Here is a 107,899-nt window from a genome sequence, read left to right as displayed (position 1 = left end):
CCTGTCCACCGATGGCGTCACGGCCCTCCTCGCCCGCTGACACCACCTCCGGTGCGCCGGGGAGGGTACCGTCGGTGCGCCGGGGCACAATGGACCGGTGACCGCCTACCAGCCCGAGCTCGACCTCTGGGAGCGGCCCGTCACGACCCACCTCGACCGTGTCGTCGCGCACGCCGAGGATCGCGTCGCGTGGATCCGCGCCCGCAGTCGCGGGGTGACGGCGACGGATGCGGCGCGGCTGTCGAGCCTCGCCGCCGTTCGGTCGGTCGCGCGGGACAAGCTGCTCGGCTCCGGCTTCACCGGTAACGCGTTCACCGACCACGGCCGAGCCCGCGAGCCGGAGATCGCCCGGTGGGTGCGCGCGACCCACGGCATCCCGCCGAGCACCACGCTCTTCCACGCGGACGGGAACCCGCAGCACCTCGCGACCCCCGACGGGGTGGCGGTGCAGGGCGGAGCGGTCGTGCTGTCGGAGATCAAGACCACGGGAAAGCCGTGGCGAAGCATCCCCCGCTCCTATCTGCGGCAGGTGTGGTGGCAGCAGTACGTGCTCGGGGCCGAGCGCACCCTCGTCGTGTGGGAGCAGCACGAGGGGTTCGTACCGATCGCCGCCGAGCCGCGCTGGCAGTGGGTCGAACGCGACGACAACGAGATCCACGTGCTCGTGGGGCTAGCCGACCAGCTGCTCGGCCTCCTGCGCCGCTGAGGCGGGAGTCGCCCGCGCGGCGCGCACCGCGAGCACCACCCCGACGATCACGAGCCACGCGATCGCGAGGGTCGTCGCCACGAACTCCAAGCGGCTGCCGAGCTCCACCTGGAACCGGAACAGCGAGAACAGGCCGCCGGTCGCCGCGATCACCGCGACCAGGATGCCCGTCGCCATCGACAGGCCGGCCAGCAGCGGGTGCGACCTCGCGAACGAGGTCTGCAGCATCGCCCAGCACGCCGCCGCGAACGCGAGCACGGCAGCGAGGGTGTGCAGGAAGTCCTGCCACGTGAACGACGGACCGTACGGCAGCGGGCACCCGCTCGTGCACGTCACCTGCGACGCGAAGAGGAACAGCGCGCAGCCGATCCAGAGCGAGATCGCGGGGGTCCACGCGCTCAGTACGCGAACCGACGACCGGATGCTCCGCCCCGCCCACGCGACGGCGCTCCCGCCCGCGACGATGAGGAGGAGGGCCACCTCGAATACGGCGGCGGTGGGCATCCCCACCGCACCGAGCTCGCTCACGTAGAGCTCGCGCGGGATCGTCAGCCGCGCTCCCCAGATGAGCGCGAGAGCGACGAGAACCAGGATGCTCCCGCCGACGGCGGCGGCGAACTCAGCCCTGCGCAAATAGGCCCCTCAACACCGACCACTGCAGCAGCATGATCGTCTTCGCGTCCTGGATCCGCCCGTCCTCGATCATCCCGAGAGCCTCGTCGATGCCGAGCTCGACGACCGTGATGTGCTCGCCCTCGTCGGCGAGCCCACCGCCGGCGTGCCGACGGGTCGCGCTGTCGTAGGGCGCGGCGTAGAAGTGGAGCCGCTCGGTGACGGAGCCCGGGCTCATGTACACATCGAAGACGTGCGTGACCTCGCCGACCTGATGCCCGGTCTCCTCGATCGCCTCGCGGCGGATCGCCGTCTCGGGATCGTCGTCGTCGAGCAGCCCCGCCGCGGTCTCGAGCATGACGCCGTCGGGGTGGTCGTTGATATACACCGGGTACCGGAACTGCTGGGTGAGCAGCACCGTGCGTCGCTGGGCGTCGTAGAGCAGGATCGTCGCGCCGTTGCCGCGGTCGTAGGTTTCGCGGCTCTGGGTCGACCACTCGCCGTCGTCGCCGAGGTACTCGAAGGTCGTCGTGTGCAGTCGATACCAGTTGTCGCTGAGGAGTCGCACCTCCTCGACGCGCACCCGGGGATTGCGGTCGGGCGGGGACTCGGCGGGCACGAATCAAAAGTTAGCAGCGCGGTGACCTTGCCGTAACAACGCCGAATCATTCACACCATTTACTGTGTGGGGAACACGTGCGGGGAGAGCAATGAGCACCATGAAGGCCGTCGTCATCGACGAGACGGGCGAGGCAGATGTCCTGCGCCTGGCCGAGGTTGCGCGGCCCACTCGCGTCAACGCCGAGTTCGTCGTCAAGGTCGTGGCTGCAGGAGTGAACCCGATCGACGTCAAGACCCGCTCGGGCAAGGGCGTGTCCAGCCAGATTCCCTCGTGGCCGGCCATCCTGGGCAACGACCTCAGCGGCATCGTCGTCGAGTCCCCCTTCGAGTCGCACCCGCTCAAGCCCGGCGACGAGGTCTACGGCATGACGATGGTGCCGCGCATCGCGGGCGCCTACGCCGAGTACGCGGCAGTGCCGGCGATGTTCCTCGCCCGCAAGCCCCGCGCCCTGTCGCACGTCGAGGCGGCGGGGGTGCCGCTTGCTGCGCTCACCGCCTGGGGTGCCGTGGTGGACGTCGCCAAGGCTCACGAGGGCCAGCGCATCCTGATCCACGCCGGCGCGGGGGGCGTCGGCCACTTCGCCGTGCAGTTCGCGTCGTTCTTCGGCGGCCACGTCATCGCGACCGGCAGCCCGCGCAACGAGGACTGGCTGCGCGACTTGGGCGCGCGCGAATTCGTCGACTACACCGCGACCCGCTTCGAGGACGTCGTCTCGAATGCCGACGTCGTCATCGACCTGATCGGCAACGCAGCGGATGACACGGGCTCGCGCTCCCTCGCCGCACTCAAGCCCGGCGGCCTCATCGTCACCGTGCCCACCGGAAGCTGGCCGACCATGACGGAGGAGGCGACCGCCGCCGGGATGCGCTCGACCGGTTTCCGGGTCTCACCCGACGGCTCGACTCTCGCCGTGATCTCGCGGCTCCTCGACTCGGGAGACGTACGCGTGTTTGTGGACCAGGTCTTCGAGCTCGAGGATGCGGCGGCCGCCCACCGCGCCCTCGAGTCGGGTCACACCCGCGGCAAGGTCGTGCTCAAGGTCTCCGACGGGTAGCGCGGCACTAGCCGACGCGCGACCAGTACCCCGTGAAGGGGCTCTGCTGCGGCTTCGTCTCGAGCGAGTCGCCAGAGCACGTCACATCCATGTCGGTGCCCGAGCCGAGGTCCTCGGGGATCTCGATCGGGAACTCCGTCGCGACGCCGCCGATCGTCACCGTGTTTCCGACCGCGATGCCGTTCGACCAGTCGGAGAAGGTCACGACGCCGTCGGCCTCCGACCACGACCCGCTGCTCACACCCGCTTGGTTCTGCACGATGACGATCTCGAGGCCCTGCATGTCGCCCGTCATCGTGTATGTGATGTCCGAGTCGTAGGTCATCGTGGCGTCGTCGATGGTCAGCGTCACGCCGCCCTCGACCGACGTCGCGCTGATCTCCGCGCCGTTCGCGGCGAAGTTCTCCTGCAGCTGCTCGGCGTTGCGCTGGCCGTCGAGCTCCCAGGTGCCGACGAGGCAGCCGCCGCCCGAGGCATCCGGGCCACTGGGGTCCTCCGTCGCGGAGGGGTCGAGGTCGACGGCACCCGGGTCGGGAGCGGGAGCCGAGCATCCTGCGAGTGTGACGACGGCCGCCACGGCGAGCGCCGGAATGAGAGCGAGTCGCGAGCGCATGGTTCCTCCCCAGACGTTAGTCGGGTTCACCTTAGCCGCACGGCGCGCTAGAGGGCGAGCGCCCTCACGAAGTCGTCCTCGAAGCGCGCGCCCACCTTGAAGCGCTTCGTGCCGACGCGCTCGAAGCCCTGCTTCGCGTAGAAGCGGTTCGCTCGCTCGTTCTGCTGGTTGACGCCGAGCCAGACGACGACGGCACCGCGAGCGCGCGCCGCAGCGACGGAGCGCTCGACGAGCTGCGCCGCGAGCCCCGCGCCGTGATGGTCGGGATGCACGTACACCTTGCTCAGCTCGGTGGCGGGCCGCGCCGTCACGACCGCCCGCACGTCCGAGTCGTACGGCTCACCGTGGACGAGCATCGTGTAGCCGACGAGCGCACCCTCCTCGTCCGCAACGAAGAGCTCACGATCGGGGTCGGCGAGGTAGCCCTCGAAGTGGGCCTGCGTGAGGGTGCTGGCGATGAACTCCGCGATCGACTCGGGGAGGGCATCCGGCGGGCACGCGAGCGGGAAGGTGAGGGCGGCGAGCTCGGAGAGGGCGGCCGCGTCGTCGGGCCGGGCAGGGCGGATCAGCACGCAACTCACGGTACGCGAAAAGGGGGCCGACCGAAGTCGACCCCCTCCTCTGCAGTGCGTGCTGGTTAGACCAGGCTGTTCACGTCGAGCGGGATGCCCGGGCCGAACGTCGTCGACACGGTGCCCTTCGTGATGTAGCGACCCTTCGAGCTCGACGGCTTGGCGCGCACGATCTCGTCGATCGCGGCCTTGATGTTGTCGGTGAGCTGGTCCGCCGAGAAGCCCGCCTTGCCGACCACGAAGTGGACGTTGGCGTGCTTGTCGACACGGAACTCGATCTTTCCGCCCTTGATGTCGGACACGGCCTTCGCGGTGTCCTGCGTCACGGTGCCGGTCTTCGGGTTGGGCATGAGGCCGCGGGGGCCGAGCACCTTGCCGAGTCGACCGACCTGGCCCATGAGCTCCGGGGTGGAGACGGCCGCGTCGAACGCGGTGTAGCCGCCGGCCACCTTGTCGATGAGCTCGGTGCCGCCCACCTCGTCAGCGCCGGCCGCGATGGCCGCCTCGGCCGCGGGGCCGGTCGCGAACACGATGACTCGGGCGGTCTTGCCCGTGCCGTGCGGGAGGATGACGGTGCCGCGCACCATCTGGTCGGCCTTGCGGGGGTCGACGCCGAGCTTGAGCGCGACCTCGACGGTCGAGTCGAACTTCTTCGAGCCGGTCTCCTTCGCGACGGCGACAGCCTCGCTCGGGGTGTAGAGCTTGCCCTCTTCGATCTTCTCCGCGGCGGCGCGGTATGCCTTGGACTTCGTCGCCATGATTACGCCTCCACCGTGATCCCCATCGAACGGGCGGTGCCCGCGATGATCTTCTCCGCGCCCTCGATGTCGTTGGCGTTCAGGTCGACCATCTTCTGCTCCGCGATCGCGCGGACCTGGTCCTTGGTGAGCTTCGCAACCTTCACGGTGTGCGGGGTCGACGACCCCTTCTGCACGCCGGCGGCCTTCTTGATGAGCTCGGCGGCCGGGGGCGTCTTGAGGATGAACGTGAACGAACGGTCCTCGTAGACGGTGATCTCCACCGGGATGACGTTGCCGCGCTGCGACTCGGTCGCCGCGTTGTACGCCTTGCAGAACTCCATGATGTTGACGCCGTGCTGACCGAGCGCGGGGCCGATGGGCGGCGCAGGGTTGGCGGCGCCGGCCTGGATCTGGAGCTTGATGAGCCCCGTCACCTTCTTCTTGGGTGCCATGATTCTCTTCTCTCGTCGAACGGGGCCGGATGCCCCACTCTCCCGCCGCCCGGTCGGGCGCGGTTCGTGGCTGCCGCCCGAACCCGGGCAGACAACCTGTCTATAGTACGCGAGATCGCGCCGCACCGGTAGCGCGGGAGATGCTGCGGCGCGCGGGTGCTGGAGCACCCGCGGAGCGCAGCAACTCCCGCGCGACGGGGAAGGGCAGCAGGGGCGGGGAAGGGCGGCAGGGACGGGGGGGGCCGGATGCCCGCACCGACGACGAAGGGCGCCCCGGTCATCCGGAGCGCCCCTTCGTGGAAAAGCAGCTACAGCTTTGTGACCTGGTCGAACGACAGCTCGACCGGAGTCTCACGCTCGAAGAGCGAAACGAGCACCGTGAGCTTGCCGCTCTCGGGCTTGATCTCGCTGATCGTGCCGGGGAGGCCCTGGAACGAGCCCTCCTTGATGGTGATCGTCTCGCCGACCTCGAAGTCGATCTCGGCGGGGATGACTCGCGCCGCGGCCTTGCCCTTCGTTGCCGAGCCCTTGGCTGCCGGCGCCTCGACGATCTGCACGAGGCTCTTGAGCATGTTGAACGCCTCGTCGAAGCGCAGCGGAACGGGGTTGTGCGAGTTGCCGACGAAGCCCGTGACGCCCGGCGTGTGACGCACGACCGACCAGCTGTCCTCATTGAGGTCCATGCGCACGAGCACGTAGCCCGGGATGCGCACGCGGTTCACGAGCTTGCGCTGGCCGTTCTTGATCTCGACGACGTCCTCCATCGGGACCTCGACCTGGAAGACGTAGTCCTCCATCGCCATCGACACCTTGCGGTTCTCGATGTTCTGCTTCACGCGCTTCTCGAATCCGGCGTAGGAGTGGATGACGTACCACTTGCCGGGCTTGCCGCGCAGCTCGTTCTTGAACTCCTCGTACGGGTCGACCTCGGAGTCGGCCTCGTCGTCGTCGTCGTCGCCGAGCTCCGGTCCGTCGTACGGCGTGACCTCCGGCTCCTCCTCGGCCTCGAGCTCCGCCTCGATGGCGGCCTCGTCGTCGAGCGCGGCGACGGATGCGTCGGCCTCCTCGAGCGAGTCGATGTCGAGCGCGTCGTCGACGATCGCGTCCGCCTCGGGGTCGATGGCAGCGTCGAGCGCCTCGAGCAGACCGGCGAGGTCGGGGTCCTGGTCGTCCTCGTCGTCGTCGACGACGTGGATCGCCTGGTGCTCGGCGGACTCCTCGGAGACCTCGGCGGCGGCGAGCACGTTGCCCGTCTGCGCCTCGTCGTCCTCCGAGGACTGCTCGGCGGCCGTCGCGATCTCGAAGTCGTCGCGGGGGTTCTCAGTCACGTGAATTCTCTTTCGGTTGGTACTCGGGCAGCTCGGCCGCCGGAGTCAGACTGCTAGCCGGTGACGGCAGACGGGTCACCGAACAGGAAGTTGACCAGCAGGCTGAACACGGTGTCGAGGCCGGTGACGATCGCCATCATGATGACCACGAACACCAGCACGACGAGCGTGTAGTTCAGCAGCTCCCGACGAGTCGGGGTGACCACCTTGCGCAGCTCGGCGATGACCTGGCGGATGAACAGCGCGAACCGGCTGAAGGGGCCACGCCGCTCGGCACGCTCCTTGCGGGCGTTGGCGACGACATCCTCACTCGGCTCGTCGATGACTTTTCTCGCCACTCGTCACTACCTTCTGGTCTGCCTCCCGCTCACGCGGGGGGACTTGCAGGGCGGACAGGACTCGAACCTGCAACCTGCGGTTTTGGAGACCGCTGCTCTACCAATTGAGCCACCGCCCTTCGGTGGGGAAACCACTCTCGCAACCGCCCTGAAGGCGCGCTAAAGCTTGGCAGATTTCCACTACCTCGACCCAGTGTACGGCATCCCGAGCGATCGAAAAATTCCTCGGAGAGCCGCGTCATAGGCGACGCGAAGTCCAGTCTCACCAGTGACGGGGCCACCCGCCGCACAAGTCAATACACCGCAGGTTAGGTGAAGCTGGGAATCACTAAGCCTCAAGACCCGAACTGAGATCACTGGCGATCCTTGCTTCCCCACTCCCCTACAGGATCGGGAAGGAAGAAGACCGTGTTCATCCGCAGAACTCTGAGTCGACGCGTCGGGAGCGCGTTCGGCGCCGTCGCCCTCACGGCGGCGGGCATCCTTGTACTCCCCACCGCCGCAGGCGCCGTCGAGGTGACCAGCTCGTACGCCGAGGCGCAGTTCCTCTCCGGATCACTCGCCGGGGCGGACCTCGCGAGCGTCGTCGCGCTCGACCCGGCCGTCGCCTACAACGACGGCACCCAATCCACCCAGTCCGCCAAGGACCCGCTCGGCGCGACCGTGCTCGACTCGATCTCGATCGAAGACCCTGACGGCGTGCAGCTCGACCTCGGGTCGGTGATCGACGCGGGCGCCGTCGGGCAGTACGCCCAGGCGAACGCCGACGGCACCTCGTACGCCGCCGCCGGAGCCATCGGCAGCGACGGCGCGGTGGGTGCGGGCGAGATCGGCACGGGAGGCGGCGGCGACCTCAGCCTCGACCTCGACTCGATCATCGCGAGCGGCTACTCCTCCATCCTCACCGACCTCTCGCTCAGCCTCGACGCCGTCGCGGCCGAGGCGCAGGCGAACCTCACGACCGCGACCGGCGACTACCGCCTCGCGGGAGCCGACCTCACGTTCTCGAGCCCCGCGATCGGTCAGCTCACGGAGAAGGTGAACGCGGCACTCGCGCAAGTGGACCAGTCGCTGCTCGATCTGAGCTCGGATGACGGCATCCTGGGCAACGCCGTCGACGGAGTGCTCGACCCGATCCTCGGGGTCGTCGGCAGCTCGGCGAACGTCTCCGTGACGATCGACGCCGACATCCACGAAGCGGTGGATGCCCTGCTCACCGACGCCTACGGCGACGGGTCCGTTCGCTTCAACCTCGAGAGCGGCACCGTCACCGTCGACCTCGACGCGCTGCTCGGCGGTCACCTCAACAACCTCCCGGAGGGCACCGAGCTCCTCCAGGACGCGGTGATCAGCCAGGTGCTGCACAGCATCACCGACACCGTCTCGACCCTCGCCGACCAGATCGTCGACCGCGTCCGGGAGGCGCTCAACGACGCGACGGTCGACGTGCGCGCCACCCTCGATGTGCTCACCCCGCAGGGCAGCACCCAGCAGGAGGTGTGCCGACTCGTCGACGTGCCGATCGTGGGCGACCTGCTCGGCGATGACGGAGTGATCGACGACCTCCTCGGCGGAGGCGGCCTCCTCGGGGACGGCGGGCTGCTCGGCGGGGGCGGCGGGCTCCTCGGTGGAGGCGGACTGCTCGGCAAGAGCATCGCGCCGCCCATCCACAAGGACATCATCGGGTGGACCACGGAGACGGTGTGCGACCTCGTCGACACCCTGCTGCCGAGCCTGCAGTCGACGGTCGACGTGCACGTCGCCGGAACCGTGGACGAGCTGCTCGACGGGGCGGCGGCCACCGCGACCGCGAACCTCTCGCTGCTGGGCGGCACCGTCACCACCGACCTCGACGTCGACCTGGTGGTGGATGCTCTCGCCGACGGCCTCGCCGACGGGCTCTTCGATCACGACGGCACCGTGAGCGACCTGATCGACGCCCTCAACACCGGACTCGTCGACCCCGCGACGGAGGGACTGCTCGGTGACACGAGCGTGCACACCGTGCTCACCGACATCCTCTCGGTGAAGGTCAACCTCAAGGAGCTGTCGACGACGGATGAGGGCTCGATGTTCACCCAGACGGCCGTGCGCGTGACGGTGCTCGGGGGCGCAGCATCCCTCGACATCGCGGCCGCGACCGTCGGACCGAACGTCACCGACGTCGTCGACCCGGGCTGCCAGGTGAACTGCGGCCCCGGCGGTCCGGAGGACCCGTGCACGAGCAACTGCACCCCGGGCAACCCGTTCCCGGGCGGCAGCAACGCCGGCACGCTGGCCATGACGGGGGTGGGCGTCGCGATGCTCATCCAGCTGGTCCTGGCCCTCCTCGTGGCGGGAGCGATCCTCGCGTACGCGGACTACAAGAGGCGGCACCCGGCGGCAGTCGCCGAGGTCTAGCCGGATAGACCACGAGGCCGGGTGGGTGGACGTCAACCCCACCCGGTCTCGTGCGTGAGGCCCGCGTCTAGACTTGATGCCGTGACCCCCAGCATCTCCCCTCGAATCGCTGCCATCGCCGAGTCCGCCACGCTCAAGGTGGACGCCAAGGCGAAGGCGCTGCAGGCCGAGGGCCGGCCCGTGATCAGCTACGCCGCGGGCGAGCCCGACTTCCCCACCCCCGCGAACATCGTCGAGGCCGCCGCGAAGGCCGTGAGGGACCCCAAGAACCACCGCTACACGCCCGCCGCCGGACTGCCCGAGCTCCGGGAGGCGATCGCCGCGAAGACGCTGCGCGACTCCGGGCTCGAGGTCGCGGCGTCCCAGGTCATCGTCACCAACGGCGGCAAGCAGGCCGTCTACGAGGCGTTCGCGACGATCGTCGGCGCCGGCGACGAGGTGCTCATGCCCGCCCCGTACTGGACGACGTACCCGGAGGCGGTGAAGCTCGCGGGGGGCATCCCGGTCGAGGTGTTCGCGGGCGCCGACCAGGACTACCTCGTCACGGTCGAGCAGCTCGAGGCCGCGCGCACGCCGAACACGAAGGTGCTGCTGTTCGTGTCGCCGTCCAACCCGACCGGTGCCGTGTACTCGCCCGAGCAGACGAAGGCGATCGGCGAGTGGGCGCTCGAGCACGACCTGTGGGTGCTCACCGATGAGATCTACCAGAACCTCGTCTACGACGGCATCCGCGCGGTGTCGATCGTGGAGGCCGTGCCCGCGCTCGCCGACAGCACCGTGCTCGTCAACGGCGTTGCGAAGTCGTACTCGATGACGGGCTGGCGCCTCGGTTGGATGGTCGGGCCCGCCGCCGTCATCAAGGGCGCGTCGAACCTGCAGTCGCACCTCACATCGAACGTGTCGAACATCTCCCAGCGCGCCGCGATCGAGGCTCTCACCGGTCCGCAGGACGAGGTCGAGCGGATGCGGCAGGCCTTCGAGCAGCGCCGCAACGTGATCGTCTCCGAGCTGTCGAAGATCGACGGCGTGGTGTGCCCGACGCCGCAGGGCGCCTTCTACGTGTACCCGGATGTCCGCGGTCTGCTGAACCGGCCGTGGGGCGGGGTCACTCCGACCACGTCGCTCGAGCTCGCCGACCTCATCCTCGACCAGGCGGAGGTCGCGGTCATCCCGGGCGAGGCGTTCGGTCCGAGCGGCTACCTGCGGCTCTCCTACGCTCTCGGCGACGCACCGCTGCTCGAGGGCATCCAGCGCCTGCAGCGCCTGTTCTCGTAGGAGCCGCCCGCGAGTTGCGAGTTTCGCAGCTTTCTCGCTGCCGATTCCGCGCCGGAAGGTGCGGAACTCGCAACTCGCGAGTCCCCATGACTGGGTCAGGGTGACGGTTTTCCCCGGAATCGCTCCAGCGTCGGTGAGCGGATGGGTCGATCCCGCACTGTCTGGGAGTGCGCCCTAGAATCCCTCTCCCCGCCGCTCTCGCGGCCGCTCCGTTCACGACCGCCGAGGCACGCGCGGAGGGGGTCGGGCGCGGACGGCTAGCCGGGTCGGACCTCGAGTCACCGTTCCGCGGAGTGCACCTCGCGACGGCGTCAGACTTATCGGTCGACGTTCTCTGCGCTGCCCTCGCGAAGCGCGTTCCCCCCGATGCCTTCTTCGTGGGACTCACCGCGGCGGAGCTGTGGAATGCGCCACTGCCCCAGCAGGCGGCATCCCGGCTCGTCCACGTTGCGGTGACCGCGGGAACTGCGCCGACCGGGCGAGGGCTCCGGGGCAGCGTACGACGTGAGCGTCCGACGATGATCACGACCATTCACGGCATCCGCGTGACCAGCCCCGCCGCGACCTGGGTCGATATCGCGGCGGAGTTATCGCTTCGCGATCTCGTCGCCGTCGGGGACCACTTCATCTTTGGCGGACGGCCGCTGACGAGCCGAGCCGCGTTGCAGGACGAGATCCTGGCGCGCACGGGGCAGCGAGGAGTGAAGCGCGCTCGTGCGGCCTGGGACCTGCTCGATGAGGGGTCGGAGTCGCGCAGGGAGTCGCACCTCCGAGTACTTCTCGTCTCCAACGGACTGGGGCAGTTCCAGTCGAACGTCTGGGTCGCTACGAGCGACGGTCACCGATATCGAGGGGATCTGGTCGATCCCGCGCGCAAGATCATCATTGAGTACCAGAGTGCGTTTCACCATGATCCGCAGCGACAGCAGGCGGACATGGTCCGCCGATCGCGATTGCAGGCAGACGGCTGGATCGTCATCGAGGTGAGCCGACGAGACCTCGACCACGCGACTGACCTGCTTGATCGCATCCGACGCACGCTCGCACGGCGGTGAGTTGCGAGTTGCGCATCCTCGGCGCGGTGTGATCCGGCGGGGAACCTGCGGAAGTCGCAACTCGCGAGAGCCAGGGCCCTACAGGAGCTTTCGCGCGGATGCCCAGGCCGTGAGCTCGTGGCGGGACGAGAGCTGGAGCTTGCGCAGCACCGCCGAGACGTGGGTCTCGACAGTCTTCACCGAGATGAAGAGCTCCGAGGCGACCTCCTTGTACGCGTAGCCGCGCGCGATGAGCCGCATCACCTCGCGCTCCCGCGCCGAGAGCCGGTCGAGTTCGTCGTCCTTCTCCGCCTGCTCGCCCGCGACTGCGCCGAAGGCGTCGAGCACGAACCCGGCCAGCCGCGGCGAGAACACCGCGTCGCCCGAGGCCACCGCCTCCACCGCGCGACTGACCTCCGCGCCGGATGACCCCTTCGTGATGTAGCCGCGGGCGCCCGCGCGGATGACCCCGACCACATCCTCGGCGGAGTCGGAGACACTGAGGGCGAGGAAGCGCACGGAGTCGAGCATCCCGCTCGATCCGCGGATCACTTCAGCACCGCCGCCGCCCGACCCGCCCGGCAGGTGGACGTCGAGGAGCACCACCTGCGGCCGCAGCTCGGCGATGCGCGCGATCGCCTCCTCGACCGTCGCCGCCTCGCCGAGCACATCGAGCGAGGCATCCAGGTCGGCGCGCAGCCCCGATCGGAAGATGGAGTGGTCGTCGACGATGAGCACGCTAGTCACTGGTCTCCTCCAAATGCAGATGCACCTCGGTGCCGCCGCCCGCCCCGGGGCGCACCGTCGCGGTGCCGCCGGCGCGCGTCATCCGGCCGATGATGGATTCGCGGATGCCCAACCGGTCGCCCGGCAGGGTGTCGAGGTCCACGCCCGCCCCGCGGTCGCGCACGAACACGTCCGTCGCCGCGTCCGACGTCTCGACGTACACGGACACCTCGCCTCCGGCGTGGCGGGCCGCGTTGAGCATCGCCTCACGGGCGGCCGCGACGAGCGCGGGCGACGCGCTCACCGACTCGCCGGCCGCGACGACCTCGATGCGGGCGGGGTAGTCGAGCTCGATGGCGGCGGCGACCTCCCGCAGCTCGGCGGCGAGGTCGGCGACGAGCGGGTCATCTCCCGCGAACAACCACTCGCGCAGCTCGCGCTCCTGGGCCCGGGCGATGCGGGCGACCTCGCTCGACGCCCCCGCCCGGTTCTGGATGAGGGCCAGGGTCTGCAGCACCGAGTCGTGCAGGTGAGCGGCGATCTCGGCGCGCTGCTCCTCCCGGACCCGGGCGGTGCGGGCATCCTGCAGGTCGGTCATGAGCGCGACGGCCCGCGGTGCCGCGAGCACCCCGACGGCGAGCACGACCATGCCGACCCCGAGGACCGCGTTGAGCGCGGACGGCCGCGACACGAGCGCGACGACGCCCGTGAGGATGAGCAGGGCCACCGCGATCGACCGCACCCAGACCCCGTACCGCACCGAGCGGCCCGGGTCGGATCGGTCGAGGCCGAGGCTCCACGCGACGGCGGCGCCGGCGCCGAGCGCGACGACGAGCAGTGCGGAGGTGAGCGGCCTCTGATCGACGGGGGCGAGGATCGCGGCGGCGAGCGCGCCAGCACCGGCGACTCCGACGGCGAGGGCCGCCCCGGGCACGCGGCGACGGATGCCCGGCTCCTCCCCCGGCACCGGCTCGTCGAGCGGCACGAGTGCCCACAGCCAGAGGTACAGCAGGATGCCCGCTCCCCCCGCCACGGCGAGCGCGACGGCGAGCACCCGCACCGAGCGCACACTCCAGCCGAGGTGCCGCGCCATCCCGAGGCACACGCCGCCCACGAGGACGTCGCGGGGCCGCGACAGCGGCGGGCGGACGGGAGTGCTCACTCTGGAATCCAACCAGGTCGAGCCACCCCCGGGGTCGGAACTCAGGGTCGAATCAGGGTGATACCTCATGGCACGGGCATCCGCCCCTCCGGCACGATCGGAGCATGCCACGCAAACCTGCCACGACTCGGCCCGAGCCGAGCGACGACCAGTCGACCGCCCCCGAGGCGCAGTCCACCCAGGCTCCGACCGCCGACGCTCCGTCCGCCGACGAGCCACCCGCCGCCGAGTCCGCCGCGGCCGCCGGCGCCACCCCCGGCCACCGCTTCTTCTCCTGGCTGCGCACCCTCGATCTGCGCCGCGAGCCCGGCTGGATCGGCGGCGTGTGCGCGGGCATCGCCGCGCGCCTCGGGATCGACCCGCTCATCGTGCGCGGCATCGCTGTCGTGGTCGCCGTGCTCGGCGGGCCCGCACTGCTGCTGTACGCGGCGGCGTGGCTGCTGCTGCCCGACTCCGACGACCGCATCCACCTCGAGGAGGTCGTCAAGGGCCGCTTCGAGCCCGCGATCGCGGGGATCGGCGCCATGGTCGTGCTGACGATGCTTCCCCTCGCGCAGGGCTTCTGGTTCACCGGCGCCGCTTTCTGGGGCGAGCCCGCGTGGGGCAGCTCCATCGGGCGAGCGCTGTGGACCGCGGTGCTCATCGGTCTCCTCATCTGGTTCGTCGTGTGGATCGCTCGGCGCTCGTCGACGACGCCGACAGCGCGCAGCACGGATGCTGCTGACGGCCCGGCGGCGCCCGGCACCGCGTCGTCGGCGTCCTTCGTCGCGAGCGAGTCCACGGTGAGCGGCCCGGATGCCCCGCCCGTCGGCACCTCGTCGCCTGACGTGGCCGCGTGGCGCGAGCAGCAGGCGCGGCTCCGCGCGGAGCAGGCGGAGTTCCGCCGCCACCAGGGCGCCGAGCGCGCGGCGGCCAACCGGGCCGCCGCAGACCGCGCCCGCGCCGCCCGGGCCGAGCAGCGCCAGCGGGACCTCGCCGATCTCCAGGCGACGCGATCGCACCCCCTGTACTCGCTCACCGTCATCGGACTCGCGCTCGTCGCCGGCGGGCTCGCGACCGTCCTCGTCTCGAACGGGCAGCCCACCCCCCTCGCCGCCGTCGTGGGCCTTTCGAGCGCCCTCGTCGTGCTCGCGCTCGGCATCATCGTCAACGGGGTGCGCGGCAAGCGCTCGGGCGGGGCGTCCGGTCTCGCGTGGGTACTTCTCGTACCGCTGCTGTTCACGAGCATCGCGACCGCGGGGGGCACTCCGACCGTGGCGTGGGGACCGGTGCGGACCCTCGAGCCGACCGGGTCGGAGGAGTTCGCGGTGGGGGCGGGCCGGGTCATCCTCGACCTCACGGACGTCGAGACGGCCGAGCGCCCCTCGGGCATCGACGGCGCGGATGTCTCGCTGCGCGTCGGCGCCGGAGACGTCACCGTCCTCGTGCCCGAGGGCATGGCCGTGGTCTTCACCGGAACGGTGGGAGCCGGCGACATCGAGGCGGGGTCGGACGCCGAGTCGTCTCGCGTCGGCCCGGTGGAGAACGTCAGCGCCGAGTTCGGCGACGTCGGCAGCGGCGACCCGGTCGTCTCGGTGTCGGTTCAGCTCGGCGCCGGTCGCGTCGCCGTGATCGAGGAAGGAGCACGTCGATGAGCACCACCCGACTCACCCCCCGCGGCGGGACGATCTTCTGGGGAGCGGTGCTCCTGCTGATCGCGATCGTGGCCGGGATGACGGCACTGCTCGGCTCATGGTCGTGGACCTCGGCCGTGTGGCTGGTGATCGCGTTCGGCGGCCTCATGGTGCTCGCCGCCGTCGTCGGCGCGATAGCCCGCGCCCTCACCCCTGCCCAGCGCGACGCTGACTAGCGAGTTCCGCCCCTTCCCCGCCTCAAATCCGGGCCCGGAAGGGGCGGAACTCGCCACTCAGTGCTGTGCACAGCCCGCAGGAGTGCACAGTTGGGCGGGACGCGGCCCGGGATGACTCGGGCTCGCCGACTATCGAGGTCATGGCACCTCGCATCCCCCTGCCCCCGCCGCTTCGCCACCGCACCTTCACGACCGCCGAGGCGGTCGCGCACGGACTCGGACGTCGACGGCTAGGCGGCCCCGATCTCGTGTCGCCCGCCCACGGAGTCTGGGTCTCGAGGGATGTCGAGGTCACCGTCGACATGCTGTGCCGCTCCGTATTGACCCGGATCCCCGCGGGCTTCGCGTGCGACGCTACCGCCGCGAGACTGTGGGGCGTGCCTCTACCCCTGTGGTGCGACTCTGAGCCCATCACCGTCGCGCTCGACTCGGGCAGGGCCCCCACAGGTCGAGGGATCCGCGGGCGGGTGCTCGGAGTGGGCGCCGATGAGCTCGCCACCAGGGCGGGCATCCGTCTCACGAGCCCCGCTCGCACGTGGGTCGATCTGGCCCCGCGGCTTGCGATGCGCGACCTCGTGGCGGCGGGGGACTTCCTCATCAGGAGAACCAGCCCGCTCGTCGCCTTCGCGGACCTCGCCGCCGCGGTCGATCGGCGGGCGGGGGATCGTGGCGTCCGGCGGCTGCGCGCCGCGCTTCCGCTCCTGAGCGACCGGTCGGAGTCGAGGCGCGAGTCGCACCTCCGTCTCATCCTCGCTCGAGCGGGCCTGGGCGAAGTGGAGGTCAATGTCTGGATCACCACGGTGAGCGGCCATCGGTACCGCACCGACTTCGCGATCCGCGAGGCCCGTATCGCGATCGAGTACCAGGGTGAGTACCACTTCGACCCAGCTCAACAGAGAGCCGACATGCTCCGGCGCTCCCGGCTCCAGGCCTCCGGCTGGACCGTCATCGAGGTGAGCAAGGACGACCTGGCGAACCCCCGGGAGCTCCTCACCCGCATCCGCAACACGATCGCGCGACGCTGACTAGCGAGTTCCGCCCCTTCCCCGTCCCCAGTTCGGGCCCGGAAGGGGCGGAACTCGCCACTCAACGGTGGGCGGGGCGCGGGAGCATCCACCGATCGGTTGATGGCGGGTTCAGCCGGTTTGGGAATGGTGCGGTACGCGCGGCCCCGGGAGCATGGATGCATGACCACTGAGTACGTCGTGCAGGTCGAGGACCTGCGCAAGAGCTACGGCGCCTTCACCGCCGTCGACGGCGTGACCTTCGACATCCGACGCGGCGAGACGTTCGCGCTGCTCGGCCCGAACGGCGCCGGCAAGTCCACCACCATCGAGATCCTCGAGGGCTACCGCGACCGCACGTCCGGAGAGGTGAGCGTGCTCGGCACCGACCCCGGTCGCGGCGGCCTCGATTGGAAGGCGAAGCTCGGCATCGTCCTCCAGTCCACCGGCGAGAGCGGCAACGTCACGGTGCGCGAGCAGCTCGCGCACTTCGCCAGGTTCTACCCGAACCCGCGCGACGTCGACGAGGTGATCGCCGCCGTCGGGCTCGAGGAGAAGCAGAAGACCCTCATCCGCAAGCTGTCCGGCGGCCAGCGCCGGCGGGTGGATGTCGCGCTCGGCATCATCGGGCGGCCGGAGCTGCTCTTCCTCGACGAGCCCACGACGGGGTTCGACCCGGAAGCCCGACGGCAGTTCTGGGAGCTCATCCGCTCCCTGAAGGCGGAGGGCACGAGCATCCTGCTCACGACGCACTACCTCGACGAGGCGGCCCAACTGGGCGACCGCGCCGGGGTCATCGCGGGCGGACGCATGGTCGACATCGGCGCCATCGACGAGATCGGCGGCGCGGATGCCCGCATCCCCGTCGTCCGCTGGATCGAGAACGGCGTCCTCCGCGAGGAGCGCACCACCACACCGGGCGCGCTCGTCGCGCGGCTCGGCGAACCGGACGGGCTCGAGGTCGTGCGCCCGAGCCTCGAGGACATCTACCTGGAGCTCGTCGGCGAGGCCGGCCTCGCGGCCGCCGCCACCGACACCGTGATCGAAGGAGCAGCGCTGTGAACACCCTCACCCTCGGCGCGAGCCGCGTCGGCTACGAGGTCAAGACCTACTTCCGGCAGGGGGATTCGGTGTTCTTCACCTTCCTGTTCCCCGTCGTCATGCTGTCGATCTTCTCGGTCGCGTTCAGCGAGTCGAGCTTCGGCCCGCCCGGTGACGAGATCAGCGCCGCGGCCTTCTATCTTCCGGGGATGCTCGCCGCGGGCATCCTGCTCTCCGGACTGCAGAACCTCGGTGTCGACATCGCGATGGAGAAGTCGGATGGCACGCTCAAGCGCTTCGCCGGAACCCCGCTGCCCGTCGTCAGCTACTTCATCGGGAAGATGGGCCAGGTGCTCGTCACGGGCCTGATGCAGGCGGCACTGCTCATCCTCGTCGCCTCCGTACTCTTCGGCGTGGAGCTGCCGGCCGATCCGGAGAAGTGGCTCACGTTCGCGTGGGTGTTCCTCCTCGGCGTCACGACCTCGGCGGTGCTCGGCATCGCGGTGAGCGGATTGCCGCGCTCGGGCAAGAGCGCCACGGCGGTGATCATCCCGATCGCCCTCGTGCTGCAGTTCATCTCGGGCGTCTACCTGCAGTTCTCGATGCTGCCGGAGTGGCTGCAGCAGGTCGCGAGCGTCTTCCCGCTCAAGTGGATGGCGCAGGGAATGCGATCGGTGTTCCTCCCCGAGGCCTTCGAGGTTCTCGAGCAGGGCGAGAGCTGGAATCTGGCGGGGGTGGCGATCGTGTGCGGTATCTGGCTGGTCGTCGGTCTCGTGCTGACGAGGCTCACGTTCCGCTGGATCCGCAAGGACAGCTAGGTTCGTTCTCCATGGACAACCCCCGCTGGTGGCACATCGCGATCGCCGCGACCGCGGTCGTGCTGACCGCGATGGTGCTCGCCGCGAACCTGCCGCTGTGGCGGGAGATCGGCGCGATCACGACCCTCGCGGTGTTCGTGGCCAGCTGGTACTTCATCGGCAGACTGGGCTTCGAGAACCCGATCGCGGGCCTCGTCTTCACGGCCATCGTGGTCGTGTCGACGGGGGTCGCGGTCGGGTTCCACCCGTTCATGGCGATCCTGCAGTGCGTCGCCTATCCGCTGGTATGGACGATGTCGACACGCACCCGGAACGCCGTCGTCGCGAACGTCGCGCTGTCGATCGCGGTCGGCATCGGGTACTGGGCATCCACCCGCTCCCTGCCGGAGACGGCGCTCACCGCCGGTCTCTCGCTCGCTTTCAGCCTCGCGCTCGGGCTGTGGATCACGGACATCGCCGAGCGCAGTCACGAGCGCCAGCGACTCCTGGACGAGCTGCACTCGACGCAGGACCGGCTCGCATCGGTCAACCGGGAGGCGGGGGTGGCGAGCGAGCGCGAGCGGCTGGCGCGCGAGATCCACGACACCATCGCGCAGGACCTCACCGGGCTCGTGCTGCTCGCGCAGCAAGCCCGCCGAGACCTCGCCGGCGGTCGCGGTGCCGAGGCCGCGGAGCAGCTCGCCATGATCGAGGAGAACGCCCGCACCGCCCTCGCCGAGACCCGTGCCCTCGTCGCCGCGAGCGCCCCGGTGCCGCTGTCTGCGGGCGGGCTCGCCGAAGCCCTCGACCGCCTGGCGAGTCGATTCTCTCGGGAGACCGGCATCGCGGTCACCGTCTCCGGCACGACTGCCGACCTCGACCGAGATGGCGAGGTCGTGCTGCTGCGTTGCGCTCAGGAGTCCCTTGCCAACGTGCGCAAGCACTCCGGCGCCCGCACGGCGACCCTCACCCTGTCCGCCCGGGAGGGCTCGGTGCGGCTCGTCGTCACCGACGACGGCCACGGCTTCGATCCCGCCACTCGCAGCGACGGATTCGGGCTCGGCGGGATGCGCGACCGCCTCGCCCTCGTCGGCGGCGCGCTCGATGTCTCCAGCTCCGGCTCGGGCACCACGCTCATCGCCACGCTCCCCCGAACGGTGACCGCGTGATCCGCGTACTGGTCGCCGACGACCACCCGATCGTGCGGGGCGGTATCGTCGCCCTGCTCGCCACGGCCGACGACGTCGAGGTCATCGGCGAAGCACCCGACGGGCTCACGGCGGTCGAGCTCGCCGAGCGCCTCGAACCCGACCTGGTGCTCCTCGACCTCCGCATGCCCGGACTCGACGGCGACGAGGCGACCGCGCGCATCCTGTCCGCCCGGCCCTCCACCAAGGTCGTGATCCTCACGACCTACGAGTCGGACACGAGCATCCTGACCGCCATTGAGGCGGGCGCGAGCGGCTACCTGCTCAAGGCCGCGCCGCCCGAGGAGATCCTCGCGGGCATCCGGTCGGTCGCGGGTGGCGAAGTGGTGCTGGCCCCGTCGATCGCGGCGCTCCTCGTGGGTCGCTCGGCGCGTCCGACGGTCTCGCTCAGCGCGCGCGAGACGGAGGTGCTGCGGCTCGTGGCGCAGGGCCAGAGCAACCCGGCGATCGCGGCGACGCTCTTCGTGAGCGAGGCGACCGTGAAGACCCACCTTCTGCACGCGTTCGAGAAACTCGGCGTGAACGACCGCACGCGAGCGGTCACGAAGGCGATGGAGCTGGGACTGCTCTAACGGCGGGGCGGGGCTAGAGCTCGACGTCGACGGCGACCGGCTCCGGGTGGAGCAGGATGCCGAACTCCGCCATCACGCGCGACCGCACGTACCGCGACAGCTCCGCGATCTCCGCGGCGGTCGCTCCCCCGCGGTTGGTGATCGCGAGCGTGTGCTTGGTGGAGATCGCGGCGCGCGACCCCGGCAGGGAGAAGCCGCGACGGATGCCCGCCCGCTCGATCAGCCACGCGGCCGACAGCTTCACGTTCACGTCGTCCGGCTCGAGCCAGCGCGGGGCGTCCATCGGCAGGGAGCGACCGACGTTCTCGGGCACGATGGGGTTGGTGAAGAACGACCCGCAGCTCACAGAATCGGTGTCGGAAGCATCCAGCACCATGCCCTTCGATGCCCGGAGGGCGAGCACGTGCCGCCGCACCTCCCGGGTGGGCACGCGGTCGCCGACGGCGACCCCGAGAGCGGTGGCGAGCTGGTCGTAACCGGCCACGGTGGTGTCGGACTCCTCGAGCTGCAGCTCGATGGCGAGCACGACGCCCTGTCGACCGCGCTTGAGCGACGAGGTCCGGTAGCCGAGCTCGAGCTCATCGGCGGTCACCCGCTCGACGTCGCCGCTGAGGTAGTCGAGGAAGTCGATCGCGACGAGCGACTGGGCGAGGTCCTGCCCGTATGCGCCGATGTTCTGCATGGGTGCGGCGCCGCTCGAACCGGGGATGCCGGAGAGCGCCTCGATGCCCGACCACCCGTTCGCGACCGTGTGCGCGACGAGGGCGTCCCAGTTCTCCCCCGCCTGCACCCGCAGCCGGACGCCGTCGCCCGGCAGTCGCTCGATTCCGCGGGACTCGGCGAGGATGACCGTGCCGTCGAACCCGTCGTCGGAGACGACCACGTTCGACCCGCCGCCGAGCACGAGCCACTCGTCGCCTCCCGCCCAGGCGGTGAGTGCGGCATCCACGAGCTCCTGCTGCGACCCGGCGCGCACAAGCTCGCGGGCCGGTCCGCCGACGCGGATCGTCGTGAGCTCGGAGAGGTCCATCAGGAGAGGGTGACGCGCACCTGCGCCTTGCCGAGCACGGTCGCCGAGTCGTAGGTGACGGTGAGGTCGACCCGCAGGGCGCCCTCCTCGACCGCTCCGATCGTCGCGACGACAGTTACCGACGCGCCCTCGATCGGGTCGACGACGACAGGTCGGGTGAACCGGGTCTGGTAGTCGCTCACCCAGCCGCGGTCGCCGATCCACTCGACCACCGGCTGCACGGCGAAGCCCATCGTGAGCATGCCGTGCGCGAGCACACCGGGCAGGCCCACCGAGGCGGCGACGTCGTCGCGGTAATGGATGGGGTTGAAGTCGCCGGATGCCCCGGCGTAGCGAACGAGCGTGTCGCGGGTCAGTCCGTAGGTGTGCTCGGCGACGACCTCGCCGACCGTGTAGCCGCTCACTCGTCCCCCCTCACCACGAGGGTGGAGATCGCCGTCACGACGTGCTCGCCGCCGGCATCCACCATCTCTGACGCCGCCGTGACCATGGCGTTGCCGCCGAGGGTCTTCACCGAGGTGACCGACAGGGTCGCGGTCAGTTCGTCGCCGATGACGATCGGCCGCGAGTAGCTGAAGCGCTGCTCGCCGTGGACCACCCGCGAGAAGTCGATGCCGGCATCCGGCTCGGCGAGCAGCTGCGCGAGCGTCGCCTCCTGGATCACGACCGGGAAGGTCGCCGGAACGAGGTCGGTGTCGGTCGCGAGCACGGCGCGGGCGAACTCGCGAACTTTCTCCCGCCCGACGAGATAGGGCGCCGTCGGCGGGAACTGACGGCCCACGAGATCTGGGTTCACTGGCACGGGGTCAAGCCTAGAGTGCCCAGTGACGTGGACGGAGGAAACCGTCGGGAAGCTCGGTTCGTCTGTCGCCTCGGGCGCTGTCGAGTTGCCCTTGCGCCAGGTAGACAGCCGAGCTGAGTCGCGCGCCGGACAGGTCCGCGCCGCGAAGATCGGCGCCCAGGAGCTCGCACCAGCGCAGGTCGGCGTTGCTGAGATCGGCACCGATCAGGAGCGCCCCGCGAAGTTCGGCACCGCGCAGGTCCGCACCCTCCAGGCGCGCGCCCGACAGGTCGGCGCCGGGATGCAGTCGGTCGCTCAGCGTCGGAGACCCATGTCCCTGACGGATCGTCCTGCTCGCGCTGAGCAGGAGAGGGCGAGCGGTGTCGTACTCGGCGTCGACATCGAGGGATGCCAGAGCCGGGGCATCCCCGTCGCTCAGACCTTTGACGCGACCGAAGTGAGTGACGAGTTCCGCGGAGGGTGCGAGGTCGATCGCCTGATCGAGGTACCACAGCAGCTCGTGCAGCCGTCGCACGGTCGAGAAGGCCGAGAACATGCTGTCGCGAAGGCGCGGATCGTGCCGCCACGATCGCCCGCCGAAGGTGTGGTACGAGACCTTCTGGCCCGCACCGAAGCAGTCGAAGGTGGTGCAGCCCGCGTATCCGTCGGCCCGCAGTCGATCGTGGATGCGACATGCGTCGGAGTCGTCAAGGTTGAGGCACGGCTCGCCAGCGGGTTTGTCGACGGGGAAGTCGCTCGATCGACTGAAGGCGAGGGCGACGCAGCACAGCCCGAAACAGTTCGCGCAATCTGCGCCGAGGTCCTCCCGGCGTCCGAGCTTGATGCGTGTGAGTGCCACGCGTCGAGCCTAGCCACGGCCCGTAACGGTGAAGCCCCGGCGACCATCACGGTCGCCGGGGCTTCGAATCTTGTGGGTGCTGACTGCCTACTGGCAGCTGTCGCACTGCAGAAGATCCATCGGGTCCATCGGGACCGCGTAGCCGCCAATGGTGTCGGTCTCGTTCTCCATGGGATCCCCCTTCAAGTCTTCTTGGAATTCACCGACTGTCTGCCGGTGGGTCTCCACTATATAACCCGAATCACACGAATGTCATTCCACTAGATCTAGTGTTTCGGCGTGTCGCGGTGTTTCCTAAATTCTCTCCGCACCCACCGACATCCGCGCCCTCGGCCGCAGGCACAGTGCTGCCGTTACGGCGAGCGCGACGGCGCCCGGAAGAGTCGAGATCGCGAGGGCTCGCGGCAGCGCACCGGCTCCCGGCAGCACCCAGTTCTCGAGCTCGGGGCGAAGGGCGATGGCACCCACCTCGATCTGGATCAGGACCACTCCCGTCACCCCCAGCGCGAGGGCGAACACCAGAAGACCAACCAGGAAGGAGAAAACGACGTCGCGCGCGGTCACCCCGCGACGGTACGCGGGATGCCGCGCTCCGCGAGCGAGTTGTGCACAGGGCCGACGGCGCGAGCCGGCCCGACCCGCACCACGCGGATCGGGCCGGCCGGAGCATCCCGCTAGAGCACCGCCTGGAAGCTCGACAGGATCTGCTCCAGGTTCTCGGACTTGTCGGTCTCCGAGATCATCTGCACGGTGACGAGCAGCAGGTGGCTGCCGTCCGCGGCGAGCGTCGAGAGCACGAGGAAGTCGGCGGTGCCGCCACAGCCCGTGAAGTAGAGGTACTCGCCGGCGTACAGCCCGTCGTCGTAGTCGCCGGGCTCGGACGTCGCGCAGACATCGGTGAAGTCCGCGTAGGCATTGAGGGCGGGCTGGATGCCCCCGCTCGTGTCATCCGTCGCCGCCACGGTCACCCCGGGCACCTCGAAGCCCGACATGTACGCGTCGAGGTCGGGGGTCGCCGTGATGCTCAGGTACTGCCCGCCGATGATGGTGATCGGGTCGCCGAACGTCTCCGTCCACGCCGCCGGAACCGACACACTCACGCTGCCGCTCGAATCCGTCACCGTGACGAAGCCACCGGGCGTCTCGGGTGCGGGGGCCTCGGGGTCGGCCGGGGCGCCCGCGTCGACGAGCTCGATCGGATCGCCGTTCACCTGGCCGAGGTAGCTCGCGCCCTCGCTCGGCCGGTAGACGCCGACATCGATGGTGGACTCGACCCCCTGGGTGGCGAGAACGTCGCAGTACTCCTCGAGCGTGCCCTCGCGGGACAGGGCCACGCCGCCGAGCTCGGTGATGACGTCGCCAGCGATGATGCCCGCCTCGTCCGCGGGGCTGCCCGCCTGCACGGAACGGACCCAGACGCCGAGCGGCTCACCGTCCTCCGTCGGCGCGATCGCCTCCAGGTTGAGGCCGAGCGAGAGCACGCGCTCGCCCTTCGCGAGCCGTTCGATCACCGGGAGCACCTGGTCGCGGTGGATGGCGAAGGCGTAGTCGAGCTCGTTCTCGCCCGCATAGTTGATGCCCACGACGCGGCCGTTCTCGGCGACGAGCGGGCCACCCGAGTTGCCGCCGCGGATGCGGGCGTCGTGCTCGATGACGTGGTCGAGTGACGCCCACGAGTTCTCCTGGGGGATGTCCGCCTTCGAGACGATGCCCTTCGTGACGGTGAAGTTGGGGTCGCCGAGCGGGAAGCCCGCCGCGACGACATCGATGCCCGCCTCGATCTCGCCCTCGTACCACCCGAAGTGCGGGAGGTTGGTACCGGAGACGCGGACGACAGCGAGATCGAGGCACTCGGATGCACCGAGCACCTGGGCGGTCGTGGAGTCGCTCGACCCCCCGCGCCAGACCTCGAGGGTGCCGGCGCCGGTGACGACGTGGTTGTTGGTGACGGCGAGGCCGTCGCTGGAGATGAGGAAGCCGGAGCCGCGCCCGCCGAACCCGACGGTGTCGAGCGTGCCGATCGGCACGAAGGCGCCGTGCGCCTCGAGCTGGATGGTGGCGGACTTGATGTCCTCGAACCCGACGACCGGGTCGGATGCGACGCAACCCGTCAACGCGGCGGCGGCGGTCGCGAGCACCGCGGCGGCGGCGAGCGGCCTGGAAGTGAACTGCATGGGTGTCTTCTTTCTCGAACTCGTGGGGACGATTCGAGGGTGCTGCCGCGGCCTGACGCCGAGCTTGCGCGGGCCTTGCACCATGAGTTCGCCTTCGTGTTGCTTCGAGTTACCCCGCAGGCCTCGACAGCATCGGCGGTCAGGGGCAGACTCATCTGTACACAGCAGCAGTACCTCCCCCGCACCGCACCCAGAGCGTCCTGGCGTCCGTCGCATCACTTGAAGGAGCCAGCCATGACGATCGCGCAGCCCACGAGCGGCCCCGAAGCGACTCGCGCCGGGGCATCCATCCAGTGGACCGTCGTCCAGGCCGGCCTGTGGGTCGGCAAGATCGGCGGCGAATTCGCCGGGATGATCGAGCGCGACGATTCCGGATTCACGGCCATCCGTTTCGCCCAGCGGCTCGGCGTGTTCGCCACTCTCGGTGAGGCGAAGGCGGCGTTCGCAGGCTGAGGACCCCTAGGCCGGTGACGGCCCCGCCATGATGACGGCGAAGGATGCGAGGTCGTACAGCACGTGGAACGCCCACGCCACGAGGATGTTCTTGGTGCGCACGTAGGTCAGGTGCATGAGCGTCGAGATGACGCCGATCGCGAGAACGCACTGAAGCACGTTCCAGTCGTAGGCGTGGAGGTGGAGGAGGCCGAACAGCACGGCCGCACCGAGCGTCGAGACGACGACGGCCGGCTTGCGGCTCACGCCGGCCGCGCTGATCGCCGCGAGGCCGGCGAGGAACGGCACCGTGATCAGCAGCTGCTCGAGCACCATCTGCACGGGAAACCCGATGAAGAAGAGCACGCGCTCGACCGGGTCGGGGTCCAGAAGGGTGCTCTCGATCGAATTGGCGTTGGTGGACACCCCGGCGGCGGCGAAGAGGAGCCCCACCACCGCGTTGCTGATGATCGTCAGGAGCAAGAACACCGCGAGCACACCCAGGTCGGCCCAGCGCGGGCGGCGGACGAGGGATGCCGCGTGCCTGCCCCACGCGACCACGACCGACCCCACGCCGATGCCGGTGGCGATCAGCCGAACCGCGAGTCCCTGCTCGGGTGTCGCGACGGGCGGCAGGACGAGGGTGAGGTACGCGACGACGCAGCCGGCGAGCGCGAGCATCCACCGCCACGCGGGCAGCCGCACGGGGCGCCCGTCGTAGAAGGGGAAGTCGGCGTCATCCCGCCGCTCCAGAAGGATGCCGAAGCGATCGGACGACGAGCGGGGGGCGGGAGCGGAGGCGGACACGGGGCCAGTATGGCGGCGACCGGCAGACCGCGCTGACGGCCTGTGGATTGCGCCCCGCTTTGGGGCGGTGGACTCGACGATCCGGCGCCTGGCAGACCCCTAGACTGGCGCAGTCCCGACCCGATCCAGGAGCCCCGTTGAGCACAGCAGCACCCGAGAAGCAGTCCTTCCTCCACACCCACATCGAGCTGATCGTCGCGGTCCTGCTCGGTCTCGTCTCCATCGCCGTCGCGTATGCGACGTTCCAGGGCGCGCTGTGGGACGGCAAGATGACGCAGCAGTACACGATCGGGTCGAACCTGTCGACGGAGGCGGAGTCGCTCTACCTCGAAGCGAACCAGCAGTACGTTCAGGACGGCCAGCTGCTCTCCCGGCTGACCGAGCTCGAGCTGGATGCCGCGGCCGGCGTTCCCGGGGCGCAGGAGAAGTACGACACCCTCGTGTTCCAGTACGTCTCTCCCGAGCTACAGGCCGCCATCGACTGGGCCGACGAGCAGAATGAGGCCGACCCCGAGTTCTGGTACGACCCGCAGAGCAACGAGGACTACCAGGCGGCGCTCTTCGGCTCCTACGCCGAGACGAAGGACCAGGCGACCGCCACGATCGCCGACGGCGACGTGGCCAACACCCACAGCGACAACCTCACCCTCTACACGGTCCTCATGGCGATCTCGCTCTTCCTGCTCGGTGTCGCAGCGGTCGTGCGCAACCAGCGCACCACGATCATGCTCGCCGGAGTCGCTACCGTGATCTTCGTCGTGTGCCTCGTGCTGACCTTGATGATCCCGTTCATCGGGATCGGGTAGCCACGGGACGGGGCGGGCGGGCCGACCACGGGAAGCTCGGCGACGCGCCTGCGAGTGCTGTCAGGGGCGCCGCTTAGAATGACCGGGTGGACCGGTTCTTCCGCTCAACGGTGGAGGCCCCCACCGCAGCACACGCCGAACGTCGCCTCCGGGAGCGCTACGGCGATGTCGCCCTCTCCGGTGTCGGCGGCTATCGTGAGCGCAGTGCGGGGGACCCGCGGTTCGCGGTCAGCAAGGTGGCGCTCGAGGGCGAGTTCAGCATCCAGGCCGATGTGCGGGTCGTGACTGTCGGCTTCAGCACTCCCGGGTATCGCTGGAGGAGCGGCGAGGAGTCGGGCGACCTGTCGACCGCTCCCGCCCTCTTCGAGCCGGGCAAACTGATGGGGAGTCGTCTCACCGGCAGGACAGGGGTCACCACGGTGACGTTGGACCTTCCCGCGCTCGAGGACTTCGCCGAGGGGTACTACGGCCGCCGGACGCGCATCGACTACGAGGGATCGCGGCCCGCGTCGCCGAAGTACTCGCGATTGTGGGCGGAGACGGTGAGCACCGTCATCCAGACCGCCGCGCTCGACAACGACATGAGCCGTGCGGCCGCATACCAGGCGCTGGCGATCATGGCGCTCGAGGCGTTCCGCCTGCGAGGCGACACGGAGTCGCGGTCGACGACTGCGCGCGGCTCCGTGGCGGCGTATCGGCGTGCCACCGAATTCGTCGACGCCAATCTCGACGTGCCGGTCACCGAGGCGGACATCGCACGAGCCGCGGGGGTGAGCCTCGCGGAACTGCGCAGCGTGTACGCGGCCCACTCGGTAGCCGGCTGGACTCCTGCACAGCACTTGCGCTCGGGTCGGCTCGCGTCGGTGCACGTCGACCTGCTTCGGGGCGACCCCGCTCGAGACACGGTGACCTCGATCGCGGGCCGGTGGGGGTTCACCAACCCGAGCAAGTTCGCCGAGGCGTACCGCTCGATGTTCGGGTTCAGCCCGCGTACGGTGCTCGGGCGCTAGTCAGCCGCGAAGATTCCCGAGTTGCGCGGCGTGGACGTCGGGCAGCCAGTCCGCGTGCGGCGCGCTGGGGGCCAGGCGCGGGTCATCGGCGGGGTCGCGTCCGTCGCGGAGCGCCTCGAGGTAGGCGCGGTCGAGGGCGATGCGTGCGCGCACGTCGGTGCCGACCGAGCCGTGGCCCGGGATGACCGTGCGCACGGCATCCGCTACCTCTTCTATGCGGCGCAGCCCCTCGAGGTAGTCGCCGACCGGGTCCGCCGCGCCGCCGTCGAGGAAGGGGATGAGGGTGTCGGAGAGCATGTCGCCGGCGACGAGCACCCCCGCGTGCTCGATGAGCACGGCGGCGTGACCCTCGGCGTGACCGCAGTGCTCGATCAAGCGAAGGGCAGGGCCATCCCAGGGCAGGCTCGTCGCGCCCTCGGGGAGGGCGGCGAGTCCCGCGAGGGTCTCGAGCGGGATCTCGTCGAGGTGCTCGGGCGGAAGGAAGTCGACGATGACCTCGCGCCAGTCGGGCAATGCAAGGAAGTCGCCCAGCACGCGTGCACCCGCCGCCGTCGCGAATCGGGGGGCGTCGCCGAGGGCGGGATGCCACAGCGCGTGATCCCAGTCCGGGTGCGTCGAGAACGCCGCAACCACCGGGCCGAGCTCGCGCAGCTCCTCGGCGAGCGCGGCGAGCTCGGTCTCGGTAATACCCGGGTCGATGAGCAGCAGCCCGCGCGGGCCGCGCACGATTGTGGTGTTCGACTGCAGGAACTCGCTCTCGCGGACCCACACACTCCCGGCGATCGGTGTTAGCATGTAAACACTGTACACATCAGGATGCTGCGGTGCGGATTCTCACCTCGCGCTCCATCCGCTTCTCGTGCCGAGCCCGCCCCTTCAGGGCCTCCGCCTCCCGGCTCTTCGGGGGTGCGGTCGTGACGAGCTGGTCGAGCATCCGCCTCGTCGCCGCCGCGATCTCGTCGATCGCCTGCTCGACAGCAGCGGCGTTCGCTCTCGACGGCCTGGTCGACCCGCTCACCTTGCGCACGAACTGGAGCGCGGCCTCGCGCACCTCGTCGTCGGTAGTGGCGGGCTCGAAGTTGTGGAGGCAGCGGATGTTCCGGCACATGCCGGTCATGGTACGCCCGCTAGTCCGACACCCGGTAGGCGCGGAGGAAGGCCTCGGCTCCGTCGCGCGCTAGAGCAGTGACCGCCGTGCGCGGGGGATGCTGACCCGTGAACATGCCCCGATCCAGGTCGGCACCCATGATCAGGAACGCGAAGTGCTCGGCCGCCAGTCGGGGGTCCCGGATGTCGAGCGATCCCGCGCGACCAGCGCGACGGAACAGCTCGGAGAGGGCGCTCATCACCGCTTCGGGAGCGCGCCGTCGGTACTCGCTCACGAGGTCGGGGAACCGGCGCGACTCCATCACGAGCAGTCGCCGCAGAGGAAGGGCGGGGCCGAGCAAAGTGGCCTCGGCCAAGCGCTCGGCGATGCTCGGAAGGTCCTCCACGCTGTCGACCTCGACGACATCGGCAGCGATCGACGCGGCGAAGCGATCGGCGATCTCGATCGCGCTCAGGATCGTCGCGCGAAAGAGGTCGTCCTTGTCGGCGTAGAGGTTGTAGATGGTGCGCTTCGCCACGCCCGACTCGACCGCGACCTGATCCAGGGTCGTACCGAGGTAGCCCTCGCGAAGGAACACCGTACGCGCCGACTCGAGGATGCGCCCGCGCGAGCGGGTGACTCGGGGGTCCTCCTGCTCGCCCATCGCCCCTCCCCTTGTGCCCGCTCGCTGCGAACCACTAGCGTAGGCCCGCAGTGCAGTATTGCACTCCCGAGTGCAGAAAAGGTGGCCCATGCCGAAAGATCCCGATCTCGACACCAGCGCGGCGATCACCCGCAGCCTTCTCGGTTGGGGGGTCGTGGCGGGCCCGTTCTACGTGGTGATCGGCCTCGTGCTCGCCCTTACCCGGCCCGGGTTCGATCTCACACGCCATGCGCTGTCCCTGCTCATGCTCGGCGAGCTCGGCTGGCTGCAGCGCACCAACCTCATCCTCACCGGTCTCATGGTGATCGTGGCGGCGGTCGGCATCCTTCGCGCGGTCCGCAACGGCCGCGGTCTCGCGATGGGCGCTCTCACCGTCGTGTACGGCGGTGGGCTCATCCTCAGCGCGATCTTCGCCCCCGACCCGGTGGCGGACTTCCCGCCCGGCTCCTCCGGTGGCGACTTCAGCCTCAGCGGCATCCTGCACCTGCTCTTCGGCGCGCTCGGCTTCGTGGCCATCGCGTGTGCGGCGTTCGCCCACGCGGCGTGGAGCCGCAGCATCGGCAACCGCCCTCGCGCCGTCCTCAGCGTCGTGCTCGGCGTGCTCGTGCTCGTCGGATTCGCGGGCGGCGCAGCGCTGTCGAGCGGACCCGCCGGGGTCGCGCTGCTCTGGGTCGCGGTGCTGGCCCAGTTCGCGTGGCTCGCCCTCGCGTGCTCGCAGATCTACGCGTGGTCGCCCCATCCGCTGCGCTCGCGGCGGAGGTGAGCCGGCCGCGGCCGCGGGAGCAATCAGATACTGCCGGTCTCGCTCATCCGGGCGAGCCGCGACAGGTGGTGGCGCCACCCCTCCTCGTGCTCGTCGGGCAGCAACGGGGACGTCTGCGCGAGGGCGAATCCGGTCTCGGTGAGCGTCACCGCGGTGGACTTCCCTCGCGCAGTGAGGCGGATCTCGACATCGAGCGGTTGCGCCCAACTCGCCTCGATCCAGTGGAACGCGAGTAGCCGCGACTCGACACAGCCGGTGACCGTGCCGGTCGCGCTGTAGCGCTGGCCGTCGTCCGTCCACGTCTCGAGAAGCGGTGATCCGACGACGGGGTCAAACTGCATCTCCGGCCACCACTCGTCCCGGTCGGCGGTCAGGTACCGCCAGACGAGCTCGGCGGGCGCACCGATCTCGGTCGTCACCCTCACCGAGTCGCGAACCACCTCTTCACGTTACCGCCCCTCGTGGAGGGTGATGCGGTAGCCGTCCGGGTCGGCGAACGTGAACGTGCGGCCGAACGGTCCGTCGATGGGAGCGGCGGTAATGGGATGGCCGTCCGCCGCGAGCGCGTCGTGGATCTCCTGCACCCCGGTCGCGTGCATCCACACCGCGGTACCGACGCCGGGATGCTCGGCCGACGCCAGGTCGGTGCCGGGCACGACGTCCCGCAGCGCGAACGCGATGGGCTGCGTGTCGAACACGACGGCGTGGGGCGGGCCGGCGGGCGAGCGGACGAGACCGAGGTAGTGCTCGTAGAACTCGCGCGAGGCATCCAGGTCGCTCACCTGGAGGGAGATGAAGTCGGGGCCGGTGACGGGCATGATGTCCTGCTTTCTGTGTCAGTTTTCTGACATGCAGACTATGTCAGACTACTGACATGGGTCAAGACGTGATCGAACTCGACACCTCGCTCGGCTACCTCCTGAAGGAGGCCGCGACCGCCCTGCGCGTCGAGATGGAGGACGTGCTGCGCCCGCTCGGGATGACCGTCACCCACTACTCGTGCCTCGAGCTGCTCGCCCAGCGACCCGGTCTCTCCAACTCCGAGCTCGCGCGCGGCGCCTTCGTCACCCGCCAGTCCATGAACGTGCTGCTGCAGTCCCTCGAGCGCGAGGGCCAGGTGGTGCGGGCCACGGAGGCACCCGTCGGCAAGGCGCTACCGACGACCCTGACCCCCCTCGGTCGGGAGCGCCTCGCCCTCGCGAGCGCCGCCGTCCGCGGAGTCGAGGACCGGATGCTCGCCGCCCTGTCCAACTCCGACCGGGACACGGCGCTGCGAGTGCTCCGCAGCATGGTCACCTCGCTGCGGGGTTGACCCTCGTTACCTCCTCGTCGTTCGTCGCACGCACTCAGGATGAGCACGCGGTTGGGGGCCGCGGGGCAGCCCGATCCCCGGTTCATCCTGAGTTGGTGCGGCGCGAGGCGGTCCCCCGCGACCTCCCGATCGTGAGCTGTCCGCCCGAACTCCAGCCTGATGGGTATCGGCGGCTTCATCGAGGTGACCAGAGATCACGCGCACGTACGCCCGACGATCTTGGATGATAGGAACATGACGCGAGCACAGGAGGCGCTGCGTGCGTTCGCCGCCGCGGTCGACCGAGAGCAGCTCGGCGTGTACGGCGTCGAGATCCGGATCGGCACCTCGCGCGCAGGGCACCGATGGCGCAGCGATGACCGCGAGAATCTCTTCTCGCTGTCGAAGGGAGTCTGCGCGCTTGCAGTCGGCCTGGCCACCGAGGAGTACCCCATCACTCTCGAGACCACAATCGCGGAGACGTTCCCCGAGTTCGAGCTCGGTCCGGGCGTCGGCGACGTGACCCTGCGCCGGCTGCTGACGATGACAAGCGGGATCGACTTCCTATGGTTTGGGGACGAGCCCGTGCCGTGGCCCGACCTCGCAGCTGAAATGCTCCGCCGACCCTCCCGCGGGAGGGTGTTCCAGTACTCGGATGCCAGCACCTACGTCGCCATGCGGATGCTTGCGACATTCGTCGGGGATGTTCGGGACTACTTGATGCCCCGGCTCTTCGAACCTCTGGGGATCGAAAACCCGCAGTGGCACCGCTGCCCTCTCGGGTGGATCGTTGGCGGAACCGGGTTGGAGCTCCGCACGAAGGAAGTCGCAAGGATCGGCGACCTGCTGCTTGACCGCGGCCGGTGCAACGGCACGTCGATCGTCCCCGCGGCGTGGATCGACAGGATGCACGGGGACTGGGTCGAGACCGGGCGACCCGCCCCGATGGACCGCTACGGCCTGGCCACCTGGGGCGGTCCCGGCGAGGACGCATGGCGACTCGAGGGACGGTACGGCCAGTTCGTCATCGTGGTCGAAGACGCCGTCGTCACCGTCACTGGTCACGAGGAGGACATGGAAGACCGCATCGCGGAGGTCGCGGTGGACTCGGTGACCGGGACGCGGTGAGCGGTCGACGGGAGAGGACGACGCGGCGCGGCGCATCCCGTAGCCGAGGCGGGACTCGACGCCCCGCGACGGCCGCCGATCCGCCGCTGAACGCGGCGCATCGGACTGCCCGCGTGGGCCCAGCGGGTCGAGGTCCGAGCCACAGATACGAAAAAAGCGCCCCGCGAATGCGGAGCGCGTTTTTCGTAGCTGAGGCGGGACTCGAACCCGCGACCTCACGATTATGAGTCGTGCGCTCTCACCAACTGAGCTACTCAGCCACGAGCATCCGGGTGGAGCCGGATGTTCGAGCCCCCTGTGGGAATCGGACCCACTACCTCTTCCTTACCAAGGAAGTGCTCTACCAATGAGCTAAGGGGGCGCGCAGCACGGCATCAGGCCGATTTGGCACCGTAAGAGACTAGCACCCGCACGGGCATCCCCCGAACCCCGCCCGAGCGACACGTGTTACCGGCTCGTGAACCTTCGCCCGCTCGAGAACTGCAAGCGCTTGCAGCACAGGCGAAATACCGTATCGTGTGGGGATGACCCTCGAGAGCACCCCTGACTCCGTCGTGTCCGAAACCGCCATCGTGCCCGGTGACGAGTGGTGGCGCAGCGCCGTCATCTACCAGATCTACCCGCGCTCGTTCGCGGACTCGACCGGCGACGGCGTCGGCGACCTGCCCGGCATCACGAAGCGCCTCCCCGCGCTCGCCCAGCTCGGCGTCGACGCAATCTGGCTCTCGCCCTTCTTCCGTTCGCCGCAGAAGGACGCCGGCTACGACGTCTCCGACTACACCGACGTCGACCCGCTGTTCGGCACCCTCGACGACTTCGACCGGCTCCTCGAGACCGCGCACTCGCTCGGCCTCCGAGTGATCGCAGACATGGTGCCGAACCACACATCCGACCAGCACCGCTGGTTCCAGGAGGCTCTAGCCGCCCCCGAGGGCTCCCCCGAGCGCGACCGCTACATGTTCCGCGACGGCAAGGGCCCGAACGGTGACCTGCCGCCGAACAACTGGGAGTCGGTCTTCGGCGGCTCGATGTGGGACCGCGTGATCAACCCGGACGGCACCCCCGGCCAGTGGTACCTGCACATCTTCGACAAGTCGCAGCCCGACCTCAACTGGGAGAACCCGTGGGTGCGCGAGCAGTTCTTCGACGTGCTGCGCTTCTGGCTCGACCGCGGCGTCGACGGGTTCCGCGTCGACGTCGCCCACGGCATGATCAAGAAGGCCGGCCTGCCCGACTACACGCCGCCCGCCGAGGGTGCCAGCATGGGCGGCACCGGCACGGCGAGCGCCGACGAGGATGACTCGGCCCACTCCATCACCGACGCCGACACCGTCCTCGCCCCCGTCATCGGCGACCCCGAGCCCGCCCCCGAGCCGCCCTACTGGGGCCAGGAGGGCGTGCACGACATCTGGCGCGGCTGGCACGAGGTGCTCGCCGAGTACCCGGGCGATCGCGTGCTGTGCGCGGAGGCGTGGGTCGATCCGCTCGAGAAGGTCGCCCTGTGGGTGCGCCCCGACGAGATGAGCCAGGCGTTCAACTTCGCCTACATGTTCACCGACTGGAAGGCCTCGGCTCTCAAGCGCGTCATCACCGAGTCGATCGACGCGTTCGGCGGCGTCGGCGCCCCCGCCACGTGGGTGCTCTCCAACCACGACGTCGTGCGCCACGCCTCGCGCCTCGCTCTCACGGCCGACAGCCCCCAGGGCGCCGGCATCGGGCCCCTCTCCCCCGGCAAGCCGGACCCGGTGGTCGGGCTGCGTCGGGCGCGCGCCGCGACATCCCTCATGCTCGCGCTCCCCGGCAGCGCCTACCTCTACCAGGGCGAAGAGCTCGGCCTGCCTGAGGACATGGAACTGCCCGACGACGCCCGCCAGGACCCGACGTGGTTCCGCACCAACGGCGAGAAGTACGGTCGCGACGGATGCCGCGTGCCGATCCCGTGGGAGTCGGACAAGCCCGCCTACGGGTTCAACGCCTCCGGCAAGAGCTGGCTGCCGCAGCCGAAGGACTGGGCACCGTTCGCGCGAGACGCGCAGGAGGGCGTGCCCGGCAGCACCCTGACGCTGTACACGGATGCTCTGCGCCTTCGCCGCGAGCACTCCCTCGGTACGGGCGATCTGTCGTGGGTGTCGGGCTACGGTAAGAAGGTGGTGGCGTTCCGCAACCGGGACGTGCTCGTGCTCGCGAACCTCGGCAAGGTCGCGGTCGAGCTGCCGGTCGGTGACATCCTGCTCTCGAGCGAGGACATCACCGGCGGCGCGCTGCCGACGGACACGACGGTCTGGATCCAGCTGTAGCTACACCGCGTTCGCGCTGAGCCACGCGAACGGGTCGACGGGCACGCCGTCGATGCGGATCTCGAAGTGCAGGTGGTTGCCGTACGAGTCGCCTGTGTTGCCGACGAGTCCGATGAAGTCGCCGACGCGCACGGTGTCGCCGGTGCGCAGCGGGCTCGTGCCGTACTGCATGTGCGCGTAGAGGCTCGCGACGTTCTGCCCCGGGATCTGGTGCTGGATGATGACGTGGTTGCCGAAGCCGCCCTGATCCTCGACCTGCAGCGAGACGACGCCGTCCGCGATCGCGTAGATGGGCGTGCCACCGCCGGGCGTGAAGTCGAGGCCGTTGTGGAACGCCGACCCGGATGACCCTTCCGGGCGCGGGCCGAAGCGGTCGGTCATCACGACCGTGTACGGGAAGGGCCAACGGATCGGCCCGCTCGTCGCCGTGAACGTGGAGGGGGCGCTCGCGTAGAGCTGCCGCAGCTGCTCCGCGTACGACAGCACCTCGAAGCCGTCGCGCACGGGAGCGGCGGCGACCGCGTCGGACGAGACCTCGAGCGCTTGCGCATCCGCGGGGGTCGCGGTGAACTCGGGCGCGAGCCCCGTCGACGGGTTGCGGAACGCGCTCGCCGGCACGGACGTGCCGATGAGGAGGGCGGCGGCGCCGACGAGGGCGCCGATCGAGAGCAGCTTCCGCGACCGCATCCGGGTTACCTGGATGACAGCATCCCGCCGCTCGTGGGTGACCGCGAGCAGCTCGCGCGCCCGGCGCCGGCTCAGGGGATTCGCGTCGTCGACCACGGTCCAGGGTAACCCGGCACCCGGCGAGCCGCCACGGCGGTGGACTAGACGGCGTTGGCCGTCAGCCAGGCGAAGGGGTCGACGGGCACCTTGTCGATGTGCACCTCGAAGTGCAGGTGGGCTCCGTAGGAGTTGCCGGTGTCACCGACGAGGCCGATGAAGTCGCCGACCTTGATCTCCTGGCCGACGACGAGCGGGCTCGTGCCGTACTGCATGTGGGCGTAGAGCGTCTCGACGTTCTGACCGGGGATGTTGTGCTGGATGATGACGTGGTTGCCGAAGCCCCACTGGTCCTCGGCGTGGGCGGTGACGACGCCGTCGGCGATCGCGTAGATCGGCGTGCCCTCGCCGGGAGTGAAGTCGATGCCGTTGTGGAACGGGGAGCCGGAGACCTCGATGGGCCGGGGGCCGAATCGGTCGGTGATCGTCACCGCGTAGGGGAACGGCCAGCGGATCGCGCCGAACGTCGCCGTGTACGCCGGGGCGGAGTTCGCGTACTTGAGCTGCAGCTGCTGCGCGTACGACATGACCTCGAACCCGTCTCGCACGGGAGCGGCCGACAGGGCCTCGGCGGACACCTCGAGCTCCTGCCCGGGGGCCTTCGTCGTCGACACCGCGGGGGCGAGCGCGGTGGCCTCCCCCATGAATGCGTTCGCCGGCACCGACATGCCGATGAGCAGGATGCCCGCCCCGAACAGTGCCCCGACGGAGAGGAGCTTGCGCGGGGCGCTCTGCGGGGCGTGCGGTGCCGTCAGGGCGCGAGCTTGCACCGGCCGGCCGGCGGGGCGGCGGGATGCCCGCTCGCGGCGCTCGACGGAGCGGCGGGGCATCCGCGCGCGCGACGCCTCCTCGAGCTCCCGCGCCTGACGCCGGCTGAGCGGCGGGGCACCGGTGGGGAGCAGGGGGGCGTCGTCGACCACGTCATGCTCGCGCACTGACATGGGGTTCTCCTCTAGAGCAGCCGCGCGGCGGAGCCACGGGCCTGAGTCTTCGGGGCGTATCGAGCGATCGGGTAAGCGACGCGCAGATAACGGATAGGTAAAGGGTAACCCGCCTGCCCGCGACTCGCCAAGCCGCAGCGCGGGGCTCAGACGCCCAATCGAACGAGGAGGGGTTCGAGCTCGGCGGCGAGCGCGGGGTGGGCGGCGAGGATGAAGTCGCGGCTGGGCGCGGCATCCCCGAGTCCCTTGACGACCGCTCCGGCTTCGCGGGCGACGATCGCTCCGGCGGCGTGGTCCCACGGGCTGAGGGTGCGCTCGAAGTAGGCGTTCGCGCGACCGGCGGCGACGAAGCACAGGTCGAGGCTCGCGGTGCCGAGGCGCCGGATGTCGCGCACGAGCGGCAGGAGCCGAGCGACGACCTCCCCCTGGTGGGCGCGCGTCTCTGCGGCGTACGCGAAGCCGGTGTAGACGAGCGACTGCGCGAGCTCGACGGGCGGCGCGACCTGCAGTCGCTCCGAGCCGAGCCACGCGCCCTGCCCGGCGAGGCCGGTGAACAGCTCGCCGGAGGCGGGGTTGTAGACGCAGCCCGCGACGCCCCGCCAGGTGAGCGGGTCGGGGTCGCCCTCGACGACCGCGATGCTCACCGCGTAGTGCGGCAGTCCGTAGAGGAAGTTGACGGTGCCGTCGATCGGGTCGACGAGCCAGGTGAGGCCGCTCGAGCCTTTATCCGCGCCGCTCTCCTCGCCGTAGAAGCCGTCATCGGGGCGGGCGTCGGCGAGCATCCCGCGGATGAGCGCCTCCGTCTCGCGGTCCGCCTCAGTGACGATGTCGACCGCGGTGGACTTGCTCGCGGCGACCTCGACGCCCTCCGATCGGCGCCGCGCCGCGAGGGCTCCCGCCTCGAGCGCGACGGTTCGGGCGAGATCGAGGAGGTCGTGAGCCATGCCCCCAGCTTAGGTGGGGGCGCGACGCGAGCGGCCGGGAGTACCATGGCCCCACGGTGCCGGGGGAGGCGCTGTGGGGGGTGGTTCGCTGATGGAGCCGATCGTCTGGACGGACCCGGTCTTCTGGCCGTGGTCGGGCGTCTACGCGGGGGTCGTCGTCGCAGTTCTCGCTGTGCTGTGGGTGGTCGGTCGGAGGCGACCGGGATCCATCCGACGCCCGGCGCTCGCGGTCTCACTGGGGAGCGCGCTGGTGTACATCACGTGGCGCGTGGCGTTCACCATCCCCGAGGACAACCTGGCCGGTCGCATCGCCGGCATCGTGCTCGTCGTCGCCGAAATCGTGGGGCTCGTGCAGCTCGCCGCCTCGACCGTCATCGGGTGGCAGCGGTCGGAGCGGCGGCGACCGACGCTCGACGCACTGTCGAGCATCCCGAGTGTCGACGTCTACATCGCCACCTATAGCGAGTCGGTCACCGTGCTCGAGCCGACCCTCGCGGGGGCGATGGGGATGCGCTACCCGGGCACGGTCACGGTCTACCTGTGCGACGACGGCAGCCGCCCCGCGGTGAAGGAGCTCGCCGAGCGCTACGGCGCCGTGCACCTGCAGCGCGAGGACCACTCGCACGCGAAGGCGGGCAACCTCAACAACGCGATGGCCCACTCGACGGGCGAGCTCATCGTCACGCTCGACGCCGACATGATCCCGACGGCCGACTTCCTGGAGAAGACTGTCGGCTACTTCGCCGATCGGAAGGTCGGCTTCGTGCAGGCGCCGCAAGCCTTCCACAACGAGGACGCGTTCCAGTACAACCTCTTCGCCGGCGACATGCTGCCGAACGAGCAGGACTACTTCATGCGCACCCTCCAGCCGGGCAAGGAGCCCTTCAACGCCGTCATGTACGTCGGCAGCAACACGGTGTTCCGCCGCGCGGCGCTCGACTCGATCGGCGGGTTCGCGACCGGCGTCATCACCGAGGACATGGCGACGGGGATGCTGCTGCAGGCCAAGAAGTGGCGCACCCGCTTCGTTCCCGACGTCGTCGCCGCGGGGCTCGCGCCCGAGAACTTCGGCGACCTGCTCACGCAGCGCACGAGGTGGGCGCGCGGCAACATCCAGACCGCCCGCAAGTGGAACCCGCTCACCCTCCGCGGGCTCACCGCGATGCAGAAGTGGCTGTACACCGACGGCATCATCTACTGGCACTTCGGCATCGCGAAGCTCGTCTTCATCGTCGCGCCGCTGCTCTACCTGATCTTCGGCATCCCGGTCGTGCACGCCGACGTGCCGTCGCTCGTGATGATCTGGCTGCCCTACTTCCTCGCGAGCTTCGTGAGCATGAACGCCGTCTCTCAGGGCCGGCGCAGCTTCACCTGGACGCACATCTACGAGATCGCCATGTCGCCGACGATCGCCCTCGCGGTGATCGGCGAATGGGTGGGCTTCTCGACGAAGCGGTTCGCGGTGACGCCGAAGGGCGTCTCGACCGAGAAGCTCAACTTCCGCTGGGGGCTCGCGCTGCCCCACCTCGTGCTGCTCGCCGCCTCGGTCTACGGCCTCCTCAACGCCTACGTCCTCAACGCGGGGTCGTTCACGATCAATTCGCTCGTGATCTCGACGTTCTGGACCCTCTACAACATCGTCGGTCTCACGATGGCCGTGCTCGTCTGCCTCGAGCGACCGCGTCAGCGCGCCACCGAGCGCACCGACGTGAGCCTGCCCGTCGCGGCGCGGCTGTGGGACGGAGCGCCCGTGCGCGGTCAGGTGCTCGACCTGAGCTTCTCGGGAGCGCGGATCGCGCTGCCCTGGTCGACCGCGTTCTCGACGACGGACGCGACGCGCCGCCTGCTCGAGCATGCCGAGCTCGACATCGAGGGCATCGGCTCCGTGCCGGCAGAGGTGCGCTGGGTGAGCGAGTCGACGGATGCCCTCCTCGCCGGCCTTTCCTTCGGCTCCCTCACCCCGGCGCAGTCCATTGCCGTGATGGCCGCCATCACGGCCTCCCCCGACTGGGTGCGCCACGACCGCGAGGAGGGGGCGCGGATGGCGACGGCCGCCGCCCGCACCCTCACGGGGGCCGCTCGGCGGGTGAGCCCGAGCCTGCGGTCGGAGCTGCGCGTCACCGCCCGCGGCGTCGCCCAGCTGCAGGCGCCGGGCATCGCCGCGACGCCCATCACCGTTCACCTGGAGGATCTCAGCTACGGCGGAGCCCGCATCCGATCGCCCCGCCCTCTCGCGTCGGGCGAGACGTACGACGTCACCCTCGGCGGTTCGGCTACGGCGCGGGCACAGGTGCGCTGGGTGCAGCGCCGCCGCGGTCGCTTCGTCGCCGGGTTGCAGTTCGACCGCGAGGAGCCCCGGGCCTCATGACCGACGCCGGCACCCCCGCCACCCCGCCCGTCCCCGAGTCGCTCCTCGCGCTCGCGCTGCGGAGCGTCTCCGAAGGCTCCCTCATCACCGACGCGCGCGGCGACACGATCTACGCCAACGACGCCTTCACGGCCATCACCGGCTACAACCCCGCCGAGGTGCTGGGCCGCAACTGCCGGTTCTTGCAGGGCGAGGGCACCTCGCCGAGCGAGCTGCAGCGCATGCGCGAGGCCCTCCGCGACCAGCAGGCCTACCAGGGGACGATCCTCAACTACCGCAAGGACGGCTCCCCGTTCTGGAACCGGTTGACGATCACCCCGCTGAAGGACGAGCGGGGCATCCTGACGCACTACGTCAGCGTGCAGCGCGACGTCACCGACATCGTCGAGGAGCGCGACCGGGCGTCGCACGACGCGAGCCACGACCAGCTCACGGGCCTGCCGAACCGCGAGGGACTGCGCCGCCACTTGCGCGCCGAGCTCGCCGAGGCGGCCGAGGACGGCACGACGGTCGCCGTCGCGATGATCGACCTCGACGACTTCAAGCTCGTCAACGACGACTACGGGCACGCCTCGGGCGACCTCGTGCTCGTCGAGTTCGCGAAGCGGATGCGCGAGCTCCTGCGCCGCGGGGACTACATCGCCCGGCTCGGCGGCGACGAGTTCGTGCTCGTCTTCTCCGACCTCTCCGCGACGACCGCGCTCGACGACCTGCAGCGCATTCTCGCCGGGGTGCACACCGCCGTCGAGGTGCCGATCGAGGTCGAAGGGCGCGCGATGGTGAACGTCGGCATGAGCCTCGGCGTCGCGCTGTTCCCCAAGGATGCGTCGACGAGCCGGGACCTGCTCCGGCTCGCCGACGCGGCCCTCTACCGTGCGAAGGAGTCGCCGAGCTCCGCCCACTGGTGGGAGGCCGCCGGCCCGCAAGACATCCCGGTGGCCGCCGAAGCCCTGCCCGGCGACCTCGTGATGTACATGCAGCCGATCGTCGACCTGCACTCGGGCCGGGTGCGGCAGGTCGAGGCGCTCGCGCGGCTGCAGCGCACCGACGGCGAGATCGAGTCGCCCGACCGGTTCCTGCCCACGTTCTCCCGCGGCCAGCTCCTCCAAGTCTTCCGCGAAGGACTCGACCAGGCGCTCGACTGGGCGTCGCAGTGGGAGCGCGAGGGGATCGTTCTCAACGTGTCCGTCAACATCCCGCCCGAGCTCCTCACGACCCCCGACAGCGCCGTGTGGGTTCGGGATGCCCTGCAGCGGCACCGCATGGAGCCGCACCGACTCGGCCTGGAACTGCTCGAGACCCAGGAGATCGACCTCGCCGCGAGCGACCAGGCGGTGAGCGAGCTCGTGCAGCTCGGCGTCAAGATCCACCTCGACGACCTGAGCTCGGGCTTCTCCACCCTCAAGCGCATCACCGAGCTCCCGTTCGACGTCATCAAGATCGACCGCCGATTCTTCGACCAGGTGCACAGCCGGCCGCTCCAGGTGCTCACCCTCTTCGCCGCGATCACGAAGCTCGGCGAGGACTTCGGCTACGGCGTCGTCGTCGAGGGCATCGAGGACATGGAGCGCCTCGAGGTCTCAGCGGTGCTGGGCGCGGGCTCCGGGCAGGGCTACCTGTTCGCCCCGCCGATGGCCCCGGAGCACGTCCGCGACTGGGTCCGCGGCTTCGACTCACCGTACCGGGAGGGCGTGCTCACGACCGCGCTGGGGGCACTCGCGTTCCACTGGACGCACACGAGCGGCAACGGGCCGGAGCATCCGCCCCTCGCCGACTGCCCGCTGACGGCCTTCCTCGCCGGTTCGGAGGAGGAGCTGCTGCACCGAGCCGTGCACGCGGGCGACCCCACCGCCGGGCAGGAACTGACGGATGCCCTGCTCGAGCGCGTCGTGGACGCCTAGCGGGCCCAACGGCCCGGGCGACGAGGTGCAGCGGGGCGTAGCATCCCGCCATGAGCACTCGACCTCTCTCGAACTGGCACACCGCCCACCGCGACTCCCTCAGCCGCGGGCAGCGCGCCGCCGACCGGCTGCGCAACGGCATGGGCTCGTGGACCTTCATCGGCCTCTTCGTCGCCTTCATGGCACTGTGGGCGATCGTCAACGCGAGCGGGATCGCGTGGGACCCCTACCCGTACATCCTGCTCAACCTGTTCCTGAGCATGATCGCGGGCCTGCAGGGGGCCATCCTTCTCATCGCCGCCAAGCGGCAGGATGCGATCGCCGCCGCCCTGGCGCAGCACGACTACGACACCAACCGCGCCGCCAAGAAGGAGCTCGAGGACCTCACCGAGATCTGCCGTCGCCAGCTGGAGCTCATCGAGGAGCTGCACGTGAAGCTGGGGTCGGGAGCCGCGTCGAAGTGACACGCACCGGGCACTCATGAGTAAAGCCCCGCACGCGGCGGGGCTTTACTCATGAGTGGCAAGTGAGGGATTCGACGCCCAACCGGTGCCGCCGCCGCATCGCGGTCACAGGCAGGGTGCGCGATTCTCGGACGGCGATGCGCCGGACTGCGCCGGTCGGGGCCCTGGGCGTTCGGCGCGACGCACTGGGCACTCATGAGTAAAGCCCCGCACGCGGCGGGGCTTTACTCATGAGTGGCAAGTGAGGGATTCGAACCCCCGAAGTTGAAAACGGCTGATTTACAGTCAGCTCCCTTTGGCCGCTTGGGTAACTTGCCAGGGCGCTTCCGACCACATGTATTCATCTGAGCGAACGCGCTGAACAAGGATACAAGACGCAACGGGCCGCTGCGACCACGGGCGCCGACGCGCCAGACACTACGATTGGGCCTCATGCCGGGAATCAACGAGGTAGCCCAGCTGGCCGGGGTATCCACGGCCACCGTCTCGCGCGCCCTGAGCGGCAACGGACACGTGTCGGAGGCGACGCGCGAGCGCGTCCACCGGGCGGCGCTCGAGCTCGGGTACGTCGTGTCGTCACACGCCTCGGCACTCGCGACCGGGCGGATGAAGAACGTCGGCGTGGTCATCCCGTTCCTCAACCGCTGGTTCTACGGGGCGGTTCTCGAGGGGGCGGAGAGCGCGCTGCTCAGCCACGGCTACGACCTGACCCTGTACAACCTGTCCGGAGGCGGCGACGAGCGGACGAGCGTCTTCGAGCACTTCCTCCTGCGCAAGCGAGTGGATGCGGTGATCGCCATCGCGCTCGAACTCACCGAGGGCGAGGTCGGCCGGCTGCACGAACTCGGCAAGCCGATCGTCGGCGTCGGCGGGTCCATCGAGGGCGTGCGCACGCTGTCCATCGACGACATCGCCGTGGCGCGGCTCGCGACCGAGCACCTCATCGCGCTCGGGCACCGCTCCATCGCCCACATCGGCGGCAACAGCGACTCCGAGATGGACTTCCACGTGCCGTCGAAGCGGCGGGTCGGCTACGAGGAGGCGCTCACGGCAGCGGGCATCCGGCCCGACCCCGACCTGTTCGAGGCCGCCGACTTCACACTGCAGGGCGGCTACGCGGCAGCCAAGCAGCTGCTCGGCAACCCGCGCAAGCGGCCCACGGCCGTGTTCGCGGCGTCGGACGAGATGGCGATCGGGACCATCCTCGCCGCGCGCGACCTCGGACTGCACGTCCCCGACGATGTGTCCGTGATCGGCGTCGACGACCACGAGTTCAGCGAGTTCTTCGGGCTCTCCACGATCGCGCAGTTCCCCGCACTGCAGGGCCGGATGGCCGTCGACCTCGTCATGGACCAGCTCAACCCGGGGCACCGTGGCAGCGACCCCAGCAACACGGCGCTGCCGTTCGAACTCATCGTTCGCTCGAGCACGACGCGACCGGGCTAGCCGCTCGTCTCGTCGTAGTACCGCTGCGCCGCCGTCGCGACCGTCTGCGCGTAGCTCGTCGCTGTGTTGTACGCGGCGACCCCCTCAGCCCAGCCCTGCTCCGTCGTGAACGACGTCGTCGCGTGGCACAGGTAGTTGGCGGCGGCGACCGCAGAGTCGTAGATGTTGTGCGGGTCGGGCACGAGGTCGCCGTTGCCGTCGCTCGGCCAGCTGCGCCACGTCTGCGGGATGAGCTGCATCGGCCCGATCGCGCGGTCGATGTCGGCCGTGCCGTCGAACTCGCCGCCGTCCGTGTCCGGGATGTGTGCGGTGTCGACGCCGTCGAGCGGAACCCCGAAGATCTCGGGCGACGCGTGGCCGTTGGCGTCGAACGACGCTCCGCCGTGCCGGCCGTGGTCGCTCTCGGTGTAGCCGATGCCGGCGAGGGTGTTCCAGCCGAGTCCGCAGCCGGGGAAGATCTCCTCCGCCCCGATCACGGCGGCGCCGTACGCCAGGACGGCTTCGCGCGGGATGCCCGTGGCGGCAGCCGTGGCATCCACCCACGCCGGGTCCACCACCCCGATGGCGCCCGGGCCCGTGGGTTCGGCGGCGAGCGCGGGCGGCGGTGCCTGGTCGGGATACGTCACGGCCGGGGCATCCGGCTCCGCAGCATCCGGCAGCACCTCTGGCACGCGGGGTACCAGCAGAACCGTCGCGAGCACCCCGGCGACGACCACCGCGCCCCCGGCGGCAGCGAACGGGACCCAGCGCGCGACCATGTACTCGTTCCTACCACGCGCGCCTGACCGGTTTCGGAGCCCGTCCCCACCTTCCGCGCGTTCGCCCCCTCTGCGCTTTCCGCACCTTCGCGCTTTCCGCACCTTCCGCGCGTTCCGCACCTTCCGAAACGACGGAGATCCCGACGCAGAGGTTCCTCCCGCCCAGTCCTGGCGTGCGGCGGGACCCCGATCTCCGTCGTTTCGGCATAGGGCGGGTACTGGCACCGGCGCAGGGGCGGGCGCGCCCCTCCCCCGCTACCATGGCCGCATGGCAGATTCCTCGTTCGATATCGTCAGCAAGGTCGACAAGATGGAGGCCGACAACGCGGTCAACCAGGCGCAGAAGGAGATCGCGCAGCGGTACGACTTCAAGGGCGTCGGCGCATCGGCCGAGTGGAGCGGCGAGAAGCTGCTGCTCAAAGCCAGCGCTGAGGAGCGCGTGAAGGCCGTGCTCGAGGTCGTCGAACAGAAGTTCATCAAGCGCGGCATCTCGCTTCGCGCCCTCGACGCCGGTGAGCCCTACGCGAGCGGCAAGGAGTACCGCATCGAGGTGTCGCTCAAGAACGGCATCTCGTCGGAGGACGCCAAGAAGATCTCGAAGATCATCCGCGACGAGGGCCCGAAGTCGGTGAAGTCGCAGATCCAGGGCGACGAGCTGCGCGTGCAGTCCAAGAGCCGCGACGACCTCCAGGCGACCATGGCGCTGCTGAAGGGCAAGGACCTCGACGTGGCGCTCCAGTTCGTGAACTTCCGGTGACCGTCGAGACCGCGGACCCGGCGACCGGCGTCCTCTCGCTGCTGCTCGCTTTCGCGCTCCTGGCGGGCGACATCACCATCCGGGTCCTCGCGGTCATCTACATCCCCCGCAACCGCCGTCCGCAGACGGCACTCGCGTGGCTGCTGGCGATCTTCTTCATCCCCTACGTCGGCATCATCCTGTTCCTGCTGCTCGGCAGCCACCGGCTTCCCAAGAAGCGGCGGCAGCGGCAATCGCAGATCAACAAGTACATCCTGGAGACCACGGACGGCATCGACCAGGTATCGAAGGACCACCCGCGCTGGCCGGCGTGGCTCGACCCGATCGTCGAACTCAACCGCAACCTCGGGGCGATGCCGCTCGTTGGCGGCAACAGCGCGACTCTGTATCCCGACTACGACCTCACGATCGCGGCGATGGCGCGCGCCGTCGACACCGCGAAGACGACGGTGCACGCGGAGTTCTACATCCTCGCCGCCGACCACACGACCGAGCCCTTCTTCGTCGCGCTCGAGCAGGCGATCGAGCGCGGCGTGACGGTGCGGGTGCTCCTCGACCACATCGCGAGCCTGCGGACGTCGGCGTACCGGCGCACGATCAAGCGGCTCACGCGCATGGGCGCGCTCTGGCACGTCATGCTGCCGGTGCAGCCCCTTCGGGGGAAGTGGCAGCGCCCCGACCTGCGCAACCACCGGAAGCTCCTCGTCGTCGACGGGGCGGTCGCCTTCACCGGCTCGCAGAACATGATCGACTCGAGCTACGACAAGAAGAGCAACCAGCGCCGGGGCCTGCACTGGAAGGACCTCATGGTCCGCTTCGAAGGGCCGATCGTTGCCGGCATCAACGCCCTCTTCGTGACCGACTGGTACAGCGAGACGGACGAGTTGCTGATTCGCGAGGTTCCGGATGCCACGCCCGTGCTCACCCGTGAGCCCCTGGATGCGCAGGTCGTGCCGTCGGGCCCGGGTTTCAAGGGCGAGAACAACCTGCGGCTGTTCAACTCGCTCGTGTACGCGGCGCAGCACAAGGTCATCATCACGAGCCCCTACTTCGTGCCGGATGACTCGATGCTCTACGCCATCACGACGGCAGCGCAGTCCGGCCTCGACGTGCAACTCTTCGTGTCGGAGATCGGCGACCAGTTCATGGTCTTCCACGCCCAGCGCAGCTACTACGAGGAGCTGCTGCGCGCGGGGGTGCGCATCTTCCTCTACCCGAAGCCGACGGTGCTGCACTCGAAGCATTTCACGATCGACGACGACGTCGCCGTGATCGGCTCGAGCAACATGGACATGCGCTCGTTCAGCCTCAACCTCGAGATCTCGGTGATGGTGCGCAGCCGTGACTTCGTCGACGACCTCCGCGAGGTGGAGCAGAGCTACCGCGAGGTGAGCCACGAGCTCACCCTCGACGAGTGGCTCGCGCGGTCGCGCGCGGCCGCGACGCTCGACAACGTCATGCGGTTGACTGCCGCCGTGCAGTAGCGCGGGACATCCCGCTCGGTCGCCGAGTGATCGCCTGCTGGGCCTCCGCGACGGCTTCGGCCGCGTAGCGGCGCTGCTCCTCGGAGCCGTGCTCGGCGGCAGCCGCGGCGGCGAGCTCGAACTCGGCGAGCGCAGCATCCAGGTCGCCCTCGTCGAAGAGGGTCCAGCCCCGGTTGTTGTGCAGCCCGACGAGCCAGCGGCGGGTGCGGGCATCCTGCGACGCCTCGACGAGGTGGATGCCCCGCTCGGTCCACTCGCCCGAGCGAGAGGTGTCCGCGATCGCGAGCATGTGTGCTGCATCCACCGCCAGGTAGTCCTCTCCTTCGGCGATCGCGAGCTCGAGGGCGTCCTCGAAGTAGGGCACCGCGTCGCCGGGCGACCCGGCCGAGTTGAGCAGCCTGCCGCGCTCGAGGGCCGCGCGCACCCGCACGACCGGTTCATCGGGCAGGTCGTCGAGGATGCCCTCCGCCTCGGCTCGACGCCCGGCGAGGCCGAGCGCCCGCGCCAGCTGGGTGGCGAGTTCGGCGGCGGCGATCGGACCCACGGCGGTGGACTCGGCGCGGAAGCGCTCGGCCGAGGCATCCGGGTCGTCGAAGTCCCACAGCTCGGCGAGCCGTGCGGGGTCGAGTCGATCGGTCATGCCTGAATCAGACCACACAGCGCGAGTGTTCCGAAAGTGCCGCTTCAGACGCCTCGGAGGCGGCCATATCGGAACACTCGGCGCAGAGAGCTAGGACTTGTTCGAGACCCGCACCATCTCGTCGCGCGCCACGACCTTGATGCGCGCGCGACCCTCGGGCTCACCGAGCGCGATCTCGTGCTCGTCGAGGTTGTGCCAGCCGTCGAGGTTCGTGAACTCGACACCGCGGCTGCGCAGCAGCTCGACGACGGCCTCCTCCTCGGGATGCTCGGGGCTCCACCAGTTCGCCTGGTCGTTGATCACGTGCCGAACGGTCTCCATGGCGTCGGACTTCGTGTGGCCGATGAGCCCCACCGGTCCGCGCTTGATCCAGCCGGTCGCGTAGACGCCGTTGACGGGCTCGTCCGCGTCATCCAGCACCTGGCCCTCGCGGTTCGGGATGACTCCGCGCCGCTCGTCGAACGGGATGCCGTCGAGTGGCGAGCCGAAGTACCCCACCGCCCGGTACAGCGACTGCACCTCGACCTCGCGGATCTCGCCCGTGCCGCGCACGCCGCCCTCGCCATCCGGCTCGGTGCGCTCGTACCGGAACGCCGCGACCGAACCGTCGGCGCCGGCGACGACCTCCACGGGCTTGGCGAAGAAGTGCAGGTGCAGGCGACGGGATGCCCCGGTCTGCGGCTCATCCCGCCACTTCCGGAAGATCCGGTCGATGACCATGATCTGCTTGTTGGTCTCGATGGCGAGCTTCGAGGCCTCGTCGTACTCGAAGTCCTCCTCGTAGACGACCATGTCGACGTCGTCGAGCTCGCCGAGCTCGCGCAGCTCGAGCGGAGTGAACTTCACCTGCATCGGGCCGCGGCGGCCGAACACGTGGACATCGGTGACCGGGGATGCCTTGAGCCCCTCGTACACGTTCGCGGGGATCTCAGTGGGCAGCAGGTCGTCCGCGTGCTTCGCGAGGATGCGGGCGACGTCGAGCGCGACGTTGCCGTTGCCGATCACGGCGGTCGAGGTGGCGGTGAGCGGCCACTCGCGCGGGAAGTCGGGATGCCCGTCGTACCAGCTCACGAAGTCGGCGGCGCCATAGCTGCCGGGGAGGTCGATTCCGGGGATATCGAGCGGAGCATCCCGGATCGCTCCCGTCGAGAAGATGACGGCGTTGTAGTGGTCCTTCAGGTCGGCGAGCGTGATGTCGCGGCCATAGAGCACGTTGCCGAAGAGGCGGATCTGACCGGTGTCGAGCACTTCGCGCAGCGCCGTGATGATGCCCTTGATGCGCGGATGATCCGGCGCGACACCGTAGCGGACGAGGCCGTAGGGCGCGGGGAGCTGCTCGAACAGGTCGATCGACACGTCGAACTGCTTCTCGGCCTTGAGGAGGATGTCGGCGGCGTAGATGCCGGCCGGCCCCGCACCGACGATGGCCAGGCGTAGTTTGCTCATTTACTTCTTTCCACGATGGTCTCGGCGAACTTGGTGAGGGCCTTCTTCACGGGGCCCTCCGGCAGCGGCGCGAGGGCGGCGACGGCGGAGTCCGACCAGCGGCGCGCCTCCTCGAGCGTCTGCTGGGTCACGGGGTGGGCTCGCAGCTCGGCGATCGCCGCCGTCAGGTCGGCCTCGTCGATCTCGCCGGCGAACGAGGTCGTGTCGAGTTCGATGCGGCGCAGCAGGCCTGCTGCCTCCGGGTCGGTCTCGGCCGCGCGCCGCAGGTACAGCAGCGGCAGAGTGGCGACGCCGGCGCGCAGGTCCGTGCCCGGCGTCTTGCCCGTGTCCGCGCCGGAGCCGGCGAGGTCGATGACGTCATCGATGAGCTGGAACGCGATGCCGATCCGCTCGCCGAACGCCGCGACCGCCGGGCGGTACTCCTCGGGGGCGTTGGAGAAGATGACGCCGACCTGCGCCGCCGCGGAGATGAGTGAGCCGGTCTTGTCGGCGAGCACCTGCAGGTAGTGCTCGATGGGGTCGTCGTCGACGCGCGGACCGATGGTCTCGTGCAGCTGCCCGAGGCACAGCCGCTCGAAGGTCTCCGCCTGCAGGGCAAGAGCGCGGTCGCCGAGGGTCGAGCCGATGCGGCTCGCTCGGGCGAAGAGCAGGTCGCCGGTGAGTATCGCCACCGAGTTGCCCCACACGTTCTGTGCGGTGGGAACCCCGCGACGCATCTCCGCCTCGTCCATGACGTCGTCGTGATACAGGGATGCCACGTGGGTGATCTCGATCGACTGGGCCGCCGCAATCACGTCGTCGTTGTTGCCCTCGCCCAGCTGAGCGGCGAGCAGGGTGAGCACGGGGCGCACGCGCTTGCCGCCCGCCTCCAGGAGGTAGCGGCTCGTGACATCCGCGATCTCGTCGGCGAACGACATGGCCTCGAGCAGCCCGGCCTCCACGCGCTCGAGCCCCTCCTCGATCGCCTCGGCGAAGCGGCGCTCGTCGCTCGAGGCGAAGAGCTTCTCACCCAGCCCGAGTGACGAGCTCAGGGTGTTGCTGCGGCGTGCAGGGGTCACTTCGGGCCGGCTCTCTCTGGTGGTGCTACTCGACCGTCGGCGCAGCCGCCGGGGTCGAGGTGGTCTTCGTGCGGGTAGCCGCGCCCTTGCGCTTGGCGACGGAGGCGAGCACCGTCGCATCCACGGGCTTGCGACCACGGTGCAGCGCGACGACGCCGCCCGTGAGGTTGCGGTATGCGACGCGGATGAATCCTGCCCCGCGGATCCACTGGCTGAGCTCCCCCTGATCGGGCCACTCACGGATCGACTCGGCGAGGTAGGTGTAGGCCTCGGGGTTGGAGCTAGCCCGGTCGGCGACGATCGGCAGCACGTACTTGAGGTAGGCGTGGTAGCCGGCGCGAAGGATGGCGACGGGGGGCTTCGAGAACTCGCACACCACGAGGCGGCCACCGGGCTTGAGCACGCGGTACATCTCGCTGAGCGCCCGCTTCGGATCGTTCACGTTCCGCAGCCCGAAGCTGATGGTGACGGCGTCGAACTCGTCGTCGCCGAACGGCAGCTTCTCCGCGTCGGCTTCGATGAACTCGATCTTCTTGTGCCGACGCCGCCCCTCGGCGATCATGCCGGGCGAGAAGTCGACGGCGACGACGCGGGCTCCCGTGCGCGCGAGGGCGGCGGAGCTCGTGCCGGTACCCGCCGCGACATCCAGGATCCGCTCCCCGGCGACGGGGGCGACGGCGCGCACCGTGGCGGCCCGCCACAGGATGTCGTTGCCGCCCGAGAGCACCGTATTGGTGCGGTCGTACCGGCGGGCCACGCCGTCGAACATGCCCGAGACGTCGCTCGCCTGCTTGTTCATATCCGCTCTGGCCACGGATCCAAGTCTAGGCGGTCTCACTGAGGGGGTTCGGAGCCGGGAGTACGCTGGATTCCGTGAAACTGCCGGTGCTCGAGGTGCGCACCGTCGCACTCGACGACGCCGGCGAACTGCTCGAGTGGACGTCGCCGGATGCCCCCCTCGCGTTCCTCCGCCGCGGCGACGGGATCGTCGGGCTCGGAGAGGCGGTGCGGGTGCCCGCCGCGTCGTGGACGGCCCTCGCCGATGCCGCGCTCGTCGACGATTCGGTCGGGATGCCGGGCTCCGGCCTCGTCGCGTTCGGTTCGTTCCCCTTCCGCCGCGACCGCCCCCAGGAGCTCGTCGTGCCGGCCGTCGTTGTCGGCCGCCGCGACGGCCGGTCGTGGGTCACCACGGTCGGGGCCGCCGCCGCCGAGCGCACCCCCCTCGGTGCCGCGCCGACGGCCGAGCTCTCGCCCGGCGCCGTAACCGCGGCCGCGTATCGCGATGCCGTCGCCGCCGCTACCCGGGCGATCGCGGCGGGGCGCGCGAGCAAGGTCGTGCTGGCGCGGGACCTCGGCGGGAGCATCCCGCCCGACTCCGACCGCCGCGCGACGCTCGCCCGCCTGGCCGCCGCCTACCCCGACACGTGGGCGTTCGCCGTCGACGGGATGCTCGGCGCGAGCCCCGAGACGCTCGTGCGGGTCTCGCGCGGCGAGGTCACCGCGCGCGTGCTCGCAGGCACGGCCGCGCCCGCCCTCGACGACGCCGCGCCGCTCTCGAGTGCGAAGAACCGTTCCGAGCACGAGTTCGCGGTGCGCTCGGTACTCGAGACGATCGCGCCGCTCGCCGCCGACGTCTCGCACACCGACCCGTTCATCCTCACCCTGCCGAACCTCCGCCACCTCGCCACCGACGTTCGCGGCGCCCTCGCGCCGGGTCGCTCGGTGCTCGACCTCGTCGCGGCCCTGCATCCCACCGCCGCCGTCGGCGGCACCCCGACGGATGCCGCACTCGAGCTCATCGCCGAGCTCGAGCCGCTCGACCGCGACCGCTATGCCGGTCCCGTCGGCTGGGTGGACGCCGCTGGCGACGGCGAGTGGGCGATCGCCTTGCGCTGCGCGCGCATCACCCCCGACGGCGCGGTCACCGCGTGGGCGGGCGCGGGCATCGTCGCCGACAGCGATCCCGACGCGGAGCTCGCCGAGACGGGTCTGAAGCTGCGCCCGGTGATCGACGCACTGAGCTGATCGACGCGCTCAGTTGAACGTCAGGTCGCCGCGAGCCGCTTCTTCTCCGCCTCGACGTCGTAGTCCGCGGTGGGCCACTGCGGGTTCAGCTCGCGCAGGGCATCCAGCAGCAGCGACTGCACCGCCCAGCGGGCGTACCACTTGCGGTCGGCGGGCACCACGAACCACGGTGCCTGGGGCGTCGAGGTGCGGGTGAGGGCGATCTGGTACGCCTGCTGGTACGCCGGCCAGAGCATCCGCTCGTCGACGTCGCCGGGGTTGTACTTCCAGTGCTTGTCGGGGCGTTCGAGCCGCTCGGTCAGGCGTGCCTTCTGCTCGTCCTTCGAGATGTGCAGCATCACCTTGATGACTCGCGTGCCGGATGCCACGAGCTCGCGCTCGAAGTCGGTGATGATGCCGTACCGCTCCTCGATCTGCTCGGGCGTGGAGAATCCGCGAACCCGGTGGATGAGCACGTCCTCGTAGTGGGAGCGATCGAAGACGCCGATGATGCCGGGCGGTGGCAGCTCCCGGCGGACGCGCCACAGGAAGTCGTGCCGCTTCTCCTCCTCGGTCGGCGCCTTGAACGCGTGGATCGTGACTCCCTGCGGGTCGACCCCGCCGACGACGTGGCGGATGATCCCGCCCTTGCCCGCCGTATCCATGGCCTGCAGCACGAGCAGCACGCTGCGGGTGCCGCCGAACTTCGACTCGGCCCACAGCCGCTCCTGCAGGGAGCCGAGCTCGTCGTGATTCGCCTCGAGCTGTGCCTCGGCATCTGCGCGGTCGGCGACCCCGGGTGTGGACTTCGGGTCGACGTCCGCGAGGACGAATCCCTCGCCGACCGGCTCCAGTGCGCTCATGCGCCCACGTTACCGACGCGGCAGCGGAACCTCCACGATCGTCGGCCCGGACGACGCCGTGAGCGCTTGGTCAAGCTGGCCGCGGGTGTCGGCGCGGCGGTACTCCCAGCCGTAGGCGGCGGCGAGCGCCTCGATCGGGGCGTGCTGCGGCGTGTACAGCACCCGCTCGAACCCAGGCCCCGCGGACTCCGCCACCTCGAGCGCGTCGAAGATCGTGCCGCCCCCGTCGTTGCCGACCACGACCTGGATGCGCGGCCGCACCTCCCCCTCGCCGAAGAGCAGCGCGCCCACGTCGTGCAGGAACGTCAGGTCGCCCACGAGCGCACGCGTCGTGCCGCGATCGGTGCTCGACAGGGCGATGCCGAGCGCGGTCGAGATGGTGCCGTCGATGCCGGCGAGCCCGCGGTTGGCGTGCACGGTGATGCGCTTGCCGGGCAGCACCTTGTCGGCCTCGCGGATGAGCCGGGATGCCCCGAGCACGAGCCGGTCGTGCGGCCACGTCGCGCGCCACACCGCCTCGACGAGCGTGCGGCGGGTCACCTCGGCGCGCACGGCGGCGAGCTCCGACTTCGCGTGGGCTCCGGCATCCGCCTCGATATCCGGTGCCGTGTCGACGTCGCCGATGAGGGCTCGGGATGCACTCACCCAGCGACCGGCCCACGAGGGTGGCTCCGGCTCGCCGACGACGGTGACGGCGTCCACGAAGCGGACCACCCGGTGCCCCGGGTTGTAGTCCTCCGCGGAGCCGTGGCGCACGACGATCGTCTCGACGCCGTCGCGCTGGATGAGGGCGGGCACCTCGCGGCTGAGGGTGGGGTGGCCGAAGACGATCACGCGGGAGATGCGGTCGCCGAAGTTCGCCGCGTGCAGCAGCTCGCGGTACGCGACGACGAGGTGGGGGCCGTAGTGGGCGCCGCTCGTGACCTCGGCGAGCAGAGGGGCACCGAGCTCGCGCGCGACCTCCTCGGCGCGAGGACCCGCGAGGGTGCCCGCGACGACGACGGTGCCGGGGACGGAGTGGAGAGCGTAAGCCTCGGGGGCGTTGGCTTCGAGGGTCTCAAGGGACGGGACCACCTCAGGGAACGCAGTCGGCGCCGGCAGGGTGTCGGCGATCGAGGTGGTGACCGGCGCCGGGGCATCCGGAAGCGCGAACGGCGATGAGAGAGGTTCGGCGAACGCGAGGTTGAGGTGCACGGGGCCGGTCGCCGCGGCGACGGCATCCCGGGCGAGGACGGCCGCGGCATCCGTCTCCCCCGGCTGTCCGGTCGGGGGCGCGACGTCCCACGTCCGGCGCACGGCGGAGCCGAAGATGCCCGGTTGCTCGGTGGTCTGGTTCGAGCCGATGCCGCGGAGCGAGTCCGGGCGGTCGGCCGTGATGACGATGAGCGGGACGCCCGAGTGGTGCGCCTCGAGCACCGCCGGGTGCAGGTTGGCGACGGCCGTTCCGGAGGTGGTGATGAGGATGACCGGAGCCCGAGTCTCGACGGCGATACCGAGCGCGAGGAACCCGCCCACGCGCTCGTCGATGCGAACCCGCAGCCGGAGGCGTCCGACCCGCTCGAACTCCGCCGCCGCGAGTGCGAGCGCCTGCGAGCGCGAGCCGGGGCCGAGCACGACGTCGCGCACGCCCAGGCGCACGAACTCCTCCAGCAGGGCCACGGCGAAGGTCGTGGCCGGCGCCTCAGTCCTTGGGGTTGTCATCGTCGAGGTCGGCGAGCTCCTGCTCGAGCCGACGGATGCGCTCGTCCTGGTCCTCCTGGAGCCGGAGGTTGCGCAGGAACGCGGGGTCGTCGTCCGGGGCCACCACGCGGCGCTCCGGCTTGCCGCCACCCCACGAGCGGCCGACGATGAACCACAGGAGGGCGCCGACGAACGGCACCGCGAGGATGATGACGATCCACACGGCCTTCGGGAAGGCGCGAACCCGCGACCGGTCGATGATGACGACGTCGACGATCGCGAAGACGTCGAGCACGAGTGCCACGACGCCGAAGACCAGCAATCGTCCCATGGGGCCATTTTAGGCGTCCAGGCTGCATGGACCCTGCGCGCCTACACTGGGGGGCGTGAAACCCTGGGTGGCCTACAGCCTGCTCCGCGTCGGACTCTTCGCGGCGGCGTTCGCCGTGCTCATGCTCCTCGGCATCGAGTGGTGGCTGTCGGCGATCCTCGCCGCCGTCATCGGCCTGTGCGTGTCGTACATCTTCTTCGGCCGGCTGCGGGAGCGCGTCGCGCTCGACATCGCTCAGCGGCGGGATGCCCCCGCCCGCGACGTCGACGCCGAGGTGGAGGACGTGCGGGAGGGGTGACCGCGGCGGCTAGAAGCCGACCGCCCAGCCCACTCCGACCCCGTAGACGAGGGCGGTGAGCCCCGTGAGTCGCAGTGCGATGACGAGCTCGCCCGGCGTCTTGGCGAAGAGGGTGATGACGGCTGCCGGTACTGCCGCGAGCAGGGCGAAGAACACCAGGTACGCGTTCAGGTACAGCAGGTGGAAGTACACGAGGATGCCGAACGGCACGAGGATCAGCACCGTGAAGACGATGCGGGATGCCCGATCCCCCATGAGCACGGCGAGCGTCCGCTTGCCCGCGAGCTTGTCCTGCTCGCGGTCGCGGATGTTGCCGACCATGAGCGCAGCGCACGCGATGAGGCCGATCGCCGTTCCGGCGAGCCACGCGTCGAGCGGCAACTGGAACGCGATGACGTACGTCGTGCCGACGGTCGCGACGAGCCCGAAGAACACGAAGACGAAGAGCTCGCCGAGCGCGTAGTAGCCGTAGGGCCGCTTGCCGCCCGTGTAGAACCATGCGGCGACGATCGCCGCGGCGCCCACAGCGAAGAGCCACCACTGCTCGGTGCGGATCGTGATGATGGCGCCGGCCACGGCCGCAAGAGCGAAGAAGACGAGGGCGACGGCGAGCACCGTGCGGGGCTTCGCCGCACCCGACGCGGTCAGCCGTCGGGGTCCGGAGCGGTGCTTGTCTGTGCCGCGCACCCCGTCCGAGTAGTCGTTGGCGAAGTTGACGCCGATCTGCAGCGACACGGCGACCGCGAGGCACGCGAGCGCGCGCAGCCAGTGCCAGCCCGGGCCGCCCTCACCGAGAGTCACCAGGTAGGCGATGCCGGTGCCTGCGGCGACGGGCGCGATCGAGAGCGGCAGCGTAAACGGCCGGGCGGCTCCGATCCAGTCGCCGAGGGTCGCCTTCTTCACCGGGGCGACTCCCGGAGGCCGACCCCCAGGGCGGCCGCTCTTGCCCGAGGCGGGCTTCTTCGCCGGCGCCTTCTTCGGCGCGGGGACGGTCTTGGGGTCGATGCGCTGCTGCTTCGGGGATGCCACGGAGTCAGTGTAGTGGCGGGTGCTTTGCGCTAACCGCCGATGACGAGCGCCGCGATCGCGAGCCGATCCGGCTTCCCCGACGGCAGCATCGGGATGCGGTCGACGTGCAGGATGCGCGCCGGCGCGGCCGGCCTCCCCAGTCGCGCGGACACGGCATCCCGCACCGCGTCGAGGTCGGCGGGATGCTCCGTCACGACGACGGGCGCCTCGCCCCACTCGGGGTGGGGCGCGGCCACCACGACGGCGGACTCGAGGCCGGGCATCCCGCGCACCGTCTCCTCGACGGCGGGCAGCGCGACCTTGACGCCGCCGGAGACGATGACGTCGTCGAGCCGGCCGAGCACGCGCAGCACGCCGTCGACGAGCTCGCCGGCGTCGTCGGTGCGGTACCAGCGGTCGCCGTGCTCCTCGCGGAACGCGAACGCCGTGCGGCGCGGGTCGTCGAGGTACTCCTCGGCGAGCACGCTGCCGGCGAGCTCGACCCGCCCGTCCGTGATGCGCACGCGGGTGTCGCCGATGGGGCGGCCGTCGTAGACGCAGCCTCCGCTCGTCTCGCTCGAGCCGTAGGTGCGCGTGATGCGCACTCCCGCCAGCAGTGCCCGATCGGCGAGACCGGCGGGGATCGCCTGGCCCCCGACGAGGATCGTCGCGAAGCCCTGCAACTGTGCGACCGCCTCCTCGCTGTCGAGCAGTCGCGCGAGCTGCGCCGGCACGAGCGACACGAACCGCCGCGGATGCACGAACCGCTCGCACGCCTCGACGAAGCGCTCCGCCGTGAACCCGGTCGGGTCGAGGAAGACGGGCAGCGTCTCGGCGGCGAGCGAGCGCACGAGCACGTTGATGCCGGCGATGTAGTGGGCGGGGAGGGCGAGCATCCACTGCCCCGGCCCGCCGAGTGCGGTGTCGGATGCCGCGGCGCTCGCGAGCAGGGCGTCCGCGCTCAGGGCCACGCGCTTCGGCCGACCCGTGGAACCGCTCGTCTCCACGACGACCGCGACCTTCTGCGGCACCGTGTCGGGCACCCGGCCCGCGACGCTCGAGGGCGCGGGGTGCGGGAGGATCGCCGGTCCGGTGCCGGCCAGGGCATCCCGCAGGGCGTCATGGACGGCGAGCGGCTCGGCGAGGACGACCAACAACGGGCGGGTCATCAGAACTGCCAGGGAAACGGGCGCCAGTCGGGCGCACGCTTCTCGAGGAACGCGTCGCGGCCCTCGACCGCCTCGTCGGTGCCGTAGGCGAGCCGGGTCGCCTCGCCCGCGAACACCTGCTGGCCCATGAGCCCGTCGTCCTGCAGGTTGAAGGCGAACTTGAGCATCCGGATCGCCGTCGGCGACTTGCCGAGGATCGTCTCCGCCCACTCGTACGCGGTCTTCTCGAGCTCGGCGTGCGGCACGACCGCGTTGATCGCGTTCATGTCGTAGGCGCGCTGCGCGTCGTAGGCCTGGCCGAGGAAGAAGATCTCGCGCGCGAACTTCTGGCCGACCTGTCGGGCGAGGTAGGCGCTGCCGTAGCCGGCGTCGAAGGAGCCGACGTCGGCATCCGTCTGCTTGAACATGGCGTGCTCGCGCGAGGCGATCGTGAGGTCGCACACGACGTGCAGGGAGTGTCCGCCGCCGGCCGCCCAACCGGGCACGACCGCGATGACGACCTTCGGCATGGTGCGGATCAGGCGCTGGACCTCGAGGATGTGCAGGCGGCCCGTCGACGCAGCGGCGTCCCCGTCGCCCTCGTACTGGTACCCGTCGCGGCCCCGGATGCGCTGGTCGCCACCGGAGCAGAACGCCCAACCGCCGTCCTTCGGGCTCGGCCCGTTGCCGGTGATGAGCACGACGCCGATGCGCGGGTTCATCCGCGCGTGGTCGAGGGCGCGGTACAGCTCGTCGACGGTGTGCGGGCGGAAGGCGTTGCGCACCTCGGGCCGGTCGAACGCGACCCGCGCCACGCGGCCCGTCGCGTCGTGGTGGTAGGTGATGTCGGTGAGGGAGTCGAACCCGTCGACCTCGCGCCACAGGTGGGGATCGAAGAGCTCGGAGACGGCGGCCATGGCCTAAGCCTAGGCGCGCTCCAAGTCAGCCCGCGAGGGCGCCGAGGACCGTTGCGAGCACCCACGGGTTGGCAGCGACGCCGACGATGACAGCCGCGATGCCCCACGGCCGGCCCCAGCGCGCGACAGCCGCCACGAGGCCGCCCAGCACGGCGACAGCCGACAGCACGATCGCGACCCAGGCGATCACGGTCCCCGCGTCGTACGCCCCGCCCGAGGCGACGGCGACGCCCACCCCGGTGAGGACGGCGGCGACCACGGCGCCGAGCAGCGAGAGCGCCCCGACGATCCGGGTGCTGCGGCGCGGAGCATCCTTCTGCTCCGGCTCGACGACGGTCTCCGGCTCGAGGGGTTCGAACTCGACCACGGGCTCGAAGTAGATGGGCACGACCTTGATCGGCACCTTGTCGAGCTCGCCGGGGACAGTCACGAAATCACCCTAATGGAGGCCCGGCCTTGCCAGACTGGTCGAATGGGACCGCGACTGGGTGAGGTGCTCGAGACGGCGCGCGTGGTGTCGCTCCCGTTGAGATCGAGGTTCCGGGGCCTCGACCACCGCGAGGCGATGCTGTTCGAAGGGCCCGCGGGGTGGACGGAGTTCTCGCCCTTCGTCGAGTACGACGACGCTGAGTCGGCGGCGTGGCTCGCCGCGGCGCTCGACTTCGGGTGGCGGGATGCCCCGGCCCCGCGCCGCGACAGCGTGCGCGTCAATGCGACCGTCCCCGCTGTGCCCGCCGCTGAGGTGGAGGGCATCCTCGCGCACTTCCCCGGCTGCCGCACCGCCAAAGTGAAGGTCGCCGAGCGCGGCCAGTCCCTCGCCGACGACGTCGCTCGGGTCGCCGCGGCCCGGACCGCCCTCGGACCTGAGGGCCGGGTGCGCGTGGACGCGAACGGGGCCTGGAACGTCGACGAGGCGGAGCACGCCGTCCACGCGCTCGCCGAGTTCGACCTCGAGTACGTCGAGCAGCCGTGCGCGACCGTCGAGGAGCTCGGGGAGCTGCGCCGCCGGGTGAAGTACATGGGCATCCCGATCGCGGCGGACGAGTCGGTGCGCAAGGCGGAGGACCCGCTCGCCGTCGCGCGGGCGGGGGCCGCCGACATCCTCGTGCTCAAGGCGCAGCCGCTCGGCGGCATCGCCCGCGCCCTGTCGATCGTGCGGGAGGCCGGGCTGCCGGCCGTCATCTCGAGCGCCCTCGACACCTCGGTGGGCATCTCGATGGGGTTGCACCTCGCGGCCGCACTCCCCGACCTCGAGTTCGACTGCGGGCTCGGCACCGCAGCCCTCCTCGCGGTGGACGTGACGGATGACCCGCTCCTCCCTCGTGCCGGGCAGCTACCCGTGCGCCGCGTCGCCGCCCAGCCGGAGCTCCTCCACGAGTTCGCCGCACCCCCTGAGCGCGCGGACTGGTGGTTCGCGCGGCTCGAGCGCTGTTGGGAGCTGGTCGGCTAGGGCGCCAGGACGTCTACCCGCGCCTACAGCCCGCTATACGCGTGCAGCCCCTTGAAGAACAGGTTCACGATCGTGAAGTTGAAGAGCACGGCGGTGAAGCCGATGATGGCGAGCCACGCCGAGCGGGAGCCGCGCCATCCCTTCGTCGCTCGCGCGTGGATGTAGCCGGCGAAGATGACCCAGATGATGAACGTCCAGACCTCTTTCGTGTCCCAGCCCCAGTAACGGCCCCACGCGCGCTCCGCCCAGATGGCACCGGCGATGAGGGTGAAGGTCCAGAACACGAAGCCCACGACGTTGACGCGGTAGGCGAGCGTCTCGAGGCGAACCGCATCGGGCAGGGTGCTCAAGAACTTCAGCCCCGACTTCGTTGCCTCGCGTCGGGCCTGCAGGAGCTGCACAATCGAGAGCCCCGCGCCGAGGGCGAAGAAGCCCGTGCCAAGCGTCGCGACGAACACGTGGATGACGAGCCACGTCGACTGCAGGGCCGGCGGCAGCGGCACGACGTCGACGTAGAAGTTGACGGTCGCGACGCCGAGGGCGATGAGGGCGAAACCGGTGATGAACGCGCCGAGGAAGCGCAGGTCCTGCCAGAACTGCACCAGGAGGAACACGCCGACGATGATCGACGTGGCCGTGATCGAGAACTCGAACATGTTGGCCCACGGCACCCGCTCGGCGGCGATGCCGCGCAGCACCACACCGGAGACCTGGAGCAGCCACGCGAGCACCGTGAGCGCCATCGCGGCGCGCAGGTAGCGCGGTCCCTTGGCAGGGGCCGGGGCATCCGTCTTCTCGAGCACCGCGGTTCCGCCGCCCACCGAGGCGCTCTGCGCGACCGCGGCGACCGACGGCGTCGCCGCCGACCGGCGCGACAGGTCGAGCGTGAACATGATGAACGCGATCGTGTAGACCGCCATCGCCGAGTAGATGGCGACGAGTGAGTACGAGTCGAGGGTGCCGGTCACGAGTCCACCTTAAGCCTTTCGATATGGCGGTCGGCGAGGTCGGCGACCGCCTCCTCCAACCGCGGGTCGTCGCCGCGGGCGAGGCCCGCGTACTCGAGGGTTACGGTCCCGTCCTCGGCGACGACGGCCTTCACCCACACACGGCGGCGCGCGACGAAGAGGCTCGTGACGAGCCCCGCGACGACGAGCGCGGCGAAGAGCAGCACCCACAACTGCGAGGGGTCGTGGTGCACGTCGAGCGAGACGAACCGCGGGATGTCGAGCAGCTCGATCGTTCCGAGTCCGTTCGGGAGCTCGGCGATGTCGCCGGACTTGAGCTCGATCGTCGGAGAATCGGCGTTGCGCCCCGCGATCTCGGTGAGCGAGTCGGTGTTGAGCGCGTAGGCGTTCGTCGCCTGGCCGTTGTCGAGGCCGAGGTCGCCGGCGAAGACCTCGAGCGTGAGGGTGGGGTCGCGCAGGTCGGGGTGGCTCGACGCGAACGCGCCGTTCGCGAGCGGGAACGTCGTCGGATAGAACAGACCGCGGATGCCCAGCTGCTCCTCGAGGCCGTCGGGCACCTTGATGACGCCGACGCTGAACAGGTTCGAGTCCTGGGGCAGGAACGCGACCGGCTGCGAGAACACCACTTCGCCCTCGGGGTCGCGGATGACGACGTGCGGCGCGTACCCGTTGCCGAGGAGGTACACCGACGTGCCGCCGATGCCGAGGGGCTCGTTCACCTTGATCTGCTGCTGCTTCGGGTCCTGTCCCCGCATCGTGGTCGTGACGTGCGCGGTGAAGTCCGTGGGCGCCCCGTACGCCTCGATGTTGTCCTCTTCGTACACCGCGTCGAACTCGTCGAGCTGGATCGTGAACGGCACGAGCTCGGACTCACTGAAGAAGCGCTGCGGCAGGAACGAGTCGTAGCTCGCGAGCGAGTTGGCGAACGCTTGCCCTTCGACCACGACGCGCTGGCCCGAGTACCCGAACCCGCCCGCCACACCGACCGACAGGAGCACGCCGATGAGGGCGGTATGGAACACGAGGTTGCCGGTCTCGCGGAGGTAGCCGCGCTCCGCCGAGACCGAGAAGGCTCCACCCGAAGGGTCGTCGTAGCGCTGCACCCGGTAGCGCTGCGAGCGCAGGAGCGACTCGGCCTCGTCGATCGCGAGTGCGGCATCCGTCGGGCTCGACCGCGTCGTGAAGCCCTCGAGGCGCGCGAGTCGAGCGGGCGTCTTCGGCGGCCGGGCGCGCAGTGCATCGAAGTGGTGCTTGGTGCGCGGGATGACGCAGCCGATGAGCGAGATGAACAGGAGGATGTAGATCGCCGAGAACCACACCGAGGTGTACGTGTTGAAGACGCCGAACCAGTCGAGCACGGCCGCGAGGTCGGGGTTCTCCGCCTTGTACTGCACGACACCGTTCGGGTCCGACGAGGTCTGCGGCACGAGCGACCCGGGGATCGCGGCGATCGCGAGCAGCAGGAGCAGCACGAGCGCGGTGCGCATGCTCGTCAGCAGCCGCCAGGCGAAGCGCAGGTAGCCGATGGGTCCGAGACGCGGCTGCGTCACCGTGCCGGAGTCGCGCGGCTCCCGCGCGTCGAAGTGGTCAGAGGGCCGGGAGGAATCCACCGATCACCGCCCCGAGCTCGCTCATCGCGAGGCCCCACAGCCCCGTCACCATGAGCACGCCGATGACGACGAGCAGCGCGCCGCCGACGATGTTGATGAGGCGGATGTGCTTCTTCACCCACGCGACCGAGCCGGACACCCAGCCGAGGCCGAGCGCGACGAGGACGAAGGGGATGCCGAGCCCCAGGCAGTAGAACAGCCCGACGACGAGCGCTCGCCCCGGGTCGCCCTGGTAGCTCGCGAGCGACGTGACGGCGACGAGCGTCGGACCGATGCACGGCGTCCAGCCGATCGCGAAGACCGCGCCGAGCAGCGGCGCCCCCGCGAGGCCCGTGGCCGGCTGCCACCGCGGCTTGATCGTGCGCTGCAGGAAAGTCACCTGGCCGATGAACACGAGCCCCATGAGGATGACGATCGCGCCGGCGACCCGCTCGATGACGCCGCCCCACTGCAGCAGGAAGACGCCCACCGTCGAGCCGAGTACGACGACCCCGAGGAACACGATGCTGAAGCCGAGCACGAACAGGGCCGCACCCAGCACGGTGCGCGAGCGCCGGGCATCCCCGCCGTCGGTCACGCCGGAGACGTAACCGAGGTAGCCCGGCACGAGCGGCAGCACGCACGGCGAGAGGAACGCGAGCAGCCCCGCCGCGAGCGCGATGGGCAGCGCGACGGCCAGGCTGCCCTGGCTCACGAGCTCGCCAGGGCCCACTAGTCGTCCTCCGCCAGAACGGTGTCGACCATGGACTTCAGGATGCTCTGATCCCGCAGCAGCCCGGAGATGCGGGCCGCCACGCGCCCCTCCCCGTCGACCACGAGCGTCGTGGGCACGGCGTTGGGCGCGACCGCACCCGCGAACGCGAGCTGCACGGAAGCCGTGCTCGCGTCGATGATGCTCGGGTAGGGCACGCCGAACTTCTCCGCGAAGGTGATCGCGACGTCGGCCGAGTCGGTCACGTTCACCCCGATGAAGGGCACCTCGCCCTCGTAGTCGGTGGCGAGCGCGGCGAGGTCGGGGGCCTCGACGCGGCAGGGCGGGCATCCCGCGTACCAGAAGTTCACGACGTAGACCTGGCCGGCGAGCGAGTCGCTCGAGATCGAGTCGCCGTGCTCGTCGACGCCCTCGAAGACGATGGGTGCGCCGCGATCGGCGGCCGGGATCTCCGTGTACGCGCCGTCGCCGGAGATGTACCCCTGCCCCGAGCCGTCGGCGTACTGCTCTTCGAGCGAGCCGTTCGAGGTGCAGCCGGCGATCAGGAGGGCGACCGCGCCGGCGGCCGCGAGGACGCGGAGATTCACACTGCTCCCAGATCGATGGATGCTGCGAGCAACTCTCTCGCAGGTTCCTGATAGTCCACCTCGACGAAGCGCTCCCCCTCGCGGCGCAGCGTCGTGATGCTCGACAGGGTGCACCGGCGCTTGCGCGGGTCGTGGAAGGGGGCGCGGCCGGCGACGCTGCGCGCGACCATCACGATGGGCATCTGGTGGCTCACGAGCACGACCTCTCCCGAGTCCACGGAGGCCCACGCGTCGTCGATGGCGGCGAACATCCGCTTCTTCACGGAGTCGTAGGGCTCGCCCCAGCTCGGGCGCAGCGGGTTCGCGAGGCGCGGCCACGAGACGGGGTTGCGCAGGCGCCGGCGCATCCGGGTGCCCTCGAACCAGTTGTGCGGCTCGATGATGCGCTCGTCCGTCTCGATGGGGAGCCCGAAGAGGTCGGCCCACGGCTGCGCGGACTCCTGCGTGCGCTGGAGCGGGGATGCCACGAGCTTCACGACATCGCGCCCGCGCAGGCTCTCCGCGGCCATCGCCGCCATCCGGTGCCCGAGCTCGCTCAGGTGGTAGCCGGGGATGCGGCCGTAGAGGATCCCGTCCGGGTTGTGGACCTCGCCGTGGCGGACGAGTCGGACGAATTCTGCGGGCACGCCCGTAATTCTACGCGGCGTCGAAACCGGGCGCCTCCGCGAGCTCCGGCGTGAGCACGAGGTTGTCCCGGAACAGCCCCGTCGGGTCGACCCGGGCCTTCAGGGCGAGCAGCCTCGCGAGGGTCGCGGGCGGGAACGCCTCCGCGACCCGCTCGGGTCGGGCGTCCGAGTTGAAGCTCCAGTACATCCCCTCCGTGTGCGGTCCGACGAGCGTGTCCCATGCCGCGTCGAGGGCCGCGCGGCTGGAACCGAGGGCCGTGAGGGCGAAGTTCGCCTCGCGATGCGAGTAGGCCGTGGCATCCTCGTCGACGTCGCCGACCGCGCCGCCGACCGCGCGCACCTGGAAGAAGTACGGGGCGCCGCCACGGATGAAGTCGGCGAGATCGGATGCCGCTGCCGGCGTCACGCTCTGCAGGAGGCCCGATCGGGCGAGGGGCTCACCGCGGCCCTGGTGGTCGCCGGGCTGCGCGTTCGCCATGACCTGCGCGTACGGCACGAGCTGCACCTGCTGCTGCACGAGCGGGGCGATCTGGGCGAACGGCTGCAGCCGTTCGATGATCGTGTCGGGGTCGGAGCTGTCGACGACGCCGTAGAGCTGCGCGACCGTCGGCTGCCCCGGGCTCGGGCGACCGATCAGGATGAAGGTCGTGACATCGCGCGGCGCGTTCTCCTGGGCATCCCCCCAGTTCTCGAGAAAGGCCTCCAGGTCGCTCGCGTCGTAGGCGAGCTGCACCCACCCGATATCGCCGACCTCCGCGGCCTCGAATTCGAACGACGTCACCACGCCGATCGCCGCCCCGGCACCACGGACCGCCCAGAACAGGTCCGCGTTCTCGGTCGCGGATGCCCGCACCGCCGACCCGTCGGCGAGAACGAGCTCGACGGCGCGCACGTGATCGATCGTGAGGCCGTGCTCGCGGCCGAGGAACCCGACGCCGCCCGCGGTCGCGAGGCCGCCGACACCCACTCCCCCGTAGTCGCCCGAGCTGATCGCCCAGCCGTGCGGCTCGAGCGCGCGGGCGACCTCGCCCCAGCGCGCGCCCGGTCCGATGCGCACGAGCCGGGCATCCTCGTCGATCACCTCGATGCGGTTCAGCCTGCCGAGGTCGAGGACGATGCCGCCGTCGTTGGTCGACCGGCCGCTGACGCCGTGTCCGCCGCTGCGCACGCCGAAGGGGACGTCGCGGTGCCGCGCGGCGAAGAGCACGGCGTCCTGCACCTGCTCCACCGTCGCCGGGCGCAGCACGAGGCCGGGGTCGCCGCCGCGCATGTAGTTGTTCTGCACCCGCGAGTAGCGCGAGTCGCCCGGTTCTACCGCGTCCTCCGCGAGCGACGCTGGCAGTCCGTCGTAGTCGATGCCGGGGCGGCGCTTCGCGAGAGCCTGCGGGGAGCGCACCGGGCCCTGCTCTGTGCCGCGGGATGCCCGCTCGGCCGCCACCTGCTCGCGCACTTCCGCCGCGACCTCCGCGAAGCGCTCCATGGCCGCCGGGTCGTCGCTGCCGAGGATGAACGTGCTCACGCCGTGCTCGAGGGCGAGGTCGACGAGCTGCGCAGCGCTCGCGGAGTTGCCGAGGTTGAGAAGGCGCCGGATCTCTCGGGGGTCCCGGCCCGCCTCCACCGCGGCGGCGTCGATCCGCTCGTTGCCCGCCTCGAGGTCGCCCGGCTGAAGGTAGGGCAGCGAGGGGAGCCAGCCGTCGGCCTTCGCACCGATGAGGCGCTGCATCCTCGGCTTGTACGCGCCGAGCCAGATCGGCACGTCGTGGGCGGGAGCGGGACCGCGCTTGGCCCCGTTGACCGCGTGGAACTGGCCGTCGGTGCGCAGCGGCGTTCGGTTCCCGGCATCCCAGATGCCCCGGATGACGTCGATCGCCTCGCCGAGCGCGGTGACCCCCTCTCCGATGGTCAGCCGCGGCTCGCCCATCGCCCCGATGGCGTCCCAGAAGGCGCCGGCCCCCAGCCCGAGTTCGATGCGCCCGCCCGAGAGCAGGTCGAGGGATGCCACGGCGCGAGCCAGTACGGCCGGCTGCCGCAGCGGCAGGTTGAGCACATTCCCGGAGATGTGCACTCGCTCCGTGCTCGCCGCGACCCAGGACATCAGGGTCCAGGTGTCGAGGAAGGCCGGCTGGTAAGGGTGGTCTTGAAATGTGACGAGGTCGAGGCCGAGCTGCTCGGTGAGCTGGGCGAGGGCGACAGGCTGCTGAGGCGCCGCATTCGTGGGGGTGATGAACGTGCCGAACTGAAGCGCGTGTCCGTAATCTGGCATGCTCCCCAGCATCCTCCGCGAGAACACGGACCTCAATCACCCGGTAAGTCACTTACAATAGGTAAGTGACTCTGAAGATCGACCACATCTACGACGAGCAGTGCCGCCGCTTCCAGGACTCCTTCGAGCTGGTCGGCAAGCGCTGGAGCCCTGCCATCCTCATGGCCATCAACCTCGGCTCGCACCGTTTCAGCGAGATCCTCGCCCGCGTCGAAGGCCTCTCCGACCGGCTGCTCTCCCAGCGCCTCAAGGAGCTCGAGCGCAACCGGCTCATCGACCGCGAGGTCATCCCTACGACGCCGGTCCAGATCCGCTACACCCTCACCGAGCGCGGCGCCGACCTCATGCAGGCGCTCCAGCCGCTCGTCGGCTGGGGACTGCGCTGGGAGCCCGAGCTGCAGCCCATGCGCGCCGTCTCCTAGCGCCGAACTACACTTCTGGGGTGACTGAACGCACCCTCATCAAGAACCTGGCCGCCGCGACCGACGGACCCGTCTCCGTCTCCGGCTGGGTCGATACGGTGCGCGACCAGAAGAAGGTGCAGTTCGTCGTGCTGCGCGACGAGTCCGGGGCGGTTCAGCTCGTGCATCCGCGCGCGCTGGAGCTAGGAGGATCGCAAAGCGATCCCGCGACGCCAGCGCCGAGCGAGCTTGCGAGCGAGGATCCACTTGCGGACGTGATTTCCAGCTTGAGTGTGGGCACCTTCCTCACCGCCACCGGCGAGCTCAAGCACGACGAACGCGTGAAGCTCGGCGGCGTCGAGATCAAGCTCGACGACATCGCGATCGCTGCCGCCGCCAACCCCGAGACCCCGATCGCGGACGACACGGGCGTCGACAAGCGCATGGACTGGCGCTTCCTCGACCTGCGCCAGCCGAAGAACAACCTCATCTTCCGCGTGCAGACCACCCTCGAGCACGCCTGGCGCACCTACTGGGTCGAGCACGACTTCATCGAGATCCACACCCCCAAGCTGATGGCGAGCGCGAGCGAGTCGAAGGCGGAGCTCTTTGAGGTCGAGTACTTCGAGGGCAAGGCGTACCTCGCGCAGAGCCCGCAGTTCTTCAAGCAGATGGCCCAGCCCGCCGGCTTCGGCAAGGTGTTCGAGATCGCTCCGGCGTTCCGCGCCGACCCGAGCTTCACGAGCCGTCACGCGACGGAGTTCACGAGCGTCGATGCGGAGATCAGCTGGATCGACTCCCACGAAGACGTCATGCGACTCCACGAGGAGCTCATCGTCGCCGGGTTCACCGCCGTGAAGGAGAAGCACGGGGAGGAGATCCTCGCCGCGTTCGGCGTGGAGGTCACCGTGCCGACCACGCCGTTCCCGCGCATCCCGCTCGCCGAGGCGAAGCGCATCGTCGCGGAGCGCGGCTACACGGTGCCGCGCAACGACGCCGACATGGACCCGGAGGGCGAGCGCCAGATCGCGGCCTACGTCAAGGAGACCTTCGGCCACGAGTTCGTCTTCCTCACGGACTACGCGTCGAGCATCCGGCCGTTCTACCACATGCGGCACGCGGATGACCCGGGCCTCACGAACAGCTACGACCTCGTGTTCAACGGAGTCGAGATCTCCACCGGGGCCCAGCGCGAGCACCGCGTCGACGTGCTCATCGAGCAGGCCAAGGACAAGGGCCTCGAGCCGGAGGAGCTCGAGTTCTACCTCGACTTCTTCCGCTTCGGCGCCCCGCCGCACGGTGGCTTCGGCATGGGTCTCTCGCGAGTGCTCATGCTCATGCTGCACCTGCCGAACCTGCGCGAGACGACGTACCTGTTCCGCGGGCCGACGCGCCTGACTCCGTAGCCCACACGCCCTAGCGGCGCGCCGGAGCATCCCCCTAGGCTGACCCTGACAGATACCGCACGTCTGAAAGGGGCCGATCCATGGCCGGGAAGTTCGTCATCTCGAAGGACAAGAAGGGCGAGTTCCGCTTCGTCCTCAAGGCCGGCAACGGCGAGATCATCGCCATGTCGGAGGGCTACGCCTCGAAGGACGGCGCGAAGAACGGCATCGAGTCGGTCCGCAAGAACGCCGCCGACGCCACCGTCGTCGACGAGAGCTGATCTCCCAGCGGCAGTTAACCGAAGCTGGGGCAGGATGGACCCATGTCCAAGAAGATCGACGCCGCACTCAAGGATCTGAAGAAGGCGCTCAAGAAGCACGCCGAGGTCGTCGGCGGCTCCGCTGTGTCGCTCAAGAAGTCGCAGCGCGCGAGCGCGAAGGTCGCCGCCGCGGCGGACGCCTACGCCGCCGCGGTGCAGGCCAAGAGCGGGCTCGGCAACCCCTTCACAGGCATGGAGACTCTGGATGACTCGACCCGGGCATCCCTGAGCGCCGAACGCGACGCGATCAAGAAGAACCTCACCGGACCGATCGATCTGCCCGCGCGCGAGGCGCTCTAGACCTCGAAGTCCCCTCTAGACCTCGAAGTCGACGGAGGCGCGAGCAGCGACATGCTGCCGCACGATCGCCGCGGCCGCCTGGTGGGCGGGGTGAACCTGGTAGGCGTCGAGTCCGGCGAGCGACTCGTACTCGGCGATGAGCACGACGTCCCAGTTGACGTCCGCGTATGCCTCGTTCGCGCGAACCTCGAGAGAGACGATCTCGTCGATGACGCCCACGAGCCCCTCGAGCTCGGACTTGATGACCGCGGCCGACTCGGCCTTGCCCGCGGCGTCCTCCGCCGAGAGCTTCCACGTCACGATGTGCTTGATCACCGGGCTGCCTCCTGCAGTGCTGTGGCCAGTCGCGCGGGGTCGACGCGCCAGATGGTGTGCACGCGGTCGTCGATGAGCACCACGGGGATCTCGTCCCAGTAGCGGGCGTTGAGCGCCTCGTCCTCGAGGATGTTGAGCTCCTCGACGGATGCCTCGACCCCGGTCTCGGCGAGAACGCCGGCCACCGCATCCCGCGCGTCGTCGCACAAGTGGCACCCCGGCTTGCTCAGCAGGGTCACACGCACGGGGGGCACGCCTCCACACTATCTGCCAGACTGGAGGGCGATGCCCGACGCAGCGCCGCACCGAACCAGCGAGACCCCCGTGCTCGCGTTCTTCGATGTGGACAACACCCTCATGCGCGGCGCGAGCGTCTTCTACGTGGGCCGGGAGGCGTGGCGGCGCGGCCTCATCTCCTTCCGGGACATCGCGGTCTTCGCGTGGCACCAGTTCCGCTTCCTCGCGGTGGGCGAGAACCGCAGCCACCTCGCCGAGGCGAAGGAGCGCGCGCTCGGGCTCGTGAGCGGGCACACCGAGGAGGGCCTCATCGCCCTCGCCCACGACATCTACGACCGGGACATCGCCCCCAACCTGTGGCCGGAGACGGTCGCGCTCACGAAGGAGCACCTCGCGAAGGGCCACGAGGTGTGGCTCGTCACGGCGACCCCGCAGCTCGTGGCCGACGTGATCTCGTCACGGCTCGGGCTCACCGGGTCGATCGGCACGAAGGTGGAGGCGCTCGACGGCGTGTTCACCGGCGCCCTCGACGGGCACGTGCTGCACGGCGACGAGAAAGCGGTCGTCGCCCGGCAGTTCGCGGATGCCCGCGGCGCGAGCCTCGCCGAGTGCTGGGCCTACTCCGACTCGAGCAACGACATCCCGCTGCTCACGATGGTGGGCAACCGCGTCGTGGTGAACCCGGACGCCAAGCTGCTCGCGCACGCGCGCGAGCAGGGCTGGGAGGTGCTGCCGCTCAAGCGGTCGAGCATCCGGGAAGCGCAGAGGCGCCTCAAGCGCGAGAAGTAGGAGTTACTTCTTGTTGCGACGCTGGTGACGCGTCTTGCGCAGCAGCTTGCGGTGCTTCTTCTTGGCCATCCGCTTGCGGCGCTTCTTGATGACTGAACCCATGGTTACCCTCGACAGTTCTGAACGAACAACAGACGGTTCGTGTCAGAACCGCGGAAACAACAAGGTCCGATTCTACCGCAGATCAGCCGACGTCGGCGATCGGCGGCTGAATGGCCGCCGCGACCGCGGACTCGGGGATGCGGAAGGACCGGCCGAAGCGCACCGCCGGGAGGTCTCCGGAATGCACGAGTCGGTAGACCGTCATGTTGGAGACGCGCATCATCTCGGCCACCTCGGCGACCGTGAGGAAACGCACGTCGGACAGGTCAGACATCGGGCCGGGATCCTCTCAGCGGAATACTCCTGTGACTGGAGTGCTAATCGGTAACACTAGGGGCTAGTGTTACCCGCTGTCCAGCCCCGCGATGAGCCCGATTCAGCGACGGAACGGACGACGCCGGAGCACTGGGATGCGACGGCTCACCTGCTCGGCGACGGAGCGCGCCTGGTGCGCTCCCTCCGCCACGCGGCGCCCGATCGTCTCCCCCACGTCGGCGCCGGACCACGCCGAGAACACCGTTGCCGCCCCGGCGTCATCGGCGTCGAGCTCGTCGTCGAAGTCGGCGCTGAGGAACGGGATGAGCCAGTCCTCGACGACCTCGAGGGGCGTCGCATCCAGGCGGTAATAGCGGTGCTGGCCGTCCTCGCGGACCGTGACGAGACCGTGGTCTCGGAGCACCTTCAAGTGCTTGGACACGGTCGGCTGGCTGATGCCCAACTGGTCGACGAGATCGCCCACACTGATCTCGCCGGTCTCGGACTCGGCGGAGACGTAGCGCTGCCACAGGGCGTGCAGCAGATCGCGGCGGGTCGCATCGGAGATCACGTCGAAGATGTCGGCCATGGGATCAGGCTACCGGCGGGCATCCGCGAGTACCATTGCCACCTGTCGAGGAAGGACGGTAGGGGATGCGCACCGCGCCCACCACGAAGGCGACGCTGTACGAGCGCCTTCGCGACGGGATCGACGGGTTCGTCGCCGCAACCCCCGCCCGCTTCGCGATCGTCATCTTCGCCGGTCTCATCCTCGTCTTCACGCTCCTCTTCTCCCTGCCCATCGCGACGACCTCCGGCGAGCGCGCGCCCCTCGTCGACGCACTCTTCACGGCTGTCTCCGTCATTTGCGTGACCGGGCTCTCCACCGTCGACATGGCCACCTACTGGTCACCGTTCGGACACGCCATCATCTTCATCGGCGTCGAGATCGGCGGCGTCGGGGTGCTGACGCTCGCGAGCATCCTCGGCCTCGTCATCTCCCGCAAGCTCGGACTCCGTCAGAAGCTCCTCGCCGCCGGGGACGCGAACCCGCTGCGCATCCGCAAGGGCCCTATCGCCGAGGGACAGGCCGTGCGGCTCGGGGAGACCGGCAGCCTCCTCCTGACCGTCGCGATCAGCGCCCTCGTCATCGAGCTCGTCGTCGCGCTGCTGCTCTTCCCGCGAATGCTCATCGAGGGCGTCCCCGCGCTGGATGCCGCGTGGCAGTCGATCTACATCTCAGCGATGGCCTTCACGAACACCGGCTTCCTGCCGACGTCGGAGGGGCTCACCCCCTATGCCGACGACGTGTGGTTCCTGTCCGCGATCATGCTGGGCGTGATCGCGGGAGCGATCGGGTTCCCCGTGATCTACGTGCTCTCGAAGAACCTGCGCCGGCCCCGCAAGTGGTCGCTGCACGTCAAGCTCACCATCCTCACCTTCGGCCTGCTGCTCGTGCTCGGGGCGCTCGCCTACTTCATCCTCGAGTTCGACAACCCGAAGACGTTCGGCCAGCTCGACCCGGGGCAGCGCATCCTGCAGAGCTTCTTCCTGTCGTCCATGGCGAGGTCCGGCGGGTTCTCCACAATCGACATCGGGCAGCTGGATGGCTCGAGCCTGCTCGTCACCGACATGCTCATGTTCATCGGCGGCGGGTCCGCCTCCACCGCGGGCGGCATCAAGGTGACGACCCTCGCGATCCTGTTCCTCGCGGCGTTCGCGGAGGCGCGCGGCCACGACGACATGGAGGCGTACGACCGGCGCATCCCGAGCGACGTGCTGCGACTCGGCGTGAGCGTCGTGCTGTGGGGCGCGACGACGGTCGCGGCGTCGAGCATCCTCATCCTCCTGCTCACCGATGATGCGCCGCTCGACCACGTGCTCTTCGACGTGATCAGCGCGTTCGCGACGTGCGGACTGTCGACCGGCTTCACCGGCTCGGCGCCCGAGTCCGCGCAGTACGTTCTCGCCTTCACTATGTTCTTCGGGCGCATCGGAACCGTGACGCTCGCGGCCGCCCTCGCGGCGAGCCAGCACCCCAGGATGTTCAGACGACCGGAAGAGAGGCCCATCGTTGGTTGACAAGATCCCGCACAACGCGCCCGTGCTCGTGATCGGCCTCGGCCGGTTCGGCGCCGCCACCGCCGGTCAGCTTCAGCGGCTCGACCGCGAGGTGCTCGCGATCGACGAGGACCTCGCGCTCGTGCAGAAGTGGTCCGAGCGCGTGACGCACGCAGTCCAGGCCGACGCCCGGTCGATCGATGCACTGCGGCAGGTGGGAGCGCAGGACTTCCAGATCGCTGTTGTCGCGGTCGGGTCATCCATCGAAGCGTCCGTGCTCATCACCGCGAACCTCGTCGACCTCAAGATCCCGCAGATCTGGGCGAAGGCGATCAGCCAGTCGCACGGCAAGATCCTCGCCCGCATCGGCGCCAACCACGTCATCTACCCGGAGGCGGAAGCCGGCGAGCGCGTCGCCCACCTGGTGAGCGGCCGGATGCTCGACTTCATCGAGTTCGAGAACGACTTCGCCATCGTGAAGATGTACCCGCCCAAGCCGATCCGCGGGATGAGGCTCGCCGAATCGCAAGTGCGCAAGAAGTACGGCATCACTGTCGTCGGCGTGAAGAGCCCGGGTCAGGACTTCACCTACGCGACCCCGGAGACCGTGATCTCCAACCACGACCTCGTGATCGTGAGCGGCAACTCGCTCGACATCGAGAAGTTCGCCTCTCTGGCGAGCTAGGGGCGGCGCTGGCCCCGACCGCTACGGCTGCTCGGTGTCACCCTGACCGGGGAAGCCGTTCTGCCCGGGGCCGCCTCCGGGGAACTGCCCGTCGACGCTGAAACCCCCGGGCCCGCCCGAGGGGAGGTTCGCGCCGAGCAGCACCCCGCCCCCGAACAGCAGTCCTCCTACCAGGGCGCCTCCGCCGATGAGCGCGCCGATCACGAGACCATTCCTCCTCGGGGCCGACGCGGGGGCCGGCGCGGGGGCCGGCGCGGACGTCTCAGCCACGACGACCGGCTCGGCCGCGGGCGCTTCGTTCTTGTTCTGTGCCACGGGTGCACTCCTTTCCAGGAGTGATCGTGGATGCCCGTCCTATCGATCGGCTATGAGCGAGCCCCGAGTTCGTCACGCGCCGGCGGCGAGCTCCTTCGCGCGCTCGAGCGCGGCCGCCGTGGCCCGGGCGAAGAGGCCCTCGAGGTCGGCATCCTGCAGCACTGCGACCGCCCGCTCGGTGGTCCCCTTCGGGCTCGTCACCTGCCGACGGAGCTCGGCGGGGTCGGCGCCGGATGACGCGAGCAGCTGCATCGCGCCGAGGAACGTCTCGCGCACGAGCATCCCCGCATCCTCCGGGCTGAAGCCGAGACCGGTGGCCGCCGCGGTGAACTCCTCGACGAAGTAGAAGACGTAGGCCGGCCCCGAGCCGGACACGGTGCTGAGCGCGTCGATCTGCGATTCCGGCACCTCGAGCACGGTGCCGACCGTCTCGAACAGCGCGCGGCCGAGGGCGACGTCAGCCTCCGTGGCCCGCGCCCCAGCCGCGAGGCCGGTGACCGCCCGACCGACGATCGCGGGCGTGTTCGGCATGGCGCGCAGCACCGGGTTCGCCACGAGCGACTCCATGGTCTGCGTCGTGACGCCGGCGGCCACGCTGATCACGAGGGCGTCCGGCTCGAGCGCGCCCGCGATGGACGCGAGCGTCTCGGGCACCATCGCCGGTTTGACTCCGATGAGGACGATCCGGGCACCGCGGACCGCGCGCTCGTTGCCGTCGGGGGTGTGCTCGAGGGCGAACGACTCCACGAGCGGGCCGCGCACGAGGGCCGCCTTCGCCTCCGTGCGATTCGTGACCCGGATGCCCCCCTCCACCACGACGTCCGGCGCGAGCAACCCCGACAGGATCGCACCGCCCATCGCTCCGGCTCCGATGATGGCGATGGAAGGCAGCGTGGTCACGGCACCATCCTAGGATTGACCGCATGAGCACAGAGGGTGGGACCAGGGCTGTCATCGCGGCGCTCATCGCCAACACCGGGATCGCGGTCACGAAGTTCGTCGCCGCGTTCTTCTCCGGATCGAGCGCGATGCTCGCCGAGGGCGTGCACTCGCTCGCGGATTCGGGCAACCAGCTCCTGCTGCTGCTCGGGGGTCGCCGCGCCCGTCGCAAGGCCGACAGGGAGCATCCGTTCGGCTACGGCCGCGAGCGCTACGTGTACGCGTTCGTGGTCGCGATCATCCTCTTCTCCGTGGGTGGTGTGTTCTCCATCTACGAGGGCGTCGAGAAGCTGTCGAACCCGCACCCGCTCGAGAACTGGTGGATCCCGATCGTCGTGCTCCTCATCGCCATCGGGCTCGAGTCGTTCTCGCTGCGCACCGCCGTCAAGGAGTCGAACCGCACGCGCGGCAAGCTGAGCTGGATCGCGTTCGTTCGCCGGGCCAAGCAGCCCGAGCTCCCGGTCGTGCTGCTCGAGGATGTCGCGGCCCTGCTCGGCCTCGTCTTCGCCCTGCTCGGCGTGGGCCTCACCGTCATCACCCACAACGGCCTGTTCGATGCCATCGGCACGCTCTTCATCGGCGTTCTGCTCGTCGTCGTCGCCATCGTGCTCGGCATCGAGACCAAGAGCCTGCTCGTGGGCGAAGGCGCGACGGACGAGGATGACGCGCGCATCCGCGACGCCATCAACGCGCACCCCGACGTCGAGGCCCTCATCCACATGAAGACCCTCTACCTGGGCCCGGACGAGTTGCTGGTCGCCGCGAAGATCGCCTTCGCCGCAAAAGCGAAGCTCGCGGATGTCGCGCACAGCATCGACGCGGTCGAGTCCGCGATCCGTGCCGCCGTGCCCGCCGCGCGCGTGATCTACCTGGAGCCCGACGTCTACCAGGCCCCGGGCGCGGCCACCCCGGCGACGGACACGATCGTCATCAAGGGCGCCGACTAGCCGCACCCGGAGCGCAGGGTTAGGGCAGCCTGTCTGGACGAGCGGCCCGCAGGTGGCCAGCATGGAGGCATGGTCATCCTCCACTCGGTCCTGCTCGCCGCCCACCTTCTCGGCATGGCTGTCATCGTAGGCACGTTCCTCGTCCAGATGCGCAAGCAGTCCGACTTCGCCGTACTGCCGGTGCTCATCGGCGCGATCGTCCAGGTCGTCTCCGGCCTCGCTCTCGTCGGTCTCGCCGAAGCCGCCGACGTCGATCTCAACTACGCGAAGATCGCGACGAAGGCGATCATCGCGGTCGCTGTGCTCGCCGCCGCGATCGGCGCCTTCGTGGCGCAGCGCCGCGGGGGCCGCATCAAGCCGTTCTTCCACGCGGCCGGCGGCCTCGCCCTCATCAACGTGCTCGTGGCGGTGTTCTGGCGGTAGCGTCCGCTGAGGGTCAGCGCTTGCCGTCGAAGAAGCCGGTGAGCAGCTCGGCGCACTCGCGCTCGAGCACTCCCCCGATCACCTCGACGCGGTGGGGCAGCCGTCGGTCGCGCAGCACGTCGTGCACGCTCCCGGCGGCCCCCGCCTTCTCGTCCCACGCGCCGAAGACCACGCGCGTGATGCGCGACTGCAGCACCGCGCCCGCGCACATCACACACGGCTCGAGCGTGACGACGAGCGTGAGCCCGTCGAGCCGCCACGACCCGACGGATGCCGCGGCCTCCCGGATCGCGACGACCTCCGCGTGGGCGGTCGGGTCGCCGGTGTGCTCGCGCAGGTTCCGTCCCGCGCCGACCGCGCGACCGGCGTCGTCGACGACGACGGCGCCCACGGGCACGTCCCCGGTGCCGAGCGCGAGCCTCGCCTCTGCGAGGGCGGAGAGCATCCACTCTTCGTAGCGGTTCACAGTAGATTGAGCCTATGCGAGTCCACGTTGCCGACCACCCGCTCATCACCCACAAGCTCACGGTGCTCCGCGACAAGAACACGCCCTCCCCGACCTTCCGCGCCCTCGCCGAGGAGCTCGTCACACTCCTCGCCTACGAGGCGACCCGCGGCGTGCGCACCACCGAGGTGACGATCCAGACCCCCGTCGCCGAGACGACCGGACTTGCGATCAGCGACCCGAAGCCGCTCGTGGTGCCGATCCTGCGCGCCGGACTCGGGATGCTCGAGGGCATGGTCAAGCTCGTGCCGACCGCCGAGGTGGGTTTCCTCGGAATGGTGCGCAACGAGGAGACGCTGCAGCCCGACATCTACGCGGAGCGGCTGCCCGACGACCTCTCGAACCGCCAGTGCTTCGTGCTCGACCCGATGCTCGCCACCGGAGGTTCGCTCATCGCGGCGATCGACTACCTCTTCGACCGAGGGGCGGTGGATGTCACGGCCGTGTGCCTGCTCGGAGCACCCGAGGGCCTCGCCGCCGTCGAGAAGGCGACCGAGGGCCGCGAGGTGACGATCGTGCTCGGGGCACTCGACGAGAAGCTCAACGAGGTCGGCTACATCGTGCCGGGCCTCGGCGACGCGGGCGACCGGCTCTACGGCACGGTGTAGAGCCGCCCGAACAGCAGCACCCAGACCAGCTCGAGGGCGAGCAAGGGAAGTACGACGTACGTCGCGATGACGATCCAGACGGATGAGGCGATCGACGTCCTGAGCACCCACCGGAGTGCCCGTCGAGCGCGACCGGGCGGCACCGGCAGGCGATGAAGGGCGGCGTCGAGACAGTTCGATCGACGTCTCCGGCCCAAGCGGATCATGTCGGTGCCGAGCAGGATCGTGCCGAACGCACCGCCGAACCAGAACGCGAGGGTCACGAGGGCCTGAGGCAGTTCTGCGGCCTCGGCGGTGACGGATACGGCGCCGAGGTACTGCTCGATCGTGGCGCTCACCAGGATGACGACCGCCCCCGCGGTCGCCCCCACGGCCCAGACGAACCTGCGGCCGAGGATGGAGAGGTCGCCGAGAGGGATGAGCGGCGGATGCATCCTCGCCGCGAGCCCGGCCGCGACGAGCGTCACGGCGGCGAACGGGGCGAGGCAGTAGGCCACCACGGACGAAAGGACTTCTGCGGTCACGGGGTACTCCTGATCGTTGCGGAACCATCTGCCTGAGGGGAGCCGCGGGGAGCGACTTCATGACGGGCATCCCGCTTGTCTGCCCGCGCGAGCTGTGGCATAGTTCTGGCATGACTGTTCGCGCGTATGCCCTGACCACCCCTGAGGTGATCGGTTCCCGCGCGTCCATGTGTTGTCGAATGTGTGCGTAATCGGCTTTCTCGCCAGTCACACGTCGACGTGACTCCGGTCCAGCAGCCCTCATAACGGCCTGAACCGCACCTCCAGCAGTACCCGAAGGATCACCACCCCATCATCGCGGGGCCCTTCACCCAGAGTCTCAAAGGACACAGGACACATGTCTCTCGCTACCATCGACCGCGCCCCGCTCGCTCCCGTCTCCCCCGCGCCCGCGCCCGCGCCTGCCCCGTCCCAGCCCGGCGATTCCCGTCGTCTCCGCGCCGTTCCCACCGGCACCGAGGCGCGCGGCTTCGTGCTCTATGTCGGCATCGACGAGGCGAAGGCCGCCGCCGCGGGCACCGACCTCGGCGCTCTCGTCGAGCAGCTCAAGGCCCTCGTGGGCGACCTCGCTCCGGCCGCCGAGACCTACGCGGCCGTCGCCCTTGCGCCCGTCGGCGCGGGTGGCCGCGACGTCGACGTCGTGCGGCTCGCCCTCCAGGACCCGGCTGCCCTCGCCCAGCATCGGCACACCGAGGAGGCGCCCTCCCCGAAGCACCGCACCGGCGTCGTGATCGACATCTCGCGCAAGCGCGTCGTGCTCGACGGCGACCCCGCGGCCCTGACCTACAAGGAGTTCGAGCTGCTCCAGTACCTCGTTCTGCGCGAGGGCCGCACGATCGAGCGCGCGGAGATCATCGCGTCGCTGTGGTCGGCGGGCGACGACGAGATCCCCAACGAGCGCACGATCGACGTTCACGTGCGCCGCCTGCGCGCCAAGCTCGGCGACTACGAGGACATCGTGCGCACCGTGCGCGGGGTCGGCTACCGCTTCGACCGCCACGCGGATGTCTCGATCCGCCAGGCCTCCACGCCGAGTCCCGACTTCTTCTGAGCCAGCGCGTCATAGAACGCGACATCCGTACTCACCTTGTGTGAGGCCGATCCCCCAAGGGCCTCACCCGGTCAGGGTCGTGACTGGAGTCGGGTGGGGGCGGTTCGGGCCGCCCCCACCCTCCCCGCAGTGGCGCGGGGGTCGATCATCCGATCGCTGCTCCGCTCCTCGCGGGCCGCGAGTCGACCCCCGCGACCCGCGGTGCCCAACAGGTTCGCGTCTCGGTAGGCTCGTCGCATGCCTCGAGTGCGCCCGGTCCTCGCTCTCTCCGGACTCGCGGCCGCGATCGCCGCGACCCTGATCCTCGCCACGCCGGCGGCTGCCGTCGATTGGGTCGAGCCGCTGTGGGTCTACCCGACCACCAACGCGACGAGCGCAGCCGTCACCGCCGACGACGGGGGACCTCTGGCCGATGACGAACCGCGTCGCGGTAGGACAGTGATCATCGAGTACGAACTGTCGACGAGCGAGTTGCGAGCCGGAACGGCGGCGCTCGTGCTGGCACTGCCCGCCGGGGTCACCGTCGACTCGACGAGAACCACGGTCGAGATCGAGAACATCTCCGTGTCGATCGGCTGCAGCATCGGCGAGGGACCCTTCTCCCCGGCGAGCAGTCCGGCGAGCACCACCCAGGTGATGGTGGGATGCACGATCCCTCAGGACGAGCCAGCGGCCGATCCGCCCGCCGTCCTTCGCGTTGCCGTCGCTTTCGGTGCCGCGGCTACTCGAGAGACAGTGATCTATGCGCTCACCAGCAGCGCACCGACCTTCGCGGGACTCCCCCTCGTTCTTCACGGGGGCTCGTTGGGAGGGGAAGAGGGGGAGCAACCGCCGTCCCCGATCCCGTCTCCCGAGCTTGCTGCGACCGGGGCATCCCCATCCCTGCCCGTTCTGGCGGGCGGGATTCTCCTGCTCCTCGCCGGGGGCACTCTCTTCGCGCATCGACGGTTCGCGGCCCTGAGCAAACTCACAGAAAAATAACGTTTCGATAACTAGACAGCGTTACCGTTCCGTTATACATTTCTAGAGCAGAAGTTGTTTGCTGTGGCAGCTTCAGCGGAATGTGATTGCAGGACACTCTTGGTGCAAGGGAGAGGGTCGGTTCCAAGCCTCTGGAACCGACCCTCAATCCTGTTAACGGCACCTGCCATCCAGAATCTCGCGCCCGTTACCGCTCCCCCGACACGACCGTGCATGTCCGTGCGAATGCATAGAGTTGTCGTGTGAGTGAGAGGGCAGCGGCGGTCGCCGCCTGGGAGGCGCTGTTCCGCGCCCAGGTCGCCGTGCTCCGCCAGCTGGGGTCCGAGTTCCCCGACGAGCTCTCCCTCAACGAATACGACGTGCTCTTCAATCTGTCTCGCCAAGACGACCACGCGCTGCGGATCCGCGACCTCAACAAGCACCTGCTGCTCACTCAGCCGAGCGTCAGCCGGCTCGTCGACAGACTCGCCGGTCGCGGCCTGGTGCGCAAAGAGGCCGACCCCGGTGACGGCCGCGGCACGATCGTCTGCCTCACCGACGAGGGCTTCGCCCTCTTCCGCAAGGTCGCGATCCCGCACTCGACCTCCATCCACCGCCACATGGACGTGCTGACCGACGACGAACTCGCCACTCTCACCGCACTCACCGATAAGCTGCGGCGCTCGGTGACGGACGGCTAGTGGCCGGCCCCACCCTCGTCTGGCTCCGGGACGATCTGCGGCTCGCGGACAACCCGGCGCTCACCGCGGCGGTCAGCCGCGGCCACGGGGTCGTCGTGGTGTTCGTACTGGACGACGAGAGCCCGGGCATCCGGCCGATCGGTTCCGCGAGCCGGTGGTGGCTCCACCACTCCCTCGCCGCGCTCGACGCGTCTCTGGACGGGATGCTCGTGCTGCGTCGAGGCCCGGCGGAGCGGGTCATCCCCGCCCTCGTCGACGAGCTCGGCGCCACCGCCGTGTACTGGAACCGTCGCTACTCCGCCGCGCGCGAGATCGACGCACGGATTAAGACGTCGCTGCGGGACGCCGGCGTCGAGGTGGAGAGCTTCCAGGCCAACCTGCTCTTCGAGCCGTGGACGGTGCAGACCGGTGACGGCGGCCCCTACAAGGTGTTCACGCCCTTCTGGCGCGCGTGCCTCGAGCGGGGCGGCGTGCGCGAGCCGCTCGGCGTGCCCGACCTCGGCGCCGTGCTCGGGGCCCCGGGGAGCGAATCGCTCGACGGCTGGGGACTGCTCCCGACGACGCCGGATTGGGCGGGCGGCTTGCGCGACACCTGGACGCCCGGCGAGCGCGGCGCGCACGACCGCCTCGACGCGTTCATGGGCGGCGCCCTCTCGCGGTACCACCGCCGTGACGAGCCCGCCGTCGAGGCCACCAGTCGGCTCAGCCCCCACCTGCGCTTCGGCGAGGTCAGCCCCTTCCAGGTGTGGGATCGCGTGCACGGGGTGTCGGCGAACTCGGCCAAGTTCCTCAGCGAGGTGGGCTGGCGCGAGTTCAGCTGGCACATCCTGTTCCACTGGCCGCGGCTCGCGACCGAGAACTTCCGCCCCGCGTTCGATGCGTTCGGCTGGGGGCACCCCGGCGACGAGGTGCTCGCCGCCTGGCGGCACGGGCGTACCGGCATCCCGCTCGTCGACGCGGGGATGCGCGAGCTCTGGCACACCGGCTACATGCACAACCGCGTGCGGATGGTCGTCGCGAGCTTCCTCATCAAGAACCTCCTCGTCGACTGGCGGGTGGGCGAGGAGTGGTTCTGGGACACCCTCGTCGACGCCGACGAGGCCAACAACCCCGCGAGCTGGCAGTGGGTCGCCGGGTCGGGGGCGGATGCCGCGCCCTACTTCCGCGTGTTCAACCCGGAGCTGCAGGCGAAGAAGTTCGACCCGGACGCGGAGTACATCCGGCGGTGGGTGCCCGAGTACGGCACGCCCGACTACCCCGACCCGATCGTCGACCTCGCTCGCTCTCGGCAGGAGGCGCTCGACGCGTACGAGGCGGTGAAGGCGGCGGCTGCGTCCCGCGGCTAGGGCCGGGCGCCCATGGCGCCCACGGCGCGCGCCGCCACCTCGGTTCCTGCGACCGCGGCAGCACGGGCATCCCGAGACCGCGTCCACTCGGCAAGGTAGCCGGCGCAGAACGCGTCGCCCGCTCCCGTCGGGTCGACGACGTCGACGAGCACCGCGGGCACCGCGAACGACGAGCCGCCGAGCGACACGATGACGCCGTCGGTGCCGAGGGTGAGCACGACGTGGTCGAACGGCAGGGCCGCGGCGACCTCTTCGGGCGATTCGAGCCCGGTGAGCAGCCGGCCCTCGTCGAGGCTCGCGAACACGATCGTCGCCCCCGCGATGGCTCGAGAGAACTCCTCGACCCCGTAGTCGGCGATGAAGCCGGCCGAACCGGGCGAGACCGACACGTCGACGCCCGCGGATCGGGCGCGGTCTACGAGCTGCGGGATGCCCGGGCCGTTGAGGAGGGTGTGACCGGTGAAGTGCAGCACTCCGGCGTGGGCGAGCAGGGCATCCGTCACGTGCTCGCCGGTGAGGGCGGCGTTGGCGCCCCGCTCGGTGAGCATGTGCCGGCGCTGCCCGTCGACGAGAACGACGATCGTGCCCGTCGGCAGCTCGGGATGCTCGGCGAGGTGCACCTCGACCCCGGGCAGCCGGTCGGCGTGCCGGGTCGCATCGCCGCGACCGACGATGCCCACGAAGTCGACGGGTGCGCCGAGGTGCCCGAGCCACGCCGCGGTGTTGGCGGCCGAGCCGCCGGGGCTCTGCTCGATCCTCGACGGGGTGTCGGTGTCGTCCCGGATGGGACCGCGGGGCACGACGACGATGTCGTCGATGACGTCTCCGAAGCAGACGATGCGCCGGGCGGAGCCCGCCACCGCCCCGACCTCAGGCAATCGCGCTCCAGGCCGTCGCGATGCGTCCCGCGACGCGCACGTTGTTGCGCGCGAGGTCGAGGTTGACCTCGAGGCTGCGACCGCCGGAGAGCTCCACGATCTTGAGGAGCAGGAACGGGGTCACCGCCTTGCCGGTGACGCCCGCCGCGGCCGCGAGCTCGAAGGCCTCGGAGATCACGCGGTCGTGCTCTTCGGGCTCCCACGCCTGGTCGGCGGGTATCGGGTTGGCGACGACGATGCCCTGGCCGTGGCCGAGCTGGTCCTGCGCCTTCATCACTGCGGCGACCTCCTCGGCGGAGTCGACCGACCAGTCGAGCGTGTACGCCGACTCGCGCAGCCAGAAGCTCGGGAACACCCGAGTGCCGAAGCCGAGCACGGGGATGCTGAGGGTCTCGAGCCGCTCGAGGGTCGCGGCGATGTCGAGCACCGACTTGACCCCGGCGCTCACGACGGTGATGGGGGTGACGGCGATCGTGTCGATGTCGGCGGACTCGTCGAACGACTCGCTCGCCCCCTTGTGCACGCCGCCGAGACCGCCGGTCGCGAAGACACGGACGCCGGCGAGAGCGGCGAGGTGGCTCGTGGCGGCGACGGTGGTGGCGGCGCTCGCGCCCCGCGCGGCGAGGATCGGGATGTCACGCACGCTCGCCTTGGCGAGGTCGTCCTCGGCGATGCGGCGCACGCCCTCCCCATCGAGGCCGATGCGCGGGACCCCGTCGAGGATCGCGATCGTCGCGGGCGTGACATCCTGCTCGCGGAGGATCTGCTCGAACTCGATCGCGGCCTCGTGGTTGCGCGGGCGGGGCAGGCCGTGGCTGATGATGGTGGACTCGAGGGCGACGACGGGGCGCTTGTCGGCGAGCGCGGCGGCGACCTCGTCGGAGACGACGAAGGGCTGTGACATGGTGCGACCAGCCTATGTCGCGCGTCGACATTGAAACGTGTCAAAATAGTTGCCGCCGACCACAAAGCCGCGGGCCGATGCCGTGGGGCGCCGAGGAGCAACGATGCTGGACCGCTGGACGCGCCTGCTCGAGAACTACATCCACACGAACGCCGAGCAGATGATGAGGGAGCCCTCGGGTGTCCTCCGCCACCCGTACACGGTGCCGTCGAGCCCCGACTCGCCCTACTACTCGTCGACGCTGTGGGACTGGGACTCGTGGTTCACGACCGTGGCGCTCGGGCAGGTCGAGGCCGACACCGAGCAGCCCGGGCGCTTCCGCAAGTACGAGGAAGGCGTCATCCTCAACTTCCTCGAGCACACCGACGACGACGGCGTCATGCCCATCCTGCTCAAGCCCGACGGGCCCATGCTGCACGGCGACCCGTCGCGCGCTGGCGGCTTCAGCGAGAACATGCATAAGCCCGTGATCGCCCAGCAGGCCGCGAACCTCACGCGGCGCGCGGGCACCGCGAGCTTCATCGAGCCGCACCTGCCCGCGCTCGAGCGCTTCCTCTCCCGCTACCTCGAGAGCCACATCCACCCCGAAACGGGACTCGCCTACTGGCAGAGCGACTTCGCCGTCGGCGTCGACAACGACCCCTCCGTGTACTACCGCCCGAACAAGTCGAGCGCCGCCGTCTACCTCAACTCGCTGCTCTACCGCGAGCTCCTCGCCTACGGCTACCTGCTCGAGGAGTTCGGTCGCAAGAGCGAGGCGAACGTGTGGCGAGGCCGCGCCCAGGACCTCGCGGATGCCGCGAACGAGCACCTGTGGGACGAGCGCGACGGCACCTTCTACTCCGCCGACCTCAACCTGCGGCCCATCGACGGGGACGACTGGCTGCACGCGGGAGCCCCGCGGCACTGGTCGTCGATCATCCACCGCATCGACAACTGGTCGAGCTTCCTGCCCCTGTGGGCCGGCTTCGCCTCCCAGGAGCAGGCGGAGCGCATGGTCGAGCGCTATCGCGACACGCGCACCTTCTCCGCCCAGTACGGCGTGCGGACCCTCTCGAGGCTCGAGAAGCAGTACGACCTGCGCGCGTCGAACAACCCGTCCAACTGGCTCGGCCCGATCTGGGGCATCAGCAACTACCTCGTCTTCCGCGGCCTCGCCAAGTACGGGTTCGTCGAGGATGCCCGCGAGCTCGCCGAGAAGACCGTGCGGCTGTTCGGCCAGGACCTCGAGGCCACCGGCAGCCTCCACGAGTACTACCACCCCGACTCGGGCGAGCCGATCATGACGAAGGGGTTCCAGAATTGGAACTTCCTCGTGCTGCAGATGATCGCGTACCTCGAGGGCAGACCCGTGGTCGCCGAGTTCTAGGACCAAGGCCCCTGGTCGGGTGAGCCGCTCGCGAGCAGGATGGACTTGTGAGATCAGCCGTACCCCCGAGTGAGCAGATCGCGACCGCCGACGAGTCGGATCGCGGGATGCTCGAGCGCCTGTACGACCGCGCCCGGGCTCTCGCACCCACCGCCGAGGACAGCACGAGCTACGGCATGCCCGCGCTGCGGTACCGCGGTCGACCGCTCGTGAGCGTGATGCCGACGAAGGCGGGCTACTCCGTCTACCCGTTCAGCGCGGAGGTCGTGGCGACCGTGCTGCCCCTCGTCGAGGGGTTCGGCTCGACGAAGGGCGGCATCCGGTTCACGGCGGAGCGGGTCATCCCGGACGCCGCCTTCGATGCCCTCGTGGCGGCGCGGATCGCGGAGATCGACGCGGCACTCGGGCACTGACAGGGCTTTCCCAGAGAGCCTGGTGAGCGCGGCGTTTCGTCCCGCTCTGGCCCCCGAACGGGGGTGGCTCGACCAAACCGTGCGGTGCCGCCCTCCGGACCCCTCCCACGACCGGGACATCCCCGGATCGCGAAGTGAAGAGGAGTTCAACCATGAACACGATCAGCACGAAGACCGCATTCGGAGCGACCGCAGCCGCCGCTGCACTCGTGGTGGTGGGAATCGCCGCGCCGGCGACGGCCGACGACCACGGTTACTCGAAGGGGTACTCGTACTCGTATTCCTCGCAGCAGACAACCGACATCCCCGTCGTCATCACCCCGGAGATCGGTGACATCTCGGTTCTCGACGGCGGCGTGCTCGACGGCGGTGTGCTGAACGGCGACATCGCCAACGGCAACGACGTGAACGCGCCGGTGCTCTCGGGCAACGACACCACCACCGTGGTGACCGACGTCGTCGACAGCGACGTCTCCGACATCGTCGACAGCAGCGTCGGCGACATCACGGGCGACCTCGACGTCGACGGCCTCGTGGACGACATCACGAGCGGCATCGACCTCGGCCTCGAGGGCATGTTCGACTAATCGCCCGAGCCGTCCCCGACTGGAAGCCCCGCGGAGCCCATGCCGCGGGGCTTCCGTCTGCCGCCGGGTCGCATCCCGGTACTGTGGGCGCATGCGACCCCTTGCCGCCGCCCTGCTCGTCGTCGGACTGCTCGCGGGATGCTCGAGCGCTCCCACCCCGACCGACACTGCGAGCCCCACCCCCGAGGCATCCGCCCCGCCCGTCGCCGTCGCGGAGATCGCGGAGGGCGACCGCGCCGATGGTGTCGACGTGAGCGTGCCCGGGCCCACGCAGGTGAACTACCGCGAGATCACCATCGAGCCAGGGGCCGGCACCGGGCTGCACTGCCACTACGGACAGCTCATCGCCGTGGTGGCGCAGGGCGAGCTCACCCACTACGCCGACATCTACCCCGAGGGCGTCCACGTGTATCGCACGGGCGAGTCGATCGTCGAGGGGGCCGAATACGTGCACGAGGGAGTCAACGAGGGCGACGAGGACGTCGTGCTGTGGGTCACCTACATCACCCCCGAGGGCAAGCCGCTCGCCGAGACCGACCTGTCGAAGTGCGAGCAGTAGGGGCGGGTCACCGCTACTGGAACGACGCCGCGACCTCGTTGCGGTGGTAGTCGAAGATGATGCTCGTGCGGGTGGATGCGACGCTGCGCTGACCCGACAGGTGCTCGACGACGAACTGCCGCAGCGCCGAGCTGTCCGCGACCCCGATGTGGATCATGAAGTCGTCGGCGCCACCGAGGAAGAACACCTGGATGACCGGCTCCAGCCGCCGGACCTCCTCCGCGAACTCCCGGATGCTCTCCTGCCGCGACCCGGGGCGGAGGGTCACACCGATCATCGCGTGCAGCCCCCGGCCGAGCATCCGGTGGTCGACGCTCGCGTGGATGCCCGTGACGACGCCGCGCTCGAGGAGGGACTTGAGCCGCACGTGAGCGGTGGAGGGAGCGACTCCGGCCGCGGCCGCCAGTTCAGCGTTCGTCATCCGTCCGTCGCGGGAGAGGAGGTCGACGAGGCGCCGATCGACCTCGTCGAGGTCGGCTGACCGAATCCCGTTCGACTGCATCGCCACGTTCCTCCCGCTTTCTCGAAGCATCCTAGCGCTCTGGCACTTCTGACCGAAGATTCGTCGAAGCCATTCCTGTCCAGCGAATTTTCTGCAATTCTCGACCACAACCGTCAGGAGGAGTGCGACATGCGAGTCGGTGTGCCCAGTGAGGTCAAGAACAACGAGCGCCGCGTCGCCATGACGCCGGCCGGAGTCGACGCGCTCGTCGCGCGCGGGCACGACGTGCTCGTGCAGTCCGGTGCCGGTCTCGGCTCCCACATCCCCGACGAGCAGTACCGCGCCGCGGGCGCCACGCTCGTCGACTCGGCGGCCGACGTCTGGGGGTCCGCGGACTTGCTGGTGAAGGTGAAGGAGCCGATCGCCTCCGAGTACGGCTACCTGCGCTCCGACCAGGTGCTCTTCACCTATCTCCACCTCGCCGCCGACCGGCCCCTCACCGACGCACTCGTCGCCGCGGGCACGACCGCCGTCGCCTACGAGACCGTGCAGCTCCCCGACCGCAGCCTGCCGCTGCTCTCCCCCATGAGCGAGGTCGCCGGTCGCCTCTCCGTGACCGTGGGTGCAGCATCCCTCATGAGCGCCGCGGGCGGACGCGGAACGCTGCTGGGCGGAGTCGCGGGCACCGACAAGGCGTCTGTCGTCGTCATCGGCGGCGGTGTCGCGGGCGAGCACGCGGCGGCCAATGCGCTCGGCCTCGGCGCCGACGTCACCGTGATCGACCTGTCCCTCCCCCGACTGCGCGACCTCGAGCGCCGCTTCGACGGCCGCATCAAGACCCTTGTCTCGAGCCGCTACGCGATCGCGGGCGCGGTCAGGGACGCCGACCTCGTGATCGGCTCGGTGCTCGTGCCGGGCGCCGCCGCGCCCAAGCTCGTCACCGACGAGATGGTCTCGACGATGAAGCCCGGCTCGGTGCTCGTCGACATCGCGATCGACCAGGGCGGGTGCTTCGAGGGCTCGCACCCCACCACCCACGACAACCCCACCTTCGCGGTGCACGACACCGTGTACTACTGCGTTGCGAACATGCCGGGCGCGGTTCCGGTGACCTCGACCCGGGCGCTCACCAACGCGACGACCCCCTACATCCTCGCGCTCGCCGACAAGGGCTGGGATGCTGCGGCAGCCGCCGACGCCGCCCTGGCGGGCGGGCTCAACGTGCGCGACGGCCACGTCACCAACGCCGCCGTGCGCGCCGCCCACGGACTCGCCGACTGACGAACGCTCGGCGCTCTCGTCTTCCCGAGCGCGGGAGCTGCGGCCGCCCGCCCGAGTTGCAGCACCCGCGCGCGGCAGTAACTCCCGCGCGACCGAATCGGACGACCGGGAACCGCCCTCGACTACGAGCTTCGGGGCGCTACTCGAGGGCTAGTACCCTCGAAGCGTGACGACCGGCATCGATCCCGCAGTCCCTCCGAGCGGTACCGGCTGCGTCGAGTGCGACTCGACGGGGTCGTGGTGGGTCCACTTGCGCCGATGCGCCCAGTGCGGTCACATCGGGTGCTGCGACGACTCGCTGAACAAGCACGCCACGGCGCACTGGCGGGCGACCGGGCATCCGATCATCCAGAGCTTCGAGCCGGGCGAGGACTGGTTCTGGGACTACGAGCGGGATGACTGGGCCGACGGTCCGACGCTGGCACCGCCGCACGCGCATCCCGAATCGCAATCCGTGCCGGGGCCGGCGGACCGGTTGCCCCGCGATTGGCGGGAGCAGTTGGCGGCCGATCGCGGGCAGTAGCTGAGCGCAACCCTCGTTTGACGCGACCCGAGTAGTTAAGGTTAGGCTTACCTTCCCAGCGCAATCGCGCGACATCCCCTGCGGAAGGACTCTCTCTTGGCACGCTCGCGCGTCGTCGGCTTCGCCGCCGCCACCGCCCTGGCCCTCTCCCTCGCGGCGTGCGCCGCTCCCGCCGACCCCGGCCCCGCGCCGGACGCGACCGGCGACGGCACCTTCCCGGTGACGATCGAGCACGCCTACGGCGAGACGGTCATCGAGTCGAAGCCCGAGCGCGTCGCCACGGTCGCGTGGGCCAACCACGAGGTGCCGCTCGCCCTCGGCATCGTGCCCGTCGGCATGAGCAAGGCGACGTGGGGCGACGACGACAACGACGGCGTGCTGCCGTGGGTGGAGGACAAGCTCGAGGAGCTCGGCGCCGAGACGCCCGTGCTCTTCGACGAGACCGACGGAATCGACTTCGAGGCCGTCGCCGACACCGACCCCGACGTCATCCTCGCCGCCTACTCCGGTATCACGCAGGAGGAGTACGACACCCTCTCTAAGATCGCCCCCGTCGTCGCCTACCCGGATGTCGCGTGGGGCACGTCGCTCGAGGACATGATCCGCCTCGACTCCGCCGCCCTGGGGCTCTCTGCCGAGGGCGACGCGCTCATTGACGACCTGCACGCCCAGGTGGATGCCGCACTCGCCGACTTCCCCGAACTCGACGGCAAGAAGATCCTCTTCTCCTACATCGATCCCGCGGACTTCAGCCAGATCGGCTTCTACACGAGCCACGACACACGACCGGGCTTCCTCGAGTCGATCGGCCTGCCGACGCCGCAGGTCGTCGCCGACGAGTCCGCCACGACCGACGAGTTCTATGTGAGCATCAGCTCCGAGGAAGCGGACCGCTTCTCGGACGTCGACGTCTTCGTGACGTACGGCGAGGCCGACGGCGCGATCGTCGGTCAGCTGCAGGCCGATCCGCTGCTCTCGCAGATCCCGGCGATCGCGAGCGGCTCGATCGCGGTCCTCGAGAACTCCACTCCTCTCGCCGCCTCGGCGAACCCGTCGCCGCTGTCGATCGGGTGGGGCATCCACGACTACTTCGCCCTCCTCGCGAGCGCGCTCTCGTAGGGTGACCTCGCGCTCCAGCCTGCTCCCGCCGGACGCCGCCTCGCTGCGGCGCCCGGCGGTGGCGCGACTGGCGTGGCTGATGGCCGGGCTCGGGATGCTCGCGCTCCTCGTCATCGCGTCGATCGCGTTCGGCGCTCGCGACGTCAGCCTCGGCGACATCGTCGCCGCGCTCTCCGGTGACGTCAGCACGGTCTCGACCGCGGCCGTCGTCGCGCGGCTGCCGCGCACGGTGCTCGCGATCGTCGTGGGCGCGGGGCTCGCGCTCTCGGGCGCGGGACTCCAGGCGGTGACCCGCAACCCGCTCGCCGACCCGGGCATCTTCGGCGTCTCCGCCGGGGCATCCCTCGCTGTCGTCTCGAGCATCGCGTTCCTCGGGCTGGCGAACCCCTACGCCTACATCGCGCTCGGCATCCTCGGCGCCGCGGCCGCCGCCGTCTTCGTCTACACGGTCGGCTCACTCGGTCGGGGCGGCGCGACGCCGCTCACCCTCGCGCTCGCGGGGGCGGCAACGACGGCCGCGTGCATCTCGCTCGTGAGCGCGATCCTGCTTCCGCGGGTCGACATCCTGGAGACGTTCCGGTTCTGGCAGGTCGGCGGCGTCGGCGGTGCGACGTGGGACCGCATCGGCATCGTCGCCCCCTTCCTCGTCGCGGGCGCGCTCCTCTGCGCCGTGACCGCGCGCGGGATGAACTCGCTCGCGCTCGGCGACGATGTCGCGACAGGACTCGGCGAGCGCGTCTTCCGCACCCGGCTCGTCGCCACCGCGGGAGCGGTTGTGCTCGCCGGCGCGGCCACGGCGATCGCCGGTCCGATCGGCTTCGTCGGGCTCGTCGTGCCGCACCTGTGCCGCCTCCTCGTGGGCACCGACCACCGGTGGCTGCTGCCCTTCTCCGCGATCGTCGGCGCCGGGCTGCTCGTGGCCGCCGACGTTCTCGGCCGCGTCGTCGCGCGGCCCGAGGAGATCGAGGTCGGCATCGTGACGGCGGTCATCGGGGCGCCCGTGTTCATCTGGATCGTGCGGCGGCAGAAGGTGAGGGCGCTGTGAACGCCACGCCCGCGGTCGCCGCCCTCGACGCGGTCGTGGCCGGCCGGATGCGACGTCGCCGCCGCCGCGCGCTCATCACTGGCAGCCTCGCGCTCGCCGCCCTGCTCGTCTTCGCGGTCACCCTGATGGTCGGCAACACCTTCTACCCGCTCGACGAGGTCGTGCGGGTGATCCTCGGCCAGCCGGTGCCGGGAGCGTCGTTCACGGTCGGGGAGCTGCGCCTGCCCCGGGCATCCCTCGGCCTCCTTGCGGGGTTCGCCTTCGGCATCGCGGGATCCACGTTCCAGACGCTGCTGCGGAACCCGCTCGCATCCCCGGACATCATCGGCATCTCGACTGGCGCGAGCGCCGCGGCCGTCGTCGGCATCGTCGTGCTCGGCCTCGGCGAGACAGCGGTGTCGTTCCTCGCCCTCGCCGCCGCGCTCGCAACCGCCGCCGCGATCTACCTGCTCGCGCTGCGCCGCGGGTTCGCCGGCGCCCGCCTCATCCTCATCGGCATCGGGGTCGCCGCGATGCTGCAGAGCGTCGTCAACTACGTGCTATCGAAGGCCGCCGCGTGGGATCTGCAGACCGCGATGCAGTGGCTCACCGGCTCGCTCAACGGCGCCACGTGGGAGCGCGTCGCCCCGCTCGCCATCGCGACGGCCGTGCTCGTGCCCCTCCTCCTTATCGAGGGCCGCTCCCTCGGTGCGCTGCGGCTCGGGGATGACACGGCCGCCGCCCTCGGAGTGCGGGTGCGCTGGACCCGCGTCGCCCTCATCCTCGGCGCTGTGGCCCTGCTGGCGTTCGCGACCGCCGCGACCGGGCCGATCGCGTTCGCCGCATTCATGGCCGGCCCCATCGCCGCCCGGCTCGTCGGAGCGGGCGGCTCGCCGCTCCTCGCCGCCGGACTCGTCGGCGCGCTCCTCGTGCTCGTCGCCGACCTCATCGGGCAGTTCGCGCTCGGCACCCGCTATCCGGTCGGCGTCATCACGGGGGTCATCGGCGCCCCCTACCTCGTGCTCCTGCTCATCAGGTCGAACCGCTCCGGAGGAACGCCATGACCGACCATCACACCCTCGCCGCGGAGGCGGTATCGCTCGGCTACGGCGACCGCACCGTCGTCGACTCACTCGACCTGGCCGTCGCCCCCGGGGCGATCACGGCGATCGTCGGGGCGAACGGCAGCGGCAAGTCGACGCTCCTCAAGGCGCTCGCGCGGCTCATCCCGACCCGCTCCGGCCGCGTGCTCCTCGACGGGGCGGACATCCACCGGATGCCGCCCAAGCAGGTCGCCCGCACCCTCGGGCTCCTGCCGCAGGGCCCCGTCGCTCCGGAGGGCATCGCCGTCGCCGACCTCGTGGGCCGGGGGCGGCATCCCCACCAGCGACTGCTCGCGACCTGGACCTCCCACGACTACGAGGCCGTCGCCTCCGCCCTCGAGGCGACCGGGATCGCCGACCTCGCCGACCGCGCCGTCGACGAGCTCTCCGGCGGGCAGCGCCAGCGGGCGTGGATCGCGATGGCGCTCGCCCAGGAGACCGACATCCTGCTGCTCGACGAGCCGACGACGTTCCTCGACGTCGCCCACCAGATCGAGGTGCTCGACCTGCTCACCGACCTCAACCGGTCACGGGGCACGACGATCGTGATGGTGCTGCACGACCTGAACCTCGCGTCGCGGTACTCCGATCAGCTCGTGGCCATGCGCGACGGCCGCATTCACGCGGTCGGGGCGCCCGTCGAGGTCGTCACCGCGGAGCTCGTGCGCGAGGTATTCGGGCTCGAGAGCCGAGTCATCCCCGACCCCCTGTCCGACACGCCGATCGTCCTGCCGAGGGGGAGGCACCATGTCCAGGCCTGAGTCGCCGTTCCTCCTCGCGCGCGCGATCGTGACCCGGATCGAGCCGCTCTCGTCGAGCTTCGTGCGCATCACGTTCGGCGGCGACGAGCTCGCCGAGTTCGGCAGCGCACAGCCCCTGTTCGACCAGCGCATCAAGCTCATCTTCCCCGGAGCGGCCGGCACCCTGCCGGCGCTCAGCCCCGACGCCGACTGGTACCAGTCGTGGCTCGCGCTGCCCGACGAAGAGCGCGGTGCCATGCGCACCTACTCGGTGCGGTCGTACTCGACCGGCAGCGTCGTCGTCGACTTCGTGCTGCATCTCGCCCCGGGTCTCACCGGTCCGGCCTCGCTGTGGGCGAGCGGCGCCCAGGTCGGCGACGCGATACTGCTCCTCGGTCCGCGGCGCGGTCGGGAGTGGGGCGGCATCGAGTACGCCCCCGGGGATGCGCGCCGCATCCTGCTCGCCGGCGACGAGACGGCCGCGCCGGCGATCGCGCGCATCCTCGAAGACGTCGATCGCGACGTGTCAGGTGCCGCGTTCATCGAGGTGCCCAAGGAGGGCGATGCGCTCGCTATCGATGCGCCGGCTGGGGTGCAGGTGCACTGGATGCCCCGCGCCGGCCGCGCGCACGGCGAGGCCCTCGTCCCGGCGGTGCTCGACTACCTCGGTGCCTCCCCCGCCGTCGAGGGCATCAGCGACGCCGACACCCCGGACCCGCTGTGGGAGACCCCCGTCTGGTCGACCCTCGGCGAGGAGCTCGGGGCGGCGGAGAACCACGCCGACCGGTACTTCTGGATCGCCGGCGAGAGCGGTGTCGTCACGACACTCCGGCGCCACCTCGTCAAGGACCTCGGCATCGACCGCGCGCAGGTCGCGTTCATGGGGTACTGGCGGCGCGGGGTGGCGATGCGGGGGTAGAAGCACCCGCTTGTACTCCTCCCGCTCCGCGCGATCAAGGCCTTCGCCACGCGCACGCGGGAGGAGTAGACCTGTCTCGACAGCACTCGAGAGGGGGTCGGGATGAGCGCCATCACCCACGACGAGGACCTCGATCGCACGCGACCGGATGCCGCATCCCTGCGCCGCCACGTCGAGCGCACCGCCGCGCACGCCTTCGTCGGCTGCGCCCTCGTCATGTCGATCCTCTGCGGCGCGATCATCGTGGCCGGCTGGTTCGCGGGGGTCATCGACGACCGCGCCGAACGCTTCTTCTGGGCGGGCGCGATCCTCGGTTTCGTGGCGATCGTGATCCTCGGGCTCGCCGCGTTGCCCGGGGGCGACGACGACGTGCGCACCACCCGTCGGGTGCGGTGGATGCTGCGCGCGGGCATCCTGCTGTTCCTGTTCTCGCCCGCGCTGTGCATCGCCGCCCTCATCGCGGACTACTACGGGTAGCGCTGCTACCGTCGCAGCATGAGGCTGCGCGCGCTGGTGCTCGTGCTCGCGGGTGCGGTGCTGCTCGCGGGATGCTCCGCTCCCCTGCCCGGGGGGCCCGCGCGCACCGAGGCCGTGGAACTGCAGAGCGGGGATGTCACACTCACGGGCATCCTCGAAGTCCCGGCCCTCCAGCTGGGCGAGCGCGTGCCGCTTGCCATCCTCATGCACGGGTGGACCGGGTGGAACGACGACGCCCACCTGAAGCGCGGGGCCGAGCAGCTCGCCGCCGTCGGCATCGCGTCGCTGCGCGTCAACTTCACCGGGCACGGCACGAGCGGGGGCGACGTCGCCGACATGCGCTCGGCGGTGCCCGTCGAGCTCGAGGACACGCAGGTCATCTACGACTTCGCGCGCGGCCTCGACTTCGTGACCGACATCAGCCTCGTGGGGTACTCGCTCGGCGGGCTCGTCGCCTCGGTGTTCGCGGGCGAGCATCCCGACAACATCTCCGCGCTCGTGCTGCTCGCACCCGCACCGCCGTACGGGGTGTACTCGCCCGCCTACCAGGCCGCGGAGCAGTTCGACGGGCCGGTGCTTATCCTCCAGGGCGACTCCGACGAGCTCGTCACCGTGCAGGTCGCGGAGCGGTACCTGCGCGCGTTCGAGGGCGGGGAGCTGCGCATCCTGGAGCACGAGAACCACGCGTTCACCTACGGCACCGACATCGAGGGCATGACGGTGGACTTCCTTCTCGCGAACTCATAATCGCTCGCTCGAAAATTATGAGTAACTCGGTTACTCATAATTTTTGCGGATATCATTATGAGTAACGGGAGGAGCGCCGATGGACTGGCCGAGCATCGGCGCAGAGAAGTTGGAGTGGCTGGAGCCTCCCGGCTGGGGCGCGACGGCCGCTCGCAACGAGCACTTCGTGCGGTACTACGACGCAGCGGTGCCCCCGTTCATTGCAGGCCTGAGCCCTCGCGCCCAGCCGGACACGGCAGCGCTCGCTGAGCTGGCCGCCCACGAGCTCGGCCGTTTCGACGCAGAACTCGGCGACCGCGTGGCCGCCTTCGCCCCTGTGCTGCTGCGTTCCGAATCGGCATCGTCCTCGCAGATCGAGAACCTCACCGCGAGCGCGCGCGCCATCTTCAGCGCGGAGCTCGGGGCGCGAACCGGGCGCAACGCCGAAGAGATCGTCGGCAACACTCGAGCGATGCAGGCGGCGGTCGCACTCGCAGACGACATCTCCGCCGAGTCGATCCTGGAGATGCACCGCACCCTGATGTCGGGGCAGTCCCGGCACACCCCCGGTGAGTGGCGGGATGAGCCGGTCTGGATCGGTACCCGATCTGACAGCCCCGTCGGTGCCGAGTATGTGGCACCCGACCACCACCGAGTCCCCGAGCTCATCGACGACCTCGTCGCCTTCTCGAGGAGGCTCGACCTGCCGCCGCTCACCCACGTCGCGGTTGCCCACGCCCAGTTCGAGACCATCCACCCGTTCAGCGACGGCAACGGCCGAACCGGCAGGGCACTCGCGCAGTCCTTGCTCCGTCATCGCGGAGTGACCCGCAACGTCGCCGTGCCTGTCTCCGCGGGTCTGCTCGCGGATGTCGAGGGGTACCACCGGGCGCTCACGTCCTATCGGGAAGGCGATCTGGATCCGCTCGTCACGGCCTTCGCGAACGCGGCACTGCGCGCGGTGGCCAATGCCCGCATCCTCGTCGACGAGCTCACGAGCATCCGTACGGAGTGGGATGATCGCCTGACCGTTCGGCGCAGCAGCAACGCGTGGCGGCTCCTCGACGTGGTCGCGCGACGTCCTGTTCTCGATGCCGCGAGCGCCGCCGCAGAGCTCGGCGTGAGCGTACCCAATGTGTACCCCCCGCTCGCGACGCTGACCGATGCCGGCATCCTCGCCGCGAAGTCGGAGCACCGGCTCGGACCCTTCTGGCGCAGCAACGAGATCCTCGATGCCGTCGATCGATTCGCTGAGCGAGCGGGACGGCGTCAGCTCTAGCCCCCCCCCCGCACCGGGGATGCTCCTGCGCCGCGCCCGCCCCTACGATGAACCCATGACCCGCCGGAGACCCGAACTCCTCGGCCCCGCTCTCGCCCTCGCCGCCGTGCTCGCCGTGAGCCTCGGCGCGTGCACGGCACCGCCCGCCCCGACGCCCAGCCCCACGCCCACCGCCGCGAGCACCCAGCCGTGCGAGAACCGCGTCGGCACCGCCGTGCCCGATGGACTCGGCCCCGGCGACGTCGTCGACTCGCTCGAGATCACCCCCACCGGCGACGCCAGCTACCCGGTTGGCGCGCGCTCGTGGCGCATCCTCTACGTCACCACCGGCGTCGACGAGACCGACCTGCAGCTCGTCTGCGGCACCGTCACGGCACCCGCTGCCGGTCCCGCCGTGGTCGACGGGAGGGCGCGCATCCTGAACTGGTCGCACGGAACCGTCGGCATCGCGCAGGACTGCCTGCCCTCGAGCGACCCCGCCGTCGGCCTGTGGGGTCCCATGCCCGGAGGCATCGGTGCGGTCGCGTGGGGTGCCGACCTGAGCAAGCGCGAGGGCGAGGCATCCGACGGTCTCCTGCAGTTCGCGGTCGACCAGGGGTGGGTCGTCGCCGCCGCCGACTACGCGCCCGACTCGACGTACGTGGTCGGCAAGACGGAGGCATCCGCGATCCTGGATGCGGCGCGCGCCGCCACCCAGCTCGTCGACTCGACGTTCGCGGATGCCCCGACGAAATACGACGCCGTGATCTGGGGCCACTCGCAGGGCGGGCACGCCGCCCTCTGGGCCGGCCAGCTCTTCGACAGCTACCTCGCGGCGACGCACCCGAGCGGCCCGGTCGCCGACCTGACCCTGCGCGGGGTCGCCGCCCTCGCCCCGGCGAGCAACTTCATCACCCAGCCCGGGCAGCCCGGCGTGGTGGCGGGCGACGGCCTCGCCGACTGGGAGATGCACAAGAACATCGGGCTCGACCTGCCCGTGGCGGCCCTGCAGATGCAGATCGGGCCGGCCCTGTTCTCCTACATCTTCGGTGCGTGGGATGCCCTCGCCGACGGCCCCGCGCCCGCCGCCGACGCCGCGTTCCCCGCGTACCCGCTGACCGCGGGCGGGGTGCAGCTCGACGCGATCGCTACCGCGGAGGGCGCGCAGACCGTCGCGACCGTCAAGGAGCTGTGCCTGCGCCGGTCATCCGCGGGGGCCGTTCAGTCGGCGGTGGAGAAGTACGGCGACGCGTCCGCGAACCCGATGGTGGTGCCCGAGATCTGGAACCTGCCCGCCGGCTACCGCTCGGGCGAGTTCTTCCGCGGCGGCCTCGACGCGACGTGCGCGGCGCCGCCCACCGAGGGCCTCGCGACGTGGTGCGCGTGGATGCTCTACAACCTGCCCGGCCCGCTCGGCAGCAACCCCTTCCCGAAGGTGCCCCTCTCCGACGGCCAGCCCGTGCCGCTGTTCCTCGCCCAGGGACTCGCGGATGACATCATCCACTGCCAGCCCGCGGGCGGCGCCGGCGACCATATCCCGGATGCCGCGAACTGCATGACCCGTGCCCTCTACGACTCGCTCGAGCCGCTGTATTGCATCGACGGCACCTCGTCGCTGACGCTGCACGGCGTCGCCGCGGCCGGCATCGGCGGGGTGGACTCACCCGCCACCCACTTCTCCATCCCGGGCGAGATCGCGGCGAAGTCGATCGCCGGCGACGAGCTCGTCTTCGAGGGGTCGCCGCTGCAGCGGTTCTTCTCGGAAGCGTTCGACGGGAGCGTCGCGCCGGGGTGCTCGATGGTGGTCAGCTGACGGGGCCAGTTAGACCGGCCTGTCGACCAGGCGCACAGTGGTACGCTATCCCGTACCACTATGAAGGAGTCCGCATGGCCGCGATCACCGCGACGGACGCCCGGAAGAACCTCTTCGGGCTCATCCAGCAAGTCAACGAGGACCACGCGCCGGTCGAGGTCGTGTCCAAGCACGGCAACGCAGTTCTCATCTCGAAGGACGACTTCGACGCCATCACCGAGACGGCCTACCTGCTGCGCAACGCGAAGGGCGCCGAGCGCCTCCTCGCCGCGCTCGAGCGCGCCCGGCGCGGCGAGTTCGAGTCTCACGACCTGCTCGAGGCGTGAGCCGCCAGCTCGCCTTCGACCGCGACGGGTGGGAGGACTACACCTACTGGCAGACACAGGACCGCAAGACCCTGCGTCGCGTGAACGCCCTGATTCAGGATGTCCTGCGAGACCCGTTCACCGGACCCGGCAAGCCCGAACCGCTCAAGCACATCCTCTCGGGCGCGTGGTCTCGCCGCATCGACGACGCCAACCGACTCGTCTACCTCGTGACCGACAACCACATCGTCATCCTGCAGGCCCGCGACCACTACTGAGCCCCTGCCCGCGAGCGCCCGAGAAACGTAGGTCGCGGGTCGGCCCCTCGTGAGATTGACGGATGCCGCGAGCGCGTCGCTCCCGTCGCGCGGCCAGGTGGCTGCCACGGGCACGCTCAACGGCACCCCAATCACGACCGTCATCGAACCGGACGGGGCGAAGGGGCACTGGCTTGCGCTGCCGGCGTTCGCCGAGGGAGACCGAGTCTCCGTGTCGCTGCGGGCGGCAGCGGAGTGGCCCGAGCCATCCATTCCTGCCGACCTCGCGGCCGCCCTCGCCGCCGCACCCGACATCGACGACGACTGGCACGACATCACCCCCATGGCCCGCTGGGAGTGTGTGCGCTGGGTAGGTGCCACGAAGAACCCCGAGACGCGGGCCAAGCGCATCGAGGTCTCCATCGACAAGCTCCGCAAGGGCAGCCGTCGACCCTGCTGCTTCGACCTGACCTCGTGCACCGACCCGGAGCTCGCGAAGAACGGAAAGCTGCTGGGGTTGGGCTAGGGACGAGCCGGGTCACAGCATTCGGGCATCTACTGCTCGCACGCGTACCCGTCGTTGTCACGGTCGAGGTCGTACACGTCGGTACCGACGACCCTCGCGACGCCGTCGAAGTACGCCGGCCCATCGCCCGTGCCCCACGCGCAATCGACATCGCTGGAGAGAGGAACGCATGCGTCGGCGTAGTTTGGATCGCAGCCAGACGCCTCATAAGCGGGCGGAGGCGGCGCGACATAGGTGCCGACAGCCGTGACCTCAGTGACCGGCTCGCGGGTGACGACGTCCGAGACGAGCTCGCGGTCGACCTCGCGTCCGTCGATGTACTCGACGCGGTAGGTCAGTGTGCGCTCGCCCGCCTGTCCGGCCGTCGTGACCTGGCTCTGGCCACTCGGGAGATTCGGGTCCTCGACCGTCGAGGCGCCGAAAGGGATTGTCTCCGTCACGGTCTCCTCGCGGAACGTGGACTCTGGTTCCGCCGTGTCCGCGCCGTCGTCACTCGATACCAACGGGACCGCACCGGTGGTCGCCTGCTGCTGACTCGGTCCTGGCGTGGCGATGAGAGCGAAGGTCACCAGGGCGACCGCGGCCGCGCCGGCGACTGCGGCTCCCGCCGCCGTGCGGGAACGAAGGCGCAGCCACGTAGGGGTGGACCTCCCGAGGGCGATGAGCGCCGTGACGAGAACGACGAGGGCGACCGCGAGCCCCAGCCGCGGGATCCCGAAGACGACGATGAGCGCAGCGAGGATGATCAGCAGCCAGCCCCAGACGGGGATGCGTCGACGGGGCGGAGCGGGCACAACCTCGAGAGGAGCGGTGGTCACCGTGCGGCCTCGGGCAACGTGGAGGGACCATCGCTCGCCGTCCCACCAGCGGAGCCGGGTGCTGTCGTAGGGATCGGGCAGCCATCCGGGTTCGTTCGCCATCGCATCTCCCTCCGGTTACCGGGAGAATAGTGGAAGGTATTCATGTTGCGGCCACCCCAATTCGGGGTAACGCGGAAGCCGAGCGCCCGAAGGGACTCGACGCCCCACCGGCACGGCCACCACGTCGCGGTGAGATCGCCGGGCCGCCGAGGCGGCCCGGGTACGACGTACTCGAGAACCGGCATCCTGCCAGCCGCGCCGGGCGACGCGTCGGAACCGGCGCGGCGGGGACCCCGGTGGTCCGGTCACAGTAGGGCCACCAAACGAAAGAAGACCCCCGCTGTGCGGAGGTCTTCTTTCGTTTGGTGCGCCCGAAGGGACTCGAACCCCTAACCTTCTGATCCGTAGTCAGATGCTCTATCCATTGAGCTACGGGCGCATGCTGGCGAAAAGCCAACCGGATTACTATACCAGCACGTCAGGGGGTCGGGTCGACCGGCGGTCGAGCGGCGCGCGTCGCGGCCCTCACCGCACCCATCGACGCGATCACCACGAGCACGATCGCGAGCCAGTCCCACAGCGACAGCTGCTGACCGAGGATCACCAACCCGGCGAGCGCGGCGAGCGCCGGCGCGAGCGACAGCAGGATAGAGAACGTCGACGCCGGCAGCCGGCGCAGCGCGAGCAGCTCCAGCCCGTACGGTATCGCCGACGACAGCAGCGCCACTGCCAGGCCCAGCAGCAGGATGCCCGGCTGCACGAGAGTCGCCCCCGTGGTGACAGCCCCGAACGGCAGGATCGCCACCGCACCGACCGCCATCGCGAGCGCCAGCCCGTCGAGCCGCCCGAAGCGCGCCCCCGTGCGGGCCGACAGCAGGATGTACGCCACCCACGCCGAGCCCGCCCCGAGCGCGAGCACCGCGCCGAGTGGGTCGAGCTCGCTCGCCCCCGCGAGCCCCAGGATCGCCACCCCCGCGAACGCGAGCGCCGCCCACAGCCACGCGGATGCCCGCCGCGCCGTCACCACGGACAGCACGAGCGGCCCCAGGATCTCGAGCGTCAGGGCGACCCCGAGGTCGAGTCGCGTGAGCGACAGGTAGAACATCGCGTTCATTGCCGCAAGCACGAGCCCGAACGCGAGCACGGTCATCCAGTCGCCGCGCGAGCGGCCGCGCAGCGACGGTCGGAACACGATCAGCAGCACCGCCGCCGAGAACACCAGTCGCAGCGTAACCATGCCGATCGGCCCGACCGCCGGGAACAGCGTCACCGCGATCGCCGCACCCACCTCCTGGCAGACCAGGCCGAGCACGACGACGGCGCTCGCGCCGACCGCGGCGCGGGACGGGTTCATTCAGTGCTCCGGGATCGTCAGCGGGAACGGCTCGCTCTCGCCGACCGAGTCCTCCGAACTGTACCGGAGCACGAGCTCGTACTCCCCCGGGAAGAGCGTCGCGATCGGCTCATCCACGTCGTCGCACTCCGTGCTGCTCACGCCCCCGTGCCCCGACGATGTCAGCCGGGATGCCCCACCCCCGGCACCGTAGAACGTGAACGAGCACGTGCCGCCGTCCTCGATGACCCCGAGCACCTGGCCGCCGGCGCGCAAGTAGCCGTCCGACACCTCAGCGAAGTCGACGCTCACCGGCACGATGAGCCGGCCCTGCTCATCGCGGGGCTGGGGGATGCACCCCGCCAAGCCCACGACGACCACCGCCGCCACGACCCCGCACGCCCACCGCATAACATCACGGTAACGAACGCCGCAGACACCCCGCGACCCGGTGGCGCGACACGCCCGGGTTTCACTACGGTGTAGCTCACGCCACTACAGACGAAAGGAGACCGGCCGTGTTTATTCGCAAGACCGCGGGAATGACCCGCTTTACGCCCGCCGGCTTCGTCGGCGTCCTCACCGCCTGATCGGCTAGCGAACAGCCACCGATCACGACGGTGGCGACGCTCACGAAGCCTCAGGCCCTCCCCGCGCAGTCGTCTGCGCGTTCCCGGGCCAGCCACCCCACGACCCTGTTCGGGTCGACCCCCATCCGCCGCCACGAGCGGCATCGGCTCGTGCATCCCCACATCGGATGCACTGCACTGTGAGGAACACACCAACCATGAACGAGACGTTGATTCGTCCGACCCACCCGCCCATAGTCGAGGAGCAAACCGAGCGCCCCGCGCGCCGCGTCGGCCTCGTCGATCGGATCGCCCTGCACGTGGGCATCGCGCTCATCAAGTGGGGCCGCCGGCCTCTCCCGCTCGAATCGCGCGAGCGTCGGGCCAACCGTGTCGAGCAGCAGCTCGCGCGACTGGCTCGCGAGCGTCAGGCCGAGCGGTCGCTGCGACTGCTCACCCCGGTGCGGTAGCAGCAATGCGCACGCACACGGACGGACCCCAGGAGGCCGTCGTCGGAGGCAGCTCCGGCGGCGGCTTCCGCCGTTAATCAGACCGCTACTGCCAGGCGTCGGCAGGCGCCGTGATGACCGGCACCTCCGCGTACGACCAGTGCGCGCCGTTGTTGTAGTGGCCCGTCGCCCACGGTGAGGCCCAGATCGCCGCCTCCGTCACCGAGGTCGGGGAATCGGCCGCGAACGCCGCCACGATGCCCGAGTAGCCCCCGTTGGTGAGCAGCGCTTCCGCCGCATTCTCCGCGGCGATCACCAGGGAGTCGTAGCTGCCGAGGCCGCCGCCCCCGCCGGACCCCCACCCGTTGTTGAGGGGGTTGTTACGGTTCCACCACGCGTCGACGTAGTTCTCCTGGCGCATCCACCGGGTGAACACCGTGACGTTGTTCTCCGACATCGGCAGCCCCGCCATGAGGAGCACCATCTTCGCCCAGTCGTAGTTCGTGCCGCTGGCGGCGAGCGTCTGGATGCCCGGGGTCGCCGAATACCCGTCGCGCACGACCTCCTGCTGTACCACCCCGTCGCGCACGTCGAGCGACTGTGCATTCGCCTCGAGGAACGCCTGGTACTCCTGAGCCGCGGTCGGGCCCGGGGGAGGAGCGAGCGCCGCGACGGCCATGAGCGAGAAGGCCGCAATGCCGGCGAATACCGCGATGCGATCCTTCGCCCGACTCGGCCACTGGGGCGGTCGGGGCTCGGAGCGGAACAGCTGCGGTAGAGAGATATGCATAGGCGAGTCGCGTTTCAGGCGGCTTAAAGGGTACCAGCGGCCCGGAAATCATGGCTGGGAGGTTGCTCCGGATGCCTCGGCCGTGCTACCTCGCCGCCCCCAGCCGCACCTCCCGACCGTCCCACCTCCGCCGCAACCACCGGTCGTGGCTCGCCACGACCACCGCGCCGGGGTACGACCCCAGAGCATCCTCGAGCTCCGTTGCGAGGGCGAGCGACAGGTGGTTCGTGGGCTCGTCGAGGAGGAACACGTGCGGCGGCCGGGCGATGACGAGGGCGAGAGCGAGTCGGCGCTGCTGGCCGATGGACAGCTCCCCCACGGGCTGGTCGAGGGCGTGGGCGGGGAGCAGTCCGAGGTCGGTGAGGCTCACGGCATCCGATCGTCTCTCCCCCACCGCGCGCTCGAACGTCGACCTGGCCGACCGACGGGGCTCGGCGAACCGCACGTCCTGGTCGAGGATGGCCACGCGCAGCCCGCGCCGGCGCGAGAGCTCCCCGCGGTCGAGGGCGATGCGGCCGGCGAGCACCCCCAGGAGGGTCGACTTGCCAGCGCCATTGGGGCCGGTCACGAGCATCCGCTCGCTCGCGCCGATCTCGAGCCCGTCGACGTCGAGCCGGCCCTCGACGGCGCCCGAGAGCGCAAGCACGGCTCCGTCGTCATCGAGCGCGTGAGAGCCCCGGGGGATGCCCGCAAATGCGAGCACGGGCGGCGGCTCCCCCACCCGGTTCTCGACGAGGTCGTCGAGCCGCCCCTGCGCGTTGCGGATGCGCCGGGACACCTGCTTCTGGATCGTGTGCCCCTTGACCCCGTAGGCCATCCGGTCGTTGTCGCGCGGCCCGCGGTCGACGCCGAACGTGCGAGGGAGGTCGGCGATGGCGACCTCGAGCGCGGCGACCTCCTTGCCCTCGAGCGCGAACTGCTGCTCCCAGCGGGCGCGCTCCGCGGCCTTCGCCTCCAGGTACGCCGAGTACCCGCCGCCGTAGCGGGTCACACCCGAGCGCGCCGGGTCGATGTCGAGCAGGCTCGTCGCAACCTCGTCGAGGAACGCGCGGTCGTGGCTCGCGAAGACGACGGGCCCCGGCCAGGAGGCGAGGGTGCGGCGGAGGTAGTCGACGGCCGCGTCATCCAGGTGATTAGTCGGTTCGTCGAGGAGCAGGGCCGCCGGTCGCGAGATCAGCAGGGCGGCGAGCGCGAGGCGCGAGCGCTGGCCGCCGCTCACCTCGTCGAGCGTGGTCTCGCGCGGGATGCCGTCGACGCCGAGCCCGGCGAGGGTCTCGGCGACGCGGGCATCGGCCGACCACACGTCGGCGAGCTCGGCGGACTCGAGGGCGCGGGCGTAGGCGTCGTCGGCCGCGGCTGAGCCGTCGAGGGCTCCCGCCGCTCGGGCGAGCTCGGCCTCGATCGCGCGCACGTCGGCGAGCGCCGACTCGAGCAGCTCGGCGACCGTCGTCGAGCCGGGATGCCGCACCTCCTGCCAGAGCAGGGCGGTGCCGTCCGGGCGGCTGACGGTGCCCGCATCCGGGGTCTCGGCGCCGGCGAGGAGTCGCAGCAGTGTCGACTTGCCTGCGCCGTTCTCACCGATGAGACCGAGTCGATCGGTGGAGTCGACGACGAGATCGAACCCGTCGAAGAGGCGGCGGTCGGCGTAGCCGTGCGTGAGCGCGGTGGCGCGCAGATGAGAGGTGGATCGCAAGAGGAGGGTCCCGTCGTAGTGACGCGGCTCCCGCGCGGGCACTGCCTCAGCGCGGGACGGACGGGCTCATCTCTCCATAGCGTCGTCGAGGCTAGCCGCGCCCCGCGACGGGTGTCAAGCTCGAGACGGCTTGTACGGATGCTCCCGCAGCACCGAAGCGAGGTGCGCCGCGTTCGCCGCCACGAGCGCCGTGGTGCTCGCCACCGCCTCGGGCACCTCGTCGAGATCCCGGAAGTCGACACTCTGCATCGCCTCGCCGACCCAGTACGTGCCGCCCTGCGAGGGGATCGTGAACCCCACGTCGTTGAGGCCCTGGTAGAGCTCCGCGGTGGCGTGGTGCGCGCCGTCCTCGTTGCCGACGATCGCGGTGACGGCGACCTTGCCGGCGAGGATCGCGCGGCCCTCGTCGTCGTAGACGCCGAGCTCGGCGTCCAGTCGCTCGAGCACCCGCTGGCCCTCGCTCGACAAGTGGCCCATCCAGATCGGCGCGGCCACGACGAGGATGTCGGCGTCGATGATGCGCGTGCGCACGCCCGGCCACTGGTCGCCGTCGCCCTCGTCGGCGGTCACGCCCGCTCGGATGTCGAGGTCGACGGTGCGGATGCTGTCGCCCTGCACCCCCCACGCGGCGAGTTCCTCGAGCAACTGGTCGGCGAGGAGCTGCGTGCTCGACGGCTTCGGAGACGGCGTGAGAGTGCACACGAGCGCGAGTGCGGTGAGTCCGGTCTGCATGGGACCTCCTGGGTCGACTGGTCCCCCACGCTAGGCAGTGGAGACGAGGGCATGTCAAGGGCTTGCGCCCGGGACCCGCGACCCCCAAGGATGACCAGAATGAAGGAACTGCATCACGACGACGGCGCCTTCTCCGTGAACAACGACGTGGCGGAGGCGCTCGAGCGACTCACCGTCGCGCTTGCGGCAGCTCGAATGTCAGCGCACGTCACGATGAAGAATCCCACGGGGGAGACTGTCGAGTTCGCACTGGGGATCGACCGCGTCACGGGCCATAAGCACGGCATCAAGGCCAAGCCATCGACCGGAGAGGGAAGCCACTTCGGCTGGGAGGACGCATAGTGGGATATCTGTTGTACGGGCGACCCGCGGAGGAGATCGAGATCGAGGACCGCATCCTCGCCCACGTCAAGATCGTGATCCTCGCGAAGCTGCGGCGCGACGAGAGCTTCGCCCTCTCGTTCGAGCACGACGTGGCGGACGGGAGCGGCCGTTCGACGATCTGGCTCCACCCGTCCATCCCGCTTCAGTTCAACTTCCTCGGCTCGCGGCAGCCGATGATCAACCGCGCGTGGCTCGAGACCCTCGTGGTCGCGGCCAACAGCAACGACGGGCTGCGGCTGCTGCCCGAACCGCCGGACGTCACGACGGGGCCGGTTCCCGCGGGTTCGGTGTCGAAGAAGTAGCGATGATGCGGGGCGGGGACGCCCGATTCATCCCCACCCCGCGGACGCCGCGCATCCCACCCGACTCATTCAGAGGCCGACCCTTGGACGCTCCAGGAGTGCGGGTTTCGGGGGACCGCTCCGCCCCACAGAGCCCGAGGAGACGCTCCGCTCCCCTGCGACCGGAACGTCGCCCCGAGCTCTGTGGTTCACTCGACGGTAAGCCAGTCCCGCGAACTTCACCAGTGGGTTGACTCGCCCCTCCTCTGGGGGGTACGCAAGAATGGATTGCCATGGGGACCCTGACCTACGACTCGACGCTCGCCGCGGACTTCGACGACCGCACGCTCGCGCACATACAGATCGTGATGGGTGCGAAGCTGCGCCGCAACGAGTCCTTCTATTTCAGCTGGAAGGACGACGCGTCCATTGGCGACGGACGCAGTGTGATCTGGGTGCACCCCGCCATCCCGATCTCCTTCAAGTTCTTCGGCGGGCGGCCCCCGGCCATCAATCGGCTCTGGATCGACGAGCTCATGGCTCTCGCGAACTCGCCGGGCGGACTCGTCATCTCGCCCGAGCCGACACCCCCGGGGGTCGAGAAGTGAAGCGCACGATCATCCACCTCGACGGCGAGGAGTACATCGTCGGCCTGAGCATCGACGATGTGCGAGCGGCCATGGACGCCATCCTCGAGACGGGCGCGCCGGGCTGGCTGCGGGTCAACCACGGGCGAGCCGAGCTGCGGGTCGCCGACATCCTCGTGAGCTCCGGGATGACCGTGGGACTCGTGGATGCGAGCGACCCCGAGAACCTCGAGCGCGACGAGCCGGAGTCCTAGGCTCGACGCATGTGAGCAGCCCGCCGAGGCGGCCGGCTTACGTCGGGCCGCCTCGGACGGTGGCTACGCGGCGGCGAGCGGAGGGCCCCCGAGCGTCCGGTTCGGAGCGGCACGGCGCACGCGCGTCGGCCGGTCTGGCACGAAGCGCCGCTTGATCATCGGCAGACGCAGGCCCGAGCGATCCGCCGGGCGCGCGCGACGGGTGCGGTTCGATTCAGTCACGCGCTCACCTCCTTCGGGGCCGCCGACGACGACGCCACGTGGATCTTGCGGGGCTTGGCACGCTCCGCCATGGGGATGATGACCGACAGCACGCCGTGCTCGTAGTTGGCGGTGATCCTGTCGACGTCGACTCCGTCGCCGAGGGTGAACTGCCGCATGTACGCCCCGTGCGGTCGCTCGTGGGCGAGCCACTGGACGTTGTCGCTCGTCGGCGCAGTGCGCTCGGCCCGGATGGTGAGCAGCTGGCCGTCCACATCGAGGTCGACCGATCCGGGGTCGATGCCCGGCAGGTCGGCGCTGAGGACGTACTGGTCGCCGTCTCGGAACAGGTCGACGGGCATCAGCCGAGGAGCTCGAGCAGTGTCGAAGACGCTGGACGCGAGACGGTCGAACTGGCTCAGAACATCGAACGGATTGGACATGATCAATCTCCTTTCGTTCCCGAAGAGAGAGTCACGCGGGTCCGCGCGACCCGACGTCAATTTTAGCACTCTGCCCAGGAGAGTGCCAGACCGATCCAGCGCCACAGAGTCGCGAGTATCTCCCCTGCCCCGGCAGCGGTCAACCCCTGTGTCGTCCGATCGCCCCGACCTAGCGTGGAACGCACTACAGGAAAGGAAGCGATCATGAGCGACCCGTTCACGCAGGACCCTGATACGACGGA

130 protein-coding genes and 5 tRNA genes (2 of these 135 only partly in view) are annotated in these 107,899 nt (G+C 70.0%); 67 read left to right on the top strand and 68 right to left on the bottom strand.

Annotated features, from left to right (window positions below; genetic code table 11):
- Both Q5716_RS01710 and Q5716_RS01705 read left to right on the top strand, forming a co-directional pair.
- Positions 1-40 carry the 3' portion of an ROK family transcriptional regulator gene (locus tag Q5716_RS01710; RefSeq protein ID WP_305001359.1) on the top strand. It extends 1,112 nt beyond the left edge of the window, so 40 of the gene's 1,152 nt are visible here — the last part of the coding sequence; its start codon lies beyond the left edge, outside the window; the stop codon is at positions 38-40.
- A gap of 57 nt (positions 41-97) precedes the next feature.
- Positions 98-706 (top strand): YqaJ viral recombinase family protein, encoded by a 609-nt coding sequence (locus tag Q5716_RS01705; RefSeq protein WP_305001358.1) that lies wholly within the window; start codon positions 98-100, stop codon positions 704-706.
- Here the strand turns inward: Q5716_RS01705 and Q5716_RS01700 are convergent.
- Positions 671-1,339, bottom strand: coding sequence for a DUF998 domain-containing protein (locus Q5716_RS01700; RefSeq protein WP_305001357.1), 669 nt, complete (start codon positions 1,337-1,339; stop codon positions 671-673). The genes Q5716_RS01705 and Q5716_RS01700 overlap by 36 nt on opposite strands.
- A complete protein-coding gene (locus tag Q5716_RS01695) occupies positions 1,326-1,937 on the bottom strand; it encodes an NUDIX domain-containing protein (RefSeq protein ID WP_305001356.1) in 612 nt (203 codons plus the stop codon). The genes Q5716_RS01700 and Q5716_RS01695 overlap by 14 nt, the downstream gene beginning before the upstream one ends.
- Before the next feature lie 91 nt (positions 1,938-2,028).
- On the opposite strand from Q5716_RS01695, the gene Q5716_RS01690 reads away from it, so the two are divergent.
- Positions 2,029-2,994 (top strand): NADP-dependent oxidoreductase, encoded by a 966-nt coding sequence (locus Q5716_RS01690; RefSeq protein WP_305001355.1) that lies wholly within the window; start codon positions 2,029-2,031, stop codon positions 2,992-2,994.
- 7 nt (positions 2,995-3,001) lie between these two features.
- Here Q5716_RS01690 and Q5716_RS01685 read toward each other — a convergent pair whose 3' ends face one another.
- The 7 genes from Q5716_RS01685 to Q5716_RS01655 form a co-directional block, all read right to left on the bottom strand.
- Positions 3,002-3,607: a hypothetical protein gene (locus Q5716_RS01685; protein WP_305001354.1), complete on the bottom strand. Its 606-nt coding sequence runs from the start codon at positions 3,605-3,607 to the stop codon at positions 3,002-3,004.
- A gap of 47 nt (positions 3,608-3,654) precedes the next feature.
- Entirely contained in the window at positions 3,655-4,179 is a 525-nt protein-coding gene (locus tag Q5716_RS01680; RefSeq protein ID WP_305001353.1) for a GNAT family N-acetyltransferase, read from the bottom strand.
- Positions 4,180-4,244: 65 nt separating this feature from the next.
- The gene (rplA, locus tag Q5716_RS01675) at positions 4,245-4,937 is read right to left on the bottom strand and encodes a 50S ribosomal protein L1 (protein ID WP_305001352.1); all 693 of its coding nucleotides are present in this window, start codon (positions 4,935-4,937) and stop codon (positions 4,245-4,247) included.
- Between the two features lie 2 nt (positions 4,938-4,939).
- A complete protein-coding gene (gene rplK, locus Q5716_RS01670; RefSeq protein ID WP_179493805.1) occupies positions 4,940-5,371 on the bottom strand; it encodes a 50S ribosomal protein L11 in 432 nt (143 codons plus the stop codon).
- A 308-nt stretch (positions 5,372-5,679) separates the two neighbouring features.
- Positions 5,680-6,699 carry a transcription termination/antitermination protein NusG gene (gene nusG, locus Q5716_RS01665; RefSeq protein ID WP_305001351.1) on the bottom strand — a complete coding sequence of 340 codons (1,020 nt, stop codon included), beginning with the start codon at positions 6,697-6,699 and terminating at the stop codon, positions 5,680-5,682.
- Positions 6,700-6,752: 53 nt separating this feature from the next.
- Positions 6,753-7,037 (bottom strand): preprotein translocase subunit SecE, encoded by a 285-nt coding sequence (gene secE, locus Q5716_RS01660; protein ID WP_305001350.1) that lies wholly within the window; start codon positions 7,035-7,037, stop codon positions 6,753-6,755.
- Positions 7,038-7,083: 46 nt separating this feature from the next.
- Positions 7,084-7,156 (bottom strand) — tRNA-Trp (locus Q5716_RS01655).
- Between the two features lie 289 nt (positions 7,157-7,445).
- Between Q5716_RS01655 and Q5716_RS01650 the strand changes: the two genes are divergently transcribed.
- The 3 genes from Q5716_RS01650 (at position 7,446) to Q5716_RS01640 (ending at position 11,767) form a co-directional block, all read left to right on the top strand.
- The gene (locus Q5716_RS01650; protein WP_305001349.1) at positions 7,446-9,437 is read left to right on the top strand and encodes a choice-of-anchor G family protein; all 1,992 of its coding nucleotides are present in this window, start codon (positions 7,446-7,448) and stop codon (positions 9,435-9,437) included.
- An 81-nt stretch (positions 9,438-9,518) separates the two neighbouring features.
- Positions 9,519-10,712: a pyridoxal phosphate-dependent aminotransferase gene (locus Q5716_RS01645; RefSeq protein ID WP_305001348.1), complete on the top strand. Its 1,194-nt coding sequence runs from the start codon at positions 9,519-9,521 to the stop codon at positions 10,710-10,712.
- A gap of 518 nt (positions 10,713-11,230) precedes the next feature.
- Positions 11,231-11,767 carry a hypothetical protein gene (locus Q5716_RS01640; RefSeq protein ID WP_305001347.1) on the top strand — a complete coding sequence of 179 codons (537 nt, stop codon included), beginning with the start codon at positions 11,231-11,233 and terminating at the stop codon, positions 11,765-11,767.
- A gap of 78 nt (positions 11,768-11,845) precedes the next feature.
- Here Q5716_RS01640 and Q5716_RS01635 read toward each other — a convergent pair whose 3' ends face one another.
- Positions 11,846-12,493, bottom strand: coding sequence for a LuxR C-terminal-related transcriptional regulator (locus Q5716_RS01635; protein ID WP_305001346.1), 648 nt, complete (start codon positions 12,491-12,493; stop codon positions 11,846-11,848).
- Positions 12,486-13,634 carry an ATP-binding protein gene (locus tag Q5716_RS01630; protein ID WP_305001345.1) on the bottom strand — a complete coding sequence of 383 codons (1,149 nt, stop codon included), beginning with the start codon at positions 13,632-13,634 and terminating at the stop codon, positions 12,486-12,488. The genes Q5716_RS01635 and Q5716_RS01630 overlap by 8 nt, the downstream gene beginning before the upstream one ends.
- 104 nt (positions 13,635-13,738) lie before the next feature.
- Here Q5716_RS01630 and Q5716_RS01625 point away from each other — a divergent pair, with 104 nt between their 5' ends.
- The 7 genes from Q5716_RS01625 (at position 13,739) to Q5716_RS01595 (ending at position 20,105) form a co-directional block, all read left to right on the top strand.
- The gene (locus Q5716_RS01625; RefSeq protein ID WP_305001344.1) at positions 13,739-15,268 is read left to right on the top strand and encodes a PspC domain-containing protein; all 1,530 of its coding nucleotides are present in this window, start codon (positions 13,739-13,741) and stop codon (positions 15,266-15,268) included.
- Positions 15,265-15,483, top strand: coding sequence for a hypothetical protein (locus Q5716_RS01620; RefSeq protein WP_305001343.1), 219 nt, complete (start codon positions 15,265-15,267; stop codon positions 15,481-15,483). The genes Q5716_RS01625 and Q5716_RS01620 overlap by 4 nt, the downstream gene beginning before the upstream one ends.
- Positions 15,484-15,623: 140 nt before the next feature.
- Entirely contained in the window at positions 15,624-16,508 is an 885-nt protein-coding gene (locus tag Q5716_RS01615; RefSeq protein ID WP_305001342.1) for an endonuclease domain-containing protein, read from the top strand.
- A gap of 162 nt (positions 16,509-16,670) precedes the next feature.
- Complete coding sequence (locus Q5716_RS01610) at positions 16,671-17,549, top strand: ABC transporter ATP-binding protein (RefSeq protein ID WP_305001341.1); 879 nt, start codon at positions 16,671-16,673, stop codon at positions 17,547-17,549.
- Entirely contained in the window at positions 17,546-18,346 is an 801-nt protein-coding gene (locus Q5716_RS01605) for an ABC transporter permease (protein WP_305001340.1), read from the top strand. The genes Q5716_RS01610 and Q5716_RS01605 overlap by 4 nt, the downstream gene beginning before the upstream one ends.
- An 11-nt stretch (positions 18,347-18,357) precedes the next feature.
- Positions 18,358-19,494 carry a sensor histidine kinase gene (locus tag Q5716_RS01600; protein WP_305001339.1) on the top strand — a complete coding sequence of 379 codons (1,137 nt, stop codon included), beginning with the start codon at positions 18,358-18,360 and terminating at the stop codon, positions 19,492-19,494.
- Positions 19,491-20,105 (top strand): response regulator, encoded by a 615-nt coding sequence (locus tag Q5716_RS01595; protein WP_305001338.1) that lies wholly within the window; start codon positions 19,491-19,493, stop codon positions 20,103-20,105. Before Q5716_RS01600 ends, Q5716_RS01595 begins: the two co-directional genes overlap by 4 nt.
- A gap of 13 nt (positions 20,106-20,118) precedes the next feature.
- Here the strand turns inward: Q5716_RS01595 and Q5716_RS01590 are convergent, their stop codons facing one another.
- The 6 genes from Q5716_RS01590 to Q5716_RS01565 form a co-directional block, all read right to left on the bottom strand.
- The gene (locus tag Q5716_RS01590; RefSeq protein WP_305001337.1) at positions 20,119-21,135 is read right to left on the bottom strand and encodes a UDP-N-acetylmuramate dehydrogenase; all 1,017 of its coding nucleotides are present in this window, start codon (positions 21,133-21,135) and stop codon (positions 20,119-20,121) included.
- Positions 21,135-21,539: a MaoC/PaaZ C-terminal domain-containing protein gene (locus Q5716_RS01585; RefSeq protein WP_305001336.1), complete on the bottom strand. Its 405-nt coding sequence runs from the start codon at positions 21,537-21,539 to the stop codon at positions 21,135-21,137. Before Q5716_RS01585 ends, Q5716_RS01590 begins: the two co-directional genes overlap by 1 nt.
- Positions 21,536-21,937, bottom strand: coding sequence for an FAS1-like dehydratase domain-containing protein (locus Q5716_RS01580; protein ID WP_305001335.1), 402 nt, complete (start codon positions 21,935-21,937; stop codon positions 21,536-21,538). The genes Q5716_RS01585 and Q5716_RS01580 overlap by 4 nt, the downstream gene beginning before the upstream one ends.
- 10 nt (positions 21,938-21,947) lie before the next feature.
- The gene (locus Q5716_RS01575; RefSeq protein ID WP_305001334.1) at positions 21,948-22,775 is read right to left on the bottom strand and encodes a pentapeptide repeat-containing protein; all 828 of its coding nucleotides are present in this window, start codon (positions 22,773-22,775) and stop codon (positions 21,948-21,950) included.
- Between the two features lie 294 nt (positions 22,776-23,069).
- Positions 23,070-23,339, bottom strand: a complete 270-nt coding sequence (locus Q5716_RS01570; protein WP_305001333.1) for a hypothetical protein — start codon at positions 23,337-23,339, stop codon at positions 23,070-23,072.
- A 110-nt stretch (positions 23,340-23,449) separates the two neighbouring features.
- Entirely contained in the window at positions 23,450-24,949 is a 1,500-nt protein-coding gene (locus Q5716_RS01565) for a S1C family serine protease (protein WP_305001332.1), read from the bottom strand.
- Between the two features lie 234 nt (positions 24,950-25,183).
- Between Q5716_RS01565 and Q5716_RS01560 the strand changes: the two genes are divergently transcribed.
- Positions 25,184-25,402, top strand: coding sequence for a hypothetical protein (locus Q5716_RS01560; protein WP_305001331.1), 219 nt, complete (start codon positions 25,184-25,186; stop codon positions 25,400-25,402).
- Positions 25,403-25,408: 6 nt separating this feature from the next.
- Here the strand turns inward: Q5716_RS01560 and Q5716_RS01555 are convergent, their stop codons facing one another.
- The gene (locus Q5716_RS01555) at positions 25,409-26,188 is read right to left on the bottom strand and encodes a CPBP family intramembrane glutamic endopeptidase (RefSeq protein WP_305001330.1); all 780 of its coding nucleotides are present in this window, start codon (positions 26,186-26,188) and stop codon (positions 25,409-25,411) included.
- Between the two features lie 137 nt (positions 26,189-26,325).
- On the opposite strand from Q5716_RS01555, the gene Q5716_RS01550 reads away from it, so the two are divergent.
- Positions 26,326-26,994 (top strand): hypothetical protein, encoded by a 669-nt coding sequence (locus Q5716_RS01550; protein WP_305001329.1) that lies wholly within the window; start codon positions 26,326-26,328, stop codon positions 26,992-26,994.
- A gap of 86 nt (positions 26,995-27,080) precedes the next feature.
- On the top strand, positions 27,081-28,004 hold the full coding sequence (locus Q5716_RS01545) for a helix-turn-helix domain-containing protein (RefSeq protein WP_305001328.1): 924 nt from the start codon (positions 27,081-27,083) through the stop codon (positions 28,002-28,004).
- Here the strand turns inward: Q5716_RS01545 and Q5716_RS01540 are convergent, their stop codons facing one another.
- Genes Q5716_RS01540 through Q5716_RS01530 form a run of 3 tightly spaced genes read right to left on the bottom strand, consistent with a single transcriptional unit; the run spans position 28,005 to position 29,755 of the window.
- Positions 28,005-28,799 carry an MBL fold metallo-hydrolase gene (locus tag Q5716_RS01540; RefSeq protein WP_305001327.1) on the bottom strand — a complete coding sequence of 265 codons (795 nt, stop codon included), beginning with the start codon at positions 28,797-28,799 and terminating at the stop codon, positions 28,005-28,007. It lies immediately after the preceding gene.
- Between the two features lie 16 nt (positions 28,800-28,815).
- Entirely contained in the window at positions 28,816-29,112 is a 297-nt protein-coding gene (locus Q5716_RS01535; RefSeq protein ID WP_305002946.1) for a DUF2277 domain-containing protein, read from the bottom strand.
- A 19-nt stretch (positions 29,113-29,131) separates the two neighbouring features.
- Positions 29,132-29,755: a TetR/AcrR family transcriptional regulator gene (locus tag Q5716_RS01530; RefSeq protein WP_305001326.1), complete on the bottom strand. Its 624-nt coding sequence runs from the start codon at positions 29,753-29,755 to the stop codon at positions 29,132-29,134.
- Between the two features lie 88 nt (positions 29,756-29,843).
- Between Q5716_RS01530 and Q5716_RS01525 the strand changes: the two genes are divergently transcribed.
- Positions 29,844-30,518 carry a DUF998 domain-containing protein gene (locus tag Q5716_RS01525; protein WP_305001325.1) on the top strand — a complete coding sequence of 225 codons (675 nt, stop codon included), beginning with the start codon at positions 29,844-29,846 and terminating at the stop codon, positions 30,516-30,518.
- A 23-nt stretch (positions 30,519-30,541) separates the two neighbouring features.
- On the opposite strand, the gene Q5716_RS01520 is transcribed toward Q5716_RS01525, so the two are convergent.
- Together Q5716_RS01520 and Q5716_RS01515 are read right to left on the bottom strand one after the other, a co-directional pair.
- Positions 30,542-30,937: an SRPBCC family protein gene (locus tag Q5716_RS01520; RefSeq protein ID WP_305001324.1), complete on the bottom strand. Its 396-nt coding sequence runs from the start codon at positions 30,935-30,937 to the stop codon at positions 30,542-30,544.
- Between the two features lie 30 nt (positions 30,938-30,967).
- Positions 30,968-31,336, bottom strand: coding sequence for a VOC family protein (locus Q5716_RS01515; protein WP_305001323.1), 369 nt, complete (start codon positions 31,334-31,336; stop codon positions 30,968-30,970).
- 56 nt (positions 31,337-31,392) lie between these two features.
- Here Q5716_RS01515 and Q5716_RS01510 point away from each other — a divergent pair, with 56 nt between their 5' ends.
- Positions 31,393-31,830 carry a MarR family winged helix-turn-helix transcriptional regulator gene (locus tag Q5716_RS01510; RefSeq protein WP_305001322.1) on the top strand — a complete coding sequence of 146 codons (438 nt, stop codon included), beginning with the start codon at positions 31,393-31,395 and terminating at the stop codon, positions 31,828-31,830.
- A gap of 234 nt (positions 31,831-32,064) precedes the next feature.
- Entirely contained in the window at positions 32,065-32,937 is an 873-nt protein-coding gene (locus Q5716_RS01505) for a serine hydrolase domain-containing protein (RefSeq protein ID WP_305001321.1), read from the top strand.
- A 186-nt stretch (positions 32,938-33,123) separates the two neighbouring features.
- Here the strand turns inward: Q5716_RS01505 and Q5716_RS01500 are convergent.
- Positions 33,124-33,197: transfer RNA gene (locus Q5716_RS01500), tRNA-Met, on the bottom strand.
- 29 nt (positions 33,198-33,226) lie between these two features.
- Positions 33,227-33,298 (bottom strand) — tRNA-Thr (locus Q5716_RS01495).
- Between the two features lie 163 nt (positions 33,299-33,461).
- On the opposite strand from Q5716_RS01495, the gene Q5716_RS01490 reads away from it, so the two are divergent.
- A complete protein-coding gene (locus Q5716_RS01490) occupies positions 33,462-35,234 on the top strand; it encodes a glycoside hydrolase family 13 protein (protein ID WP_305001320.1) in 1,773 nt (590 codons plus the stop codon).
- Here the strand turns inward: Q5716_RS01490 and Q5716_RS01485 are convergent, their stop codons facing one another.
- The 3 genes from Q5716_RS01485 to Q5716_RS01475 form a co-directional block, all read right to left on the bottom strand.
- Positions 35,235-36,017: a M23 family metallopeptidase gene (locus Q5716_RS01485; RefSeq protein ID WP_305001319.1), complete on the bottom strand. Its 783-nt coding sequence runs from the start codon at positions 36,015-36,017 to the stop codon at positions 35,235-35,237.
- A gap of 44 nt (positions 36,018-36,061) precedes the next feature.
- A complete protein-coding gene (locus Q5716_RS01480; RefSeq protein WP_305001318.1) occupies positions 36,062-36,958 on the bottom strand; it encodes a M23 family metallopeptidase in 897 nt (298 codons plus the stop codon).
- Positions 36,959-37,104: 146 nt separating this feature from the next.
- Positions 37,105-37,902, bottom strand: a complete 798-nt coding sequence (locus Q5716_RS01475) for an inositol monophosphatase family protein (protein ID WP_305001317.1) — start codon at positions 37,900-37,902, stop codon at positions 37,105-37,107.
- A gap of 91 nt (positions 37,903-37,993) precedes the next feature.
- Between Q5716_RS01475 and Q5716_RS01470 the strand changes: the two genes are divergently transcribed.
- The 3 genes from Q5716_RS01470 to Q5716_RS01460 are packed head-to-tail and all read left to right on the top strand — an operon-like array spanning position 37,994 to position 42,635.
- Entirely contained in the window at positions 37,994-40,270 is a 2,277-nt protein-coding gene (locus Q5716_RS01470; RefSeq protein ID WP_305001316.1) for a glycosyltransferase family 2 protein, read from the top strand.
- The gene (locus tag Q5716_RS01465) at positions 40,267-42,171 is read left to right on the top strand and encodes a putative bifunctional diguanylate cyclase/phosphodiesterase (protein WP_305001315.1); all 1,905 of its coding nucleotides are present in this window, start codon (positions 40,267-40,269) and stop codon (positions 42,169-42,171) included. The genes Q5716_RS01470 and Q5716_RS01465 overlap by 4 nt, the downstream gene beginning before the upstream one ends.
- Before the next feature lie 50 nt (positions 42,172-42,221).
- The gene (locus tag Q5716_RS01460; protein WP_305001314.1) at positions 42,222-42,635 is read left to right on the top strand and encodes a DUF1003 domain-containing protein; all 414 of its coding nucleotides are present in this window, start codon (positions 42,222-42,224) and stop codon (positions 42,633-42,635) included.
- 235 nt (positions 42,636-42,870) lie between these two features.
- On the opposite strand, the gene Q5716_RS01455 is transcribed toward Q5716_RS01460, so the two are convergent.
- A tRNA-Tyr gene (locus Q5716_RS01455) sits at positions 42,871-42,952 on the bottom strand.
- A gap of 115 nt (positions 42,953-43,067) precedes the next feature.
- Between Q5716_RS01455 and Q5716_RS01450 the strand changes: the two genes are divergently transcribed.
- Positions 43,068-44,081 (top strand): LacI family DNA-binding transcriptional regulator, encoded by a 1,014-nt coding sequence (locus Q5716_RS01450; RefSeq protein ID WP_305001313.1) that lies wholly within the window; start codon positions 43,068-43,070, stop codon positions 44,079-44,081.
- Here Q5716_RS01450 and Q5716_RS01445 read toward each other — a convergent pair.
- Complete coding sequence (locus tag Q5716_RS01445; RefSeq protein WP_305001312.1) at positions 44,078-44,839, bottom strand: lysozyme family protein; 762 nt, start codon at positions 44,837-44,839, stop codon at positions 44,078-44,080. The two genes, Q5716_RS01450 and Q5716_RS01445, sit on opposite strands and share 4 nt — an antisense overlap.
- 268 nt (positions 44,840-45,107) lie before the next feature.
- Here Q5716_RS01445 and Q5716_RS01440 point away from each other — a divergent pair, with 268 nt between their 5' ends.
- Together Q5716_RS01440 and cls are read left to right on the top strand one after the other, a co-directional pair.
- Complete coding sequence (locus Q5716_RS01440; protein ID WP_305001311.1) at positions 45,108-45,596, top strand: YajQ family cyclic di-GMP-binding protein; 489 nt, start codon at positions 45,108-45,110, stop codon at positions 45,594-45,596.
- On the top strand, positions 45,593-47,080 hold the full coding sequence (gene cls, locus Q5716_RS01435; protein ID WP_305001310.1) for a cardiolipin synthase: 1,488 nt from the start codon (positions 45,593-45,595) through the stop codon (positions 47,078-47,080). The genes Q5716_RS01440 and cls overlap by 4 nt, the downstream gene beginning before the upstream one ends.
- On the opposite strand, the gene Q5716_RS01430 is transcribed toward cls, so the two are convergent.
- The 4 genes from Q5716_RS01430 to ubiE form a co-directional block, all read right to left on the bottom strand.
- The gene (locus Q5716_RS01430) at positions 47,052-47,720 is read right to left on the bottom strand and encodes a hypothetical protein (RefSeq protein ID WP_305001309.1); all 669 of its coding nucleotides are present in this window, start codon (positions 47,718-47,720) and stop codon (positions 47,052-47,054) included. The genes cls and Q5716_RS01430 overlap by 29 nt on opposite strands.
- A gap of 90 nt (positions 47,721-47,810) precedes the next feature.
- Positions 47,811-49,166: an FAD-dependent oxidoreductase gene (locus tag Q5716_RS01425; protein ID WP_305001308.1), complete on the bottom strand. Its 1,356-nt coding sequence runs from the start codon at positions 49,164-49,166 to the stop codon at positions 47,811-47,813.
- Positions 49,163-50,224 carry a polyprenyl synthetase family protein gene (locus tag Q5716_RS01420; protein ID WP_305001307.1) on the bottom strand — a complete coding sequence of 354 codons (1,062 nt, stop codon included), beginning with the start codon at positions 50,222-50,224 and terminating at the stop codon, positions 49,163-49,165. The genes Q5716_RS01425 and Q5716_RS01420 overlap by 4 nt, the downstream gene beginning before the upstream one ends.
- Before the next feature lie 25 nt (positions 50,225-50,249).
- On the bottom strand, positions 50,250-51,023 hold the full coding sequence (gene ubiE, locus Q5716_RS01415) for a bifunctional demethylmenaquinone methyltransferase/2-methoxy-6-polyprenyl-1,4-benzoquinol methylase UbiE (protein WP_434056600.1): 774 nt from the start codon (positions 51,021-51,023) through the stop codon (positions 50,250-50,252).
- 65 nt (positions 51,024-51,088) lie between these two features.
- Between ubiE and Q5716_RS01410 the strand changes: the two genes are divergently transcribed.
- On the top strand, positions 51,089-52,249 hold the full coding sequence (locus Q5716_RS01410) for an isochorismate synthase (protein WP_434056599.1): 1,161 nt from the start codon (positions 51,089-51,091) through the stop codon (positions 52,247-52,249).
- 20 nt (positions 52,250-52,269) lie between these two features.
- Here the strand turns inward: Q5716_RS01410 and Q5716_RS01405 are convergent, their stop codons facing one another.
- The 3 genes from Q5716_RS01405 to Q5716_RS01395 are packed head-to-tail and all read right to left on the bottom strand — an operon-like array spanning position 52,270 to position 55,102.
- Positions 52,270-53,091, bottom strand: a complete 822-nt coding sequence (locus Q5716_RS01405; RefSeq protein ID WP_305001304.1) for a polyphosphate kinase 2 family protein — start codon at positions 53,089-53,091, stop codon at positions 52,270-52,272.
- Between the two features lie 9 nt (positions 53,092-53,100).
- Positions 53,101-54,792: a 2-succinyl-5-enolpyruvyl-6-hydroxy-3-cyclohexene-1-carboxylic-acid synthase gene (gene menD / locus Q5716_RS01400; protein ID WP_305001303.1), complete on the bottom strand. Its 1,692-nt coding sequence runs from the start codon at positions 54,790-54,792 to the stop codon at positions 53,101-53,103.
- Complete coding sequence (locus Q5716_RS01395) at positions 54,773-55,102, bottom strand: PLD nuclease N-terminal domain-containing protein (RefSeq protein ID WP_305001302.1); 330 nt, start codon at positions 55,100-55,102, stop codon at positions 54,773-54,775. Before Q5716_RS01395 ends, menD begins: the two co-directional genes overlap by 20 nt.
- Positions 55,103-55,157: 55 nt before the next feature.
- On the opposite strand from Q5716_RS01395, the gene Q5716_RS01390 reads away from it, so the two are divergent.
- Entirely contained in the window at positions 55,158-55,400 is a 243-nt protein-coding gene (locus Q5716_RS01390; protein WP_305001301.1) for a DUF4229 domain-containing protein, read from the top strand.
- A 9-nt stretch (positions 55,401-55,409) separates the two neighbouring features.
- On the opposite strand, the gene Q5716_RS01385 is transcribed toward Q5716_RS01390, so the two are convergent.
- From Q5716_RS01385 to Q5716_RS01370, 4 genes are read right to left on the bottom strand one after another with little or no spacing between them, the layout of a single operon-like run.
- On the bottom strand, positions 55,410-56,429 hold the full coding sequence (locus Q5716_RS01385; RefSeq protein ID WP_305001300.1) for a 1,4-dihydroxy-2-naphthoate polyprenyltransferase: 1,020 nt from the start codon (positions 56,427-56,429) through the stop codon (positions 55,410-55,412).
- A gap of 29 nt (positions 56,430-56,458) precedes the next feature.
- Positions 56,459-57,577, bottom strand: coding sequence for an AMP-binding protein (locus Q5716_RS01380; RefSeq protein WP_305001299.1), 1,119 nt, complete (start codon positions 57,575-57,577; stop codon positions 56,459-56,461).
- The gene (locus tag Q5716_RS01375; protein WP_305001298.1) at positions 57,577-58,473 is read right to left on the bottom strand and encodes a 1,4-dihydroxy-2-naphthoyl-CoA synthase; all 897 of its coding nucleotides are present in this window, start codon (positions 58,471-58,473) and stop codon (positions 57,577-57,579) included. The genes Q5716_RS01380 and Q5716_RS01375 overlap by 1 nt, the downstream gene beginning before the upstream one ends.
- A gap of 25 nt (positions 58,474-58,498) precedes the next feature.
- Positions 58,499-58,903, bottom strand: a complete 405-nt coding sequence (locus Q5716_RS01370) for a hypothetical protein (RefSeq protein ID WP_305001297.1) — start codon at positions 58,901-58,903, stop codon at positions 58,499-58,501.
- A 42-nt stretch (positions 58,904-58,945) separates the two neighbouring features.
- On the opposite strand from Q5716_RS01370, the gene Q5716_RS01365 reads away from it, so the two are divergent.
- On the top strand, positions 58,946-59,923 hold the full coding sequence (locus tag Q5716_RS01365) for an o-succinylbenzoate synthase (RefSeq protein ID WP_305001296.1): 978 nt from the start codon (positions 58,946-58,948) through the stop codon (positions 59,921-59,923).
- A 23-nt stretch (positions 59,924-59,946) separates the two neighbouring features.
- Here the strand turns inward: Q5716_RS01365 and ccsB are convergent, their stop codons facing one another.
- From ccsB to Q5716_RS01335, 6 genes are read right to left on the bottom strand one after another with little or no spacing between them, the layout of a single operon-like run.
- The gene (gene ccsB, locus Q5716_RS01360; RefSeq protein ID WP_305001295.1) at positions 59,947-60,891 is read right to left on the bottom strand and encodes a c-type cytochrome biogenesis protein CcsB; all 945 of its coding nucleotides are present in this window, start codon (positions 60,889-60,891) and stop codon (positions 59,947-59,949) included.
- The gene (gene resB, locus Q5716_RS01355; protein ID WP_305001294.1) at positions 60,888-62,441 is read right to left on the bottom strand and encodes a cytochrome c biogenesis protein ResB; all 1,554 of its coding nucleotides are present in this window, start codon (positions 62,439-62,441) and stop codon (positions 60,888-60,890) included. The genes ccsB and resB overlap by 4 nt, the downstream gene beginning before the upstream one ends.
- Before the next feature lie 37 nt (positions 62,442-62,478).
- The gene (locus tag Q5716_RS01350; RefSeq protein WP_305001293.1) at positions 62,479-63,213 is read right to left on the bottom strand and encodes a cytochrome c biogenesis CcdA family protein; all 735 of its coding nucleotides are present in this window, start codon (positions 63,211-63,213) and stop codon (positions 62,479-62,481) included.
- Positions 63,213-63,800, bottom strand: coding sequence for a TlpA family protein disulfide reductase (locus Q5716_RS01345; RefSeq protein ID WP_305001292.1), 588 nt, complete (start codon positions 63,798-63,800; stop codon positions 63,213-63,215). The genes Q5716_RS01350 and Q5716_RS01345 overlap by 1 nt, the downstream gene beginning before the upstream one ends.
- Positions 63,797-64,426, bottom strand: coding sequence for a histidine phosphatase family protein (locus tag Q5716_RS01340; protein ID WP_305001291.1), 630 nt, complete (start codon positions 64,424-64,426; stop codon positions 63,797-63,799). Before Q5716_RS01340 ends, Q5716_RS01345 begins: the two co-directional genes overlap by 4 nt.
- A 10-nt stretch (positions 64,427-64,436) precedes the next feature.
- Positions 64,437-66,689 carry an LLM class flavin-dependent oxidoreductase gene (locus Q5716_RS01335; RefSeq protein WP_305001290.1) on the bottom strand — a complete coding sequence of 751 codons (2,253 nt, stop codon included), beginning with the start codon at positions 66,687-66,689 and terminating at the stop codon, positions 64,437-64,439.
- A 65-nt stretch (positions 66,690-66,754) separates the two neighbouring features.
- Between Q5716_RS01335 and Q5716_RS01330 the strand changes: the two genes are divergently transcribed.
- The 4 genes from Q5716_RS01330 (at position 66,755) to Q5716_RS01315 (ending at position 69,095) form a co-directional block, all read left to right on the top strand.
- Complete coding sequence (locus tag Q5716_RS01330; RefSeq protein ID WP_305001289.1) at positions 66,755-67,111, top strand: winged helix-turn-helix transcriptional regulator; 357 nt, start codon at positions 66,755-66,757, stop codon at positions 67,109-67,111.
- A gap of 20 nt (positions 67,112-67,131) precedes the next feature.
- Positions 67,132-68,496 carry an aspartate--tRNA(Asn) ligase gene (aspS, locus tag Q5716_RS01325; RefSeq protein WP_305001288.1) on the top strand — a complete coding sequence of 455 codons (1,365 nt, stop codon included), beginning with the start codon at positions 67,132-67,134 and terminating at the stop codon, positions 68,494-68,496.
- A gap of 80 nt (positions 68,497-68,576) precedes the next feature.
- Positions 68,577-68,756: a YegP family protein gene (locus tag Q5716_RS01320; RefSeq protein WP_305001287.1), complete on the top strand. Its 180-nt coding sequence runs from the start codon at positions 68,577-68,579 to the stop codon at positions 68,754-68,756.
- Positions 68,757-68,798: 42 nt separating this feature from the next.
- Positions 68,799-69,095, top strand: a complete 297-nt coding sequence (locus Q5716_RS01315; protein WP_305001286.1) for a hypothetical protein — start codon at positions 68,799-68,801, stop codon at positions 69,093-69,095.
- A 15-nt stretch (positions 69,096-69,110) separates the two neighbouring features.
- Here the strand turns inward: Q5716_RS01315 and Q5716_RS01310 are convergent, their stop codons facing one another.
- Together Q5716_RS01310 and Q5716_RS01305 are read right to left on the bottom strand one after the other, a co-directional pair.
- Positions 69,111-69,410, bottom strand: a complete 300-nt coding sequence (locus Q5716_RS01310; protein ID WP_305001285.1) for a Dabb family protein — start codon at positions 69,408-69,410, stop codon at positions 69,111-69,113.
- Entirely contained in the window at positions 69,407-69,664 is a 258-nt protein-coding gene (locus tag Q5716_RS01305) for a glutaredoxin family protein (RefSeq protein WP_305001284.1), read from the bottom strand. Before Q5716_RS01305 ends, Q5716_RS01310 begins: the two co-directional genes overlap by 4 nt.
- Positions 69,665-69,695: 31 nt before the next feature.
- Between Q5716_RS01305 and Q5716_RS01300 the strand changes: the two genes are divergently transcribed.
- On the top strand, positions 69,696-70,436 hold the full coding sequence (locus Q5716_RS01300) for an HAD family hydrolase (RefSeq protein WP_305001283.1): 741 nt from the start codon (positions 69,696-69,698) through the stop codon (positions 70,434-70,436).
- A gap of 3 nt (positions 70,437-70,439) precedes the next feature.
- Here Q5716_RS01300 and Q5716_RS01295 read toward each other — a convergent pair whose 3' ends face one another.
- From Q5716_RS01295 to Q5716_RS01285, 3 genes are all read right to left on the bottom strand, one after another.
- Entirely contained in the window at positions 70,440-70,538 is a 99-nt protein-coding gene (locus tag Q5716_RS01295) for a 30S ribosomal protein bS22 (RefSeq protein ID WP_003792170.1), read from the bottom strand.
- Between the two features lie 82 nt (positions 70,539-70,620).
- Complete coding sequence (locus Q5716_RS01290) at positions 70,621-70,812, bottom strand: helix-turn-helix domain-containing protein (protein WP_305001282.1); 192 nt, start codon at positions 70,810-70,812, stop codon at positions 70,621-70,623.
- Between the two features lie 102 nt (positions 70,813-70,914).
- Positions 70,915-71,382: an ArsR/SmtB family transcription factor gene (locus Q5716_RS01285; protein ID WP_305001281.1), complete on the bottom strand. Its 468-nt coding sequence runs from the start codon at positions 71,380-71,382 to the stop codon at positions 70,915-70,917.
- 65 nt (positions 71,383-71,447) lie between these two features.
- Between Q5716_RS01285 and Q5716_RS01280 the strand changes: the two genes are divergently transcribed.
- Together Q5716_RS01280 and Q5716_RS01275 are read left to right on the top strand one after the other, a co-directional pair.
- Positions 71,448-72,875 carry a TrkH family potassium uptake protein gene (locus tag Q5716_RS01280; protein WP_305001280.1) on the top strand — a complete coding sequence of 476 codons (1,428 nt, stop codon included), beginning with the start codon at positions 71,448-71,450 and terminating at the stop codon, positions 72,873-72,875.
- The gene (locus tag Q5716_RS01275; protein WP_305001279.1) at positions 72,868-73,539 is read left to right on the top strand and encodes a potassium channel family protein; all 672 of its coding nucleotides are present in this window, start codon (positions 72,868-72,870) and stop codon (positions 73,537-73,539) included. Before Q5716_RS01280 ends, Q5716_RS01275 begins: the two co-directional genes overlap by 8 nt.
- A gap of 21 nt (positions 73,540-73,560) precedes the next feature.
- On the opposite strand, the gene Q5716_RS01270 is transcribed toward Q5716_RS01275, so the two are convergent.
- Together Q5716_RS01270 and proC are read right to left on the bottom strand one after the other, a co-directional pair.
- Positions 73,561-73,854, bottom strand: a complete 294-nt coding sequence (locus tag Q5716_RS01270; RefSeq protein ID WP_305001278.1) for a hypothetical protein — start codon at positions 73,852-73,854, stop codon at positions 73,561-73,563.
- Positions 73,855-73,926: 72 nt separating this feature from the next.
- Positions 73,927-74,754, bottom strand: a complete 828-nt coding sequence (proC, locus tag Q5716_RS01265; RefSeq protein WP_305001277.1) for a pyrroline-5-carboxylate reductase — start codon at positions 74,752-74,754, stop codon at positions 73,927-73,929.
- Between the two features lie 23 nt (positions 74,755-74,777).
- Here proC and Q5716_RS01260 point away from each other — a divergent pair, with 23 nt between their 5' ends.
- Positions 74,778-75,740 carry a cation diffusion facilitator family transporter gene (locus tag Q5716_RS01260; RefSeq protein WP_305001276.1) on the top strand — a complete coding sequence of 321 codons (963 nt, stop codon included), beginning with the start codon at positions 74,778-74,780 and terminating at the stop codon, positions 75,738-75,740.
- A gap of 69 nt (positions 75,741-75,809) precedes the next feature.
- Complete coding sequence (locus tag Q5716_RS01255) at positions 75,810-76,163, top strand: hypothetical protein (protein ID WP_305001275.1); 354 nt, start codon at positions 75,810-75,812, stop codon at positions 76,161-76,163.
- A gap of 13 nt (positions 76,164-76,176) precedes the next feature.
- On the opposite strand, the gene tadA is transcribed toward Q5716_RS01255, so the two are convergent.
- Complete coding sequence (tadA, locus tag Q5716_RS01250; protein ID WP_305001274.1) at positions 76,177-76,629, bottom strand: tRNA adenosine(34) deaminase TadA; 453 nt, start codon at positions 76,627-76,629, stop codon at positions 76,177-76,179.
- Between the two features lie 14 nt (positions 76,630-76,643).
- Between tadA and upp the strand changes: the two genes are divergently transcribed.
- Positions 76,644-77,276 carry a uracil phosphoribosyltransferase gene (upp, locus tag Q5716_RS01245; RefSeq protein WP_305001273.1) on the top strand — a complete coding sequence of 211 codons (633 nt, stop codon included), beginning with the start codon at positions 76,644-76,646 and terminating at the stop codon, positions 77,274-77,276.
- On the opposite strand, the gene Q5716_RS01240 is transcribed toward upp, so the two are convergent.
- Positions 77,261-77,800: a hypothetical protein gene (locus Q5716_RS01240; protein ID WP_305001272.1), complete on the bottom strand. Its 540-nt coding sequence runs from the start codon at positions 77,798-77,800 to the stop codon at positions 77,261-77,263. The genes upp and Q5716_RS01240 overlap by 16 nt on opposite strands.
- 337 nt (positions 77,801-78,137) lie before the next feature.
- On the opposite strand from Q5716_RS01240, the gene Q5716_RS01235 reads away from it, so the two are divergent.
- From Q5716_RS01235 to Q5716_RS01220, 4 genes are all read left to right on the top strand, one after another.
- The gene (locus tag Q5716_RS01235; protein WP_305001271.1) at positions 78,138-78,851 is read left to right on the top strand and encodes a winged helix-turn-helix domain-containing protein; all 714 of its coding nucleotides are present in this window, start codon (positions 78,138-78,140) and stop codon (positions 78,849-78,851) included.
- Positions 78,852-79,088: 237 nt separating this feature from the next.
- Entirely contained in the window at positions 79,089-79,832 is a 744-nt protein-coding gene (locus Q5716_RS01230; RefSeq protein WP_305001270.1) for an LPXTG cell wall anchor domain-containing protein, read from the top strand.
- A 242-nt stretch (positions 79,833-80,074) separates the two neighbouring features.
- The gene (locus Q5716_RS01225) at positions 80,075-80,512 is read left to right on the top strand and encodes a MarR family winged helix-turn-helix transcriptional regulator (protein ID WP_305001269.1); all 438 of its coding nucleotides are present in this window, start codon (positions 80,075-80,077) and stop codon (positions 80,510-80,512) included.
- Positions 80,512-81,858 (top strand): cryptochrome/photolyase family protein, encoded by a 1,347-nt coding sequence (locus Q5716_RS01220; RefSeq protein ID WP_305001268.1) that lies wholly within the window; start codon positions 80,512-80,514, stop codon positions 81,856-81,858. The genes Q5716_RS01225 and Q5716_RS01220 overlap by 1 nt, the downstream gene beginning before the upstream one ends.
- On the opposite strand, the gene Q5716_RS01215 is transcribed toward Q5716_RS01220, so the two are convergent.
- Positions 81,855-82,718 carry a carbohydrate kinase family protein gene (locus tag Q5716_RS01215; protein ID WP_305001267.1) on the bottom strand — a complete coding sequence of 288 codons (864 nt, stop codon included), beginning with the start codon at positions 82,716-82,718 and terminating at the stop codon, positions 81,855-81,857. The genes Q5716_RS01220 and Q5716_RS01215 overlap by 4 nt on opposite strands.
- Before the next feature lie 10 nt (positions 82,719-82,728).
- The gene (locus Q5716_RS01210; RefSeq protein WP_305001266.1) at positions 82,729-83,640 is read right to left on the bottom strand and encodes a pseudouridine-5'-phosphate glycosidase; all 912 of its coding nucleotides are present in this window, start codon (positions 83,638-83,640) and stop codon (positions 82,729-82,731) included.
- A gap of 103 nt (positions 83,641-83,743) precedes the next feature.
- Here Q5716_RS01210 and Q5716_RS01205 point away from each other — a divergent pair, with 103 nt between their 5' ends.
- The 4 genes from Q5716_RS01205 (at position 83,744) to Q5716_RS01190 (ending at position 86,568) form a co-directional block, all read left to right on the top strand.
- Positions 83,744-85,009 carry an amylo-alpha-1,6-glucosidase gene (locus Q5716_RS01205; RefSeq protein WP_305001265.1) on the top strand — a complete coding sequence of 422 codons (1,266 nt, stop codon included), beginning with the start codon at positions 83,744-83,746 and terminating at the stop codon, positions 85,007-85,009.
- Between the two features lie 47 nt (positions 85,010-85,056).
- Positions 85,057-85,422, top strand: coding sequence for an iron chaperone (locus Q5716_RS01200; protein WP_305001264.1), 366 nt, complete (start codon positions 85,057-85,059; stop codon positions 85,420-85,422).
- A 152-nt stretch (positions 85,423-85,574) separates the two neighbouring features.
- Positions 85,575-86,009 carry a hypothetical protein gene (locus Q5716_RS01195; RefSeq protein ID WP_305001263.1) on the top strand — a complete coding sequence of 145 codons (435 nt, stop codon included), beginning with the start codon at positions 85,575-85,577 and terminating at the stop codon, positions 86,007-86,009.
- 91 nt (positions 86,010-86,100) lie between these two features.
- On the top strand, positions 86,101-86,568 hold the full coding sequence (locus tag Q5716_RS01190; RefSeq protein WP_305001262.1) for a cupin domain-containing protein: 468 nt from the start codon (positions 86,101-86,103) through the stop codon (positions 86,566-86,568).
- 13 nt (positions 86,569-86,581) lie between these two features.
- On the opposite strand, the gene Q5716_RS01185 is transcribed toward Q5716_RS01190, so the two are convergent.
- A complete protein-coding gene (locus tag Q5716_RS01185; RefSeq protein WP_305002944.1) occupies positions 86,582-87,070 on the bottom strand; it encodes an Lrp/AsnC family transcriptional regulator in 489 nt (162 codons plus the stop codon).
- 129 nt (positions 87,071-87,199) lie between these two features.
- On the opposite strand from Q5716_RS01185, the gene ald reads away from it, so the two are divergent.
- The 14 genes from ald (at position 87,200) to Q5716_RS01115 (ending at position 99,081) form a co-directional block, all read left to right on the top strand.
- Positions 87,200-88,291 carry an alanine dehydrogenase gene (gene ald, locus Q5716_RS01180; RefSeq protein ID WP_305001261.1) on the top strand — a complete coding sequence of 364 codons (1,092 nt, stop codon included), beginning with the start codon at positions 87,200-87,202 and terminating at the stop codon, positions 88,289-88,291.
- A gap of 166 nt (positions 88,292-88,457) precedes the next feature.
- Positions 88,458-88,814: a UBP-type zinc finger domain-containing protein gene (locus Q5716_RS01175; RefSeq protein ID WP_305001260.1), complete on the top strand. Its 357-nt coding sequence runs from the start codon at positions 88,458-88,460 to the stop codon at positions 88,812-88,814.
- A gap of 96 nt (positions 88,815-88,910) precedes the next feature.
- Positions 88,911-89,933, top strand: a complete 1,023-nt coding sequence (locus tag Q5716_RS01170; RefSeq protein ID WP_305001259.1) for an iron-siderophore ABC transporter substrate-binding protein — start codon at positions 88,911-88,913, stop codon at positions 89,931-89,933.
- Between the two features lie 79 nt (positions 89,934-90,012).
- The gene (locus tag Q5716_RS01165; protein ID WP_434056598.1) at positions 90,013-90,978 is read left to right on the top strand and encodes a FecCD family ABC transporter permease; all 966 of its coding nucleotides are present in this window, start codon (positions 90,013-90,015) and stop codon (positions 90,976-90,978) included.
- A 47-nt stretch (positions 90,979-91,025) separates the two neighbouring features.
- Complete coding sequence (locus Q5716_RS01160) at positions 91,026-92,021, top strand: FecCD family ABC transporter permease (RefSeq protein WP_305002943.1); 996 nt, start codon at positions 91,026-91,028, stop codon at positions 92,019-92,021.
- Positions 92,018-92,821 carry an ABC transporter ATP-binding protein gene (locus Q5716_RS01155; protein WP_305001257.1) on the top strand — a complete coding sequence of 268 codons (804 nt, stop codon included), beginning with the start codon at positions 92,018-92,020 and terminating at the stop codon, positions 92,819-92,821. Before Q5716_RS01160 ends, Q5716_RS01155 begins: the two co-directional genes overlap by 4 nt.
- The gene (locus Q5716_RS01150) at positions 92,808-93,719 is read left to right on the top strand and encodes a siderophore-interacting protein (protein ID WP_305001256.1); all 912 of its coding nucleotides are present in this window, start codon (positions 92,808-92,810) and stop codon (positions 93,717-93,719) included. The genes Q5716_RS01155 and Q5716_RS01150 overlap by 14 nt, the downstream gene beginning before the upstream one ends.
- A gap of 102 nt (positions 93,720-93,821) precedes the next feature.
- A complete protein-coding gene (locus tag Q5716_RS01145) occupies positions 93,822-94,196 on the top strand; it encodes a hypothetical protein (protein ID WP_305001255.1) in 375 nt (124 codons plus the stop codon).
- Positions 94,197-94,214: 18 nt separating this feature from the next.
- Positions 94,215-94,943 (top strand): alpha/beta hydrolase family protein, encoded by a 729-nt coding sequence (locus tag Q5716_RS01140; protein ID WP_305001254.1) that lies wholly within the window; start codon positions 94,215-94,217, stop codon positions 94,941-94,943.
- Between the two features lie 79 nt (positions 94,944-95,022).
- Positions 95,023-96,201, top strand: a complete 1,179-nt coding sequence (locus tag Q5716_RS01135; protein WP_305001253.1) for a Fic family protein — start codon at positions 95,023-95,025, stop codon at positions 96,199-96,201.
- A 55-nt stretch (positions 96,202-96,256) separates the two neighbouring features.
- Positions 96,257-97,993, top strand: a complete 1,737-nt coding sequence (locus tag Q5716_RS01130; protein ID WP_305001252.1) for a lipase family protein — start codon at positions 96,257-96,259, stop codon at positions 97,991-97,993.
- A 74-nt stretch (positions 97,994-98,067) separates the two neighbouring features.
- A complete protein-coding gene (locus Q5716_RS01125; protein WP_305001251.1) occupies positions 98,068-98,319 on the top strand; it encodes a type II toxin-antitoxin system Phd/YefM family antitoxin in 252 nt (83 codons plus the stop codon).
- On the top strand, positions 98,316-98,576 hold the full coding sequence (locus Q5716_RS01120) for a Txe/YoeB family addiction module toxin (protein ID WP_305001250.1): 261 nt from the start codon (positions 98,316-98,318) through the stop codon (positions 98,574-98,576). Before Q5716_RS01125 ends, Q5716_RS01120 begins: the two co-directional genes overlap by 4 nt.
- Before the next feature lie 49 nt (positions 98,577-98,625).
- Positions 98,626-99,081: a YdeI/OmpD-associated family protein gene (locus Q5716_RS01115; protein ID WP_305001249.1), complete on the top strand. Its 456-nt coding sequence runs from the start codon at positions 98,626-98,628 to the stop codon at positions 99,079-99,081.
- A 29-nt stretch (positions 99,082-99,110) separates the two neighbouring features.
- Here Q5716_RS01115 and Q5716_RS01110 read toward each other — a convergent pair whose 3' ends face one another.
- The 4 genes from Q5716_RS01110 to Q5716_RS01095 all read right to left on the bottom strand — a co-directional run bounded on the left by Q5716_RS01110 (position 99,111) and on the right by Q5716_RS01095 (position 101,685).
- Complete coding sequence (locus tag Q5716_RS01110; protein ID WP_305001248.1) at positions 99,111-100,001, bottom strand: G5 domain-containing protein; 891 nt, start codon at positions 99,999-100,001, stop codon at positions 99,111-99,113.
- 303 nt (positions 100,002-100,304) lie between these two features.
- Positions 100,305-100,380: transfer RNA gene (locus Q5716_RS01105), tRNA-Arg, on the bottom strand.
- A 39-nt stretch (positions 100,381-100,419) separates the two neighbouring features.
- Positions 100,420-101,295, bottom strand: a complete 876-nt coding sequence (locus Q5716_RS01100; protein ID WP_305001247.1) for an EamA family transporter — start codon at positions 101,293-101,295, stop codon at positions 100,420-100,422.
- The gene (locus Q5716_RS01095) at positions 101,296-101,685 is read right to left on the bottom strand and encodes a hypothetical protein (protein WP_305001246.1); all 390 of its coding nucleotides are present in this window, start codon (positions 101,683-101,685) and stop codon (positions 101,296-101,298) included. It lies immediately after the preceding gene.
- 376 nt (positions 101,686-102,061) lie between these two features.
- On the opposite strand from Q5716_RS01095, the gene Q5716_RS01090 reads away from it, so the two are divergent.
- A complete protein-coding gene (locus tag Q5716_RS01090; protein ID WP_305001245.1) occupies positions 102,062-102,313 on the top strand; it encodes a hypothetical protein in 252 nt (83 codons plus the stop codon).
- A gap of 85 nt (positions 102,314-102,398) precedes the next feature.
- Here Q5716_RS01090 and Q5716_RS01085 read toward each other — a convergent pair whose 3' ends face one another.
- The 3 genes from Q5716_RS01085 to Q5716_RS01075 form a co-directional block, all read right to left on the bottom strand.
- Entirely contained in the window at positions 102,399-103,082 is a 684-nt protein-coding gene (locus tag Q5716_RS01085) for a hypothetical protein (RefSeq protein WP_305001244.1), read from the bottom strand.
- 85 nt (positions 103,083-103,167) lie between these two features.
- Entirely contained in the window at positions 103,168-104,817 is a 1,650-nt protein-coding gene (locus Q5716_RS01080; protein WP_305001243.1) for an ABC-F family ATP-binding cassette domain-containing protein, read from the bottom strand.
- A gap of 72 nt (positions 104,818-104,889) precedes the next feature.
- Complete coding sequence (locus tag Q5716_RS01075) at positions 104,890-105,507, bottom strand: flavodoxin family protein (RefSeq protein WP_305001242.1); 618 nt, start codon at positions 105,505-105,507, stop codon at positions 104,890-104,892.
- Positions 105,508-105,606: 99 nt separating this feature from the next.
- Between Q5716_RS01075 and Q5716_RS01070 the strand changes: the two genes are divergently transcribed.
- From Q5716_RS01070 to Q5716_RS01055, 4 genes are all read left to right on the top strand, one after another.
- A complete protein-coding gene (locus Q5716_RS01070) occupies positions 105,607-105,849 on the top strand; it encodes a hypothetical protein (protein WP_305001241.1) in 243 nt (80 codons plus the stop codon).
- A complete protein-coding gene (locus Q5716_RS01065) occupies positions 105,849-106,193 on the top strand; it encodes a DUF7882 family protein (protein ID WP_305001240.1) in 345 nt (114 codons plus the stop codon). The genes Q5716_RS01070 and Q5716_RS01065 overlap by 1 nt, the downstream gene beginning before the upstream one ends.
- 272 nt (positions 106,194-106,465) lie before the next feature.
- A complete protein-coding gene (locus tag Q5716_RS01060; RefSeq protein WP_305001239.1) occupies positions 106,466-106,780 on the top strand; it encodes a DUF7882 family protein in 315 nt (104 codons plus the stop codon).
- The gene (locus tag Q5716_RS01055) at positions 106,777-107,013 is read left to right on the top strand and encodes a hypothetical protein (RefSeq protein ID WP_305001238.1); all 237 of its coding nucleotides are present in this window, start codon (positions 106,777-106,779) and stop codon (positions 107,011-107,013) included. Before Q5716_RS01060 ends, Q5716_RS01055 begins: the two co-directional genes overlap by 4 nt.
- Before the next feature lie 63 nt (positions 107,014-107,076).
- Here Q5716_RS01055 and Q5716_RS01050 read toward each other — a convergent pair whose 3' ends face one another.
- On the bottom strand, positions 107,077-107,235 hold the full coding sequence (locus Q5716_RS01050; RefSeq protein WP_305001237.1) for a hypothetical protein: 159 nt from the start codon (positions 107,233-107,235) through the stop codon (positions 107,077-107,079).
- A complete protein-coding gene (locus Q5716_RS01045) occupies positions 107,232-107,657 on the bottom strand; it encodes an Hsp20/alpha crystallin family protein (RefSeq protein ID WP_305001236.1) in 426 nt (141 codons plus the stop codon). Before Q5716_RS01045 ends, Q5716_RS01050 begins: the two co-directional genes overlap by 4 nt.
- Before the next feature lie 204 nt (positions 107,658-107,861).
- Between Q5716_RS01045 and Q5716_RS01040 the strand changes: the two genes are divergently transcribed.
- Positions 107,862-107,899, top strand: the 5' portion of a protein-coding gene (locus tag Q5716_RS01040) for a hypothetical protein (RefSeq protein WP_305001235.1). The gene runs 157 nt beyond the window's last position; 38 of the gene's 195 nt are visible here — the first part of the coding sequence; the start codon lies at positions 107,862-107,864; its stop codon lies off the right edge, out of view.

The organism is Antiquaquibacter soli, from assembly GCF_030580675.1.
Classification (GTDB): Bacteria; Actinomycetota; Actinomycetes; order Actinomycetales; family Microbacteriaceae; genus Rhodoglobus; species Rhodoglobus soli.
This window is presented reverse-complemented; position numbering and strand designations above follow the sequence as displayed.

Bases quoted from the DNA above. Each gene is read 5' to 3' on its own strand.
- Q5716_RS01690 (WP_305001355.1), top strand. From the start codon at position 2,029: ATGAGCACCATGAAGGCCGTCGTCATCGACGAGACGGGCGAGGCAGAT.
- Q5716_RS01685 (WP_305001354.1), bottom strand. From the start codon at position 3,607: ATGCGCTCGCGACTCGCTCTCATTCCGGCGCTCGCCGTGGCGGCCGTC.
- rplA (WP_305001352.1), bottom strand. From the start codon at position 4,937: ATGGCGACGAAGTCCAAGGCATACCGCGCCGCCGCGGAGAAGATCGAA.
- rplK (WP_179493805.1), bottom strand. From the start codon at position 5,371: ATGGCACCCAAGAAGAAGGTGACGGGGCTCATCAAGCTCCAGATCCAG.
- Q5716_RS01640 (WP_305001347.1), top strand. From the start codon at position 11,231: ATGATCACGACCATTCACGGCATCCGCGTGACCAGCCCCGCCGCGACC.
- Q5716_RS01625 (WP_305001344.1), top strand. From the start codon at position 13,739: ATGCCACGCAAACCTGCCACGACTCGGCCCGAGCCGAGCGACGACCAG.
- Q5716_RS01620 (WP_305001343.1), top strand. From the start codon at position 15,265: ATGAGCACCACCCGACTCACCCCCCGCGGCGGGACGATCTTCTGGGGA.
- Q5716_RS01615 (WP_305001342.1), top strand. From the start codon at position 15,624: ATGGCACCTCGCATCCCCCTGCCCCCGCCGCTTCGCCACCGCACCTTC.
- Q5716_RS01610 (WP_305001341.1), top strand. From the start codon at position 16,671: ATGACCACTGAGTACGTCGTGCAGGTCGAGGACCTGCGCAAGAGCTAC.
- Q5716_RS01600 (WP_305001339.1), top strand. From the start codon at position 18,358: ATGGACAACCCCCGCTGGTGGCACATCGCGATCGCCGCGACCGCGGTC.
- Q5716_RS01590 (WP_305001337.1), bottom strand. From the start codon at position 21,135: ATGGACCTCTCCGAGCTCACGACGATCCGCGTCGGCGGACCGGCCCGC.
- Q5716_RS01565 (WP_305001332.1), bottom strand. From the start codon at position 24,949: ATGCAGTTCACTTCCAGGCCGCTCGCCGCCGCCGCGGTGCTCGCGACC.
- Q5716_RS01560 (WP_305001331.1), top strand. From the start codon at position 25,184: ATGACGATCGCGCAGCCCACGAGCGGCCCCGAAGCGACTCGCGCCGGG.
- Q5716_RS01540 (WP_305001327.1), bottom strand. From the start codon at position 28,799: ATGCTAACACCGATCGCCGGGAGTGTGTGGGTCCGCGAGAGCGAGTTC.
- Q5716_RS01535 (WP_305002946.1), bottom strand. From the start codon at position 29,112: ATGTGCCGGAACATCCGCTGCCTCCACAACTTCGAGCCCGCCACTACC.
- Q5716_RS01530 (WP_305001326.1), bottom strand. From the start codon at position 29,755: ATGGGCGAGCAGGAGGACCCCCGAGTCACCCGCTCGCGCGGGCGCATC.
- Q5716_RS01525 (WP_305001325.1), top strand. From the start codon at position 29,844: ATGCCGAAAGATCCCGATCTCGACACCAGCGCGGCGATCACCCGCAGC.
- Q5716_RS01515 (WP_305001323.1), bottom strand. From the start codon at position 31,336: ATGCCCGTCACCGGCCCCGACTTCATCTCCCTCCAGGTGAGCGACCTG.
- Q5716_RS01510 (WP_305001322.1), top strand. From the start codon at position 31,393: ATGGGTCAAGACGTGATCGAACTCGACACCTCGCTCGGCTACCTCCTG.
- Q5716_RS01505 (WP_305001321.1), top strand. From the start codon at position 32,065: ATGACGCGAGCACAGGAGGCGCTGCGTGCGTTCGCCGCCGCGGTCGAC.
- Q5716_RS01490 (WP_305001320.1), top strand. From the start codon at position 33,462: ATGACCCTCGAGAGCACCCCTGACTCCGTCGTGTCCGAAACCGCCATC.
- Q5716_RS01480 (WP_305001318.1), bottom strand. From the start codon at position 36,958: ATGTCAGTGCGCGAGCATGACGTGGTCGACGACGCCCCCCTGCTCCCC.
- Q5716_RS01475 (WP_305001317.1), bottom strand. From the start codon at position 37,902: ATGGCTCACGACCTCCTCGATCTCGCCCGAACCGTCGCGCTCGAGGCG.
- Q5716_RS01470 (WP_305001316.1), top strand. From the start codon at position 37,994: ATGGAGCCGATCGTCTGGACGGACCCGGTCTTCTGGCCGTGGTCGGGC.
- Q5716_RS01465 (WP_305001315.1), top strand. From the start codon at position 40,267: ATGACCGACGCCGGCACCCCCGCCACCCCGCCCGTCCCCGAGTCGCTC.
- Q5716_RS01460 (WP_305001314.1), top strand. From the start codon at position 42,222: ATGAGCACTCGACCTCTCTCGAACTGGCACACCGCCCACCGCGACTCC.
- Q5716_RS01450 (WP_305001313.1), top strand. From the start codon at position 43,068: ATGCCGGGAATCAACGAGGTAGCCCAGCTGGCCGGGGTATCCACGGCC.
- Q5716_RS01445 (WP_305001312.1), bottom strand. From the start codon at position 44,839: ATGGTCGCGCGCTGGGTCCCGTTCGCTGCCGCCGGGGGCGCGGTGGTC.
- Q5716_RS01440 (WP_305001311.1), top strand. From the start codon at position 45,108: ATGGCAGATTCCTCGTTCGATATCGTCAGCAAGGTCGACAAGATGGAG.
- Q5716_RS01430 (WP_305001309.1), bottom strand. From the start codon at position 47,720: ATGACCGATCGACTCGACCCCGCACGGCTCGCCGAGCTGTGGGACTTC.
- Q5716_RS01425 (WP_305001308.1), bottom strand. From the start codon at position 49,166: ATGAGCAAACTACGCCTGGCCATCGTCGGTGCGGGGCCGGCCGGCATC.
- ubiE (WP_434056600.1), bottom strand. From the start codon at position 51,023: ATGAACAAGCAGGCGAGCGACGTCTCGGGCATGTTCGACGGCGTGGCC.
- Q5716_RS01405 (WP_305001304.1), bottom strand. From the start codon at position 53,091: ATGAGCGCACTGGAGCCGGTCGGCGAGGGATTCGTCCTCGCGGACGTC.
- menD (WP_305001303.1), bottom strand. From the start codon at position 54,792: ATGACAACCCCAAGGACTGAGGCGCCGGCCACGACCTTCGCCGTGGCC.
- Q5716_RS01395 (WP_305001302.1), bottom strand. From the start codon at position 55,102: ATGGGACGATTGCTGGTCTTCGGCGTCGTGGCACTCGTGCTCGACGTC.
- Q5716_RS01380 (WP_305001299.1), bottom strand. From the start codon at position 57,577: ATGACCCGCCCGTTGTTGGTCGTCCTCGCCGAGCCGCTCGCCGTCCAT.
- Q5716_RS01375 (WP_305001298.1), bottom strand. From the start codon at position 58,473: ATGGCCGCCGTCTCCGAGCTCTTCGATCCCCACCTGTGGCGCGAGGTC.
- Q5716_RS01365 (WP_305001296.1), top strand. From the start codon at position 58,946: ATGGGACCGCGACTGGGTGAGGTGCTCGAGACGGCGCGCGTGGTGTCG.
- Q5716_RS01335 (WP_305001290.1), bottom strand. From the start codon at position 66,689: ATGCCAGATTACGGACACGCGCTTCAGTTCGGCACGTTCATCACCCCC.
- Q5716_RS01320 (WP_305001287.1), top strand. From the start codon at position 68,577: ATGGCCGGGAAGTTCGTCATCTCGAAGGACAAGAAGGGCGAGTTCCGC.
- Q5716_RS01315 (WP_305001286.1), top strand. From the start codon at position 68,799: ATGTCCAAGAAGATCGACGCCGCACTCAAGGATCTGAAGAAGGCGCTC.
- Q5716_RS01300 (WP_305001283.1), top strand. From the start codon at position 69,696: ATGCCCGACGCAGCGCCGCACCGAACCAGCGAGACCCCCGTGCTCGCG.
- Q5716_RS01295 (WP_003792170.1), bottom strand. From the start codon at position 70,538: ATGGGTTCAGTCATCAAGAAGCGCCGCAAGCGGATGGCCAAGAAGAAG.
- Q5716_RS01290 (WP_305001282.1), bottom strand. From the start codon at position 70,812: ATGTCTGACCTGTCCGACGTGCGTTTCCTCACGGTCGCCGAGGTGGCC.
- Q5716_RS01285 (WP_305001281.1), bottom strand. From the start codon at position 71,382: ATGGCCGACATCTTCGACGTGATCTCCGATGCGACCCGCCGCGATCTG.
- Q5716_RS01280 (WP_305001280.1), top strand. From the start codon at position 71,448: ATGCGCACCGCGCCCACCACGAAGGCGACGCTGTACGAGCGCCTTCGC.
- Q5716_RS01260 (WP_305001276.1), top strand. From the start codon at position 74,778: ATGAGCACAGAGGGTGGGACCAGGGCTGTCATCGCGGCGCTCATCGCC.
- Q5716_RS01255 (WP_305001275.1), top strand. From the start codon at position 75,810: ATGGTCATCCTCCACTCGGTCCTGCTCGCCGCCCACCTTCTCGGCATG.
- upp (WP_305001273.1), top strand. From the start codon at position 76,644: ATGCGAGTCCACGTTGCCGACCACCCGCTCATCACCCACAAGCTCACG.
- Q5716_RS01235 (WP_305001271.1), top strand. From the start codon at position 78,138: ATGTCTCTCGCTACCATCGACCGCGCCCCGCTCGCTCCCGTCTCCCCC.
- Q5716_RS01230 (WP_305001270.1), top strand. From the start codon at position 79,089: ATGCCTCGAGTGCGCCCGGTCCTCGCTCTCTCCGGACTCGCGGCCGCG.
- Q5716_RS01210 (WP_305001266.1), bottom strand. From the start codon at position 83,640: ATGTCACAGCCCTTCGTCGTCTCCGACGAGGTCGCCGCCGCGCTCGCC.
- Q5716_RS01205 (WP_305001265.1), top strand. From the start codon at position 83,744: ATGCTGGACCGCTGGACGCGCCTGCTCGAGAACTACATCCACACGAAC.
- Q5716_RS01195 (WP_305001263.1), top strand. From the start codon at position 85,575: ATGAACACGATCAGCACGAAGACCGCATTCGGAGCGACCGCAGCCGCC.
- Q5716_RS01190 (WP_305001262.1), top strand. From the start codon at position 86,101: ATGCGACCCCTTGCCGCCGCCCTGCTCGTCGTCGGACTGCTCGCGGGA.
- Q5716_RS01185 (WP_305002944.1), bottom strand. From the start codon at position 87,070: ATGCAGTCGAACGGGATTCGGTCAGCCGACCTCGACGAGGTCGATCGG.
- ald (WP_305001261.1), top strand. From the start codon at position 87,200: ATGCGAGTCGGTGTGCCCAGTGAGGTCAAGAACAACGAGCGCCGCGTC.
- Q5716_RS01165 (WP_434056598.1), top strand. From the start codon at position 90,013: ATGGCCGGGCTCGGGATGCTCGCGCTCCTCGTCATCGCGTCGATCGCG.
- Q5716_RS01160 (WP_305002943.1), top strand. From the start codon at position 91,026: ATGCGACGTCGCCGCCGCCGCGCGCTCATCACTGGCAGCCTCGCGCTC.
- Q5716_RS01155 (WP_305001257.1), top strand. From the start codon at position 92,018: ATGACCGACCATCACACCCTCGCCGCGGAGGCGGTATCGCTCGGCTAC.
- Q5716_RS01150 (WP_305001256.1), top strand. From the start codon at position 92,808: ATGTCCAGGCCTGAGTCGCCGTTCCTCCTCGCGCGCGCGATCGTGACC.
- Q5716_RS01145 (WP_305001255.1), top strand. From the start codon at position 93,822: ATGAGCGCCATCACCCACGACGAGGACCTCGATCGCACGCGACCGGAT.
- Q5716_RS01140 (WP_305001254.1), top strand. From the start codon at position 94,215: ATGAGGCTGCGCGCGCTGGTGCTCGTGCTCGCGGGTGCGGTGCTGCTC.
- Q5716_RS01135 (WP_305001253.1), top strand. From the start codon at position 95,023: ATGGACTGGCCGAGCATCGGCGCAGAGAAGTTGGAGTGGCTGGAGCCT.
- Q5716_RS01130 (WP_305001252.1), top strand. From the start codon at position 96,257: ATGACCCGCCGGAGACCCGAACTCCTCGGCCCCGCTCTCGCCCTCGCC.
- Q5716_RS01125 (WP_305001251.1), top strand. From the start codon at position 98,068: ATGGCCGCGATCACCGCGACGGACGCCCGGAAGAACCTCTTCGGGCTC.
- Q5716_RS01110 (WP_305001248.1), bottom strand. From the start codon at position 100,001: ATGGCGAACGAACCCGGATGGCTGCCCGATCCCTACGACAGCACCCGG.
- Q5716_RS01100 (WP_305001247.1), bottom strand. From the start codon at position 101,295: ATGAACCCGTCCCGCGCCGCGGTCGGCGCGAGCGCCGTCGTCGTGCTC.
- Q5716_RS01095 (WP_305001246.1), bottom strand. From the start codon at position 101,685: ATGCGGTGGGCGTGCGGGGTCGTGGCGGCGGTGGTCGTCGTGGGCTTG.
- Q5716_RS01090 (WP_305001245.1), top strand. From the start codon at position 102,062: ATGAACGAGACGTTGATTCGTCCGACCCACCCGCCCATAGTCGAGGAG.
- Q5716_RS01085 (WP_305001244.1), bottom strand. From the start codon at position 103,082: ATGCATATCTCTCTACCGCAGCTGTTCCGCTCCGAGCCCCGACCGCCC.
- Q5716_RS01075 (WP_305001242.1), bottom strand. From the start codon at position 105,507: ATGCAGACCGGACTCACCGCACTCGCGCTCGTGTGCACTCTCACGCCG.
- Q5716_RS01070 (WP_305001241.1), top strand. From the start codon at position 105,607: ATGAAGGAACTGCATCACGACGACGGCGCCTTCTCCGTGAACAACGAC.
- Q5716_RS01060 (WP_305001239.1), top strand. From the start codon at position 106,466: ATGGGGACCCTGACCTACGACTCGACGCTCGCCGCGGACTTCGACGAC.
- Q5716_RS01045 (WP_305001236.1), bottom strand. From the start codon at position 107,657: ATGTCCAATCCGTTCGATGTTCTGAGCCAGTTCGACCGTCTCGCGTCC.